This window comes from Shewanella psychrotolerans (assembly GCF_019457595.1).
GTDB lineage: Bacteria > Pseudomonadota > Gammaproteobacteria > Enterobacterales > Shewanellaceae > Shewanella > Shewanella psychrotolerans.
In genome coordinates this window covers 1,095,761-1,211,103 of the sequence record NZ_CP080419.1, presented here as the reverse complement: position 1 = coordinate 1,211,103, position 115,343 = coordinate 1,095,761, and the positions used below count along the sequence as shown (strand labels likewise).

Here is a 115,343-nt window from a genome sequence, read left to right as displayed (position 1 = left end):
AAAAAGGTCTGATTTAATGCTAAGGTTGATACCTTACCTTTAACACTTTGCAGCCCAAAAATGGTATTGGCCTCAAACTGCACTTTAACTTTTTGTAGGTCATCATCGGTCACGCCACGCTGCTCAAACTCGGCAATTGACTCTCTAACGCGCTGTTCGATATCACTCAACTGACCGCCGCGGGCCGGATTAGCTAAAGCATAGATAGAAAACTGGCAAGCGAGCTCTTGACATGGGTGACTCACACCCGCTTGCACGGCGTAACCATCTTTCACAAGATTTTTATATACCAGCGACGTTGGGCCTCCACCGATAATATTTGATAACAGATCGAGCGCAGCTTCATCTTTATGGCTTGCATAAACGGTAGGAAACGCAATACGTAACAAAGGTAAATGAACCCGATCTTCCATCGAGATATAACGCGTACTGTCTAGAGTGACCAGTTTCTTCTGTTCAGCTGTAACTTCTGGACCACGAGGGATCTCACCAAAATACTTGTTTATCCAAGCTAGAGCCTGCTGTTCATCAAAATCACCACCGATTGTCAACGTGGCGTTGTTTGGTCCATACCATCTTTGGAAAAAATGCTTAACATCTTCAACATTAGCGCGGTCTAAATCTTCAGGCCAACCAATCACAGGCCAAGAATACTGATGGCCAACGGGATAAAATGCTTGGTTAAAACGCTCATTCATTCTGCCATAAGGCTGATTGTCGATACGTTGTGCACGCTCGTTTTTAACCGTTTCCCGCTGCACCTCGAACTTTTTATCGGTTAATGCCGGTAGCAAGTACCCCATACGATCAGACTCGAGCCACAACATTTTTTCTAGCTGATTACTCGGAACCGTTTCAAAATAGTTGGTACGATCTGTGTTGGTAGTACCGTTAAGACTACCACCCGCTTCGGTCACGGTTTTGAAATGCTGTTCATCAGCGACGTTTTCAGATCCTTGGAACATCATATGTTCGAAAAGATGAGCAAACCCTGAGCGACCGGGAAGCTCTCTAGCACTACCAACATGATAGGTAACATCTACATGAACTAATGGATCGGAACGGTCTTGATGCAAGATAACGGTTAAGCCATTCGTTAGTTGGTACTTCTTATAAGCAATGCCAACACTTGAATCAGCAACCTTAACACTCTCGATAAGCGAAACGCCTTGAGGCAAAGCTGTGGGTAAACTAGATGAGACACAACCCGTTAGCGCAGCCGAGATTGCCGCTGCTAATATCCATTTCTTCATTAATTTTTGCTCCTAATATGTAGCAATAAATTGCTACAACCAATGTAACGCTATCGCTGCGACCAGCAAATAGCGTACTCCTTTTCCCATAAATATCATCAGAGTCGATTTGACCACAGAAAGTTTCATCCAACCGGCAAGTAAACACAATAAATCGCCAATCAAAGGCGCCCACGCCAGCAATAAACTCCAGTAACCATAACGCTGAATTAAACTAATACTATGCCTATATCGCCCTTTGGCCATGGCCTCAGGAGTGGTTGCGAACCGTCCTAGTGACCCCAAGTAATAACTGGTCACGGAGCCAAGAGTATTACCAATGGTCGCAGCGACCACTAACGCAAACCAGTTCTCTTTAGCCTCATTTAACAAAGCAACAAGTAAAACTTCTGATCCACCCGGTAACAAGGTAGCAGCAACAAAGGCGGCACTAAACATCAACCATAACGCGGTCATATTGGCTTACCTAATGAAAAAACGTAATTTTTTATGTTCAAATTGACAGCCCAGGCCTTGTTATTTTAAAGTTAACATTTAAAGTTATTAGAACAACCGCTTTAATCACAATAAGTTATAACAAAATCGGTTTGGTAAGCAAGCTTAACCCTCTATAGAATGGCAGCATAAAAAAGTGTAGGTTGAAAACCTTAAGTGGCTCTAAGTAAGAACGACTATTTTCTCGGTTCAGTTGAGCAATCAATTAAAACAATATTAATTTGGAATGTAACCAATGTGGCAAACAATTAAACAGATCCCTTTTTGGCAAAAGGTACTCGCCGGCTTTATTTTAGGGGTAGGCCTAGGCGTTGTCTTAGGTGAGCAAGCAACAGCATTAAAGCCACTAGGAGATCTGTTCATCGCAGCGATTAAAATGCTGGTCGCTCCACTTGTCTTCTGCGCTATCGTCGTGAGCATTACATCGTTAGGCAGTGGTACAAGCCTTAAAAGACTGAGCTTTAAAACCTTAGCCATGTTCATGCTAACTGGGACAATCGCCTCACTAATTGGTTTAACCGTAGGTAGCCTTATCGATATGGGGGGCAGCCTAGAATTAGCCACAACAGAGGTACGTGAACGTAACGTTCCTGGGTTTGCGCAAGTATTACTTGATATGATCCCTGTAAATCCTTTCGCCTCACTAGCCGAAGGTAAAGTGTTACAGATCATTGTCTTCGCAGCATTAGTTGGCGTAGCCATAAACCAAATTGGTCAAAAAGCCGAGCCACTCAAACACACAATTGAAGCGGGTGCCGAGGTGATGTTCCAACTAACCCGCATGGTACTGCAACTGACTCCTATCGGTGTGTTTGGATTGATGGCTTGGGTTGTTGGCGAGTATGGCTTGTCGATGTTACTACCTCTGGGTAAGTTTATTGGTGCCATTTATATAGCAGCATTGATTCATATCATTTTTGTCTACGGTGGTTTAATCAAATTTGGCGCTAAACTCAGTCCGATCCAATTTTTCCGTAAAGCCATGCCTGCTCAGCTCGTGGCCTTCACCACGGCTTCGAGCTTCGGCACGTTACCAGCAAGCACTCGCGCTACCGAAACCATGGGGGTATCTAAAAAATACGGCGCTTTTGTTCTACCGCTTGGGGCAACCATGAACATGGACGGTTGTGGCGGCATCTATCCTGCCATCGCAGCCATCTTCATTGCACAGATTTACGCCATTCCACTTGATATGACTGATTATATGCTGATCGCAGTAACCGCGACAGTGGCTTCAGTAGGAACAGCTGGCGTCCCAGGCAGTGCGATGGTGATGTTATCGGTCACCTTAGGTGTCGTCGGCTTGCCGCTAGAAGGCATCGCATTTATCGCTGCAATTGACCGCGTTATCGATATGATGCGCACAGCCACAAACGTAACTGGTGATATGATGACTGCTGTAGTTGTAGGCAAGTCAGAGGGTCAATTAGATGAAACTCAGTTCTATGCAAATGATGATTTAGTCAGCAAAACAGCTAACGAATCTTAATCCTTGCTGGCTCGTCAGCGCAAAATAAATAAGCCGCTTATGCGGCTTTTTTTATTGCTAATATATTGTTCAAATTAAGATAAATTACATTATACTTGCTCAATCGTACTGTTTTTTTAGAGGTAAGATATGGCTCGACTGTTTTTACTACCTATTGTGTTGTGCCTATTCTGGACGCTATTTTTGCACTTAACTGGTGTACCATTAAAACAGGGGAAAAAAGGCTATATTTATATTATCGCTATCAGCGCAACCTTGATTTTGTCCTTAGGTTTTTTAACGTGGCTCACTGCCGGACAAAACCTTCGTAACTAATCTCGTAAATCAAGAGTCTTTAATCTCACAAAACCAGAGTAACTAATATGATATATCGCTAGCTCTGGTGATTAATTCTGCTAAGATAGCGCCCTTTTTCATCGCCATCATTGGCAATACCGTGGATTTTCGATGTCAGACAAGTTCTTTTTTAAAGGTCGTAAGACACCTAAGCCAAAACATGAGAGTTATGGCTACAACACTAAGCGCACAACGAAACTAGGCAGCGAAGCTTTTCCATTACAACTGGTTGTACCCAATGAAACCAGAAAGCATCAAGTTGAGGCTATAGTCACTGAGCATCAATTGTTTGCCGATATTGTTATCAATGAAAAAGCTCAGGAAGATATTGTGCAACTCGAAGGCATTTTAAATCGACCTAAAACCGCTACGGTTGTAAAACAACCCCAGCGAAACGAACCATGCCCATGCGGTAGTGACAAGAAATACAAAAAATGTTGCGGTAAATAAACTGATTGGCGACGATGGATAAAACAGATCGTCGCCCTTGCCAACGATTTATAATCGATAGAGTAAAGTTCAATCACCTATCAAAGCAGCTGCGCTATCTGAGTAAGACGCTGCTCTAACTCCTCTTCTGTTGCTGGTTGACGCTCCAATTCAAATGTTAAAGGCTCACTGCCATTAAGCATAAACACAGAGCTTTCTCCATGGTCGTAATGAAACCATTTACCATTCACACAAAGATCGGTATAACAATTCGGTAGTAATTCCATTGTAAAGCCCTCTGCTTAGTATGCGCTAACGCAATAATTTATCGTGATTGCGATATAGGTCACACTTATAAGACACCAATTTCGATAGAGGCTTGTTGATCTATATCAACTTCATCAGCATTAGCTTGATTACTTTTTGGTAAACAGCCCACCCAATACCGATCGCTTTACGTAAAAAAAATGGCGCACATCAAAGATGAACGCCGTTTTTAATTTAGTACTCAATTAATTACAAGAGACTAATGGCCTAACACTGCCAGCAACACCCCCGCGGCAACGGCTGAACCTAATACCCCAGCAACATTAGGTCCCATCGCATGCATCAACAGGAAGTTTTGCTGGTTAGCTTGCAAGCCAACCTTATTAACCACTCGCGCAGCCATAGGTACAGCTGAAACGCCTGCAGCACCAATGAGTGGATTAATCTTACCGCCAGATAATCTGCTCATTAACTTAGCCATTAACACCCCTGTGGCCGTGCCAATACCAAAGGCGACAGCGCCAAGCACTAAAATGCCTAAGGTCTCCAATTGTAAAAACTTATCTGCAGATAGCTTAGATCCAACCGCTAACCCCAAGAATATCGTAACGATATTAATCAACTCGTTCTGGGCTGTGTTAGATAATCTATCCACAACACCTGATTCACGCATCAAATTACCCAGACAAAACATACCCACTAATGGCGTTGCCGCAGGTAGAAACAGAATGGTTAACCCTAAGACCATCAATGGAAAGAAGATCTTCTCTTTCTTGCTGACTTCTCGTAACTGCTCCATTTTAATCTGACGCTCAGACTCAGTGGTAAGCAGTTTCATAATTGGCGGCTGAATAATCGGCACCAATGCCATATAGGAATACGCTGCCACTGCGATAGCACCTAATAGATCTGGCGCTAACTTTGACGCAAGAAAGATAGCCGTTGGCCCATCTGCACCACCAATAATCGCAATGGCGGCAGCATCCTGCATTGAGAACTCAAATCCAGGTACTGCATTTAACGCGATAGCGCCGATAAGCGTTGCAAAGATACCAAACTGCGCGGCGGCGCCAAGCAGTAACATCTTTGGGTTAGCGATTAACGCCCCAAAATCAGTAAGCGCCCCGACTCCCATAAAGATCAATAAAGGAAATACCCCAGTTTCAATACCTACATGGTAAGCAAAATAGAGTAAGCCCCCCTCTTCGGTAAATCCACCATTCGGAATATTGGCCAATACCGCACCAAAACCTATAGGTAACAACAAAAGTGGCTCAAACCCACGAGCGATAGCTAAATACAGTAGCAAACCACCTACCGCCATCATCAGCATCTGTCCGCCAGTAAAGTTAGCGATGCCCGATTCGGCCCAAAAAGCCAAAAATCCGTCCATGTTAACTCCTATGCGATAGCCAGCAATTGATTGCCAACGGCAACAGAGTCACCTTCTTTAACCCAAACCTGACTGATCACACCATCTGATTCTGCGCGGATCTCGGTTTCCATCTTCATCGCTTCGAGAATAATAACCACATCCCCAGCTTTAACGGCATCACCTGCTGCAACATTAACCTTAAAGATATTGCCTGATAGCGGTGCATTCATCTGGGCTTTAATCGTCCCAGTCGATGCACTCACCACAGGTTCAGGCGCTGCAAAAGGCACAACATTATCACTGGCTACGATTTGGCTAATATCACCACCGGGTGAGACTTCCACAACAAACGACTGACCTTGCACATTGACCGTGTATGTCTCTGGTCCCTGTTTCGCATTTGAGATAACAATGGGCTCTGTACTTGGCGCTTGAGGTTTAGGTTCAAAAGCATCTGGATTATCGCGATTTTTTAAAAACTTCAAACCTATTTGAGGGAACAATGCGTAAGTGAGTACATCGTCATCTAACTCTGCTGCTAGCTCAATCTTTTCATCAGCAGCCTTAGCACTCAGTTCACCGCGAAGTTTATCTAACTCTGAGTCTAAAAGATCGGCCGGGCGACACGTAATGGCATCTGCACCATCTAAAACGCGCGCTTGCAATTCACTGTTAACGGGGGCTGGCGTCGCACCGTATTCGCCTTTTAATACGCCCTCAGTCTCTTTAGTCAATGATTTATAGCGCTCACCTGTAAGCACATTAATCACCGCCTGAGTACCAACGATCTGTGAAGTGGGTGTGACCAAAGGGAGAAAACCTAAGTCTTGCCTCACTTTTGGGATCTCCTCTAATACCAAATCCAATTTGTCCGCAGCACCTTGCTCACGCAACTGATTTTCCATGTTAGTTAACATGCCGCCAGGCACTTGGGCTCGTAAAATACGCGAATCAATGCCTTTGAGTTCACCTTCGAAAGCTGCATATTTCTTTCTCACATCACGGAAATAAGCTGCGATCTCTTCAAGCAAGACCATATCGTAGCCTGTAGCTCTATCGGTATCCTCAACCATTGCAACAAGGGTTTCTGTTGCGCTATGGCCATAAGTTTGACTCATTGATGAGATCGCGGTGTCGAGTACATCAATACCGGCTTCAATCGCCTTTTGATATGTCGCGGTACTTAATCCTGTTGTCGCATGGCACTGCATGGACACAATAAGGTTAGTTTGTGCTTTAAGCTGACTGATAAGATCAAATGCATCAAATGGCTTTAGTAGACCCGCCATATCCTTAATACATAGAGAGTGACATCCCATATCTTCTAGGCGTTTAGCCATATCGACCCAAGTATCTAAAGTATGAACCGGGCTTGTCGTATATGAAATGGTACCTTGGGCATGACCGCCAACATCGACAACGGCCTTAACCGCTGTTTCTAGGTTACGTACATCATTCATAGCGTCGAAAATACGGAAAACATCTACGCCGTTACTGTGAGCGCGCTCAACGAATCGATAAACAAGATCATCGGCGTAATGGCGATAACCCAGTAGGTTTTGCCCTCGCAGCAACATCTGCTGCGGCGTGTTAGGCATCGCCTTTTTTAATTCTCTGATCCGCTCCCAAGGATCTTCCCCAAGATAACGAATACATGCATCGAACGTTGCTCCACCCCATGACTCGAGTGACCAAAAGCCAATTTTATCGAGCTTTGGCGCAATAGGAAGCATGTCTTCAAGACGAAGACGAGTAGCCAGAATAGACTGGTGTGCATCGCGTAATACGACATCGGTTAACGCAAGTGGCTTGCTCATAAAAACTCCCTTCTATTATTATGCTTTTGCACGATATTGATGAATAGCGGCTGTAATAGCGGCAACCAATTTCGGTTCGATATTCTGCTGCAGATGAGGTTTATCCTCAGCCTCGCTACTTAGCGAAGGTGCTGGGGCAAACTTCCACGCGACCAAATTAACGGCCAAAATGAGTATAGAAAGGAACAGAAAAACAAGCCCCATACCTAACACCATAATCGCCAGCGCTTCTATTATCTGTTGAGCTATTGAATCCATATCGTCCTCTTTGCCTAAATCAGTATGTTAAGACTATTCCCCAAAGGATCTTAGCCACACTATTTATTCACTTTTAGAGCAAAAAAAATCACCTCTAATAATAGAGATGCTTTTGCTAAAAGATGAAGCTTTCCCCAAAACAGGGAAAACCATAACTAATCTATAACAAAAATGCGAGCACTTTGTAAATTGGTCTTACCAAAACAGATAAAAACAATCTGCTCAATCAAACAAATCCACATAAAATCCCCCGATAAACTAAAGATCGTTCAATTTAGTGACCACAAAAAATAAAATGTAAAAAAAGGAGGCTGCCATGGTAAAAATTATGTTTCAAACAGAGAAAAGACTGTGTTAGATGACAAACTATGCAATTTAAATAAAACTAATATCAGAGGAAAAATCCACTTGCCTAGACCAACCAGGATAGCGATGTGATCGTTCAGCAACGATTTAGCGCTAAGGAATAGCGCTAATTAGTTCACTTTCTTATACCGATTGGTATTAAGCATCATATGGAGCCGATAACTTTCAGATACTGATCGGTATTATATTGTTTGTCATTAGCGATGAAGAAAAAGGGCTGAAGCGACTGAAAAATTCGTATTATACCAATTAGTAATGATGTGTGATCTAATATGCGCACCAACCTCAACCCGTATTCCAAATTGAAAACTTATAGTGCCGAAGAGCTTTTAGCTTTATCTAGAGCAGAAAAAGAACCTCGTAAACGTATGCGATTACTTGCCGTCGCTCTCTTCCTCGAGGGAAATAATCGTACTGATGTCGCCTTGAGGCTCAAAGTTGCCCGCGCTAGCGTCAACGCTTGGGTAGCTAAGTATCTTGCCAACGGTATCAAAGGGTTGGATGCTAAGAAAAATAAGGGACGTGATAGCTACTTAACCTCAAGTCAAAAGCAGCAACTCAGTGCCTACATAGAGGAACAATGCTCGAGTGATTCAGGTGGAAGACTGACAGGTGATGCGATCCTAAAATATGTCAAATATCACTTTAATGTTGATTACCATCCAAACGCGATTTACAAATTACTGGAACAATTAGGTTTTAGTTGGATAACGAGTCGTTCAAAACATCCTAAGCAATCAATAGAAGTCCAAGAGGCTTTTAAAAAAGTTCCAACTGGAAACGATCCTTAACATCCCTGGTAGTGTGGCGCTTGAGCGAGTTGATATCTGGTTTCAAGATGAGGCCCGCTTCGGGCAGCAAAACACGACCACACGTTTATGGGCAAGAAAAGGCACTCGTCCTCGCGCTATACGCCAGCAACAGTTCGAATATGCGCATTTCTTTGGCGCTGTTTGTCCGCAAACAGGCGATACTGAAGCGATGATCGTTCCTTACCTACACTGATAGCACAAAGGACAAAACCAGGTAGGCATGCCGTTGTTGTCATGGATGGTGCAGGTTGGCATACAGCAGATCTCGCAGATGAGTTTAACAACCTTAGCATCATCAAATTACCGCCATACTCCCCTGAACTAAATCCGATAGAGCAAGTATGGAGTTGGTTACGGCTGCATCATTTAGCTAATCGCAGCTTTCAAGGATACGATGATATCGTTGCAGCCTGCTCTGATGCTTGGAACAACTTCATTAGCGATACGAAAAGAGTGATGTCTTTATGTCGTAGAGAGTGGGCAATAATGACTAAGTATTAAGATGGAATGGTATTAGTTCACTTTCTTATACCGATTGGTATTAAGCATCATATGGAGCCGATCACTTTCAGATACTGATCGGTATTATATTGTCTGTCATTAGCGATGAAGAAAAAGGCCTGAAGCGACTGAAAAATTCGTATTATAGATGTAAAAAATCGTAGGTATAAAAAAACCCGTAACCTAAGCTACGGGTTTTAATAATGGCGGAGAAGGAGGGATTCGAACCCTCGATGGGATTTAAAGCCCATACTCCCTTAGCAGGGGAGCGCCTTCGGCCACTCGGCCACCTCTCCGCATAAAATGGTGCGCGTGGGAGGATTCGAACCTCCGACCGCCTGGTTCGTAGCCAGGTACTCTATCCAGCTGAGCTACACGCGCAAAACTTTACGTAACACATAAAAAAGACGGAATTGACCGTCAAATTTATTTTTAATATGGTGCGCGTGGGAGGATTCGAACCTCCGACCGCCTGGTTCGTAGCCAGGTACTCTATCCAGCTGAGCTACACGCGCAAAAATAATACTAATTCCCTAATACACTATAGATGGTACGCGTGGGAGGATTCGAACCTCCGACCGCCTGGTTCGTAGCCAGGTACTCTATCCAGCTGAGCTACACGCGCATCTTACTATCCATAATCTATTTTCCTGAAAAATAAAATGGTACGCGTGGGAGGATTCGAACCTCCGACCGCCTGGTTCGTAGCCAGGTACTCTATCCAGCTGAGCTACACGCGCACTTTATTTTACAGTCAAGAAATGGCGGAGAAGGAGGGATTCGAACCCTCGATGGGATTTAAAGCCCATACTCCCTTAGCAGGGGAGCGCCTTCGGCCACTCGGCCACCTCTCCGTTTTCTTGGCGCACATATTACTGTTTGACGAAAATAAGTCAAACCATTTCTATGAAACAAACACCGTTTGAGCTGTTTTTAAGCAGTTATGACGACCAAAGGCAAGCTAGTGTGCGCTATATCGCCATAACGATTAAAAACCTAGCAATAAAAAACAAAAAAGTCAGCAATATGCTGACTCTTATAGATGTGTTCTAAACGAAATAAGTCGCTTAGAAATTACCACTTTCAGAAGAACCACCCGATTTTTCAGATTGAATACGTTGATAGATCTCTTCACGATGAACTGAAACTTCTTTCGGTGCATTTACACCAATACGAACTTGATTGCCCTTAACGCCTAAAACGGTGACAGTAACTTCATCACCAATCATCAGTGTTTCACCAACACGACGAGTTAATATCAGCATGTTTTGCTCCTTTAGTTCCTAATTCTGCTTATACGACATTATTCCGTTATAGCCTTATTATACGGTCAGCTTAGTACAAATTAATAGTGTTCTGATAAAAAACACCTTTCAATAACACCTTAAATTACCTAAATGTGCTGAATCTCGCTGTTTTTGCCCAATAAAACTTACCTAAGTGACGATTATTACCCGGGACAATTAATCAAGCATTAATTTTATAGGGCATTAATAACCTAAGGAAGAGAACAAACTATCTGCAACTCGATTTTGATCACGAAAAAAAAAGCGCTCTTAATGAGCGCCTTTAAAGCTATCTAGCTTATCTTGACCTTCACAGGCGCTCAGATAACCAAGGTAGCACTGAAGCTAGCGCACTATCAAGGTGCTCCGGCTCACTACCGCCCGCTTGTGCCATATCGGGGCGTCCACCACCTTTACCGCCAACTTGAGCCGCTATCATGGCAACGAGCTCACCAGCTTTAACGTTGTGGGTTAAATCTTTAGTAACCCCGACGATCAGATTCACTTTTTCATCAGCAGCAATACCAAGCACAACAATACCTGACTGTAGCTTCTGCTTAAGTTCATCTTGTAAGCCTCTCAGCGCACCGGCATCGACTCCTTCAAGTTTCTTAACAAGCACCTTAGTACCAGCAACCTCTTGGGCCTCACCCGCTAAGTCAGCACTGGTAGCAGCGGCTAGCTTATCTTTAAGTTGCGATAGCTCTTTTTCTAATTGTTTACTCTTTTCAAGTTGAGCCTTGAGTTTAGCCACAACTGAAGCACTATCGCCCTTAAGTAGACCCGCGGCTTGTTCAAGCTGCGCTTGCTGCTCATTAACATAATCGATAGCAGCAGAACCCGTTACCGCTTCGATACGACGAATACCAGCGGCAATGCCCCCTTCAGAGGTGATTTTGAATAAGCCAATATCACCCGTGCGGCCGACGTGAGTACCACCACACAATTCGATAGAGAAGTCGCCCATGGTCACAACACGTACCTTAGAGTCATACTTTTCACCAAATAGTGCCATAGCACCTTGGGCTTTAGCTTGCTCAATATCCATCTCCTTAGCCTTAAGCTCATGGTTACGACGAATCTGAGTGTTAACTAAGTCTTCAACAGTCTTTAGCTCAGCTGGCTTAACCGCCTCAAAGTGAGAAAAGTCGAAACGTAATCTTTCTGGATCGACAAGCGATCCCTTCTGGCTCACGTGAGTACCGAGCACTTGACGCAGCGCTGCATGCAGAAGGTGAGTCACAGAGTGATTAAGCTGCGTGCGATGTCTCAGTTTCTTATCAACCGCTGCCGATAATTGTTGGCCTACACGAATAGAACCAGACTTGAGTTCACCGATATGACCAACAGCCTGACCATACTTTTGCGTATCGCTCACAACAAACTCTACGCCGTCAGCGCTGAGTATCCCTTTATCGCCACACTGACCACCAGACTCGCCATAAAATGGTGTGCTATCTAGAACGATCACAGCTTCTTGATCGCTAGTCAGCTCTGTTACCGCTTCGCCACCTATGTAAATCGCAACCACTTTGGCATCACCATTTAAGTTACCGTAGCCGCAGAAGTCTGTTTGCTCGTCAATCTTAAGGCTACTATTGTAGTCGGCATCAAACTGACCCGCTGCTTGGGCACGGCTGCGCTGCTCGGCCATTGCCGCCTCAAAACCAGCTTCGTCAACGGTAATGTCACGTTCGCGACAAACATCGGCAGTTAAATCAACAGGGAAACCGTAAGTATCGTATAGTTTGAAAGCCGTTTCACCATCAAGAACATCACCCTTGAGCTCGCTTAGGGCATTATCTAAAATACCAAGACCGCGCTCAAGCGTGCGAGCAAATTGCTCTTCTTCCGCTTTAAGAGACTTCTCAACGATGCTTTGAGTTTCTGCTAAGCCCTTAGCCGCATCCCCCATCACATCAATTAAGTCAGGCACCAATTTATAGAAAAATGACTCTGTCGCACCGAGCTTGTTACCATGACGAACGGCGCGGCGAATAATGCGGCGTAACACGTAACCTCTGCCTTCGTTCGATGGCATGACACCATCAGCGATCAAAAACGCACAAGAACGAATATGGTCAGCAATAACCCGTAATGATTTATTTTCTAAATCAGTAACACCTAGAATTTCAGCGGCTTTTTTGATTAATGCTTGAAAGATATCAATCTCGTAGTTTGAATGAACGCCTTGCAAAATAGCAGCAATGCGCTCAATACCCATTCCAGTATCGACTGATGGCTTAGGTAATGGTTCCATCGTTCCGTCAGCTTGACGGTTATACTGCATAAATACGATATTCCAAATTTCAATAAATCTATCGCCATCCTCTTCAGGCGTACCAGGGCGTCCGCCCCAAATATGCTCGCCATGATCATAGAAGATTTCAGAACAAGGACCACAAGGGCCTGTATCCCCCATCTGCCAGAAGTTATCTGATGCATACGGAGCGCCTTTGTTATCACCGATGCGGATGATGTTTTCAGCTGCGACGCCAATCTCTTTATTCCAGATCTCGAAAGCTTCATCGTCGGTTTCATAGATAGTGACGCACAAACGCTCTTTGGGCAGCTTTAACTCTTCAGTTAAAAAGGTCCAAGCAAAACGTATAGCGTCTTGCTTAAAGTAATCGCCGAAGCTGAAGTTACCGAGCATTTCGAAGAAGGTATGATGACGTGCGGTATAACCAACGTTATCCAAATCGTTATGTTTGCCACCGGCGCGAACACAACGTTGCGAGGTTGTCGCTCTGGTGTAATCACGCTTGTCTTCACCAAGAAATACGTCTTTAAATTGGTTCATACCAGCGTTGGTGAACAACAAGGTTGGATCATTACCAGGTACCAGTGAACTGCTGTCCACTACCTGATGACTGTTTCTGCGGAAGAACTCCAAGAAAGCACTTCTCAGCGCTGCAGTGGTTTGATACATGAAATTATCCTGAATTAGATTATATTCTCAGTGACATTTAATCGTTCACCAATACTCTAGTTAGCCCAACATTATAAGCAGTCTGTTGTTGAACAACCAGAGGTTTAACCGAGGATAGTAAAAGAAACCTAAAAAATAACGGGGAAAAATAAACAGCAATTAAATAGTTGAGTAAAACAAGAGCCCATAAGCCAATGACTTCTAGTCGACTTCTACCTCTAATGCATACGTCACTTGTTCATAAGTAAAGCCCTGAGCAAGTAAATAACGAGTTCTGCGGGCCCTCTCTTTTTGATCCACGATAGCGCCACTACTAGCAAACTTTTTATCGGCCTTTGTCCTTGCTAACTCAAACCAATCACAGTCACTATTATTGAGCGCAGTTTCAATGGTCTCTTTGGATAACCCCTTCTGCGCCATCGACTGGCGGATCCGATTATGTCCGTGCCCTTTACTGATATGAGATCGCAATAAAAGTGCAGCAAAACGCTGATCATCAAGATATCCATTATCAACACAGCGATCTAACACTGGGTCGATTTCAGTTAGCTCAAAGCCCTTTTGTATCAGCTTGGTTTTTATTTGATGGCGGGAATAGTCGCGGCGGGCAAGTAGCCCAACCGCGATATGCATAGCAGAAGTTGTCATAACAAGTTAAAAGTTAAAACACTTCGCCTGTTTCTAGGTCGATATTTTCATCACTGACGGCTGATTCAACGGCAACTTTAGGGCCGCTCAACAACATAGTACGTAATGCTGTGTCAATTTCTGCAGCAATTTCAGGGTTATCAGTTAAAAACTTACCAGCATTAGCGCGACCTTGACCAATTTTGTCACCTTTATAGCTATACCAAGCACCCGCTTTTTCAATCAACTTATGCGCAACACCTAAATCGACAAGCTCACCAGTACGGTTAATCCCCTGTCCATATAGTATTTGGAATTCCGCTTGTTTAAATGGCGCTGCAATCTTATTTTTAACCACTTTTACGCGAGTTTCATTACCGATAACTTCTTCTCTGTCTTTAATCGCACCAGTACGGCGAATATCTAAGCGAACAGATGCATAAAATTTTAACGCATTACCACCAGTGGTTGTTTCAGGGTTACCAAACATCACACCAATCTTCATACGAATTTGGTTAATAAAGATAAGTAACGTATTTGATTGCTTGAGGTTACCAGCTAATTTACGCATTGCTTGACTCATCATACGCGCTGCTAGGCCCATGTGAGAGTCACCAATTTCACCTTCAATCTCTGCCTTAGGTGTTAACGCTGCAACAGAGTCGACAATAATCACATCGACCGCACCGCTGCGTGTTAATGCATCACAAATTTCAAGCGCTTGTTCACCAGTATCAGGTTGAGAACATAAAAGGTTATCAATATCTACGCCTAACTTTTGAGCATATATTGGATCTAGTGCGTGCTCTGCATCGATAAAGGCACAGACTTTGCCATCACGCTGGGCTGCCGCAATGACTTCTAGAGTTAGTGTGGTTTTACCCGATGACTCAGGGCCATAAATTTCAACGATACGCCCTAGTGGTAAACCACCAGCGCCAAGTGCAACATCTAATGATAGAGAGCCTGTAGAGATAGTCTCAACATCCATAGAGCGGTTTTCACCTAACTTCATGATGGATCCCTTACCAAATTGTTTCTCAATTTGACCTAGAACCGCGTTAAGGGCTTTCTCTTTATTTGCATCTATTTTCATTGTAATGTCCTCTCAATCACAGACGCTGCGCTGTGGTAAATCCGTTAGGATAAAGCGAGTCGTTTAAAAATCACGCAACGCCTTATGTCTCAATATGCAAACTAGTATACTGTACAATCATACAGTATCAAGTACTGTTGATGATTATTTTTTATCAAATTCAAAACAAGCACTTACTTGTTGTTTTCGATTGATCGTTGCTAAATCACACAATTAATAACCATAAATCATTACCCAGCTTAAATTTATTGTTAATATTAGCGACAACATTTTTATCGTAATCTTAGCGTTACTACACTGAGAATTTTTTTGCAGGATACCTTGGGCATTTCATGAACGCAGTTGATATTCAAAGTCTCGAGAAGCATACCCCAATGATGCGTCAATATTTGACGCTAAAAGCTGAAGCACCCGATATGTTGCTGTTCTATCGTATGGGTGACTTTTACGAGTTATTTTATGATGACGCGAAATTAGCGTCAGAGCTATTGGGGATCTCTTTAACTGCTCGTGGAAAAAGTGGTGGCGATCCTATCCCTATGGCTGGGATCCCTTATCACGCAGTAGAGGGCTATCTTGCCAAGTTAGTGCAGCTAAGAACATCGGTAGCCATTTGTGAACAAATTGGCGATCCCGCCACATCAAAAGGGCCTGTTGAACGTAAAATAGTACGAATTGTTACGCCAGGTACACTAACTGACGAAGCCCTACTTCAAGAACGTCAAGATAACCTTTTAGCAGCGGTTTATCATGGAAAAGTCGGTTTTGGCTACGCCACCTTAGACATTTCTTCAGGCCGATTTGTGGTAACAGAGCTTGCCACAACGGAGACATTAGAGGCAGAGCTTCAGCGTACTAATCCCGCAGAACTACTTCACAGTGAAGATTTTAGTGAGATGGCACTAATTAGCGCTTTTCGCGGCAAACGTCGCCGTCCTGAATGGGAATTTGACTACGATACCAGCTACAAACTGCTGCTTGAACAATTTGGCACTAAAGATCTTTATGGATTTGGTTTAGGCGATGTAAGATTATCGATTCAGGCCGCTGGTTGCTTGATGCAATATGTGAAAGATACCCAGCGTACAGCATTACCGCATATCAACGCCATCGTCAGATTTAATCAGTGCGACAGCATCATTTTAGATGCTGCAACACGTAAAAACCTTGAATTAACCAAAAATTTGCAGGGCGGTACCGATAATACTCTTGCTGCTGTGCTTGATAATACAGCAACCCCCATGGGAAGCCGTATGTTACAGCGCTGGATCCATGAACCATTGCGTAACCACAACACAATTAGAGCGCGTCATGATGCAGTTGAAGAACTACTTGAATCTGGTGAATTCGACCAACTAAACGATCAATTAAAAGCGCTTGGGGACGTAGAGAGGATCATCGCTCGTTTGGCACTTCGCAGCGCTCGTCCACGAGATTTTGCAAGGCTGCGCCAAGCCCTATCTTTACTGCCTTCAATTCAGCATTTATTGACCCATTACCAAAGTGCCCATCTGGCCACCTTAGCCAAAAGCCTAGGCGACTTTCCAAACGAACATGATCTATTAAGCCGTGCCATCGTCGATAATCCCCCCATGCTGATCCGTGATGGCGGTGTATTGAAGGAAGGCTATAATTCAGAGTTAGACGAATGGCGGGAGCTGAGTCGAGGCGCGACAGATTATCTCGAAGACTTAGAAGCAAGAGAAAAGCAAGCCACTGGCGCATCCACACTCAAAGTCGGTTATAACCGGGTTCATGGTTATTACATCGAAGTCAGCCGCAGAGAATCTCACTTGGTACCTATTAGCTACCAACGTAGACAAACACTTAAAAATACCGAAAGGTACATCATCGCCGAGTTAAAAGAGCATGAAGAAAAAGTGCTCTCAAGTCAGGGAAAAGCTCTTGCACTAGAAAAGCAGCTTTGGGACGAGCTGTTTGATCTGTTAATGCCTAAACTTTTTGAGCTGCAACAATTTGCACGTGCCGCAGCCGAACTTGATGTCATTAATAATTTTGCTGAGCGAGCCGAACTGCTTAATTATAATCGCCCAGAACTAAGAGCTCAAAATGGGATACAGATTGAAGCGGGCCGTCATCCGGTGGTTGAACAAGTTAGTCAAACACCTTTTATCGCCAATCCAGTGCAGTTAAATCCTGAGCGACGAATGCTCATTGTGACCGGACCCAATATGGGCGGTAAATCAACCTATATGCGCCAAGTGGCACTCATTACGCTTATGGCACATATAGGATGCTTTGTGCCCGCTCAACGAGCAATGCTGGGACCCGTTGATCGCATCTTTACCCGTATTGGTGCCGCCGACGATCTCGCATCGGGACGCTCAACCTTCATGGTAGAGATGACCGAGACTGCGAATATTTTGCATAATGCAACGCCCGACAGCTTAGTCCTAATGGATGAAATTGGTCGCGGCACCTCAACTTATGATGGACTATCGCTAGCTTGGGCGGCAGCGGAACATTTGGCTAGTAACCTCAAATCGATGACACTATTTGCAACCCATTACTTTGAATTAACTCAGCTAGCTGAATCTATGGCTAACGTCGCCAACGTCCATTTAGATGCAATAGAACATGGCGACACCATCGCATTTATGCACGCTGTACAAGAGGGAGCGGCAAGTAAGAGCTATGGATTGCAGGTGGCTGCATTAGCAGGTGTCCCCCAAAAAGTTGTCAATGCAGCAAAACAGAAATTGCATCATTTAGAAAGTCGCGACAGAGATGGAATCGCAGACGCTTCAGGGCAACAGATCCTGAGTTTTTCAGTGCCAGAAGAATCTGCCGCATTAGAGCGATTAGATCAGATCGATCCAGATTTGTTAACGGCTAAGCAAGCTTTAGATCTGCTCTATGAACTAAAAAAAATCCGCTAAAAAGGAAAAAGCGCACTAATTAGTGCGCTTTTAAAAAATTTAATCGGGGTCGGCTACAATAACGGTGGCATTACTCCATAACGCTCACTCGACTTCATTCAATGCTAAGCCTATACCCCTAACTTTCTTACTATTTACACTCGGAAAATGGCTTCTACCGATAAACCTTGTGATCCCAACAGATCACGAAGACGTTTCAACGCTTCCACTTGGATTTGGCGTACTCGTTCACGGGTAAGACCAATCTCTTTACCAACATTTTCTAATGTCGAAGGCTCATAGCCTAACAAACCAAAACGACGAGCTAATACTTCTCTTTGTTTACTATTTAATTCATCTAACCAACGTACAACCGATTTAGACATATCCTCATCTTGAACCTTATAGTCAGGTCCAACGCAGTCATCATCAGCTAATACATCCAGTAAAGCTTTATCGTTATCACCACCTAGAGGTGTATCAACAGAAGTAATACGCTCATTTAACTTCAGCATACGACTGACATCGCTACTCGGTAGATCTAACTGCTCAGCTATCTCTTCTGCTGTAGGCTCATGATCGAGTTTATGAGCCAATTCACGTGCGGTACGCAAATAGACATTTAACTCTTTAACGACATGAATAGGTAAGCGAATCGTGCGAGTTTGGTTCATTATTGCCCGCTCAATCGTTTGTCTAATCCACCATGTAGCGTAAGTAGAAAAACGGAAACCGCGCTCAGGATCAAACTTCTCTACCGCACGAATTAGACCCAAATTACCTTCTTCGATAAGATCTAACAGCGCTAATCCACGATTGTTATAACGACGAGCTATTTTAACGACGAGCCTGAGATTACTCTCAATCATACGGTTACGAGATTTAGCACAGCCCTTGAGGGACTTTCGTGAAAAATAAACCTCTTCCTCCGCGCTCAATAGGGGGGAAAATCCAATCTCACCCAGATATAGCTGAGTGGCATCCAAATTCTTTTGCAAATCTTCTTGGACTTGTTGTTCTAATTCAGCCTCTTTTGCAATCTCTTTGCTATCCATTAATGAAACGTCAGACTCATTTTTTGATAAGTCCACCAAGGGCTCCGCAACAGCGGTAGATTTTGTTCGACCCATAATAATATCTCCCAAATTTTACGTAATAACTTACTGCACTTTTCTATCCTCCAATTGCCAAATGGCTCCTAAAAAAATTATATTTTAGGTAAATATTTAAGTGGGTCTACAGACTTACCATGATACCGAATTTCAAAATGCAGCATCACTCTATTGGTACCCGTTTGCCCCATACTCGCAACAGTTTGTCCTGCTGTAACGAATTGCTTTTCCTTAACTAAGATTTTATCTGCATGAGCATAAGCACTTAAATAGTCATCGCTATGCTTAATGATCACTAGATTGCCATATCCTCGAAGCGCATTACCGGCATAAACCACACGTCCATCTGCTGCTGCCTGAATACGGTCTCCTCGAGAACCTGCTATCTTAATTCCTTTATTTCCCTGCTCATTGGCAGAAAATTTTCCAATCAACTTACCTTTAACAGGCCAAAACCATCGATACACTTTAGGAGGTAAATTCGATTTCGGCTTGTGGATAACCCCGTTAACAATTTGTTGATCACTTGTAACAGAGTACGCAGAATTTTGACCATGATCAAGTTGTTTTTTTGACGGCGCAACTTTTTGTTTCTTTGGTACAGAAACGTCATCAACAGATTGTTTTTTAAATGAATTTCCAGTTGAAGCTACAACTTTTGGCGTATTTTTTACTGATAATTTGTTTGTAACAGAGCGTGTTGAATTGAGCTTCAATACTTGCCCAGGATAGATGGTATAAGGCTTTTTTAGCCCATTGCGCCTAGCAATATCAACGAAATCCTTATTTGCAGCCCAAGAGATCGAATATAAAGTATCACCCTTTTTCACTTTATAGTGGTCAGAGGTAAGACCTCCTCTTTTATAAGCTTTTTTAACCGGAGAGTTGATGCTAACGACGGGTGCGGGAGTATCGGCTTTAAAACTACAACCAGTAAACATGATTGTCATAAAAGCAATAAGTACAGGGACTAAATGCCTCTTTATGGTAAAAAGATTGCTCATTTTATCTCTTTGATTGATAAATATCTGCGCAATTGACGACATATTATAACCACTGAAACATCAGGCAAGCTCACCATTGACTAATGGTACAAATTTAACCATCTCTATCTTCTTAGTAAGATAACCCGACTCGGTTCTAGTCACTCGAAGTAACTGTTGAACTTCCTCACCAACCGGAATGACTAACACCCCATTTGGAGCCAACTGTTCTAACAAGGCTTGAGGTAGGCTGCTTGCCGCTGCTGTGACCATAATGGCATCGAAAGGTCCCTTATTTGCCCAACCTTGCCAGCCATCACCATATTTAAATGAAACATTATGCAGATCGAGACGTTTTAAGCGTTGTCTAGCCTGTATCTGCAAGCTTTTTATCCGCTCTACGGTACATAGCTGATCAACTAATTGCGCCAATATGGCCGCTTGATACCCAGAACCCGTGCCAATCTCTAATACCTTTTTAGGCTTAGATTCAAGCAACAACTCTGTCATTCTCGCCACAATATAGGGCTGAGAGATAGTCTGACCTTGCCCAATTGGAAGAGCTGTATTTTCATAGGCTTTATGCCCCAATGCGGCATCAAGAAATAGCTCTCTAGGCGTCTTTGCAACTGCCGAAAGTACGTCTCCATTGGCAATACCCGCGCCTTGTAGACTTCTTGCTAAATTTAATGCTGATGTGGTGGCGACACCGTTCATAGTTGTTCAATCCATTGTTTCATTGTTGAAAGCTGCTCATAAGCAGTCAAATCCACTGTAAGCGGGGTCACAGAAACGTAACCGTTGGCCACGGCATGGAAGTCGGTACCTTCGCTCGCATCTTGCTCTTCACCTGGTGGGCCAAGCCAAAAAATCTCTCGTCCTGCAGGGTCTATTGTTCGTACCATACCTTCCGCTCGATGTCTGGCACCCAGGCGAGTAACCTTGATCCCCTTGATCTCATCAAAAGGCAGATCGGGAACATTAACATTCAATATCTGATCGTTAGCGATTGGCTTGTTGATTAAACCAGCAACCACCTTACAGGCTATCTTCGCGGCTGTATCATAATGGAGCAACTCTCGGCCAACTAAAGAGATAGCGATTGCAGGAAGCCCTAGGAATCGTCCTTCCATCGCTGCCGCAACGGTACCTGAATATAATGTATCATCCCCCATATTCGCCCCAGCATTAATCCCTGAAACAACAATATGGGGTTCATCATCAAACAGTTCTCGAATCGCCAAATGGACACAATCGGTCGGAGTTCCATTTACTGAAATGTAACCATTTTCTAACGTATTAATTCGCAAAGGATTAGTCAAGGTTAAAGAGTTGCTAGCACCGGAACAATTTCGATCGGGGCCGACCGTTATCACATCATAATACTGAGCTAATGCATCTGATAACGCCACAATACCTGGTGCACCTACACCATCATCGTTACTTACTAATACTTTAATCATTGCTGCTAACACCCTGAGCTGATCGCCTAGCTTTAAACTCTCTGTCATTAACATCTTCATACTGAGTCAACTCTCTCAGCACTGAAGTTGCAAAGCACCCAGCAGGCAAAGCAAATTTGAGCACTAAGGTATCGCCTTCGACTTCATAGCTCAAATTCTGAGGCTCAAGCAGTAAAGCGCGACGCTCTTGATTCAAGCCTGCTTGCTCAAGACCAAAACAATCTTCACTAAATTGATCAGAAATGGATGCCTCAAACTCTAAAGCTTTCCCTTGAGAAAGCGCTTGCCCTCTACCCCATAATGGCGCAGACAATTGAATATCTTTCCGTGCTAAACGTCCCACTAGTTCTTCGTCCCAAGGGTTAGCGACAAAATAGCTTTTGCTTCCCGCTAGCATGACACAATCACCATCAAGAACTTGCGTCCGAAACATTGCTAACCGTGAGGAAACCATCTCATTAAAAATATGTGAGCGAACTGCTGACAAGTACATGCTACGTTTATTGCGATCTTTAACGTTACGACCAGCAAGCATCTGACGACCGAAAATTAAATTTTTTCCGTCATGGCCAAAGCGTTGTTCACCAAAATAATTAGGCACCCCTGTTTGCTTTACAAGCTCGATACGCTTAACAACATCTTCAATACTAGATAGGGCTCTTAATGTGAGCGTAAATCTGTTACCTGCCAACGCACCTGTTCGTAATTTCTTACTGTGACGACTACTGCTAATAATCGTCAACTGATCGCTATTAAGAGCATCCCATTGAGGCGTTTCTTTACCAGGAATACGCACACCAAACCATTGAGTAGTAATGGCATTTTTATCTTTTTGTCCCGCAAAGGTGACCTCTTTTGGGTGTACTCCAGCAAAACTAGACAACATTCTAGCCACATCCGCAGTATTGAGTCCCTCTTTGCGCACGTGGATCATATGATGCTCACCTTCGCCGGTAGGCAAGAATGGTAAGATTTCCTCAACCATAAAATCGCTATTATAAGTACGTAAATCGGCACTCGATTGAGGTTGACCATGTAAATAGTGAAGTGAACTCATAAAATTCTCGTATTAAATATCTTTTGTCATCAGCACAACGGCTTCAACCGCTATACCTTCTTTGCGCCCTGTGAAACCAAGTTTTTCTGTGGTGGTTGCTTTGACATTAATCGCATCGATATCGCTGAGTAAGTCTTCCGCTAAACAGGCTCTTATCGCTTCTATATGTGGCAACATCTTTGGTGCCTGAGCGATCACTGTGACATCGAGATTACCCAAACAATATCCTTTATCCACAGCCAGTTGATAGCAGTGACGCAGCAATACTCGACTATCGGCGCCTTTAAATTCAGGATCGGTATCAGGAAAGTGCTTACCTATGTCGCCCAAGGCCATCGCTCCCAAAATTGCGTCGGAGATAGCATGCAATACCACATCACCATCGGAATGAGCGACAAGACCTGTATCATAAGGGACTTCGACACCACCGAGAATAAGTGGTAAATCACCACCAAATTTGTGTACATCAAAACCATGGCCAATGCGAATATTCATATTATTCCCTGTTTCATCCGCTCATGAATGAGCCTAATCGTTGTGATTCAATTTGTTATTTACGTTGTTAGTTAAGTTGTCGTTCAAAAAGAGTGCCGCCAGACGAAGGTCATCAGGATGAGTCACCTTAATGTTGTCTGCGCGTCCTCGCACCAACTTCGGCCTAAAACCTGCCCACTCCATCGCTGACGCTTCATCGGTAACACTTATCCCTTTGACTAGCGCTTGGGTTAAATTATCCCTAAGGGTTACAACGGGAAAAAGCTGGGGGGTTAACGCGTGCCACAGATTATCACGACAAACCGTTTGCTCGATATTACCTTGGTGGTTACTGCGTTTCATGGTGTCTCGCACAGGCATGGCCAAGATAGCACCTTGAGGCTGTTTATCATGCTGGCTCTGCTGTTCAGCGGCCTGGATTAACAGGTCAATATCGCTTGGATGCAAACACGGTCTAGCCGCATCATGGACCAACGCCCAAGCAGACTGCGGCGCACAAGATAAACCCGCTAAAACAGAGTCCGCGCGCTCTTGTCCCCCTTCAACCACTTTCAGTTTTCGATCATTTGCTTGAGGTAACTTAGCAAAATAGGAGTCGTTAGGGCTAACAGCCACAATCACTTGGGCGATTTTAGGGTGTTTAAGCAGAACATCTAGAGTATGAGCAATAATTGGCTGCTCATTTAACATCAAATATTGCTTAGGAATTTCAGCCCCTATGCGACTGCCAATCCCAGCGGCTGGAACTATCGCTACAAGATGTTCAATAATTTGATTCATTTATTTAAACTCATATCATGCCAAATCATCTACTGATTCAACTAGCCGATTGCACAAGAGGAGTTACCGATTGATGTCACCATTTCGCTGCGGCTCCCCCACTACACGAAAAAAAGTTTCTCCTTGTTTAACCATACCAAGCTCATTTCTCGCGCGTTCTTCTAACGCTTCGGTCCCCCGACGAAGATCGATGATCTCCTCCTTAAGCACTTGATTCCGCTCTATCAATTTGGCGTTACTTTGACGTTGCAGCTTTATCTGCTCTTGCAGTTGAAATGATTCAGGCAGGCTATTTTCTCCCACCCAGAGTCTGTACTGAAGTAGGCAAAACAGAACTATTATGGCTATTAGAAGTCGCTTCATCCTTAATGGCTATATCACTGTTAGAAAGTCTGAAGAGATATTACAACAAAAAAGGCCACCAAGTGGTGGCCTTTTCACAAATTATTGGCTAATGAGCAAATTATGCTTTGCCTTTAATCTCACTACGACCGTTATAAGGTGCTTTTTCACCTAACTGCTCTTCGATACGAAGTAGTTGGTTGTACTTAGCAACACGATCACTACGACATAGTGAACCCGTCTTAATTTGGCCAGCAGCAGTTGCCACAGCAAGATCGGCAATCGTTGCATCTTCTGTCTCACCACTACGGTGTGAAATAACAACAGTATACCCAGCTTCTTTTGCCATACGAATAGCAGCTAGCGTTTCAGTTAGCGAACCAATCTGGTTAAACTTAATTAAGATCGAGTTAGCGATATTGTTCTCAATACCACGTTGCAAAATCTTAGTGTTAGTAACAAATAGATCGTCACCCACTAACTGGATTTTGTCACCCATAATTTGAGTCTGGTATGCCCACCCTTCCCAATCTGACTCATCTAAGCCATCTTCGATAGAAGCAATTGGATATTGTTCAGTCAACGATTTAAGGAAATCAGAGAATCCGTTTGAATCGAATACTTTGCCTTCGCCAGAAAGATCATACTTGCCATCTTTGTAGAATTCAGACGCTGCACAATCAAGCGCAAGTGTCACATCTTCACCTAGCTTGTAACCCGCCTTTTCTACAGCAACTTTGATCATCGCAAGTGCATCAGCGTTAGAAGCAAGGTTAGGTGCGAAACCACCTTCATCACCAACAGAAGTGCTCAAACCACCGTCTTGAAGTACTTTCTTCAAGCTGTGGAAGATCTCAGCGCCCATGCGGAGTGCTTCACGGAAGCTTTTTGCACCAACAGGTTGAACCATGAACTCTTGGATATCAACGTTGTTATCAGCGTGCTCACCACCATTAAGGATGTTCATCATAGGAACAGGCATAGAGTACTGACCAGGCGTACCGTTTAACTCAGCAATATGAGCGTAAAGCGGAATGCCTTTGAAAGCTGCGGCGGCTTTAGCAGCAGCAAGAGAAACAGCAAGAATCGCGTTAGCACCTAGCTTGTCTTTGTTCTCAGTACCGTCAAGATCGATCATGATTTGATCAAGTTCGGCTTGTGCAGTCGCATCTTTACCCATTAGCGCATCACGGATCTCACCGTTAATGTTAGCTACGGCAGTTAATACACCTTTCCCCATGTAACGGCTCTTATCGCCATCACGTAATTCTAATGCTTCACGACTACCAGTTGATGCACCAGATGGTGCAGCAGCCATACCTACAAATCCGCCATCTAAATGAACTTCCGCTTCAACCGTTGGGTTACCGCGTGAATCCATGATCTCACGACCAATGACATTAATAATTTTAGCCATAATTTCCTCGACTTTAAGTTTAAGATTTAAGTTTAAAAGTTAATGCAAAACTAAAATTGTTATCGCTAAATTTACATCATCTGAGACAAAAAAGCCGCCTCCGACACTCGGAAGCGGCTCTTGTTTATGTACTAGCCCAAATCGCGTTTTTGGTACGCGGCGGCGGCTGCAATGAAACCTTCGAACAATGGCTGACCATCGCGAGGTGTTGATGTAAATTCAGGATGGAACTGACCAGCCACAAACCAAGGATGGTTAGGGAGCTCAATCATCTCAACTAGCTGACGGTCAGATGATAGACCACTAAACACTAAGCCAGCTTTTTCTAAACGTTCTCTGTACGTGTTGTTCACTTCGTAACGGTGACGGTGACGCTCTACACAGGTTAAGCCCTTGTAAGCTGCTGCCGCTTTGGTTCCTTCGACCAGATGACAAAGCTGCGCACCAAGGCGCATGGTGCCACCTAAATCAGATGCTTCATGACGTTGCTCGATATTACCTTGTTCGTCAATCCATTCTGTGATCAAACCCACAACTGGGTGAGGAGTCTCTTTGTTGAACTCGGTTGAATGCGCATTTTCTAACCCAGCGACATGACGAGCAAACTCAATCAAAGCAACTTGCATGCCTAAACAGATACCGAAATAAGGCAAGTTGTTCTCACGAGCAAACTTAGCCGCGAAGATCTTACCTTCAACACCACGCTCACCGAAGCCCCCAGGTACTAAGATACCATCGAGTCCTTGCAGAACTTCTTCACCCTTAGCTTCAACCGTTTGAGAGTCGATATATTTGATGTTAACCGACACGCGGTTAAATAAACCAGCATGTTTTAGGGCTTCGTTTACTGACTTATAAGCATCTGGAAGTTCGATATACTTACCGACCATACCAATGGTCACTTCACCAGTAGGATTTGCTTCTTGGTAGATAACGTTTTCCCACTCAGACAGATCGGCTTCTTTACACTCCAAACCAAAACGCTTGGTGACTAAATCATCAAGGCCTTGTGCTTTAAGTAATGCTGGGATTTTGTAGATGCTATCGACATCTTTAAGTGAAATGACGGCGCGCTCTTCTACGTTACAAAATAGCGAAATTTTCGCTTTTTCATTTGATGGAATCGCACGATCACCACGACAAACCAACACATCTGGCGCAATGCCGATTGAACGAAGCTCTTTTACCGAATGCTGTGTAGGCTTAGTCTTCACTTCACCTGCAGCGCCCAAGAATGGCACTAAGGTCAAATGCATAAACAGTGAACGACTACGTCCTAACTCCACACCTAACTGACGGATAGACTCGAGGAAAGGCAAAGATTCAATATCCCCTACAGTACCGCCAATTTCGACGATTGCCACATCATGGCCTTCACCGCCTTCAAGCACTTTCTCTTTAATTGCATTGGTGATATGCGGAATAACCTGAATGGTCGCCCCCAAATAATCACCACGACGCTCTTTACGAAGCACTTCTTCATAAATACGACCCGTCGTAAAGTTGTTACGACGATTCATCTTAGTACGGATGAAACGTTCGTAGTGACCTAAGTCAAGATCAGTTTCAGCGCCATCTTCAGTCACGAAAACTTCACCGTGCTGGGTTGGGCTCATGGTACCTGGATCCAAGTTAATATAAGGATCCAGCTTCATAATGGTTACATTGAGGCCACGAGCCTCTAAAATTGCTGCCAATGATGCTGCTGCAATGCCTTTACCTAGTGATGAAACCACGCCACCAGTAACGAAGATATACCTTGTAGTCATGCTGAACCTGAGAAAATGAGTTGGAAATATGTGCTTGTAAGAAAGCACTAGGACGGGGCAATATTATACCAAAGCTGTAGTGATTCGACAAACAACAAAGCGATATATTTTACGCTTTTGTCTTTTCATTCACTTTAACTTGCTCCCAATAACTATCTAACTCCGCTAATGAATGCTCTTTCATCGGCTTTTGCGCAACATTGGCTAAGGCTTCAACACCACGAAAGCGACGTTCAAACTTGATATTAGCCTGACGCAGCGCCTGCTCTGCATCGACGCCTATATGTCGAGCCAGGTTGACTACTGCAAATAACAGATCGCCCATCTCCTCTGTGACTTTTTGAGGATCTTGTTCTGGAGCGTTAACCTCAACAAGTACCTCTTCTATCTCTTCGTGAATTTTACCCACAACAGGTTCGAGTTCATCCCAATCGAATCCTACGGTGGCAACGCGGCGTTGTATTTTAGCGGCGCGACTTAAGGCTGGGAGATTAAGCGGAATATCATCTAATACAGAATGCAACGAGCGCCCTATCCGCTCACTAGCCTTAATTCCTTCCCAAGTTTGCTTAACCTCTTGTGTCGTCGCCTGAGAGAGTCCACCGAACACATGAGGATGACGCTCGGTCAATTTATTACAGATTTTATCGACCACTAGGGCAAAATCGAATAAACCTTGCTCTTTCCCAAGCTGACAATAAAAGATCACCTGAAACAACAAATCACCGAGTTCACCGGGTAATTCATCAAGCGCATTACGCTCAATGGTGTCAGCGACTTCAAAAGCCTCTTCGAGGGTAAATGGCACAATTGTTTGATAATTTTGTGCTAGATCCCAAGGGCATCCCGTTTCTGGGTCCCTCAGCTTGCTCATGATCTGGAGCAGACGCTCAATATTCTTCGGTGCGGTCATAGTTAGATCTCAAAAAAGAGAAGGCGACTAACGCCGCCTTCAGAGTCACGATTATTACACTTTATAGTCTTCTGGCTTCTAGTACGCCATCGACTTGCGATAGCTTAGAGATCACCCGAGATAATCCCTCTAGATTATAAAGCTCCAATTCCAATTCGATTGCGGCCGTTTGAGTCTTCACATCTGATGATGAACTCATCGCAAGTACATTTGATTTTTCAGCCGCTAACACCGAGGTTAGATCTCTTAAAAGCCCACTACGGTCATTAGCCAACACTCTAATACGCAGTTTATAACCACCAGAGTAATTCTCGCCCCAAACCACATCGACGCTGCGTTCAGGTTGAACTCGCATTAACTCTTTAACTTGTTCGCAATCAGCCCTATGCACCGAAATACCTCGCCCTTTGGTAATAAAACCAAAGATTTCATCACCGGGTACAGGTTGACAACATTTGGCAATGTGGCTCATCAAATTGCCAACACCATTGACCTCAACCTGCCCCTTGCTTCTTTTATCCGAACGGGCATGGTTTTTCTTCAGCAGATCTTCAAGCGCTTCTTCCTCTGACACTTGATTAATGCGCATCCGACTCTGAACATGGTTAACCACTTGGTTAAGGCGCACATCCCCACCACCGATACCGGCAAGTAGATCGTCCATCCCCACCATATTAAAGCGCTCCACCGCGCTTTGAGCATCTTTAAGGGTCAAACCACTGCGAGATAACTCGTGTTCGAGCATCTCCCTACCCGCGACGATATTCTTATCGCGATCTTGCTGTTTAAACCAATGCTGGATCTTAGAACGTGCTCGAGACGTGCGGATATAACCCAAATTCGGATTTAGCCAATCACGCTTGGGATTTGGGTGTTTCGAGGTAATGATCTCAATACGCTCACCCGTCTCAACTTGGTAGGTAAATGGCACAATACGCCCATCCACTTTGGCGCCAATACATTTATGACCAACGTGGGAGTGAATATAATAAGCAAAATCAAGTACAGTAGAACCCATCGGCAAATCAACGACTTCACCATTTGGGGTAAACACATAGACACGGTCTTCAAAGACTTGGCTACGCACTTCGTCTACTAAATTACCGCTTTCAGCCACATCCTCTTGCCACTGCAAGATTTTACGCAGCCAATTGATCTTCTCTTCGTAGCCGCTTTGCTTGCCAGTAGCACCTTCTTTATACTTCCAGTGAGCCGCAACACCAAGTTCGGCATCTTCATGCATCTGCTCGGTACGAATTTGAATTTCAACGGTTTTCCCTTCAGGTCCCACAACGATGGTGTGTATCGACTGATAGCCATTTGGTTTAGGGTTGGCCACATAATCGTCAAACTCTTTGGGGATATGGTGCCAAAGGGTATGCACAACCCCTAAGGCGCCATAGCAGTCTTGCAGACGATCGGTGACGATACGCACCGCGCGCACATCAAACAGTTCATCAAATTTAAGATCTTTACCGCGCATCTTTTTCCAGATGCTGTAGATATGTTTAGGCCTGCCGTACACTTTGGCACGGATATGATCTTCATCGAGGCGTTTTTGCAACTGACTAACAAAATTATCGATATAGATCTCACGATCAACCCGCTTACCATCAAGCTGCTTAGCAATATCTTTGTAAGTGGTTGGATGCAGATATCTAAAGGAGATATCTTCAAGCTCCCACTTTAATTGCCCAATCCCAAGACGATTAGCGAGTGGCGCGTAAATATCGGCAATTTCGCGCGCGATCAGGACTCGAGTCTCTTCATCGGCATTTTTAATCTCTCTGAGCAAACAGATCCGCTCGGCGAGTTTAATCACCACCGCACGCACATCTTCGACCATGGCCAACAACATGCGGCGGATATTATCGATCTGGGGTTCAGCGTTGCGGCTCTGCTCGTTAACTTTTAATGCACCTATGGCATTCATGGTAACCACACTACTGACGAGCGTGGCAAGCTTAGCGCCGAACAGTGTTTCAACCTGCTCGGCGTTGATCACGCCAGCGTCATGGACGACAAATATCACCGCCGCTTGCAGGGTTTCAATGTCCATATTCAGCGGTGCCAAGATCTCAATCATCTCCCGCGCGCGCTGGCTTAAAAGGCTATCTTTGGCGAGATCTTTGGCACTATTTTTGGCAACGAGCTGCTCAACTTGCTTCATTAACTCAAGCAAGATGCTAGCTTCATCTGCATCATCAAGATACCGATTAACCCACTCGGCTAATTGAAAATCTTGGTCATTAAAATGTGCTTCTCTTACAGATACCATCTAATGATTGTCCTTTTTCCTGTATACGCGCTGAAGATCTCGATTCTCGCCCCAGTGAATACCATTCCATAACACGTAAAATTCTTAATCCACTATCTTGAAGATTCCACCTCGGTTGTCAATTGACAAACGTAGATATTTTGCCCAACCACACCATTGTTAACAATTATTTATCTAATTCAAACAACGCCATGGCTTCGATATGATGAGTTTGAGGAAACATATCAATTAAACCCAATTTCCTCATTTTGTAGCCCTGCTTAAGTAATGGCTCACAATCTCTCGCCAAACTCACTGGATTACATGAAACATAAACCACAGATTGTGGCTTCATCGTCTTCAACCATTGCAGGCTTTCAAAAGCTCCCGCCCTTGCAGGATCAATAAGCAATTTATCGATGCGTCCAAGCCATGGCTGATAGGAGATATCGGCGCTCAGATCCGCATGATAAAACTCCACTTGGCTCACATCACTTTGAGCAGCATTAAGTTTCGCCTGAGCAACCATCTCAACAACGCCTTCGACACCAACCACCTCGGCGCCCGCCTTAGCGAGTGGAATGGTAAAGTTGCCAACCCCGCAAAACAGATCCAATACTCGCTCACCCGGTTTAACGTTCAACCAATTGATGGCTTGCCTTACCATCTGGCTATTCATCTCACCATTAACTTGAATAAAATTACCCGGTGAGAAACTCAAGCGGCACTCATTATCGAGTAGATAAAATGGCAGTTGCAGCTCACCCACTAGCGGATCTATTTGACCATGCTCATCGAGCAGTGCGACCTGAACCTGATGCGCTTGTGCAAAAGCGAGCAAGATTTGCTTATCGCTATCGCCCAACAGTTGGGTAATGCGAATCACCACCCATGGACCAGACTCCACTGAAATCAGCTCAACATGACCCAAACTACGTTTTGCCGTTAACTGATTTAAACTTAGGGTTAACGGCGCGATAATATCAGACAGCTCTTTTGCTAGCACTGGGCACTTTGCGATATCAACGACCTGATTACTCGATGATGCACGAAATCCTAATTTTAGGGTTTTGCTGTCGCGCTGATAATTGGTAGCAAGTCTCGCCTTACGGCGGTAATACCAACCTTCACCTGCCAATGGGAGAGCGATTTCATCTGGGTTAACATGTCCCATCTTATCGACCAGATTAATGAGGGCCTGCTGTTTATATTCTCGCTGTTTAGCAAGGTCTAAATGCTGCAGATCACAGCCGCCACACTCACCATAATAGGGGCAGGAACTGGCTATCCGGCCGGCAGACTGGGTATCAACAGACAATAATTTCGCTTTTGCATGACGCTTTTTTTGCTCAACAATTTGCGCAGTAACCTTTTCACCAGGAAGCGCACCGGGGATAAATACGATTTTCCCCTGATGATGGGCAACGCCAGCACCAAGATGATCCAAATCCCTGATCTCAAACTGCTGCTTAGCTGAAGTTTGTTTTAATTTATTCGGTTTAGGTTTAAAAAATTGCGCCATTTCTGTCTCTAAAACAATAAAAATACTAGTAAATACTGCACAAAGTCTGGCAGTCTAATGTAACCTATATCAACCACCAACGTTAATCAGCCAACGCCATGAATAGTGCCGACAACATGACTAAATACAGCTTAAGAGCCTGGGTTCTTGTGCTGGCATTAGCGCCCACTATTTTGGTCGGCATTTTGCTTGGCAGCTACTTTACCATAAATCGCTTCTATGAGCTGGAACAAAGCTTAATTGAACGCGGAGGTAACATCATCGAACCATTGGCGATCGCGGCTGAAATTGGCCTAGAAACCAAGAATTTCGAAACCACAAAAAGGCTCATTACCTCGGTACAGCTCAATAAATCGAACTTAGTGCAATTCATTGCCATCTTCGATACTAACAATCGAGTGATAGTGACCTCGCATTACTACAAAAGCCATGAATTCATGCGTTATAACGAGCCGATTGAGTCCCTAGCCACCACGGAATTAGAGCAATTTGGCGACAGCATTATCTTACGCAGTCCGATTTTTTCTAGCCAGCGAGAATTAATTGTCAGCCCCTATGACAAAAACGCGACGGCCCAACTGGACAGTTCCGCAAGGCTTGGCTACATCGCGGTATTAATAAATAAAGAAAACGCCCTGTTAGAGCAGCATCGCGCGGCAGTGGCAGCATTTATCATAGTCTTGATAGGTGTACAGCTTAATCTGTTGTTTACGTTCAGATTAGTTAAAAACGTCACCCAGCCCATTACCGATATGGTCAGGGTGGTAGCTAAGATCCGCGAAGGTAAACTCGATAATCGTGTCGACGGCAATCTTATTGGTGAGCTGGACCTGCTAAAACGGGGGATCAACGCCATGGCCAGCTCGCTGTCAGATTATCATGAAGAGATGCAGCAGAATATCGATCAAGCCACGTCGGACCTGCGTGAAACCCTTGAACAGATTGAAATTCAAAACGTCGAATTAGATCTTGCTAAAAAGCGTGCCCTAGAAGCCAGTCGCATTAAGTCAGAATTCTTAGCCAACATGTCTCACGAACTTCGCACACCACTCAATGGCGTGATTGGTTTTGCCAAACAGTTGTTAAAAACGCCTTTACACTCCAGTCAACAAGACTACATAAAGACCATTGAAAAAAGTGCGACAAATCTTTTAGGGATCATTAATGACATTCTCGATTTCTCCAAACTGGAAGCGGGAAAAATGGTGCTTGAGAACATGCCGTTTGCGCTGCGTGAAATAGTCGAAGACACCATTTCATTGCTGGCCAATAGTGCTAAAGAGAAAAAGCTCGAGCTAGTGATCGATATCGAACCGACGATTAATGATAATGTCTCTGGCGATTCGCTGCGAGTGGGGCAAGTGATCACTAACCTCGTGGGAAATGCGATTAAATTTACCGATAGCGGTAGCGTTCACCTAAAAATGCGTCTCACGGATGAAGAGCCAGAAAAGATCACAATCCGCTGTGAGATCACCGATACAGGGATCGGAATCGATAAACACCACCAAAATCAACTTTTCCAAGCTTTTGGTCAGGCGGACTCCTCTATCTCTCGCCGCTTTGGTGGCACCGGTCTTGGGCTGATCATTACCAAACGCCTCATTAATCAGATGGGTGGACAAATCGGCTGTATATCGAGTCCAAATAAAGGTTCCACCTTCTGGTTTACGCTGCCATTAAAACTCAGTCAATACCCCATTAGTCAGGCATTGGAAACCGATAAGCTTAGACATAAATCGATCATGCTGTTTGAACCCAAAGAGCTTTCGCGAACGGTTCACGGAAACCTGTTCGAACACTGGAAAATGAACGTTACCAATGTGACGACCCTAGAACAATTAGCAAAGATCACCCAAGATCCACGGTCCCACTTCGATTACGCCATGATTAGCTGTAATGAGTTGGCAGAGAGTCCATCTTTAGCTGAAATCCTAAACGGTATTCGTAAAGTAAGCGACTACTCACTCTATCTGTGCAACAGCAATGACAGCACAGCCAAAATGAGCATGATTCAACCTAGCGTCGATAAGGTAATGTATGCCCCTATAGGTGAACGCTCCCTAGCAGTGGCCCTGATCAATCCACATAAGGCGACGATGGAATCACTGCCCTTTAGCGACACAGTCGAAAAGGACTTAAGTCGAGAACCTATGAATGTTTTGGCGGTAGATGACAACCTGGCTAACCTAAAACTTATCGACACGCTATTGCGTGAACTCGTTACTCAAGTAACTGTGGCCGATAATGGTCAAAAAGCCGTAGATATCGCCAAGACGCGTAGTTTTGATCTGATCTTTATGGATATTCAGATGCCAGGCACCGACGGTTTTAGCGCAACCAAACAGATCAGAGAACATTCGGTTAACCGCAACACGCCAATCATCGCGGTAACGGCACATGCGATAGCCGAAGAACGTGAGCGCATAAATCAAAGTGGTATGGATGGTTATCTGCCCAAGCCTATCGACGAAGCAGCACTCAAAAGTGTCATTAGTCGATGGAAGACCCGGCCTAAGTTCACCCATTTCGATCAGCATACGCTCAACTGGGAGTTATGCCTAACCCAAGCGAATCAGAAAGCGGATCTTGCACTCGAGATGCTACAGATGCTTTTAGATTCGATGCCAGAGACACGAAATAATCTGTCTCAGGCGTTAGATATGCTAGACAACGAAGCTATGCTGACACATGTGCATAAACTGCATGGTGCCAGTTGTTACTGCGGCGTGCCGACTACCCAACGACTTTGCCGTGAAATTGAGCTATCTCTCAAGAAAAATGGCTGCGTCGAAGAGGTGGAACCTGAAATACTAGAGTTACTTGATGAGCTTTCTAAGGTAGAATCTGCCGCTAACCAAGTAATATCCCAGTTATCTATGGATGTGATCGATGAGTAATAAACCAGGGTTCTTCAAACGATTAAAAGCATTAGAACTTGAACAAAAGAAGTTGTTTGCTATCGCGCTTTGTCAACGCATGTACCCCAACTATCTACTGTTTAGCGAAGTGTGTGAGTTTGGAGATCCACAAGTACTCGATACCGTACTAAACTTGTTGTGGCAATCGATGTACGACAAAAAGTTAAAACTTAATATCGATATCTATTTAGAGCGCCTCGATCTCAATACCCCTGAACCAAGTGATTTTGATGCTTATGGCGTTTATCCTGCGATGGATGCGGCCGTAGCCCTCACCTCTTTGCTTAGCGCGCTACAGAGTAAAGTAGAAGACGACATTACCAATATCAGCAAGCTGTCATCAAGCACTGTGGCGAACTATATCGAAGCCACGGTAGAAGAAGAGATGGACGAGCAAGCACTTGACGATTTCATCTTTAACCACGAAGTGATGATCGAAGAGAAAGAGTTGCAATCTTCTCTACTGGAAATCATCGAAGATAATCCCAAATTGACCGCCGATTTCGTTAAATCGCTACGTAAAGAGATCATCGAATCTGGCGTATCTAATATCGGGATCACCGCTGCTTAATCGATAATGAGAAAACTCATATATCAAGGTCATGTGTTAACCAATCTTGATGGATTAACCGATTCTTGGGTATTGATCATAGGGGAGCAGAGACGTACAGACTCCCTATTTGAACTAAGACGCCAAATCCAGTTCTTTGAAGAGTTAGGCGTGCTACCGCAATCCAAGCTTGAATTAAACAGTGATGCGCAAACAAACGTTACAGAAAAACCGCGCCCTAAACTTCCCGGTAAAAAGTAAAAAACCAAAGACGCCAAGAATAAATTAACCAATAAGCACCGTTAATCCCCTTATTACTCATTAGTGATTAACGTGCATCATGTGACCTCTATTAGACTTTTGCGCAATAGCAGCAGCTTCACTAGTTATGCTAGTTTCGGTGGCCGTACAGTTTAAGGATAAATTTGTCGTATGTGGCCTATCCTAACCCCACTTTTTATCGTCTTTGGTATTATGTTAACTGGCTTTGTGATGCAAAAAAGTCGCATTCTCCCCATAGATACTGATAACGTGCTCAACCAATACGTCTACTACATAGCATTTCCTGCGATAATGCTTATTGTACTGGCCGAGACGCCTATAGAGCAGATCGCCAACTGGGGCTTCATCGCGGGCTATGGCGTTGCGATGGCAATCATTTATCTTTTAACCACCTTACTTTCTTTATGGCGCGACAAAAATAAGCGAGATATCGCCGCAATTCGCTCGCTTAACACCACCTTTGGCAATACCTCGTTTATCGGCATTCCTTTAATGATGATGCTCTATCCTGGCGATCAGCTGGCACTGGCCGCGGCAGCGATAGCCAGCCTGCTATCTGTAACCGTATTTGCCATAGTGTTAGCGCAACTCGCCCTATATCAAGGACAAACTCAAAGCGCATTAAAAACGGTCACCTTAGCCCTATTGCAAAATCCAATCATTATAGGAAGCTTAATCGGCGTTGGGATCTCTGCCTCACATATCGAACTATATCCGCCAATAAGCGGGATTATTCGCCAATTTGGTATGACCTCCAGCCCTTGTGCCCTATTTGCGATTGGCATGGTGCTGTGTAAGGCCAACCAACAACAGGGACGTAACGCTAACCATAAAAGCTCAACTGCCACAGAGTTGGCTATGCTTAACTTGTTCAAGTTATTGCTACAACCATTGGTGGTCTACTTACTATTCAGAGCATTTGGCGTCGGTAATGAGCTGTTAAAGATGGGGGTGATTCTAGCCGCCCTGCCAACGGCGGCAAGTGTTTACCTGCTGTCACACAGATACCAAGTCAATGCCACTGTTAGCGCACAAAATATCAGTTTAGGAATTGTGCTCAGCTTTGCCGTATTACCTTTGCTTGATCAGCTTTTATAGTTAGCATGAAAAAGTGTGCTAAAAATAAGTTTAAAAAGCACACAGGTATTTACTGTATAAAAAATCAGTATATACTGTGCATTAATACAGTACTTTGTAAAAGGATGTCATCATGCTTTGTCAGCTCAGCATCAATAACTTTGCCATTGTCCGCTTCTTAGAACTCGACTTTAAAACCGGCATGACCAGTATCACAGGTGAAACTGGCGCTGGTAAATCTATCGCGATAGATGCCTTAGGCTTATGCCTAGGTAATCGCGCCGATGCCAATACCGTCAGACCTGGTGCCACCAAAGCAGAGGTTAGCGCCCGTTTCTCTTTAGTCGATATTCCCCTAGCAAAACGCTGGCTTGAAGATAATGATCTCGAGCTTGACGACGAGTGTATTTTACGCAGAACCATTAGCAGCGATGGACGTTCACGTGCATACGTCAACGGAAACCCCGTCCCACTCAATCAGATGCGCGCCTTAGGCCAACTGCTTATCGGCATTCACGGACAACACGCTCACCACGCCATGCTTAAAAGTGAGCATCAACTCACACTGCTAGACAGCTATGCCAACCATAGGATGTTATTAGATAGCGTGAGTGCCAGCTATCAACGCTACAAGCTGATAGACAAAGAGCTAAAGCAGCTACAGCAATCACAACATGAACGCATTGCTCGCAAACAGTTACTGCAATATCAAGTAGAAGAGCTTAACGAGTTTGATTTAGGTGAAACTGAATTTGAAGAAATAGAAGCAGAGCACAAGAAACTCGCCAATGGCACAGCCTTAGTGCAAGCCTGTCAACACACGCTATTTCTATTGCAAGACAATGAACAAGGCGCTGTCGAATCGGTACTCAATATGGCAATTGATCACGCCCAAGAGTTAGAAGGCTATGATCCGGCGCTTAACAACATTGGCAATATGCTTAACGATGCGCTCATCCAAGTACAAGAAAGCAGTAGCGAGCTACAACGTTACCTCGATGGCTTAGAGCTCGACCCTGATCATTTTGCGTATCTAGAACAACGCTTATCTAAGATTATGCAATTGGCACGAAAACATCACGTAAGCGCCAAAGCGCTGTATCAGCATCACCAAGACTTAAGCCTAGAACTAAGCACACTAGATTCTGATGAAGAGAAGCTGCAAGAGATTGAGGAGCAGTTAGAAAGCTGCAAACAAGGGTTTATCGCCCATGCTAAAAAGCTCAGTCAAAGCCGTAGCCGTTACGCGAAAGAACTCGATAAACAGGTGACCCAGTCGATTCATGAACTCAGCATGCCTAAGGGGAAATTTGTTATCGATGTTCGCTTTAATGAAGAGATCATGTCACCCAATGGCTGTGACACAATCGAGTTTCAAGTCACAACCAATCCCGGACAACCGCTACAAGCTATCTCGAAAGTGGCCTCCGGTGGCGAGCTGTCGCGTATTGGCCTTGGCATTCAAGTGATCACCGCTAAGAAAGTAGCCACACCGACCCTAATATTCGATGAAGTTGATGTCGGAATCTCAGGACCAACAGCAGCGGTCGTCGGTAAAATGCTGCGCTCACTTGGCGAATCGACCCAAGTCCTATGTGTAACCCACTTACCGCAAGTTGCAGGCAATGGTCATCAACATATGTTTGTGAATAAACAGAGTAAAGCAGGCCAAACCGAAACCTCTATGGTGCCGCTGGATAAGAACCAACGTATCGAAGAGCTAGCCAGATTATTGGGCGGAGATACCATTACCAATAACACCCTCGCTAACGCAAAAGAGTTACTCCAAGGCTGATCTTCTGCCTGCCAATGACTCCCATAAAGCGAAGGAACTCCCTTCGCTTTTTCATATATTATTTTATGATTTTTAGGCGGGCTTATACCTGTCAGTATAACGATGTGCTCGCTCTGCTATTGAGAGGGAGCTTCCTCAATATGCAAGCTTGTTGTTGGCAATGATTAAAGACAGCTAAACCTAAGGGATGGTTCGCTAGCTAGTTTGCTGTTAGACTGATTAATCAATAATAAAATCAGCAGTTAAAGGCTCTATTCATGCATCATTTTTTCCATGCTCTAAAATGGATTTTAATCACACTACTGCTTATTCCGGTCAGTTTTTATCTCATCGTTGTTCTGATTAATATTAAAGATGAAGCGCCATCAGAGCAGGCAAAAACCTATCTTACCGAGATAGAGAACATCAATAGTAATCTGGCAAATAATCTCGAAAACAACGCCTACCTATTTGCATTAGGTTTTGATGTCGCTAAAGATCTCTCACCACTCGATATTGGCATTAAGCGCTTCGAACAAATACAAAGTCAGGGAAAAGCTAAAAAATATAAAGTGGCTGCTTTTAAAAAGCCTCAACTACCAATAGATGAATGTCTCAACAAAGATGATTTTGTCTCAGCTTGCAAAACGGCACTAAATAAAGATGGTCATATCCAGCTTGATGAATACCTATGGTTGCTCGAACGCTACCAGCAGTTACTCAATATTGGCACTTGGCAAGATGACACCAACTTCAGCACTTTTTCAGAATCGACGCCTTTTTCCAGCCTGTTAATCGCACAAAAGCTCTATCTACTTAATCTGTATGCGAATACAAACCATATAGAGACCTCGCTGATTATTGATGCCATCAATAGAGATATGCGCTTTTGGCAACAAATATCTGCTGATACTCATATTTTAATAACTAAAATGATCAGCAACAGCGCCATAGAAATGAACATGAAGTTGGGGGAGATCATTATCACTCAGCTATCTAAGCAAGAAGCGCGATCATCACTACCACAAAGCTGGCTAGAGGCGGTGTCGCCAAAAATACTCTCACTCAATAAGGTAAAAATCGGAGAATGGAGCTACTTTATAAAAATAACTCAAGCGACCCAAGTCATCGATGATTCCGCCGACATAGCAACCAAATTAGCAGAGTGGTTACTATTGCCATTAATGCAACATCAGGATACGGCCAATCGCTACGCAGCCATACTGGCTGGCACATCCCCGTTAAAAGAGTGCCCTAGAACGCTATCGTTAGATGTGATAAGCCAATACGTTTATAACCCCATGGGCAAATTTATACTCTGTTCAGGCATACCTTCATTTAAACGGTATCAAGAAAGCCTTGATAAGCTGGAATCTAAAAGAGCAAGTCTTGTAGAGAGATTGCAGCAATAACAACCGCCTTAGTTATAGCTGTTCATAATGGTACGGCTGCACCGTGGCTGACGAAATGACGAGATAATGCAAACGCTTGCGATCACAAGAAATGGGCGTATAATCCCACGGGATTTTTCAAAACAGAGAGAAAAAATGAACCAAGCAGTTAAGTACAACTTGACTCATTATCGTCGAGTATCGGCGTTGGTTTTACCTTTCTGTTTTTCGATTTCAAAAAAATGCCTCCTTGTTTAAGGGGGCTTTTTTTTATCTGCTTTTTACGTAAAAGCAGACTGTTTTAAACCGTTATCGACAGAGTATATTCATTGCACAACTTGAATATAAACCTAGCTGATAAGTTTAAAACCCTTTGTATCCGTTATCTATAATATAGGAAAGAGAAGCCATGGCGAACTCCTTGTTTCAAAAACACATCATATCCATTCCGGAATTAAGCCGAAGTGAACTTGAACTTATCGTTGAAACTGCCGGAAAACTTAAAGCAGAGCCAAATCCAGAACTATTAAAAAATAAAGTCGTGGCTTGCTGTTTCTTTGAACCATCAACACGTACTCGCCTCTCTTTCGAAACCGCAATACAACGCCTCGGCGGAACAGTGATTGGTTTTGATAACAGCGGCAACACATCATTAGCTAAAAAAGGCGAAACCCTAGTCGATTCAGTACAGGTGATATCCTCTTATGTCGACGCATTTATTATGCGTCACCCACAAGAGGGTGCAGCACGTCTAGCCTCAGAGTTTTCTCATGGTGTACCAATCATTAACGGCGGCGATGGGGCGAATCAGCACCCAAGCCAAACCTTACTAGATCTCTATACAATCTTTGAAACGCAAGGTCGCTTAGACAACCTGAACATCGCGTTCGTTGGCGATCTAAAGTATGGCCGCACAGTGCATTCATTGACCCAAGCGCTGTCAAAATTTAACAACATAAACTTCTTCTTTATCTCTCCTGAGATCCTAGCCATGCCAGATTACATCTGCGAAGAGTTAGACCAAGCAGGCATCAACTATAGTGTGCACGCCACCATGGAAGAGGTGATCCCTGAGCTAGATATTCTCTACATGACTCGCGTTCAGAAAGAGCGTTTAGACGAGTCTGAGTACGTACACATGAAGGCTGCATATATCTTAACCGCTGCCATGCTCACTGATGCGCAAGACAATCTAAAAGTACTGCATCCATTACCACGTATAGATGAAATTACCGTCGATGTAGATAAAACCAAACACGCTTACTATTTTCAGCAAGCACAAAATGGGGTTTACGCGCGTGAAGCACTACTGGCACTAGTACTAAACGAACAACTTTAAGCAGGAGATGATAGCTATGACGAAGGAAACCCAACAGGTTGAAGCGATAAAAAATGGTTCCGTTATCGACCATATTCCCGCCAATGTAGGAATAAAAGTGCTTAAGCTGTTCAAAATGCATAAAACCAATCAAAGAGTGACGATAGGCTTAAACCTGCCATCGTCGGCTTTGGGAGCCAAAGATCTCATTAAGATTGAAAATGTGTTTATCAATGCAGATCAAGCTAACCAACTGGCTTTATATGCACCAAATGCAACCGTAAACCAAATTGAAAATTATGAAGTGGTTAAAAAGCTGACATTGTCGCTACCAGACAGAATTAATACGATCTTCAAATGTCCTAATAGCAACTGCATCACTCATAATGAGCCTGTGGACAGCAGCTTTAAAGTCATCGCTAAAAAAGAAGAGATACAACTAAAGTGTAAATACTGCGAAAAGGTATTCTCACGAGAAATCGTCACTGAACGCAGATAACCTAAACTTAGGCTAAAAATAATCGAGATGAATTAACCCTTCGAATGGTTAATTCATCTCAAGTCTACGGTTGTTTTCATAATCGCGACATCAAGCCAACATACACAAATACGTGAGCTTCATTCAAAGCTGCAAACTAACCGACAAGGAACACGAGTCCTTGCAAGCACAAAAATGAGAACACGCCCGCAAGTACGTCATCGATCATGATGCCAAATCCACCATGTACCTTGGCATCGAGCCATTTGATTGGCCAGGGTTTAAGGATATCGAAAACACGAAACAGTAAGAAGCCCAGTAACAACCACCCCCAACCAGCTGGAGCGGCGATAAGCGTGATCAACATTCCGACGACTTCATCCCATACGATGGCACCATGATCATGCACGCCCATGTCTTTAGAGGCTTTATCACAAATATAAAAACCCGCGAGCATAAACGTCAGAGTAATACCGAGATACCAAGGTAACGAGAGATTGGCCATAAGCAGATACACAGGAATAGCGGCCAAGCTACCATAAGTGCCAGGTGCTTTAGCCAGCAATCCCGAGCCAAAACCTAAGGCTAAGAAGTGGACTGGATTGCTAAGAGAGAGTCGGCGCAATAGTGGATCGGTGGAACGAAAATTCATGATGTAAAATGCTCAAAGCCAAAATTAGGTGGATTATAAGGCTCACCATCTTTGTTTAGGCGTAGCTTATCGCCTGTTGAAATCTGACCAACTCGGGCAAATGAAACTCCGGCATGAGCCAGTGCAATCTCTAAGGCACCGCGCTGAGATTCAGGTACCGTAAACAATAGCTCATAATCTTCACCGCCGGTTAAGGCATAACCTAAAGCGGTATCGGTATCAACTGAGCTACGCATCGCATCTGACAATGGCAACGCCATAACATCGATTATGGCTCCAACTTCAGAGCACTTGAGAATATGGCCAATATCGGACACTAAACCATCGGAAAGATCGATTGCACTCGAAGCTAAACCACGTAGCGCCTGTCCTGCGAGGACACGAGGCGTCGGATAATAATGACGTTGAATTAAATAGGTCGCAGCATCATCGGTAACTATTTGCTTATTAAGTAAAACATCTAAACCTAATGCAGAATCGCCTAAGGTACCAGTAACATAGATCCAATCGCCATTTTTAGCACCGCAACGAGTTAACGCTTTACCCATAGGAACTTGGCCATTAATGGTGATAGTGATCGACTTGGGGCCTCGAGTCGTATCGCCACCAACTAACGCTACACCATAATATTCAGCGGCATCACTCAAACCCGCGCTAAACTCCTCAAGCCAAATCTCATCGATTTCGGGCAAGGTGATCGCTAACGTCATCCACGCTGGCTCAGCTCCCATCGACGCTAAATCAGATAAATTAACAGCAATCGCTTTGTAGCCTAAGGCTTTCGCGGGCATATCTGGCAGGAAATGAACATTTTCGACTAACGTATCGCAGGTGATAGCAATCGATTTATTTTCAGCGGGATTAACGAGGGCACAATCATCGCCAACACTTAACTCGACATCACGACGAGTTTGGCCGCGCCCGGCAAAAAAACGGTCTATTACTTTAAACTCTTTCACAGTTTGACAACCATTATCAAGTTAATGCCTGATCCTACATCCTGTAGAACAACTTCTGGCGAATGATGGCATAAAAAACGGCATCCTAGGACACCGTATCGACTATCACTTTCGAGCAATTATCTTATCGAGAATACCATTAACGAACTTATGTCCATCCTCGGCACCAAAGGCCTTAGCCAGCTCAATAGCTTCGTTAATCGCTACCTTAAAAGGGACATCCTTACGAAAGGTTAACTCATACGTTGCTAGACGAAGTACAGCCTTTTCGATAGGTGAAACCTCATCGAACGGACGCTCAATATGAGGAATAATTAACTCATCTAACTGTGCACATTTAGTGGCGGTTCCCGATAGTAGCTCACGGAAATAGCTAACATCGACACCATCAATTTTTTGCTCAGTTAAAAATTCATGCTCCACATCGGCAACATTATTTCCGCTTAGCTGCCACGAATAGATAGCTTGTACCGCTAATCGGCGGGCTTTACGGCGCTCTGAAGGTTTCATTCTTGTTCCTAATCTTTCAACTGCTGTTCTAGTTCTTGCAGAACGTTGACCATTTCAAGTAGGCCAAGTGCAGCTTCGCCACCCTTGTTACCCGCTTTAGTACCTGAGCGCTCAATGGCTTGCTCGATAGTATCTGTGGTCAAAACACCAAATGAAACAGGAAGATCAAACTCAAGTGCAACCTGAGCCAAACCTTTGTTACATTCGCCTGCAACAAAATCAAAATGTGGCGTACCACCACGGATCACAGCGCCTAGCGCGATGATACCGTCAAATTTACCGCTTGCTGCTACGCGACGAGCCGCAAGAGGAAGCTCCACTGCACCAGGTACACGTACAACTGTGATGTTGTCATCTTCAACTTGACCGAAGCGCTTCAATGTATCAACCGCACCATCAAGCAGACTTTCAACCACAAAGCTGTTAAAACGTGAAATCACGATAGCAACTTTGGCATTTTTCGATTCGATATTACCTTGAACTACGTTCATTTATCTTACCTAAATTAGCTTAAACAAACCCGGCACGGGAAAAAAGAGGCCGTATAATACCACAGCCGCTTGCGTTGATCCCTATGCAATTTATATCAAATGAGTGAAATCACTCATATCAGTATTATTCTGAAATATATTCAGTCACTTCTAAACCAAAGCCTGATAGCGAATGGTAACGCTTAGGTGAGCTAAGTAGACGCATAGTGGTCACCCCAACATCAGATAAGATTTGCGAACCTATCCCCACTTGACGTGAAGTGCCTTGCCACTGCTTAGTCGCTACGGCTTCGCCATTATCTTCTGCTTCAAACGCCTTAACCTTAGCGAGGATCTCGCTTCCGTGCTCTTGATGACCAAGAATCACCAAAACACCTCCTTCATCTGCGATTCGCGCCATCGCCTTTTCTAATGGCCAGCTGCGTTTTTCATCGCGTTCACAATAAAGTAGATCGTTAAAAGTATTTTGCAGATGAACTCGCACTAAGCTGTTTGGCTTAACCTCACCCTTAATTAAGGCATAGTTAATTTTATTATCGATAGTGTCACGATAAGTGATCATCTCAAATTCGCCAAAACGCGTTGGCAATTTACATTTTGCTTCGCGAATGACGGTTGTCTCTTTGGTGTTTCTATACTCAATTAAATCAGCAATAGTCCCTATCTTCAGACCATGCTTTTGCGCAAAAACCTCAAGATCTGGACGACGCGCCATGGTGCCATCGTCATTGAGAATTTCAACAATAACCGCCGACGGCTCTAACCCTGCAAGGCGCGCAATATCACAACCCGCTTCGGTGTGACCCGCGCGGATAAGCACCCCACCTTCTTGCGCCATAAGTGGGAAAATATGCCCGGGCTGCACGATATCTGATGGTTTAGCCTCTTTGGCTACCGCAGCGAGTACGGTGACAGCACGGTCATGAGCCGAGATCCCAGTCGTGACCCCTTCTGCCGCTTCAATAGACACAGTGAAGTTAGTTGAGAACTGCGCATTGTTATTAGTCACCATTAATGGCAAATTCAACTGCTCGCAACGTGCTTTAGTCAAGGTTTGACAGATAAGACCACGACCATAGGTCGCCATAAAGTTAATCGCTTCAGGCGTCACCAAGTTGGCTGCCATAATAAGATCACCTTCGTTCTCTCTGTCTTCGTCATCCATTAGGATAACCATTTTACCAAGACGAATATCTTCGATAATCTCTTCTATGCTGTGTAGTGTCATTGTTAGACCTTGAAATATTTTTATAGTATGAGTATTTAACGCTATTACCAGCTGCTATCTTAAAAATCCTGAGCGAGCTAACAGATCCATCGTCACTTCTGGGGCTTTGCTAACAGTTTCACCTGCTTCTTGGCCCGAATACATCATTAAACGCTCTAAATGCCTTGCGATAAGGTCGACTTCGATATTAACGCTGTCACCCGCTTTAAGATGGATAAGCGTTGTTTCGCTGGCAGTATGAGGGACTATGGTTAAACGAAAACGTTCAGCTTGTACTTCATTCACCGTCAAACTAACACCGTCGATAGTAATTGAACCTTTATGGGCAATATAGCGAGCTAGCCCCTTAGGTGCAGTCAACCAAAACTCGATTGCTTTGCCTCGATGCACACGCTCATCAACACTGGCGATGCCATCAACATGGCCACTCACCATATGTCCACCTAAACGAGTGGTCGGCGTAACTGCCTTTTCTAAATTGACCTCCTGCCCCACTTGATAGCGAGAGAATCCAGTTAAAGACACTGTCTCAGCAGAGATATCGGCGACATAACCATCACTAAGGCACTCTACAACGGTTAAGCACACGCCATTTGTCGCGATGCTATCGCCAAGTTTAACATCGCTTAAATCAAGCTTGCCGCTGGCAACGGTAAGGCGAATATCCTCTCCACGGCGCTCTATTTTCCTTAGACTTCCTACAGACTCGATGATCCCAGTAAACATCTCTACCTACTTATTTTTGTGCGCTTATAGCAAACATATTAGCCGATACGTTACTTATATGATTGGCGCTAAATTAAATGTAAAACGCGTATCAGAGCCGATCTTACGTTGATCCATTAACGCAAGCGTGGGCAACTGAGCCATCTCAGTATAGTCAGGTAAATGGATAAGGTTACGTCCGTGACTACCGAGAATCTTTGGCGCTTGATAAAGCACTAATTCATCAGCTAAGTGCTCAGCCATAAAAGCACCGGCAAGGGTCGCTCCAGCTTCAATCATCACCGAATTATACTCTTTGCCTAAATGACCTTTCCCTAAGAGGCTGAGTAACTCTTTTAGTGGCACCCTACCATCGACAGCATCGAGTTGCAGATGGCTAACATGTGAAGGCCAAGCCGCCTGCGTTTGTGCAGAATACGGCTCACACGACACTAATAATATGGGCGACTCAATAGTAAAAATATTAGCATTGCCAGTTAATCGTGCTCGACTATCAAGCACTATCCTTAAAGGCTGTTTTAGCAACTCGGGCGGTAAGTTGTTTGCAACAAACCCCAGCTCGTGATAACGAACATTCATACTCGGATCGTCGGCTAGCACAGTATCAACCCCTGTGATCACAGCGCAGTGACGAGCGCGCATTCGCTGTACATCACGGCGGGCTTCGGCCCCTGTTATCCACTTTGAGACCCCGTTTGACAGCGCCGTTTTCCCATCGATACTCGCGGCAAGCTTAATGCTCACCCAAGGTAAGCCCGTTGACATGCGCTTCATAAACCCGAGATTGAGCTGCGCCGCTTCCTCTTTAAGTAAATTGACATCGACTTGGATTCCAGCTCCTTGCAACATCTGGATCCCGCGACCCGACACTTGCGGATTAGGATCGGTAACAGCCACAACAACTCTGGCGACGTTCGCTTTAATCAATGCCTCAGCACATGGTGGCGTTCGTCCATAATGGCTGCACGGTTCAAGAGTGACATAAGCCGTAGCCCCTTGTGCTAACTCGCCAGCCATTTTCAATGCATGCACTTCGGCATGGGGGCCACCAGCAGTAATATGATAACCTTCACCAATAACCTTGTCAGCGAGGGTGATCACGCAGCCAACACTAGGATTAGGGCGAGTAGTGTAAAGTCCTTTACGCGCAAGTTTGATGGCTTTTGCCATCATTTCTATATCAAATTTTGACCAAGGCATCAGCCGTTATCCACGCAATATACTAGAAAGGATTTATTCAGTTGATCTAGGTATTCGATTTAGCGCTTTGCAGTTTTGCAATCGCATCACCAAACTCAGAGACATCTTCAAAAGCACGATAGACAGAGGCAAAGCGAATATAAGCGACCTTATCAAGATGAACTAAATGATCCATCATCAGGTTACCTATCATCTCTGAGGTCACTTCTCTCTCGCCAGTCGCACGCAGTGTCGATTTTATTTTAGTGAGCGCTTGTTCAATCTCATCCATAGAGACGGGACGTTTTTCTACAGCACGTAACATACCGCCACGTAACTTATCTTCATCAAAAGGCTGGCGACTGCCATCTTGTTTTACGACTCGAGGCATAACCAGCTCAGCGCCTTCAAAAGTCGTAAATCGTTCATGACACTCTAAGCATTCACGGCGACGACGAACCTGATGGCCATCGGCAACTAAGCGAGAGTCGATCACTTTAGTATCGGTTGCGCTGCAAAACGGACAATACATTGAGCCTCCGGCGGAAAGTCGTTAAGTCATCATCTAACCTCGCAATGAGCTGCAACGCTAGAAACAAAAATGGCCGCTACTAATATTAACATCAGTAGCGGCCATCGAAGTTTACCTGATTTAAAGCTTAAGGTTAACCGTAAACAGGGAACTTAGCGCACAATTCAAGCACCTGATTCTTCACGCGCTCAATAGTATCTTGGTTAGTGATGTCATCAAGCACATCACACATCCAGTTCGTTAGCTCAATCGCTTGCTCTTCTTTAAAGCCCCGACGAGTGATGGCGGGTGAACCAATACGCAGACCAGAAGTGACAAATGGTGAACGAGGATCGTTAGGTACCGAGTTCTTGTTTACCGTAATATTGGCATGACCAAGTGCCGCATCTGCATCTTTACCGGTAATATCCTTAGAAATTAAATCAAGCAGGAACAGGTGGTTATCGGTACCGCCAGACACGACATCATAACCGCGTTCGATAAAGGTTTTTGCCATTGCTTTGGCGTTAATAACCACTTGCTCTTGATAAGCTGTAAACTCTGGCTCTAGCGCTTCTTTGAAGGCTACCGCTTTAGCCGCGATAACGTGCATCAACGGGCCGCCTTGTCCACCAGGGAATACCGCAGAGTTTAGCTTCTTGTAAATATCTTCATCATCACATGCTGATAAGATCAAGCCACCACGAGGACCCGCAAGCGTCTTATGGGTTGTCGTAGTAACAACGTGAGCATGAGGTAATGGATTTGGGTAGATACCCGCAGCAACGAGGCCTGCAACGTGAGCCATATCGACAAACAGATAAGCACCTACTTTATCAGCGATTTCGCGGAACTTACCCCAATCGATAATGCCAGAATAAGCACTGAAACCTGCGATAATCATTTTAGGTTTGTGCTCAACAGCGAGACGCTCAACTTCAGCGTAATCAATCTTACCCGTCGTCTCGTCAATGCCATACTGAACCGCATTATAAAGCTTGCCAGAGAAGCTCACGTGCGAGCCGTGAGTTAAGTGACCACCATGGGCAAGGCTCATACCCAGTACAGTATCACCGCCTTGAAGTAGTGCCATAAACACAGCTGAGTTCGCTTGTGAACCAGAGTGAGGCTGAACGTTGGCATAAGTTGCACCAAAAAGCTCTTTAGCACGAGAGATAGCTAACTCTTCAGCAATATCAACATACTCACAACCACCGTAGTAACGCTTACCTGGGTAGCCTTCGGCATATTTATTGGTAAGCTGAGAACCTTGAGCCTCTAGCACACGAGGACTGGTGTAATTTTCTGAAGCGATAAGCTCGATGTGCTCTTCTTGACGACGAGTTTCATCCTGGATCGCTTGAAACAGTAGTGGATCAAAGTCAGCGATATTCATCTCTTTTTTCAGCATTGGTCACTCCAGCTGTAAAGTCTTATAAGTAGGGTTGCGCGGTATTCTACAGTGCAATTGATCACAATCCCAGCGTTTGTAACATGAAATTACTTGCGGTTATCGGTGAGAAATGCTCAGCAAAGCAGCGCCATTTAGCAAACTGGGGCATTGAGGGCTTGTTTTAGCAGGGCTATTATTTTTCAAGCCATAAAAGTAATGTTTTACAGCCGCTTGGTAAAAAACACTGTTTCGTATTTTCAACAAAACGGTGATCATTTTTAATGATTATTCCAGCTTAATAGGGGAAAGCGAGTTGCAGCCAAGTAGGCATGACTCCAACTCATACCAAATCATTATCATCATATTTCCAAGACTCTTTATTGGTCAGGCGATCATAGAAGAACTTCCTCGCCCCACCTTCAATCTCATCGTCATGATCATCCTCCATACTGTCTGAGCCCGCTTTATAAAGCTGAGCCCAAGCCCTAGGTACGCCACAATTCGTCCACGACATTACGCTAAACAAATGTTAACCACTTTTATATTAAGCCCCAAACTAAACAATAATCTCGCGAGGTGTCGATTTACAACTGCATGGTAAATCAATCACCTAAAATCCGATTTAAGTTCAAACTCGATTGAAGTAGAATTGCCATCATTGTTTCGTCAGCGAGTAAATTTGTCATGGCTCAATTTGTATACAGCATGCTTCGTGTGGGCAAAATTGTTCCACCTAAAAAGCAGATCCTTAAAGATATCTCCCTAAGTTTTTTCCCTGGTGCCAAGATCGGTGTTCTCGGTCTCAATGGTTCAGGTAAATCTACGCTTCTTCGTATCATGGCTGGTATTGATACCGAAATCGAAGGTGAAGCACGTCCGATGCAGGACCTTAAAATTGGTTACCTGCCACAAGAACCCAAACTCGATGAACAACAAACCGTTCGAGAAGCGATTGAAGAGGCGGTATCTGAAGCAAAACAAGCGCTTACTCGTTTAGATGAGGTCTACGCACTTTACGCCGAGCCCGATGCCGACTTTGATGCTTTAGCCAAAGAACAAGGTGAGCTAGAAGCAATTATTCAAGCGCAAGATGCTCATAATCTTGATAATATTCTTGAGCGTGCGGCCAATGCACTACGCCTACCCGATTGGGATGAGAAGATTGAAGTGTTATCGGGTGGTGAACGCCGCCGTGTCGCAATCTGTCGCTTACTGCTCGAAAAGCCAGATATGTTACTTCTGGATGAACCGACCAACCACTTAGATGCCGAATCGGTGGCTTGGCTTGAGCGTTTCCTACAAGATTACACCGGCACCGTTGTGGCAATCACCCACGATAGATACTTCCTCGATAATGCTGCAGGCTGGATCTTAGAACTCGACCGTGGTGAAGGTATTCCGTGGGAAGGTAACTACTCTTCATGGCTAGAGCAAAAAGATGCTCGCCTTAAACAAGAATCTGCGACCGAGAGCGCTCGACAAAAAACTATCGCTAAAGAACTCGAATGGGTACGTCAAGGAACTAAGGGCCGTCAATCTAAGGGCAAAGCCCGTATGGCACGTTTTGAAGAGCTTAATACCAACGACTACCAAAAGCGTAATGAAACCAATGAGCTGTTCATTCCGCCAGGACCTCGCTTGGGTGACAAAGTCATCGAAGTTAATAATCTGACTAAATCCTATGGCGATAGAGTATTAATCGATAATCTAAGTTTCTCGGTACCTAAAGGCGCTATCGTCGGTATTATTGGTGCCAACGGTGCAGGTAAGTCGACCCTGTTTAAGATGATCTCTGGCACTGAGCAACCAGACAGTGGTAGCGTGGAATTGGGTGAATCGGTACAAATAGCCTCAGTCGATCAGTTCCGTGATTCGATGAACGACAAAAATACCGTATGGCAGGAGATCTCGGGTGGGCTAGATATTATGCGCATCAACAATACTGAAATCCCAAGTCGTGCCTATGTCGGTCGCTTTAACTTCCGCGGTGGCGATCAACAAAAAATCATTGGCACTCTATCAGGTGGTGAACGTAACCGAGTCCATTTAGCTAAACTGCTACAAGCGGGCGGCAACGTATTACTTCTCGATGAACCCACGAACGATTTGGACGTTGAAACCTTACGTGCTTTAGAAGAAGCCCTGCTTGAATTCCCAGGTTGTGCCATGGTTATCTCCCATGACCGTTGGTTCCTCGATAGAATCGCGACTCATATTTTGGACTATCGCGATGAAGGAAAAGTGAACTTCTATGAAGGTAACTACACCGAATATTCTGCTTGGCTCAAAGAAACTTTGGGTACTGATGTGATTGAACCACATCGTCTAAAATACAAGCGAATGAATAAGTAATACCAATTAGAGGAAAGTAACAGCCGACATTAGTCGGCTGTTTTGTTTTCTATCCTTGTCCTTTTAACCGTTCTTTAAACCTTCGTGCTTTTCGTGTTGATAAACAATTCGCTGCTATTTAGACATTCACAATATCTGACCTACAGGGATGGAGTGAATGGAACGAACAAAATAAAAATAATAAAGAAATTTAGAAACAGAGAAAACCTTGTCTCTCAATAAAATCAAATACACATAACCCATTGTTTCTATGGTAGTAAAATATAAAAAACGGGATAAAGCAGGTGATATAAAGGAGCAAAACATCTCTATATCACCCACCCCTTAGGATTGCCGCGCTTTAATCGCTTGCTCTAACTGAGCCTCAACAAATCCTGGCGATTGCGAGTGACCCGATATCAATCGATACATGGCAGGGATAACAAATAGCGTTACACAAGTCGCAAATGCCATCCCGAAGAAGACCACTGTCCCCACAGCGATTCGACTTTCAGAGCCTGCACCGGTTGAAAAAATCAGTGGCACAGCACCAACCAGCGTAGTGAAAGCGGTCATTAAGATAGGGCGTAGACGACGCGCAGAAGCATCGATAATGGCTTGTTCAATATCGCTGCCTTTGTCGCGAAGCTGATTCGCAAACTCCACAATCAAGATGCCGTTTTTGGTCACCATACCAATCAACATGATCATCCCGATCTGGCTATAAAGGTTAAGGCCTTGCCCTGTGAGATATAAGCCCAAGAAACCACCAAATACCCCCATAGGAACGGTAAACATCACCACCATAGGATTGATAAAGCTTTCAAATTGAGCCGCGAGCACCAAGTAGGCGACTAACAACGCCAATCCAAAAACGATCATCACGCTGCTTTGATTTTCTTTAAAATCTTTAGACTCACCGGTGTAACTCACCGAAATATCGCTCGGCAACATCTCAATCGCTTTATCGTCAAGAAAATCAAGTGCTTCACCCAATGTATAGCCTTCGCCTAAATTAGCCTTTAAGGTGATCGATTTTTGCTTATTGGTATGACTCAGTTTATGGGCCGAAGCCACCTCTTCAATATGGGTGATCGCATCAAGAGAAATCAGCGAGCCTTTAGAGGAACGCATATAAATTTGACTCAGATCGGCCACACTATTGAAGCTATCTTCACTGCCCCGCAAGTAGACATCATACTCCTCGCCGCGCTCAATAAAGGTGGTCTCGCTACGTCCGCCTAGCATGACTTCGAGTGTTTCAGAGACATCGGCTACACTGATACCAAGCTCTGCTGCGCGAACTCTATCGATAGTGACAACCAGTTCTGGGGTTGTCTCGGCATAATCAAGATCAGCACCCTCGAGCATCGGCGAGATATTCGCCTCCTCTTTCAACTTCTCCGCCCACTTAAACAGCTCATTGTAATCGGAGCCACCTAGGACAAACTGAACCGGTTCACTCGACTGGCCTCGAAAACCCGGCAGCATAGGAAACACCATCACATCGGGAATTCCCTTAAGCGCGTTGGAAACAATCCCTAAGGCTTGCTGAGCATCGATATCTCTGTGCTCCCAATCTTCCAGCTGCATAATGACAAAACCGGTTTGATCCCCTGCTACGCCACCAAATGCCGGCGCTTGAATACTAAAAGACTTAATCGTTCTCTCGTCGAGTAGCGGCATTAAACGCTGCTCAACAATATCCATATTGGCAGTCATCCGATTATAACTCGTGCCTTCGGCGCCTTTAACAAAAGCAAAGATAACGCCTCTGTCTTCTTGAGGTGCTAATTGACCTGGCACCTGTTGCAATAAGAAACCGCTACCAATAACGCAAGCGATGATCACCAACGGCGCGAAATTACGCAGGCGCACCGCTTTGACCACCCAAGCACGATAAGTTGACTCTAATCTTGCGAACAGCAAATCCATCCAGCGATTAAAGCGATTGGGCTTCACATTAGCTTTAAGCATTTTACTGCCAAGTACAGGTGTTAAGGTTAACGCTACTATCGATGAGAAAATCACCGACATCGCCAACATCACCGAAAATTCAGTAAATAGGCGCCCAACCATGCCATCCATAAAGGAAATTGGTAGAAACACCATAACTAATACCGCAGTTGTCGCCACGACGGCAAAACCGACCTCTTGCGCCCCTTTATAAGCGGCAAACAGAGGGGGTTCCCCTTTTTGTATGTGATGGAAAATATTTTCAACAACCACAATGGCATCATCAACCACTAAACCGATAGACAGAATTAGCGCCATCAATGTCAGTAGATTAATTGAAAAACCAAAATAGTTTGCCGCTATAAATGAGGAGATAAGTGAAACTGGCACAGTGACAGCAGGAATAAGCGTTGCTCGCGCCTGACCAATAAAGATATACAGCACTAACACTACGAGTGCGGCAGTAATATAGATAGTGCTATACACTTCACTAATTGAGCGATCAATAAATACCGTCGAGTCATAATCGACCACAAGTTTGGTACCATCAGGCAGGAACTTTTGTATTTTATCGACCTCAACATGCACCTTCTTCGCCACGTCCAACGGATTTGCATCGGACTGCGCGACAATACCCAAACTTAAATTGGGTACGCCATCACTTTTATAGGTCGAGTTTTCATTTTCGGCTCCCACAAAAACCGAGGCGACATCTTTTAAATAGATTGGGCTGCCATCGCTCGCGGTACGTACCACTAAATAATCGAAATCTTCTGGGTGGTGATAGAGACGAGCAGTACGCACCGTCATCACAGTAGTATCATTACGCACTTCACCGCCGGGACTTTCCACATTCTCTCGGCGCAGCGCAGCGGAGATATCGGCAGTGGTAACCCCCCTTCCCGCCATAAGTTCAGGCTTTAATTGCACATACATCACCTTATACAATCCGCCGGAGATGCTGACCGAGCTAACGCCAGTGATCAAGCTAAACCTATCTTCCAATACGCGCTCAGCGTAATCAGTCAATTGAGTTCTATCCATATTAGAAGAACTTAGATTAATATAAACCGATGGCTGACCCGAGCCATTATCCTTAGAAACAATGGGATCATCGGCTTCATCAGGAAGTCTGCGCTGAGCTCGGGCTACGGCATCGCGCACATCACTCACGCCTTCAGTAAGATCCCAATCGAGATCAAAGGTCACGGTAATACGCGACATGCCATTACGGGTCGTTGAGGTGATCTCATCAATACCGCTAATCCCGGTTAATTCATCCTCTAACGCCGTTGTGATCTGACTCTCCATAATCGTCGCCGAGGCGCCGCTATAAAACGTCATCACTGTGACGACAGGGCTTTCTACATCTGGCATTTCACGCACAGATAGCTTAGTAAAAGAGACTAAACCAAAGACACAAAGTAGCAGGCTCAATACAATCGCAACGACCGGACGCTTAACAGATACATCAGAAAGTAACATTAACCGCGTCCTCGCTGGCTATCGACATCTTTCGCAGAACTATCGGCTAATTTGGCCTCTGAGATATCCTCAACCTGTAACCCGTCACGCATATTAACTAAGCCTTGCACAACAATGTTATCGCCAATAGCCACACCCGCGCTGATTAACACCTCATCCCCAATACGCGCTCCTAGGGTAACTTGTGTACGATGGGCAATATTATTGTCGTCAATCACATACACAAAACGCTTAGTACCTGAGTATTCAAGCGCCTGCACAGGAATAACGGGTTCTGTGACTGGAGCAAAGCCAACATTAGCCGACATCAGCATGCCGGGCTTTAGCTTGCCTTGATGATTATCGAAATTTACTCGCACTTTTAGGTTTAAGGTTTCTGGATTAATTCGAGGATCGATGGCGACAATTTCACCAGTGAAAATTTCTCCCTTCCAAGCACGATTTGTCGCGGTGACTTTCATACCAATGTCCAAACGAGAGAGATAGAGCTCAGGTACTTGGATATCAAGACGCATAGAGGACAAGTCGTCTAGACTCAATAGCTCATTTCCCACCGACACCATTTTTCCTAAGCTAAAATCGACCAATCCTGCAGTGCCCGAAAATGGCGCTCTAATGGTATGAAAGTCCAAATCAGCCTGCGCGGCTTGTAAACGAGCAAGTGCTATTTCAACCGCTGCTTTTTGCGCATCAATCTCGGTTTGCGTGATAGCATTCTTACTTATTAACCTTTGAAACTCTGCTAGCTTTCTCTGTTCATCATTTAAATAGGCTTTTGCTTCGGCAACATTCGCCTTAGATTTTGCATCTTCTAGCACCACTAATACCTGATTAGCCTTAATAAGCTCATTGGCATTAACATTGATCTGCTTTATCTTACCCGCCACCTCCGCGGCGACTAATACCGAACGATTTGCCTCTAGTTTGCCGATAAGCGAGAGATGTTGAGACAATTCATGCTCAGCTACCCGAGCACTGACGACAGGAATGGTTCGAACCATACTCGCAGGCTTATCCGCTGGCTTATCCGCCAGAGATAATTGGCTAAACGCCACTAACGAGATGGTTGCAATAACAAGGGAGGTTATAATCAGCGCTTTTTTCATTATGGATTATTCATCGAGTAATATGATCGGTTGTAATTAAACAACATTTTAAAGAGAAATCACCACTAATAGGGTAAAACTGTGTAAAGCTGAGCAAAAATCACAGAAAAATCACCGTTAAATTGCAACAAGATATAAACGCTAACAATGAGGCAACCTTTAATTAACCACTAAAACACAAAACCAACCAACACCCAGCGAACAAAACACTCATCACGATATGTTTCCGCAAAAAAAGGTTAACGGCGTAATAGTCAAGGTCACTAAAACAATTTATGCCAAGTAAAAGTTCTGCTAGGCTTAACCAAAATAACCACAGGGATTCACTTGACACTTCACTGGCTTTCCCCTTCGATACGCGCCGACGCCTTTCGTTTTTATAACCGCTTTATGCCCTATGCTCGGCTCAATAAAAAAGAGTTAGTTGGGGTGATTTATGCTGAAAGTTCGCCAAGTAACCAGATCATCGCTGCAGTAAGATTAAGACCCATAGGCGAATATCAGTTGGTAACGGGCATGCTGGTCCATCCCCATTATCGTGGCCAAGCACTCGGCCATCAATTGATGTCCAATCTACAAGAGCAGCTTATCGCTAGACCGAGTTTCCTATTTTCACTCCCAGAGCTTACAGCCTTCTATCGACAACATAGGTTCTTTGAGAGTAGCGAAACCAAGACGGAGCAATGCGCTGACATACCGGCTGAGATAAGCCAGCTTTACAAGCGCTACGTATCAAAAGGCAAGCAACTTTGTTTAATGCAACATCGACCTTAAGCCCGATACATTTTCAAATCCCACATTAGCCGACTCATGCCAATTAGGATAAGAACTTCACTGTTCGCTCCTGGTGCTGTATGGTTTCTACTAACTTATCCCACGCTTAGGTTTCACTTGAAAAAACTCGCCATATTTGTTGATGTCCAAAATATCTATTACACCTGTAAAGAAGCTTACGGGCGTCAATTTAACTACCGTAAACTCTGGCAACACTTAGGTTATGAAGGTGAGATAGTCACTGCAAATGCATATGCGATTCATCGTGGCGATGATGGTCAACTAAAGTTTCAAGATGCACTCAAACACATAGGTTTTGATGTAAAACTTAAACCCTTTATCCAACGTAGCGATGGAAGCGCTAAAGGCGATTGGGACGTAGGGATCACAATCGACATCATGGAGAGTGCCAGTCAAGTCGATAGTATTATTTTACTCTCAGGCGACGGTGACTTTGCCATACTGCTTGAACACATAGCCAATAAGCATAATATCGAAACTCAAGTGTATGGTGTGCCCAAGCTGACCGCAAAATCACTCATCGATGCTGCGCAGCAATTTAATCAAATAGACGCATCCCTGCTGCTCTAAAGCAACAGTTGCTCAGCTCGACAAGCTCTGAGCAACAAAAGCTGAGCCACTAACCCAAAGCCCATAAGCTATGGGCTACAGACTTTAACTCACAGATAAAATAGCATTAAAACTGGTACAGTAAGTCAACATATTGCTGCGCAGATCGCTGCCAGCTAAATCGCTTTTGGCTTGCACTATCGCAGATTTGTTGCCACTTGGCCGTCATCATCATCTCTTGCAACTGATTAAAACGGTTTAAGAGTTGATCGGCTTGCTCGGACAAGTCCTCCCCTGTAAATACAAAACCATCTTCACCATCTGTCACCGTATCTTTAAGACCACCGACACCATGCACTAGACAAGGCTGCCCAGAACGCATGGCCAACATCTGACTTATGCCACAGGGCTCAAATGAACTCGGCATGATGAACAGGCTACCATGATCATATAATGCCTGTGAAAGAGGCAAGTCAAAGCCATTAATAAACAGTAAGTTGTTAAATTTACTAGCCAGTTTAGTTAGCTGGGCTTCAATCTTTTCATCACCGCTTCCGAGCAAGATAAACACCCCTTTCGGCGTTGTACTCTGCAACTGAGATAACAACTTCGCCAACGTACTCACTCCAGAAGCATCTCGATAGCACATGATCCGCATTTTTTGCTCGGTCAAACGGCCGACAGAAGTGAGAATAAGGCTAGGTTCAACACTGCCACAACAAGACCGTCTAAGCCGATTAAGGGTTAGTAGCGCAATCTGATCCACGCTACGAACATAAGCATGATCCGCTAACCACGTCTGAATCGCTTGCTCGGCACTATCGAGTAAGATGTTCAGCGCGTCACTCCCCCCAGTCTCCACGTTTTTTTTAACACTAACCTTACGCTTTTTCTCCGTACTAAAAGGGTATTCACAACCATTTAAAATACCAAATACCCCCTTGTGAGCTTGCTTGAGTGCTAAATCATTTTCTAACCCCTCTCCACCATAGAAACCTTTGTCATGATTTGATGGCAATAACACTTCATTAGCATAACTAGGTGACACTAAATGCACCCTGTCACTAAAAACAATTGCGCAGCGCATAGGATTAAAACAGTTCGGATATTGGGGGTCTGTAATGCACTTGAGTTTGTCGGGCTCAAGTAACGGATACAGTGTTGGAAACCATGCTTGCAATGAAGAGTGCTCTTGAGTCAATGGCCTTGTACCTTGAATAGCCAGATTATGAATACTCATCACCACGGGGATTGATTGCAATCGTTGATGATAGGGCGAACAGGCGCGTAAAAATGCCATGACGCCGCAGTGCCAATCATGCAAATGTAGACAATCTGGCGTCGATAAGACGCTTGTGACTAAGCCTTCTGCAACCGCAGCACAAAATAGGGCGAACTTATTCGCGTCATCGGCAAAGGGTCTATCTCCGCTGCTTGGACTATAAACATTACCGCCATCCTCGAAAAGAGGATGATCAAACAGGTATAGATTTAACTCAGGAAATTGGGGATGCGACGCCTGATAGAGATCGACCCAATAAGGCTCTCCATAAAACGCCAACGTAATCGTTGCAATCTTCACTGAGGCCGTTTCTAGGTGCAAAAAACCATAGCTTGGCATAGCAACATCGACGCACACATTGAGTGGGTAGAGCGCGCCAGGCAGATCCCGAATAACATCTGCCATTCCGCCAACTTTAGCCCCTGGAAGCAAGCCATTTTCGGCTGCTAACATCAACACTCTTTTCATCGGTTGCCTATCAGTCTTATTATTCATATCCCACCGGTAAACCAAGCATATCTCGGGTCACTAAGGTGATGCCACCTTCAGACACCCTAAAACCACGCGCCCTATCATGCTCATGATCGTGACCGATAATGGTGCCTTCAGGAATAATACAGCCGCGATCTAAAATGGCATTCTTGATCTGACAATGTCTAAGCACGACAACATCGGGAAGCACCACGGAACCTTCAACCGTAGAATAAGAGCAAACTTGCACTTCATTAAACAGTACGCTTCGCCTGACCGTCGATCCTGAGATGATGCAACCGCTAGAGACGATAGAGTCGAGTGCCATACCGCGCCTGTCGTCATCATCAAACACAAATTTCGCTGGAGGTAGCTGTTCTTGAAAGGTCCAAATAGGCCATTTAGCATCATAGAGATTGAGCGCTGGAGTCGGCGACAGCAGCTCCATATTGGCTTGCCAGAATGAATCTAATGTCCCCACATCTCGCCAGTAGGCCTCACCATCGGTGAAGCCACTTTTAAAGGGATGCGCATAAACTTGGTGGTCTTCGATGATAGACGGAATGATGTCTTTACCAAAGTCGCGATCAGAGCCTTCATTCATGGCATCTTTCTTGAGCTGTTCAAACAAGAACTCGGTATTAAATACGTAATTCCCCATTGACGCTAAGCAATGCTCAGGATTATCTGGCAGATATTTTGGTACATCTGGTTTCTCCTCAAAACTGAGAATCTTATGGTTTTCGTCAACCTCGACGACGCCAAAAGCCCCTGCCGCTTCGGCAACGGGAACCTCTAGGCAAGACACTGTCATATCCGCACCAGATTCAGCATGGGCAGCGAGCAAACCCGCGTAATCCATACGATAAACATGATCGCCCGAAAGAACCATCACGTATTTGGGAAGTTCGTGGCGGATAATATCGATATTTTGAAATACCGCGTCGGCAGTGCCTTGATACCAATTCTCAGAGTAACGTTGAGATGCCGGTAAGATCTCGACCGACTCACCAAGTTCTTTTTTAAAGTGGCCCCAACCACGCATAACATGACGAATTAACGAGTGAGATTTATATTGAGTCACCACCCCTATACGCCTGATCCCTGAGTTAATGCAATTAGATAACGGGAAGTCGATAATACGGAATTTACCACCAAAATAGAGTGAGGGTTTTGCTCGCCAGTCGGTCAGTTCATGGAGTCGAGAACCACGGCCTCCAGCTAAAATTAATGCGTAGGTTTCACGAGTTAAATTACTAATATAACGGGGACTAGGATTAATGCTACTCATAGATACTCTCTCCTTGAGATACTTATTGATGCACCTTTGTCAGTACAGGTTGAAGGTCGATAACGGTTAATTTGCCGTTTTTTATTATTGGCTAAAACTCGCGTCACCCATCTGATGGCAGTTGACCGCGTGATTAGCACCTGGCTTATGCCTGATATAATGCAAATTACTTTCATGGCTTTATCCCCCAAATTTCATCGCGATACTGCCCAATTGTGACATCGCTAGAAAAGCGGCCACTCGCCGCCGTGTTACGTATACTCATCTGTGTCCAATGATGTTGGTCTTGATAAGCCGTAGCAGCCTTTTGCTGTGCTTGTCGGTAAGATTCAAAATCGGCGGCGATCATCCATGGATCGGTAGGGCTACGAATGCTGCCGATAATAGGATTAAAGATCCCCGGCTCTAACAGACTAAAATGACCACTTTCAAGCAGCTCCATCACTTCAGTAAGCGCCGTCGATTGGTTAATAAAAACACTCGGATCATAATGAGGCTTCAGGGACTCTACCTCATCGGCATTAAGGCCAAACAGGAAGAAATTCTCTTGTCCCACCTCCTCTAACATCTCAATATTGGCGCCATCTAAGGTGCCAATGGTCAACGCGCCATTCATCATGAATTTCATGTTGCCAGTTCCAGAAGCCTCCTTTCCGGCAGTTGAGATCTGCTCGGAAAGGTCTGTACCTGGGCAGATACGCTCCATGGCACTGACGTTATAATTGGGCAAGAAGGCAAAACGAAGATAAGGTGCAACAACCGGATCTGAGTTAACCATGTGAGCGACATTATTAGCCAGTTTGATGAGTAACTTTGCCATGAAATAACCGGGGGCGGCCTTACCACCAATCAATACACATCTGGGCGTAATATCACTTAAGTTACCCTGCTGGATCTGATGATAGAGGTGGATCACATGCAAGATGTTTAATAGCTGACGCTTGTACTCATGAATGCGTTTCACCTGCACATCGAACATCATAGTAGGGTCAAAGTCCACATCACATTCTTGCTTAACGAGCTCGGCAAGATGGCATTTGTTATCAAACTTTACCTTGCGCCACGCTTTGAGCAAGCTTTCATCATCGGTAAAGGCATTGAGCGCATTAAGATGACTAAGATCGGTTATCCAAGCATCACCAAGACGTTTAGTCAGCAAATCTGCCAGAGCAGGATTACTCTGCGTCATCCATCGTCTTGGGGTAACCCCATTGGTTTTGTTATTAAACTTCTCAGGCCATAAGGCATAAAAATCTTTAAACAAACCAGAAGTCAGCAGACGTGTATGTAATCCTGCAACCCCGTTCACCGAGAAGCTCGCCACAATCGCAAGATACGCCATGCGCACATGGGGTTCGGCTCCCTCTTCGATAATAGACATAGCTCTGAGTTTGTCACCGTCGCCAGGCCAGTGATGGGCTACCACGTCGAGATAACGGGCATTTATCTCGTAAATAATATCCAATATTCGTGGCAACATATGTTCAAACATACGCACAGGCCAACGCTCCAAAGCCTCGGGAAGCAAGGTATGATTGGTATAAGCCATTGTCTGACTGGTGATCTCCCACGCCTTGTCCCAGCACAGTCCATACTTGTCCATTAATAAACGCATTAACTCTGGAATAGCGACGCTGGGATGAGTGTCGTTTAACTGCATCACATTGAGCCGAGCAAAATCGGTAAAATCCTCCCCGTGCTGACAAACCCAAGTATTAAGCAGATCTTGTAAACTGGCTGACGATAAGAAGTACTGCTGACGTAGACGCAGTTCCTTTCCATTCTCACTGGCATCATTTGGATAGAGCACCATAGTGATCTGTTCTGCCAGATTTTTACGCGCAACCGCTTCGGTATAATCCCCTTGGTTAAATTCTTCTAAATCAAAGTCATCTGTTGCTTCTGATTTCCAAAGTCTTAGGGTATTAATGCGGTCATTACGGTAACCGGGGACAGGCATATCATAGGCGACCGCGAGAACATCTTGAGTCTCGGCCCATACAAACTGACGTTTGCCGTTACGGTCGATATATGACTCGGTATGACCAAAGAAAGGCACCAGTACATTATGACTAGGTACACGAACCTCCCACGGGTTACCATCACGCAACCAACGATCGGGACACTCAACCTGATAGCCATCACATAGCTTTTGCGCAAACATGCCATACTCGTAACGGATCCCATAACCCGTCACATTTAAGTCGAGGCTGGCACAGCTATCGAGAAAACAGGCAGCAAGACGCCCCAAGCCGCCGTTTCCCAGTCCCGCATCATGTTCCTCCTGCTCAATCGACTCACGCTGCACCGCATAATCGCGCAATACCGCTTGGCTCTCCGCGCTCATATCTAAATTATTCAGTGCATTACTTAGGGCGCGTCCCATTAAAAACTCAAGTGACAAGTAAGCGACACGCTTTTTTCCCCCAGCTCTATCGCCCAATCGAGTCTCACGCCATTTTGGCAACATCTGATCTTTCACGCTTAAGGCAAAGGCGTAAAACAACTCTTGCTGATCACGCTCTTTAGGTGACAGACTCTTATCGAGATGGCGTTCGAAACAAGCGCCTAATGTTTCACAGGGATCGCAGATCACGCTTTTTACTGCCTTCTTAGCACGAGGAGTCTTTGTGGTTTTGGCCTTTTTGGTTGTCTCATCTTCTTTGCTCTGGCTCATTCATTTTCTCCTGTAAATTGGGCGTAATAGACCATTAAACTTCGATCTTGCAGCACTAAACTGGAACGCTCAGTAGGAGCGGTTCTGTGCTGGTTATGGGCAATCTCATGCTGGAAGGGAGGTTCATCTTGGGTGGTAAGTAAACACTGCCACTGGTCGATGCCACGAACATTTGGCAGCGTAAACTGATGAGACTGGTCATCGGCGTTTAACATCAATAACAAGGCTTGACGACAACCAGCTTGCGCCTCCAACTCACCGCTAATCACCACACTTAAGGTGCGAGTCTGTGCCTCACCCCAGTGTGCCTTAGTCATAGGTTCACCCTGACGGCAAAACCAATCCAATCCAGGCGAATTCTCATTAGCACTCTCATGGATATATTCACGATGACAGAGCAGCGGAAAGCGACGACGCATCTTAATTAATTTAGTCGTAAAATCGAGCAACGCATCACGGTTAATATCACTTTGCCAATTGATCCAGCTATTAGCGTTATCTTGACAATAAGCGTTATTGTTGCCCTTTTGACTATGACCAAACTCATCACCAGCGAGCAACATAGGGACGCCCTGAGAGAGGAAAAGTGTAGTCAACATGTTGCGGCATTGACGCGAACGCAGTGCTAACAGTTCCACATCATCGGTGGCACCTTCGATGCCATAATTGTCACTAAAATTCTCATTGTGACCGTCACGGTTTTGTTCGCCATTGGCTTGGTTATGTTTATGACGAAAACTGACTAAATCCATCAAAGTAAAACCATCATGGCTGGTAATAAAGTTGATGGTCGCCGTGGGTTTGCGCCCAGAATGTTCAAACAGATCGCTAGAACCATGAAAACGGCGAGCAAACTCAGGCAACATGCCAGCATCACCACGCCAAAATCGACGCACTGTGTCACGATACCTATCGTTCCATTCGCTCCAGCCCACTGGATATTGTCCCAGCTGATAACCACCGGGGCCAATATCCCAAGGCTCGGCAATCAAACGCACTTGGCTCAGCACAGGGTCTTGTTTTATTGCATCAAAAAAACCAGCGCCAGCATCGAACCCATGTTCTTCTCGTCCAAGGGTGGTTGCTAAATCGAAACGAAAGCCGTCCACGCCCATGACTTCAACCCAATAACGCAGAGAGTCCATCACCAGTTGCAATACGTTAGGGTGAGCAATATTAAAGGTGTTACCACAGCCCGTATCATTAATGTAGTAGCGAGGTTCGCTTGGATGCAGCCGGTAATAACTGGCGTTATCTATCCCTTTAAAGCTAAAAGTGGGACCGAGTCGGTTGCCCTCGGCGGTATGGTTGTATACCACATCGAGAATCACCTCTATCCCAGCGCTATGCATCTCGCTGACCATCAGGCGAAACTCTTCAATATTGTTTTGGCACAGATAGTCCTTATGAGGCGCAAAGAAACCGATAGTGTTGTAGCCCCAGTAATTGCTGAGCTGTTTTTCTTGTAAAAAGGCTTCACTGATAAATTGTTGTGACGGGAGTAACTCGACCGCTGTTATCCCTAATTGACTGAGATAGCTAATCACCGCAGGCGAAGCCAATCCCGCAAAAGTACCTCGTAATGCTTTATCCACTTCAGGGTGCAACCGAGTAAAACCTTTCACATGCGTCTCATAGATCACGCTACGCCTGAGTGAAAGCGAAACTTCCTCTTGATTATAAGGCTTCGCAAGAGGGACGATTGGTGTGAGGTTACGGGTATCAACCACCACGCATTTGGGCATCAAGGCGGCATTATCGAGTGAACAAAAACTGAGATCTTCATCTTTGTGGGCAAACTGATAACCGTAATGCAGCTTGTCATCGACAAATTCCCCCGCAAACTGTTTAGCATAGGGATCGAGTAGCAGTTTATTGACATTAAATCGATGACCTATCAACGGCTGATAAGGGCCATCAACCCGAAAACCATAACGCATACCAGCGCCGATCTCACTGATATGACCATGCCATATTTGCTGAGTTTGACGAGGTAAACTAAAACGGCCTATCTCAATATCGTCCTCATCAAACAGGCATAGATAAACGGCAGTAGCATTGGCAGAAAACAGAGCAAAGTTCACTCCAGCATCGTCGACGGTTGCCCCAAGTGGATAGGGTTTGCCACTACTTAACAACATGACTCACCTCATTTACGCCACCCTCAAGCAGATCATCAGGCGCAAGTACGATGCATGCCAGTGGTGGAACAGTGATACAAGCACTTTGCTCATACCCTTGATAGGCTATAGACTCACTTTCCACCAGCCCTTCATTACCCACATCGCTACCGCCATAATAGCTACTATCGCTATTTAGACACTCGCGATATCGCCCCGCTTGCGGCAATCCAATACGAAACTCACGGTAAACCTCAGGTGTCATATTAACGATAAACAGCAGCTGTTTGCCGTCACTTTGACGAATAAAACTCAATACGCTGGCGCTGGCATTGTCACAATCTAGCCAGCGAAATCCTTGCGGATCATGGTCGTCGCCATACAGCGCAACGCTTTGGCGATATAAACGGTTAAGATCGCTGACCCACTGTTGCACTCCCTGATGTGGCTCAAAAGCCAGTAAATGCCAATCTAAGCTTCGTTCATGGGACCACTCATCTCTCTGAGCGAAATCACTGCCCATAAATAGCAGTTTCTTACCTGGATGCCCCCACATAAACCCAAGATAGGCCCTTAAAGTGGCAAACTTTTGCCAATCATCACCGGGGATTTTATGCAGCAGCGAACCTTTACCATGCACCACCTCATCATGGCTTAACGACAAGATAAACTGCTCGGTGAAGCTATAGACTAAGCTAAAGGTCAGTTGATTATGATGATGGCTACGATAGAGTGGATCGCGACTGAGATAGGCTAAGCTGTCGTTCATCCAGCCCATATTCCATTTAAAGCCAAAACCCAAACCACCGTGCTCGACCGCTTTTGTTACTCCTGGCCAAGCGGTTGATTCTTCCGCTATCATCATGATCCCCGGAAAACACTGATAAAGTCGGGTATTAAGATCTTGTAAAAAAGTGATCGCTTCGAGATTTTCGCGACCACCATAAGCATTGGGTAACCATTGCCCTGGTTCTCGGCTGTAATCGAGATAGAGCATAGATGACACCGCATCTAAACGCAGGCCATCGAAGTGAAACTCATCGAGCCAGTAATGCGCATTACTTAACAGGTAGCTTTGCACCTCTGCGCGGCCATAGTTATAGATCAAGGTATCCCAATCAGGGTGCTCACCTTGACGGGGATCTTGATGTTCATAAAGGCAGCTACCATCGAAACGTGTTAATCCGTGGGGATCTTTTGGGAAGTGGGCTGCAACCCAGTCAAGCAACACCCCTATCCCCGCTTGATGACAGGCATCAATAAAGGCTTTTAACTCATGGGGCTGACCGAATCTGTGGGTTGGCGCATAGATCCCAACAGGCTGATATCCCCAAGAACCGTCGAAAGGAAACTCGCTGATAGGCATTAGCTGTATATGGGTATAACCCTGTTTAAGCACATATGGGATCAGCTGCTCGGCAAGCTCTTTATAGCTAAGATACACCTCGCCATGTTCACCTTTGCGACGCCAAGAGCCTATATGCACTTCATAGATAGAAACTGGGGCTTTATGCCATTCAGTATTCGCACGGGTCTCAAGCCATGACAAGTCTCGCCAAGCATAATCAAGCTTTGGCGGGACTATCGATGCGTTCCCAGGGGCTGCTTGCATCGATTTACCATAAGGATCTGATTTTAAAAATAGCTCTCCGTCGGCGGATTCAATCTCATACTTATAATGACTAAGAGCATCAATTTGTGGCACAAAGAGCTCCCACAAACCATTGGCGATATGCGAGCGCATCACATGGCGTCTACCATCCCAATGGTTCGCATCATTAACCACAGAAACTCGTTTTGCATTAGGTGCCCAGACACAAAATAGCACACCAGGCACGCCGTCAACGGTTCGCCAATTGGCTCCCATAAAACGATAAGCTTGTTGCTGGCGTCCCTCACCAAATAGATATAGGTCATCGGCACTTAATTGCGAGTGAAACTGATAAGGGTCAACAATCTCCTCGACACTCAGTGGATAATGCACTCGTAAACGGTACGCAAAAGGTTTCACTCGACGACCAGCAAGCCCGGCAAACACACCTTGATCATCTAATAAGTCTAACTCGCTCACTTTGCGTCCATCACTGGCACTAAGTAGTTCCACCCGCAGCGCACCAGGCAAAAAAGCCCGCACCACAAGCCGCTGAACTTCAGGACCATCTTGCCCCTTTTTTGCAGGTGGTACCATAATGGTGTGCATTCCTAGCAAGGCAAAGATGTCGGTGTAGTTTGCATCAATCAAGGCTGCTATCGCAGCTGGTTCAATCAGTACCCTTGTCTTGTTATTCATCTTTTGGTGTCCCTATCGGTAAATCGAATATCGTTCAGAACAAGGCTAATCAGCAACTTCTAATGTGGCGATATCTGCGCTTCTTATCTGCTGAATATCCTCTATTAATTTGTTGACTGATGGCGTTTGTTGCAACACCTCTAAGGTATAAGGTATGCGGCGCTGCCAATTAGCGTACTCGCGCCATGTTCCCGGAATGTTGACGCTATAGTGCTCAGAAAATAGATCCATCAACTGCACACTAAATAGAGCCGATTGGCTCTGAGCTGCCGATTTAATCCAAGCCTCCAATACCCACAGGTAATCGCTACTGAAGTCGCCATCGAATCCAACGGTTTGATTGAGCATTACGAGCAACTTTTGGCGCTCAGCATCTCGTGCCTCAATAGCTTGTTTTAGCTGCTCGTCACTATCGATAAGTCCTAGCTGACGCATTAAATGCAGATCGCTCTTTGACCACCACGCCGCTAACGGTGGCACATCATGGTTAGCTAACATCATTAGACTGTGGGGTTTATGTAGGTTTGGCGCTTTAAAGCCCTGAGCATCTTTACAAAAATAAAAAAGCTCATTTGAATAGATCCCAGATTCGCTCAGCTGCGCATTAATCTCTGGCGGCACTATGCCTAAATCCTCACCAATTACGGCGCATTGCGCTTTGATACTCTCTGTTCGAATGATTGCCATTAGCTCATCTAGGGGGTAGTAGACATAACAGCCCCCTGCTTGCTCGGTGTTCATCGGCCACCACCACAAGCGAAGCATAGCCATCACGTGATCGACCCTTAACGCCCCGTAGTAACGCATGTTGGCACGCACAAGCTGAGTAAAATAATTAAAGCCATCTTGCCTCATCGCGATTGGGTCGAGTGGGGTTAGTCCCCAATTTTGTCCCTTACTGGAAAAATCATCTGGTGGTGCGCCAATACTCGCTCGCTGACAAAAGAGAGTGCCATCGTGCTTTACCTCTACGCCATCACCACGCACCCCAACCGCTAAATCACCGATTAGGCCCACACTCATTCCGGCGTCTTTGGCCTGACGCTGACACGCTAACAACTGCTGATGTGCGACAAATTGTAAATATTGATGTAATAGAGGTTCACGGAGTAAACTTTGTTGTTGAGATTCGTCAAATCCATCAGCTTCATGCTGACAAAAGGCAACTAACGCTTGCCCCTCGCCATCAACAAACTGCTTAAAATCATTAAAACGATCATCTTGTTTGAGGTAATGCTCTTGGTAAAACACCTGATACAGACGAGTAAATATTTGATATTTGAACGTGCTTAAAGCTCCATAATCAAGCCAATCTCCCTCATTGAGCTGGCAGCGAACATCATGTTGACTTGCTAACCACTCTTCAATGCTTAGCGCCTCATTCACAGTGTCAATATCTATATATAAAGGGTTTATCCTGCGTCGATCGCTTGGGCTATATGGGCTAATATGTTCGTCATCGGCCCCCTTCAAACCCAATGCATGTAAAGGATTAAGCTGAATAAAGTCACAACCAAACTGGCTAAGCCAACCCACCAAACGCGAAAGGTCGCCAAAATCACCAATCCCCCACTGAGCATCGCTGCGTAAACTATATAACTGAACACTCACCCCCCATGGTTTATGGGAGTCAATCGTCGTTAACTGAAATGCTCTACTCGGCGAAAATAAAATAGTGCCAGATACCTGTTGATATTCGCCACTTTCCCGGTTAGTAAGCCGTAACTTTAGGGTGTGATACCCCATATCGGGGTGAGCGGTGTCATTTAGATAATCACTTAAATGCATATCAAAGCGATAAAAAGTTGTCCCTGCCCAGTAATAATCTCCTGTTCTAATCAATGCTTCGCGATTGATAGGCCACTGATACTGCTCCCCTGATTCGGTGATTAACTCGAGCGTTAACAAGCGCTCATCTCCCTGCGGGAAAAAGAGAGTAATACAAGGCTCCTTTAGATTAGTATGCTGAAAAATGGGTAATGCTCTTTGCCATGGCTTTGCATCGAGCTGCTCAATTCTTGCCTCGATAGCCTTAGCATTCCTGTCAACAAAATCTTCTGGGGTGGTTTGGGTTAGATCAAATAACGGCTGTTTTAGTTGACCTAACATACACCCAAGGATCTGCACACGATCAGCAGACGACTGCACAGTTAACTCACCACTATAATTAATGAAGCTTGCACCCACACCTTGTAAATAAAGTAATTTATCCAAGCTCATCGCCCATTCCCTTGCATCTAAATCAAACAGCCACATTGAATTGAGCAGTTACCATGCCAAAGCAAGATAACAACTTGAAGACAGAGATATTTCAAGCTGATGACAAATATAAAACACTTAAAATCAACAGCTTATTAACTTTCGATTAGAGGCGAATGTAAGAAAACACCTTAGTGCTTGCGCGACGAGTGACCATAATCCGCACTATTATTGTGCAAGGCAACGATAACAATGCGACTAATTGGTGAGAAAAAAGCCGCCAACTTAGACGTTGTAATGGGTCCACATTAGTACAATTTCATCTGGTCAATGATTTATAGCTGAGAAGAAAAAACAAGTCACATATCAATAGGTATACACAACTATTGTCATAAATTTACATTTTTAGTTGTATAGATCCAACTTCTTATCACCTCTTTGTCTAAAGTAGGCATTTTTACGAGTCAGATCACACTTTCCCCAATGCGGGGTTGGTACTTTAGTTACCAGAAAATATACCTATTTTTAATATTTAAGCGTAAAGGTGATTTTATGGCTGCTAAATTTTTTATCCCCGCTGTCAATGTGTTAGGACAAAATGCTGTTGATGATGCCATTGGCGACATTAAAACTCTCGGCTTTCAGCGTGCACTGATCGTTACTGATAAACCTTTGGTTGAAATTGGCTTAGTCGGGCAAATTGTAGAGAAGCTTGGCGCTGCAGGCATCACCTCTACCGTATTCGACGGTGTACAACCCAACCCAACCGTTGGCAACGTAGAAGCAGGGCTTGAACTACTAAAAGCCAATGACTGTGATTTTGTGATTTCACTCGGTGGTGGCTCTCCACATGATTGTGCAAAAGGCATCGCTTTAGTTGCGACCAATGGCGGTAGCATCAAAGATTATGAAGGCTTAGATATGTCAGCTAAGCCTCAACTACCACTAGTTGCGATTAATACTACAGCAGGTACAGCCAGTGAGATGACACGCTTCTGCATCATTACAGATGAAGCACGTCACATCAAAATGGCTATCGTTGATAAGCATACAACCCCTCTTTTATCAGTCAATGATCCAGAGTTGATGCTACTAAAACCAGCAGGTCTTACCGCAGCAACAGGAATGGACGCGTTAACTCATGCCGTTGAAGCCTATGTATCAATTGCCGCGAACCCAATTACTGATGCTTGTGCAATCAAAGCAATCGAGCTCATTCAAGGAAATCTTGTCGAAGCGGTTGATAATGGTCAAAACATCGAAGCACGTGAACAGATGGCTTATGCTCAGTTCCTTGCTGGCATGGCATTTAACAACGCGAGTCTAGGTTATGTGCATGCAATGGCACATCAACTTGGCGGTTTCTACGACCTGCCTCATGGTGTATGTAATGCGCTATTATTGCCACATGTTCAAGCTTATAACGCTCAGGTTGCCGCTCCTCGACTAAAAGATATAGCCAAAGCAATGGGGGTTGATGTCGCAGATATGAGTGATGAACAAGGCGCACAGGCTGCAATCGATGCGATTAAAGCCTTATCTGTGGCGGTTAAGATCCCTGAAAACTTAACCAAGCTTGGCGTAAAAGCAGAAGATATCCCTACACTTGCAGACAACGCGCTAAAGGATGCTTGTGGTGTTACTAACCCGAAACAAGCTACTCACGAAGAGATCTGTCAGATCTTTACTAACGCCTTGTAAGATAAGCTTAAGCTGCTAGCTTAGCTGAAAGTGAATAAGTTAGTCACTCTGTAATAAGTACTGCGATAAAGACCTAATTAGCTAGCTAAGTAGGTCTTTTTATTCCTTGCGAATAAAAATAGCCGTATTAATATTCTTTGTTCGTCACACTTATCGGCTAGAACGCCCAGTTATATCTGTTATAAAATAGTGTCAGCTCGCTTTTTCCCTGCAAAGATTCAGCTAGCTAAAAGGCCCGTTACTCATACTATGACAACGGGCCTTTTTCTTTATGGAAAACGACGATAAACAGCGCGAATACCAATCAGTATAAAGATGTGATCGCTCAGCGACGATTTAGCACCAAAGGTTAACGCTTATGAGGCTAGACCTTTAATTGCTCCGTGGTCACAGCTTTATGGGCGACCCTAGCTCCTATATCCATATCGTCGTGCATTAAAGACGTTCACAACATCCGCCCCCTAGAGATGGAGGGGCACTGACACAGCGTTACCAGATGCTAAACAAATAAACACAAACAGGAACCAAACATAATACATTGATAAGTATGATGTTATTATAAAACCCATACTAAAGATTACTATTTCGTAAAAATAAATCGTGTATTGTTCGGAAAAATAAATAGTGTATTGTCACCAAACTGTGTTAACCTGACGCCGCTCTGTTGTTCAGAGTTATTAATGATAAAGAATAAAGTAAAAGTAAAACCCTTAGTCAAATATGTACCATTTTTTGTCCTCAGTGTTTCCCTTAGCTTCTCGTAATACTTTAATAATTCAGCTACTCAGCACATCGCAATGTCGCGATAATTTTTTATGAATTTAAATAAGGGACACAACATGTCTAATTCAACTACTGGTATCGTCAAATGGTTTAACGAAGAGAAAGGTTTCGGCTTCATCTCTCAAGAAAATGGCGGTGCTGACGTATTCGTTCATTTCCGTGCTATCGCGTCTGACGGTTTCAAAACCTTAGCTGAAGGCCAAAAAGTATCTTTCGAAGTTGAGCAAGGTCAAAAAGGTTTACAAGCTGCGAACGTAGTTCCTGCTTAAGCCTTAATTGCTTAACTTAAAAAAGGCGACCTAGGTCGCCTTTTTCGTATCTGCGGTCAGGCCCTAGAATCCGTTGACCTGATTTTATACCGCCCTCCCCAAAGTACAGCCATCTCATCTAAACCCTTATCTCTTTCAGAATAGTAATACCAATTAGTATCCCCACTCGCATTTAGCTCGTGTGCCCCTTCGATTAGCTGTTGCTTTATTAAGCGGTGATAATGCAATTAACTAAAGACTATAAAAAATGAGACATTGCACATGGTTATCACTCTTTAACTCATGCTACAAAAGATCTAGAGCAACCGATAAATCTGGCCAACAGTATCGATTTTCAGTGAGAAGATAAATGGATATAAGTTGACCGAAAAGAAATGCGGTGCCTATGATGGCACTGACATCCATAATTAAAGGTAGGTAATTTATGACAGCAATTTCTCATGTCTACAACTATACAGTTCGATGCCCACACATTAAGGATCCCGCTCATCCCACCACATGGCAAAACCATGTCGAATTTAACGAGTCATGCGAAATTGGTTTAAATCGTATTACTAAATGGCACGACCGTTCTGGCCACCGTATTTTTGAACAAGATGGATTTGTCGTCAGAGAAGCCGATGGTGAAAGCTCATACTTTTCAATGCAAAGTGGCAGACTCAATGGCAACGGCAACATTTTAGTGACCTTTAAGATCTATATGGATGATTCGACCAAAGATACTTCTGTACAAGAGATAATGGAACACCTTATCAAAGACTATCAACAGAGATTATCTAAACTGGATTAACAACGCGGTTCGCCCCTCATTTCAAACAGACTACCTCCAACCGCGGAGGTAGTCTGTTTTTAGGCTTGGGATAGTTTCAGCTGTTTGTGGTCTTCCTATAACAACGCTATTTTACATAACGCCATTCTGTGCAGCGCTATGCGCGATTGAACGCTTTACTCTCCTCAATTAAAAGCTAGAATGGTGCCACAATCTACTCACTGGCTTTCACTCCCATATGAAATCACTAATCATCGCTATCCTCGTCTGTATTCTAATATCAGGCTGTGCTGAACTCAAAAATACAGGTAAAGCTATTGGTGAGACGACCAAAGAGGTCACGACAGAGATTGGACACGCTACCCGAGATACCACAAAAGCAATTGGCCATGCCTCTCGCGATGCAGTCCAGTCAGTAAAAGAAGATTTAAGTAAAAAGGATTAAGTCACTTCACAATTACTGACCACTAAGTTTTAAAACGCTTGAAAATTCAAGCGCTCGTTAGATTTACATTTAAGCGGCATTAGCACGCATACCATGAGGTTTAGGCAAGCCATTCTCATCGACGTTAACAAAAATCATCTTGTCGATACTGACCACTGGTAATAGCGACATCTTATTGCGAACCTCACAACGAACCGTAATTGAGCTGACTCCTGCGCTAATCAGCTCTAAGCCAAACTCGATAACATCGCCCTGCCTCGCTGGCGTCATAAAGTTAATTTCGGAAATGATCTTAGTCACAATGCTTTGACTGCGCATCTGACATGCTGCAAAGATCGCCGCCTCTTCATCTATCCAGCTTAATAGTTGTCCACCAAACAGCGCATTGGCTGGGTTAAGATGCTCAGGTTTAATAAAACGTCGACTGTAATACTTCATGATTTGCCTCCTGCTAGATACTCATAAAGTAGTATCAAAATCTAAGCCAATATTAAAAATCCAATAAAATCAACACACTTTCAAGAAGAGTTGTATGGAGTTAGCACCTAAACGGTGCTTAGCTGCACCAATTTTAATCATTAACAAAACACCTATTTTCGCCTTATTAACACAACTGAAATCCAACTGACCCATTTCTGTCATATCAATAGCAGACAATCAGGCCGCTTTATCTCAATTGAAAACTAATTTTCAACCCTACATACGGATGATGAAAGTGATGATGATAAAAAGATTAGCTGCATTAATTTCTTGCAGCCTAGTATCGATGGCAGCCAACAGCGCCGCTCTACCAAGTGTTCAATCGGATAGCCCTTGGTTTAAAGACAGCGCGCAGCTGGTAACAGAGAAAGCCAACTTAGAAACTAAAACTAAGGCTAAAAATGTCATTTTGTTTGTTGGTGACGGTATGGGTATTTCAACCCTTACTGCAGCGCGGATTTATCAAGGACAACAGCAAAATGGTAACCAAGGTGGTGAAGAGAACTTCCTAAGTTTTGAAAAGTTTAATCACACTGCCTTAGTTAAAACCTACAACACCAACCAACAAACGCCAGACAGTGCCGGCACCATGACGGCTATCGCTACAGGCGTAAAATCTAAGGCTGGGGTGATTTCGGTTTCTGATTCAGTATTGCGTGGAAACTGCTTGTCATCAAAGGGAAATGAGTTAGTCACCTTAGTCGACCTTGCTAATGCTAAGGGTCTATCTACAGGGGTAGTCAGTACCGCTCGAATTACTCACGCTACGCCTGCAGCTACCTATGCCCACAGCCCAGAACGTAACTGGGAAGCCGATAGCAATCTCACAGCAGAAGCTATTGCCAATGAATGTAAAGATATCGCCTACCAAATGGTGATGCGCGATAAAGACAATGCGCTTAGCGTTGCCTTAGGTGGTGGTCGCCGCGCATTTATTCCTAACACTGTGACTGACGGCGAAAATAAGTCTGGTAGTCGTAAAGACGGTATGGACTTAACACAAGCGTGGATGGATAACTTCGACAACGCTGCATACGTGTGGAATAAAGATGAGTTTGACGCCATTGATGTTGCAACCACTGACCACCTATTAGGCTTGTTTAACTCGTCGCACATGGAGTATGAAGCCGACCGCGCCAATGATGTTGGCGGTGAGCCCTCACTTACCGAAATGACGGCAAAGTCTATCGAACTACTGAAAAAGAACGACAATGGTTACCTACTGATCGTCGAATCGGGTCGTATCGACCACGCACATCATGCGGGCAATGCCAAACGCGCCTTGATAGATGCTGCAGAGCTATCTAATGCGGTAAAAGCCGCTTATGAAAATACCGATCCAGATGAAACCTTAATTCTAGTGACTGCCGATCACAGCCATGTATTTACCATTGCAGGGTATCCAAAACGTGGCAATCCGATCTTAGGTTTGGTACATGGCGTCGATGGCAGTGTATCAACCGCAATGGATGGCAAGCCCTACACCACGCTCGGTTACACCAATGGTCCTGGCGCCGTGGTTGGCGTTCGAGATGATTTAACCTCGGTTGACACACAAGACACCGACTTTATGCAACAGTCTCTTATCCCGATGGGAAGCGAAACTCATGCAGGTGAAGATATCAGCCTACATGCAACGGGTCCAGGTTCGAACTTGGTTCAAGGCGTCATTGAACAGAATGTCATTTTCCACATTATCAACCAAGCTCAGTCGCTTGGCGGTACTAAGTATTAATTGGGAGCAAAAACGATGAATAAGAAACTACTTGTACTGTCTTTAGCAGCCATTCTAGGTTTAGCTGCATGTGGTAGCGATGGTGACAACGGCGCAGATGGTTCTGCAGGAACGCCTGGCACTCCAGGTTCAAATGGCTCGAACGGTCAAGACGGCAAAGATTGGAGCGCAGTAAACCAATGGTATCTTGATGGCCAAAACCGAGTCACCAAAGCCGAAGGCATTGCACCAAATAATCAAGCGGGCGCAGCTAAAAACATCATCCTGTTCGTTGGTGATGGCATGGGTGTATCAACCATTACTGCGGCGCGGATCTTAGATGGTCAGCTAAAAGGTCACACTGGCGAAGAGAACTCGCTCTCGTTTGAAACCCTGCCTCATCTTGGTCTAGCTAAAACCTATAACGTCGATGGTCAAACACCGGACTCAGCGGGCACCATGACAGCAATGGCTACAGGTGTTAAGACCGATGTCGGCGTTATCTCTCAGGCCGAAGGTGTGACTCGTGGTAACTGCGCGTCAACCTCAGGGCAAAACTTAGTCACATCACTTGAATTAGCAGCCATGGCAGGCCTTTCAACCGGTGTGGTATCGACAGCACGTATTACCCATGCAACCCCAGCAGCAACCTATGCTCATGTACCTGAACGTGATTGGGAAGCTGACAGTAACCTGCCAGCAGAAGCGGTAACTAATGGCTGTAAAGATATCGCAGCACAGCTACTGGACTTCAACCAAGGTAAAGGAATTAACGTAGTGATGGGCGGTGGACGCCGCGCATTTATTCCTAACACCACAGTCGATCCAGAGGGTAAATCGGGTAAGCGTAAAGATGGCCGCGACTTAACTGCCGAGTGGTTAGCACAATATCCTAACGCTACTTATGTGACAGACCGTGACAGCTTCCTAGCACTGGACACTGCAAATACCGACCATGCACTGGGCCTGTTTAACTCGTCACACATGGAATACGATTATGACCGCGTAGAAACAGGTGTTGAAGGTGAACCTTCTCTTGCCGAGATGACGGCAAAAAGTATCGATATTTTGCGCAAAAACAACAAAGGTTTTGTACTGATTGTTGAAGCAGGTCGTATCGACCACGCCCACCACGCAGGCAACGCAGCCCGTGCATTGCACGACACGATTGCGCTATCGGAAGCGGTTCGTGTTGCGATGGAGAAAACCTCTGCAAGCGATACATTACTGATGGTTACGGCGGATCACAGCCACGTATTTACCATTGCAGGTTATCCAACCCGCGGTAACCCTATCCTAGGGTTAGTTAAAAGTAACGATTCGAACGGAGTTCCTTCGGTAACGAACTCTACAGACGCTAATGGCCTGCCCTATACCACAGTTGGCTACGCTAACGGTTTAGGTTTTGCGTCATTAGCAACTGGTGGTGATGAGCGTTATAACTATGCAGCCATGGCAGGACGCGTTGACCTTAACTACACAGATACCCAAAGTGCAGGCTTCCACCAAGAAGCACTCGTGCCACTAGGAAGTGAGACTCATGCAGGGGAAGATGTCGCAATTTTCGCACGCGGACCGGGTGCAAGCCTGATTGAAGGTACCGTCGAGCAAAATCATATCTTCCATGTGATGAACTATGCGGGTGACCTAGTAAATAAAGCAAACGCAGCAGCGCAATAATCTGCCGTAAGCTGTAACAGCAATAACAGTAGCCTAGCCGTTCGGGAACCCGACAGATATAACCGTTCAGTTTCCACTATCGCTAGGCTGCTATTTTCTAACAAAATAATAAATCACTGATTAGGCCAAGGAGTCTTAGATGTCTTGCCATTCACAACAATTCGCAAAGCCTACACATTCATCAATAGTAACACCCTTAACCAAATTAATGCCTCTGCTTTGCGCTGCACTTCTAATAAGTAATGTTGCCCACGCGGGACAACAGCCAACTATCCAATCAGGCGGCGCGGCGATCTCAAGTGCTCTATGTCATGAAACGGTCAACGCCAACCAATATCAAGCAAGCTATGAAATTACTTCGACAGATAAACACTCTCTTGAGCAAAAGAGTCTTGAGCTAACCGTGACCCGATTCAATGACAATATCATTTACAAACATAATGATATAAGTTTCGAAGCGTGGAATAAAAATGGCGAGTATGTACGCTATTTTCCAAAAGAAAAGCGTTCTATTAGCTATCGCCGTGGCGATCTTCTCTCACTCAATATCAGTCCAGATCTAGATAGACAATTTCATCTTATCTCACAACATGGTTTATCTCAGCTCACCAAAATCAACAGCGATGACCTGAGCGCCAACAAAGACCAATGCTATAACCAGCAGCATTATAGCAACAATGACACCAGCCACCCTGTCACCGTCACTTGGCTACCAGAAATGTCATTGCCAAAATCGTTTACGGTTAATAACGGCCAACAAACCATACGCTATCAACTGACTGAACTGAAGGCGGTGAGTCACGACGCCTTCAAGCAACTAATCACAGGGTATCAAGACTTGGATTTTGCCGATGTTGGCGATAGCGAATCCGATCCTTTCATCGCCAAAATGATCACTCAAGGGTTTATCCAGCATGGTGGTTCAGGCTTTTATTCATCCGATGGGCAAATGATCGATGCTGGACACGGTGGGCACCAACATTAGTACCAATCAGTATTAAATATCAATTAAAAAGTCATCCGAAATAGGATGGCTTTTTAGTTAATGTTACTCCAAATTTTTAATCGAATTTATAGCAGCGTTTTTAACACCTTAATAAAGGTGTTTATATCTTCTCGGCTAATATCAGCATGGGTCACTAAGCGGATGGTAGCACTTGGGCTAATAAGTATGCCGTTATGCTTCAACCCTGCTGCGAGCCTGGTAATATCAAGCTGGTCAGCAACTTTGGCAAACAACATATTAGTTTGCACTTGTGTCATATCAACCTCAAACTCATCTAAAGCATTAAGCTGCTCGGCAAGATACTGGGCGTTTTCATGATCTATGGCTAGACGCGCCACTTGCTCATCTAACGCGATTTCAGCTGCGGCGGCTAAGATCCCAGCTTGGCGCATACCACCACCAAGCATTTTACGCCAACGACGGGCTTTTTGAATAAAGCGCTCATCACCTAATAGTAATGACCCTACTGGCGCACATAACCCTTTAGATAAACAGATAGAAACCGAGTCAAAATATTGGGTAATATCACCGATATCTAACTGTTGTGCGACGGCGGCATTGGCAATACGCGCACCATCAAGGTGGATTTTAAGGCGGCGATTAAACGCTAATGCTTGGGCATCTGCCAAGTATTGTTGCGATAACACCTTGCCCCCGATGGTATTTTCCAAACTCAATAAGCGCGTTTTAGCAAAGTGAATATCATCTGGCTTGATTGCGGCTTCGATATCGCTAAGCAATATAGAACCATCGGCCTGATTGACTAATGGCTGTGGCTGTATGCTACCGAGAACGGCTGCACCACCAGCTTCGAATTTATAGTTATGAGCCTGCTGACCGCAGATATACTCATCGCCTCTATCACAATGTGACATGAGGGCAAGTAAATTAGCCTGAGTGCCCGATGAGGTAAATAAGGCACTATCAAAGCCAAATCGCTCGGCCGCCATCGACTCTAAACGATTCACGGTCGGATCATCTCCATACACATCATCGCCCACTTCAGCGTTAGCCATCGCCTGACGCATTTTAGCTGTCGGTTGAGTTACTGTGTCACTGCGAAAATCTATCATTTATTCCCTATCCTAACGCTAGTTAACCCACATGGTTTTGGCATATTACTCTGACAAAAAACACCTCGCTAGCACCTTAGATCATTTTTATCGAAATAACCCAGACGCCCAGCCCAATTTAGCCTGAACTAAGGCCAAATAAATATATCGTGATCAACATCAAGGTGAATTTATCTCCTTGCTTTGGCTCATTGGCATCATAGCCGAAACGATGACTGGTATACTTTGTGCTGGCCGAAAACAGATGGCTCTCTTTAGGGAGTTATCATTAGCTGTGCCACCACTATTGGTGGCGACACATTATGGGATATCTTACAGGGCAATTTCCCCCTCGATTTGGGGCTAAAATGGCATTACTTAAGCGATTGCATTTGCGTCCTTGCTTAGCGTGAGCATAGCCCCTGTGATGCGCTACTTGTCTTCACTGTTTTTAGCCATTGACGGATTGGGGCATGTCCAAGTTTGTTATCAGCACAATCAAGATGGTGAAGTTCACCAACCGCAGTTGGAGTTTGGAAACAGATTATTAACGAAAAGGTCGGCATTTGCCGACCTATATTATTCAAAAACAACGCGCTTAAAACCGACTAAGCAGCTGGCGTTTCTTTGACATAAATATCCATCTGTGGATATGGAATACCAATATTGGCTTCGTCCAATGCGAGCTTAATCTGTTCAAGGATCTCAAAACGTGCTGGCCAGTAATCGGCACCTTTAACCCATGGACGAACCACAAAGTTAATTGAAGAGTCCGCCAATTCGACTAGTGCAACGGTATAAGCAGGATCTTTTAGCACGTGGCTATTATTATCGAGCACTTGCTTAAGTACGTTCTTGGTCTCTTGTAGATTTGCATCATATGACACACCAATCACAAGATCGATACGACGAGTCTCCATCGCTGAATAGTTGACGATGGTGCCATTCATTACGGCTGAGTTAGGGGCAACAATCACCTTGTTATCTGGCGTACGCAATTTAGTCGAAAAGATAGTGATCTCATCGACTGTACCCGCAGTGCCAGCAGCTTCGATGTAATCACCAACGCGACAAGGACGGAACATCACCATCAATACGCCAGAAGCGAAATTGGATAACGACCCTTGTAGCGCCAAACCAACAGCTAAGCCAGCGGCACCGATAACCGCGACCAGTGATGCTGTTTGAACGCCAATTTGTCCTAGAGTAGCAATGATCGTAAACACAAACACTACGGCCCACGCCATATTTGCCACAAACGACACGACGGTTTTATCAACTTTTCGCTTAGTCAGCAATTTTGAAGTTAAGTTTTTAGCAACTGTCGCAAAATATTTACCGACGACAAAAATAACTAACGCCATAATAACCTGTAGACCGTAAGTCACGATCAGTCCTGGCGCTTGCTCAATATAACTATCCAGATTTTCCATGTAACGCTCCCTTATAAAATGGACTCACTTTCTAGTGAGACTCAACAATAAACTCTACTCTTCGATTAAGTGCCCGACCCGCCTCAGTTTGATTGTCGGCTATTGGCTGGGTACTTCCTTGCCCAATAACATTAAATCGCTGAGGACTAAACTGATAATCCTCAACTAATATTTGCACTACATTTACAGCTCTGTCATAGGACAAGGTTTGATTAAACCCGGCTTCCCCGATGTTGTCGGTATGCCCAACAACGCAAAATTTAGCTGGGTATTTATTTAGAAACGATTTTAACTCGGCTAAATATCGCCACTGTGAATAATCGACTAGTGCGCTAGCAAAATCAAAATTAATCACTATTGGTGTTACCTTTTGGCATTGTGAGGGATAAGTTTCACCGCTGGTCGTCGGTAAACATAACGACGCGATGATCTGCCTTTCACAGCCGCGAGCATCGACACTTACTCCCATAAGAGTCTTGGGGCAAGCATCCTTATTATCTGGCACACCATCTTTATCAATATCATTCCAAGACAACGCATTCGAACTCATTGTTAACGAAATGCTCAAAAGAATGATATTAATCAATGCTTTCATTAATGTCTTCCTAAAAGTCCACAAGCTGTTGCTTTCCTTTAGAGCCTCAAAGACATGAAAAATATCAAATATTAACCATAAAATAAGGCCTTTATTTTATATCCTTCTGCACTAATCTCCAATAAAGGAATAAACAACTACGAAAATAAATTTAATAAGCGTGAAAATAACGACCAAAAACGAACACCCCTAGGAGATGTTATTTTGGCTAGTAATGCCCAATCCTCTTATACAACTTAGATCTGCTCCAATCAAAAAGCCAATTGAAAGCGATGTCATAGAAAAAAGAACACTAAAAACAGCGCCTCAAGTATAAACGCAGCCAATAAATCTATCGAAAAACCATGACACCATAAGCACGCTAATCCAGCCTCCAGTCCGAGACCATGGATGAGCCGCAGTTTTTTAAGCGTTCAATTCGATTGTGGTCAAACCGATCATCGCACCGAAGATAGCGACCACTGAAGTTATCAACTCGAGCATTATACCGATATTGGTATACCGACGATGACTACCTATTACTAGTGTTAGCCAAAACAGGAGTGGTTGGGCACTAATGCCTGAACACTTAGCATTAGATGAGATAGACAGCAGTTATGTCACATTCCAATGGCTTTCGAACAATTTAGTTGGGTTGCTAATGTGGTTGTGGTTGTGGTTGTGGTTGTGGTTGTGGTTGTGGTTGTGGTTGTGGTTCAGCATCACGGTGTTAATGACAAACCACATAATACATTGATATTTTTTTTAAAAAAATATGAGTCAAACTGGAACCCGCGAGATGTGAGCTAACAGATATAGGTTATCTTATCTGTTAGCCTATTGGGCTGTATCTAATGTGTGGTAATAGAAGCCTGTTGATACCAATGATACCAATCGGGTTTGGTTGCTGTAGGTAATTGAGATTGCATCCCTTGCAGCAACCGGATCAGAAGCGCCCGATCATCTGTTTTGGTGGAGTAAAACAGCGGATCATAGAAACAGCGACGCTGAAGAGGCTCCAGCTGAGTATCGAAGCCTTTATCTACACCTGATACGCACAACTCCCGCGCTTTATTTTGCAGATTCAAAGCCGATTCATCTTCGAGAAGATGTGCGACAGGTCCCATCAATAAAATCAGCGCCAGCCTACCTGGTGGATTTTTTTGCCATGCGTCTAACTCTCCGCTTTTAGCCCCACTTAATAACTGCTGCCAATTATCCAAGGTGTCATTACTGAGTTCATTAACTTCAACACCCGTTCCTTTCTCATAATGGTTAAACCACTGCTGTAAAAACTGCTCCACACTGCCTCCATAACCTATCTAGCTAGTCGTCGAAGAATAGCATTAGGTTAAGGATTAAATATCTAGGACTTTGGTCTAGGACGCGCTGATTTATTACAACGTCTTCGACGTGAATAAGGGTTTCAAAAACAAAATAGAGACAACAAAAAAGCGACTCTTAGTCGCTTTTTTAGATGAAGTATTTAATTACTTAGCTTCTGGCTTTGGTGGATATTGTTGCATCACTTCTGCTATAGCTTGATTCACGACTTCGATACGTTCTTCAGGCGTATTCTTATCACGGATAGTATCAGCGACCGAACCACGCCAAATTAACTGACCTGTCTCACGATTAACGATATCGACAACTAATGTACCGACCTCGTACTCACGCACAGTTGTCTGAGTATGCATACTGCCGCCCCACGCCCAACCAGGACCATAGTATGGGTTATATCCAAAATTAGTGTTAAAAGTATCTACATTAATTTTCTTATCAACCTTTGTGAAATAGTTAACTAATGCATCGGCTTTATCAGCATCACTCTTGACGATACCTTTGAGTTGCAACTGGGAGTCAACAGCACTTCTGACTCTTTGGTCCATCAAGCCATCTAAATGGTAAGTCTTATCATCGTTCTTCTGAACGACCCAAGCATAACTTTTTATCTCGTTAAAATTTATATTGGGATCATAATCAGAACTCGACTTCATAGTGCTACACGCAGACATAGCGAGCGCAGCTGCTAAAACGATTACTTTTTTCATAAATACTCCAGCGTAAAAAGGCTAAATTTCGACCGACGATATATAGATTTAAGCTTACAGAGCATATTTGTTATCTACAACTCTATTTTCATTAAAAAACTTGGTTGTTCAGCTTGACTTAAGCTAACATCTAAATGATAATGATTATCAATTAGATTGTGGGAGGGTTTCAAAATGACATGGTTTATCAGTGCATTCATCATCGCAAGCGCCATTTTTATGTTTGCCCCTAAATCATTGGCTACCTCCAATACCAATATGGCAAACCAACCGAAAGGACAAGGTATTCTTTTGCTGCTGCCACTACTGGCATTTATCTTAATTCTCATAAGTATCCTGATAGGTAATGCCTCTACCCAAGCGGTTGTCGCCATCAGCTTTGCACTCACAGGCTGTTCGGTTGCCGTTTCTCAGCTGCATCGCTTCATATTACCTTGCGCCGGGCTTACTGCTATTTCACTTATCGCCATGTTAATACAGGCAATATAACCGATTAACCGACAGATGCTGTTCACACATAAGTTTGCTCACACATTGCACTAACTTGTTAGTTGCCTTCGGATGCTAACGGCAATATATCTCCCTGCAAATTGGTATTTTGCCCGATCCCTGACCACATCATGTGGTCTTTTTTTTGGGCGACTACCTGTTAGCGCTCCCACAACATAGTTCAATTTGGTAAACTCTAGCCATACTCCACAGCAAGTAAATTAATGATGAGAATCGATCCCAATATCACCTTAGTCTATAGCACCGATGGTGGAAAAATAACTGAGAAAGCTGAGCCACAAGCGATACCTGAAGGCGATGGTATCGTCCGCATACACAAAGATAGCAAAGGTCGTAAAGGTAAAGGCGTGTCTGTCATTAAAGGCCTTGGGCTTAATGATAAAGAGCTAAAAGCCCTCGCCCAGAAACTCAAGAAACAATGTGGATGTGGTGGTACAGTAAAAGAGTTCAATATCGAAGTTCAAACCGACAATCGCGAACTCTTAAAGACCCTACTTGAAAAACTCAATTATCAAGTAAAATTGGCCGGAGGCTAAAGCCCCGTGGAGTGCCAGATGGACAGCTTACAAAACCATTTACTAATAGCCATGCCGTCACTGCATGATACCTTTTTTGAGCGTTCCGTTATCTATCTATGTGAGCACAATGAACATGGCGCAATGGGCGTTATGATAAACCGTCCTATTGGCGTCGATGTCAATGAACTGCTCAAACAGATGCAACTTGATGATTTTCACACCATAGAAGATATCAACAGCCAAGTACTCTTAGGTGGGCCAGTCGCTCAAGAAAAAGGCTTTGTATTGCACACTCCACAGCCTCAATGGAGCAGTAGCCAGCAGATCAGTGATGAACTCATGTTAACCACCTCAAGAGACGTACTCACCTCTTTAGGCAGCAGCGATGCGCCAAAACATTTTATCGTCGCACTCGGATACGCAGGCTGGGGACGTCACCAATTGGAACAAGAATTAGGCGAGAACACTTGGTTATCGATCCCTGTTGATCTCGATATTTTATTCAACACCCCACACGATGAACGCTGGATAAAAGCAACCCAATCTCTTGGTTTTGATATCGGTCAATTATCGAGCCAAACAGGCCACGCCTAATCTCAACAGGAATAAAAATGAGTTCATTAAGTGTATTAGGGTTTGACTTCGGTACTAAAAGTATTGGGGTCGCCGTCGGTCAACAAATCACAGCAAGTGCTACGCCCTTAGCATCTATTAAAGCCAATGACGGCATTCCTAAATGGGAAGAAATTGGCTCACTTATCGAAGAATGGAAGCCTGACTTAATCGTTGTTGGACTGCCGTTAAATATGGATGGCACCGAACAAGAGATGACCCAAAGAGCACGAAAATTCGCCAACAGAATTTCAGGTCGCTTTGGGGTTAAAACCGCAACTCAAGATGAACGCCTAACCACGGCAGACGCCAAGGCAAGACTGTTTGAAATGGGTGGGTTTAAGGCTCTAACGAAGGGCCAAGTCGATTCAATGTCCGCAGTGTTGATTATCGAAAGTTATTTCGAAAACCTGTATTAACATCAATTAATACCAATCAGTATAAAAACGTGATCTACTCAACATGTTTTTTGGCAACTCATTACAAGGCGAATGGATGATGGGATGGCTGCTCCCTTGTAAGGTCATTCAACGCAGAAGTAGGAAGGTAACAAAACACGCCTGACAGACGAATTTTAACACATTTGATTCGGTGTTAACGAGTTTGGCTCTAGAGCAAGTATACGCCTCACTCCTTGCAAGCAACAAGGGCTTGCATGTTTCCCTACATACTTAAGGCATTCTCATCATCCCTTGAGGCCAGATGGTGTGAATGCCTTATCAGAAGGGATGGTCAAAAGGCAAATTTCAGATACAAAAAAGCCTGTCATTCAACAGGCTTTTTTGTTTTTAATAATGGTACGGGAAGAGAGACTTGAACTCTCACACCTTGCGGCACCAGAACCTAAATCTGGCGTGTCTACCAATTCCACCATTCCCGCACTGCGTCTAGTTTTATATCCTGACAAAGATAAATATGGCTGGGGTACCAGGATTCGAACCTGGGGATGCCGAGATCAAAACCCGGTGCCTTACCGCTTGGCGATACCCCAATAAGCTTTCGCTTTGTTACAGCCCAGAGTTAATAGCTAGCCTATAACATTAAATTAAATTAAATGGTACGGGAAGAGAGACTTGAACTCTCACACCTTGCGGCACCAGAACCTAAATCTGGCGTGTCTACCAATTCCACCATTCCCGCACTGTATCTAGTTTTACATCTTAGAAAAGATGGTAGCAATGGCGGGACTTGAACCTGCGACCCCAGCATTATGAGTGCTGTGCTCTAACCAGCTGAGCTACATTGCCACATATTATCATAAAGATAATGGCTGGGGTACCAGGATTCGAACCTGGGAATGCCGAGATCAAAACCCGGTGCCTTACCGCTTGGCGATACCCCAAAACTGTTTCAAACGATTTAACTTTACCACTTTACAATAAGAAAGTGGCTGGGGTACCAGGATTCGAACCTGGGAATGCCGAGATCAAAACCCGGTGCCTTACCGCTTGGCGATACCCCAATCAATCTTGATTCAAGCTAAACACAATACAATGTCTAGCTAAAAATAAATGGTACGGGAAGAGAGACTTGAACTCTCACACCTTGCGGCACCAGAACCTAAATCTGGCGTGTCTACCAATTCCACCATTCCCGCACTGTATCTAGTTTTACATCTTAGAAAAGATGGTAGCAATGGCGGGACTTGAACCTGCGACCCCAGCATTATGAGTGCTGTGCTCTAACCAGCTGAGCTACATTGCCATCGTTTTTTACCTTATCCCTCTTGCCGAGGAACGGGGCGTATTATGCTTATTCAGCGTATGCAGGTCAACAGCTTTTTTTCGCTAATTTAAACTCTGCTATCCGTTCGCTTATAAACTCACCAAAGTGAGCAGCAGTTATTCAATAAACACGATAAAACCGCTATTTCTAGCGACGGAACCTAATAAAGTAAACAAAAGCGGCTTAGTAATTCTACTAAGCCGCCCGATACAAATGACAATTAATCTTGCCTATTTCGCCATTAAAGCAAAACCGATCACACGTTAAACAAGAAATGCATTACATCGCCATCTTTAACGATATAGGTTTTTCCTTCAACACGTAATTTGCCCGCTTCTTTCGCGCCAGCTTCACCTTTATATGCAATGAAGTCATCATAAGACATCACCTGTGCACGAATAAAGCCACGTTCGAAATCGGTATGAATCACACCAGCGGCTTGAGGCGCACTAGCACCAACACGAACTGTCCACGCACGGACTTCTTTAACACCAGCTGTAAAGTAAGTGTGTAAATCGAGTAGTTCATAACCCGCACGAATAACGCGATCTAAACCAGGCTCTTCTAAACCAAGGTCAGTCATAAACTCTTGGCGATCTTCAGCGTCCATCTCAGCAAGCTCTGATTCAATTGCCGCACAAACCGCAACAACAACCGCGTTTTCTTTAGCAGCAATTTCGCGAACCGTATCAAGATGCGGGTTATTCTCAAACCCATCTTCTGACACGTTAGCAATATACATAGTCGGTTTTAGCGTAAGGAAGTTTAAGTAAGCAACCGCCGCTATCTCCTCTTTGCTCAAATCCATTGAACGAAGCATATGGCCTTCATCCAATACTGGGCGCATTTTCTCTAGTACGCTAACTTCAAATTTAGCCTCTTGATCACCGCCCTTAGCACGTTTTTGCTGACGAAGAATTGCACGCTCACATGAGTCTAAATCTGCAAGCGCTAGCTCAGTGTTAATCACTTCAATATCACTGGCTGGCGATACTTTATTAGCAACATGAACGATGTTGTCATCTTCAAAGCAACGAACAACATGACCGATAGCATCAGTTTCGCGAATATTAGCAAGGAACTTGTTACCTAAGCCTTCACCTTTTGATGCACCAGCAACAAGGCCGGCAATATCAACAAATTCCATAGTCGTAGGTAGAATACGCTCAGGCTTAACGATTTCGGCCAACGCCTCTAATCGTGGGTCAGGCACTGGCACAACACCCGTATTGGGTTCAATTGTACAAAACGGAAAGTTAGACGCTTCGATGCCCGCTTTGGTTAGTGCATTGAACAGTGTCGATTTACCTACGTTTGGTAGGCCAACGATGCCACATTTAAAACCCATTATATTTACCTTTATTCAATTAGTATTATCGGCATAGCCAATAATAAGCTGCTCACTGCTGAGCTTGTCAGAGTTCTTGACTAACCAGCTTTGTAAGAATGCAACCTGTGCATCGCCTTACTCATATCTTCTTTAAATAGTAATTCTGTTGCACGCACAGCTTCGTCAATCACCTCTTCAATAAGGCGTTGCTCAACCTGTGGCGCTTTTCCTAATACATAGTTACTCACCAAACTTTTATCACCAGGGTGTCCAATACCAATCCGCAGACGGTAAAACCCTTTGTTGTTGGCGAGCTTTGCAATAATATCTTTTAATCCGTTGTGGCCACCATGACCACCGCCTAATTTGAACTTTGCTACACCTGGCGGCATATCGAGTTCATCATGGGCAACCAAGATCTCTTCTGGTTCTATACGAAAAAAATTCGCTAATGCACCGACTGACTTACCACTAAGATTCATAAAGGTGGTAGGAATAAGCAAGCGCACATCTTTACCATATAGGGTTGCTCTTGCTGTCAGGCCATAGTATTTACTGTCGGCGACTAAGCTAACGCCACATACGCGCGCTAGTTCGTTTACATACCACTCACCCGCGTTATGTCGCGTCTGTTGGTACTTTTCACCAGGGTTAGCAAGCCCAACAATCAGTTTTATATTACTCATTTAACCAATGCCTATCTCGCAAGCGCGCAAATAAAAACGCGGCATTTTAGCACTCAATCGGCTGAGCAACAAATTTGTTGGCGATCCTTTATTTTGGCGCGGGTATCGATAACGGATCGAGACGACTTTGACTGCTCCATGCGATTAATCACCAGCACAGGGACCGTTAGGTAAGATCAGAATGCCGAACACGCTATAAACCACTTTTTATTAGCTAGGATAGAAAGTGGTTCGCTGTTGAAACATCAAAATCCCATGGCATATTTCAATACTTTCTGCTTGATAGGTGAATCGATATTGGCCATTTTTAACGCGCCGTTTCGCAGCAGTTTTAATGGCAAAAGATCATTGCTAAAACTCGCATAAAATAGATCCATTGTGCTCATCATCAGCTGATTATCACGATAACGTTTAGCTTGATACTTAGCCAATAGATCCTTATGCCACCAGCAATGACGATGAGTGATAGCATCGGTAAAGCAATCTATTAATGCGGCAACATCTTTAAAGCCAAGGTTCACCCCCTGCCCCGCTAACGGATTGATGGTGTGCGCCGCATCGCCTAAAATCACGACATTATAGTCATAATAACGCTGAGCATGACGACGGGTTAATTTAAAGCTGCCATGGTCAACAACTTTAAACCCGTGATCGAGACGTTGAGGAAAATGCTGTTTGATCTGTTCTGCTAATGCTTGGTGACTTAAGTTCGATAGCTGAGCGATTCGGCTGGCATCATCGTACCAAACCAAGGAGGCGTTATTACCCGGTAAAGGTAACAGTGACCGCGGCCCTTTAGGAGTAAATTGCTGCCAAGTGACATCTTGTTCGGCTGTTTCCGTTTCGATATTGATTAACATCGCTGACTGGGCATAATCCCAACCCGTTATGCCAATTCCTGCCCACTGACGTACTTGAGAGTTTGCGCCATCGGCACCCATGAGTAGACGAGTATTGATAATCATCTGGTTATCAAGTTGCACCCTAATCCCGTCATCGATACGAATAAACTGTTCCACCTTAGCTGGGCAAATCAAGGTCAAATTATCATGCTGTTCAAACGCCTGCCATAGCGCCAGCTGCACGATACGATTCTCAACAATATGACCTAGGTGGCTAACACCGATTTGATCGCTATGAAACTGCGTGATAAAACCATCAAGCTCCCAGGTTTCAAGCCCCTTGTAGGCAACTTGACGCATGGTCGCAATCGTATCCAGAGCACCTAGACGCTCAAGTAGCTGCTCTGAGGCCACGCTAATTGCCGACACACGAAGATCCAGTGGTTGTTCTGGACTAAAGGCTTTAGGCTCAAATGCTTCAACCAACGCAACCGTCAAACCAAGTTGTGCCAATCCAATTGCAGCTGCCGCACCCACCATACCGCCACCGAGAATCACTACATCTTTGTTCAAACGCTGCTTATCGTTATCAATCACCTTAACATTTACTCCATGATCCTATGTCTAAATATGTCTATGTTGCCTATTGCGTATGCAAATGTTGCTGACAGGCTAAACAGTCACTATCGGTTACAAAGAGGCAGTAACCAAGCTATCCGAAGCCAATAATCTTATCTAAACTGCTTTTTAATGTTCGTAAGAGAAGTTGGTCGCCAACGCCAACTTGAGCCCACTATCTAGTTAGTGTAACGGAGTCACAATGAAAACCGTAATCGCAGGAAGCCTATTGCTTACAGCATCACTCGCACCGATGTTAACCTTTGCCAATGTATCACCAGTCAGTTCATCACCATCCAATTTGTCGCCATCAATGGAAAGGATGACCATAACCTACCGCTCCGCGATAGATTATGCCCTATATCAATATACGATTGAATTGCTGAGTCACTTTAGAAATGAAATCCACGCCAGCATACATCAACAAGCAGCATCAAATACCCTTGAAATGTATAAGGCCTTTATTGAATCAAATAGTGACGATACAACAGAGATCACAGCTATGCTAACGGTTAAACGTCGAACTCTAGAGTAATTTCTAAGATATAACGTGCAAAAGCTAGCCAGAGTTGTACTCAGAGGGTAAAATGTCGCGCTATTTTTCCAGTAATTGCAACCACGGCGCAAACTGATGAGTAAGAAACTCCATATAAAAACTTGGGGCTGTCAGATGAATGAGTATGACTCATCAAAGATGGCCGACCTATTAGACGAATACCAAGGTTACACGTTAACCGAGGAAGCAGAAGAAGCGGACGTACTCCTGCTAAATACCTGCTCTATTCGCGAAAAAGCACAAGAGAAAGTGTTTCACCAGCTTGGTCGCTGGAAGACATTAAAAGATAAAAACCCTAACCTGATTATTGGGGTTGGCGGTTGCGTTGCCTCACAAGAAGGCAAGGCGATTAAAGAGCGCGCGCAATGTGTAGACATTATTTTCGGCCCTCAGACCTTACATCGCCTACCAGAGATGATCGATCAGATCCAGCAAGGCGGTAAAGCGGTCATCGATGTTACCTTCCCAGAAATTGAGAAGTTTGACCGTCTACCAGAACCTCGCGCGGACGGCCCAAGCGCCTTCGTATCCATCATGGAAGGTTGCAGTAAATACTGCTCTTTCTGTGTGGTTCCTTACACCCGTGGTGAAGAGGTGAGTCGCCCAGTAGATGATGTGATCCTAGAAATCGCTCAACTAGCAGAACAAGGCGTACGCGAAGTTAACCTACTTGGTCAAAACGTTAACGCCTTCCGCGGTGCAACCCACGACGATGATATCTGTACCTTCGCCGAATTACTGCGTTATGTCGCCGCTATCGATGGAATCGACCGCATCCGTTTTACCACCAGCCATCCAATTGAGTTTACTCAAGACATCATTGATGTTTATGAAGATACGCCAGAATTGGTTAGCTTCTTACATCTGCCAGTGCAGTCGGGATCAGATTTGGTTTTGACTCAGATGAAACGTGGTCATATGGCGATTGAGTATAAGTCAATCATACGTCGTCTGCGTAAAGCGCGTCCTGATATCCAAATAAGCTCTGATTTTATCATCGGATTCCCCGGTGAATCGAAGCAGGATTTTGCCGATACCATGAAACTCATTGAAGATGTGCAGTTTGATCACAGCTTCAGCTTTATCTATAGCGCACGTCCAGGTACGCCAGCGGCAGATCTGCCTGATGATGTGTCAATGGAAGAGAAAAAAGAGCGCCTTGCTATCTTGCAAGATCGTATCACTCAACAAGCAATGCGTTATAGCCGTCAAATGCTAGGTACCGTTCAGCGTATATTAGTTGAAGGTCCATCTGTGAAAAATCCTATGGAACTGCGCGGCCGCACCGAAAACAATCGAGTGGTTAACTTCGAAGCCGATCCTAAGCATATTGGTAGTTTTGTTGATGTAGAAATTGTTGATGTTTACACCAACTCGCTCCGTGGCACCTTTATACGCGGTGAAGATGAGATGGACTTGCGTCGTAACCTCCGTCCATCAGATATCTTAGCTAAGCATAAGAAAGATGATGACTTAGGCGTCACCCAATACATCCCTTAAATAGGAAGTTGGGTCATCAAATACGAATTCAAAGCGACTGTTAACCCAGTCGCTTTTTGTTATATAAGTTTTCTGCAGCAGAGTGGTTGGCAAGCGATTTAACGACCAAATAGGATTAGCATTTCCGCTTAATGGCTCGTAAACTGTTAATATCATCTTTGACCCTAGTCGTAGATAAAGACAAACATTATCTGGAGTTATTTTTGTCAAATAAATTAACAACCCTAAATCTTTATTTAGAACCTTCTGATACTCGTCGACTCGCATCACTTTGCGGACCTTTTGATGACAATATCAAACAGCTTGAACGCCGAATTGGTGTAGAGATTAACTACCGTAATAACCATTTTCAGATTATGGGCCAAGCGAGAAACTGTCTGACTGCTAATAATCTATTAAAAGAGTTATATGTAGAGACTCAGCCTGTACGTGGTAGCACGCCCGATCTCGAACCAGACACGGTACATGTGGCGATTCAAGAAGCTATCGCTCTTGAAGCCGAAGCGCCTCGTGATGACGCCGAGCTGTATATCAAAACTAAACGCGGCGTAATAAAGCCAAGAAACCCAAATCAAAGTGATTATGTGGCCAATATTGTCCGTCACGATATCAGTTTTGGTGTGGGACCTGCCGGTACTGGTAAAACCTATCTTGCTGTAGCCGCAGCAGTCGATGCGCTTGAGCGCCAAGAAGTAAGACGTATCTTACTGACTCGGCCCGCAGTGGAAGCGGGTGAAAAACTGGGCTTCCTGCCGGGTGATTTAAGTCAGAAAGTCGACCCTTATCTACGCCCCTTATATGATGCACTGTTTGAGATGATGGGCTTTGAAAAAGTGGAGCGCCTAATTGAGCGCAGCGTGATTGAAGTTGCACCGCTAGCCTATATGCGCGGTCGTACCTTAAATGATGCTTTTATCATCTTGGACGAAAGCCAAAACACTACAGTTGAACAGATGAAGATGTTTTTGACCCGCATCGGCTTTAATTCTCGTGCAGTGATCACTGGTGATATTACGCAAATTGACCTCCCCAAACATCAGAAATCAGGCCTACGTCATGCCATCGAAGTGCTCAGCGATGTCGATGAAGTGAGTTTTAACTTCTTCCAAGCCAAAGATGTGGTACGTCATCCGGTCGTTGCGCGCATCGTCGAAGCATATGAAGTCCATGAGCAGAAAGCCGCTAGCGAAAAGGCCAAGCGCGAAAGTCAGTATTTATTGAAGGAACAAACACCTCATGACGCATGAGAATCCAGCAATCGCGTTAGATATTCAAATCGCTATCGATAGCAATACCTTACCAACTCAAGCACAATTTGAAACTTGGGTTCGCTTGGCGCTGGGTAATACGATGCCAGAAGCTGAGCTGACGATTCGTTTAGTGAATAAGCATGAAAGTCAGACTTTAAATCACACTTATCGCGGTAAAGACAAACCAACAAATGTGCTATCATTTCCATTCGAATCGCCGCCAGAAGTAGAGTTACCTTTACTTGGTGATTTAGTGATCTGTGTTCCCGTTGTAGAATCTGAAGCTTATGAACAAAACAAGAGCTTAGAAGCTCATTGGGCTCACATGGTTGTACATGGTTGTCTTCATCTGCTAGGGTATGATCACATCATCGACAGCGAAGCTGAAGAGATGGAGTCTTTAGAGACGCAACTAATTGAAAGTTTAGGCTTTCCAAATCCTTACAAGGAGCAATAGTTGACCATATTGGTCAAGAAAATACTATGAGTGACGATATCCCACCGAGTACCAACGCCCATAAGAAGGGCTGGTTTGAAAAAGTTAGTCAGTTATTCCAGGGCGAACCACAGAGTCGCGATGAATTAGTGGAAGTTATCCACGATGCTGAATTACGAGAAGTGATCAGCGAAGATACTCGCGAGATGATTAAAGGTGTTTTAGAAGTCTCCGATCTGCGCGTGCGTGACATCATGATCCCACGGGCACAAATTGTGGCGCTAAAGATAGATAATACGGTAGAAGAGTTACTCTCTACTGTTATTGGCTCTGCACATTCACGCTTTCCTGTCGTCAATGAAGATAAAGATCATATCGAAGGTATTTTACTCGCTAAAGATCTGCTTCAATACGGCTTCAAAAACAATGATGAACCTTTCTCTCTTGGGCAAGTGATCCGCCCAGCCGTTGTTGTACCTGAAAGTAAGCGTGTCGATGTACTACTTAAAGAGTTCCGTTCTCAACGTTACCATATGGCGATCGTCGTCGATGAATATGGTGGAGTATCTGGACTAGTGACCATCGAAGATATCCTAGAAGAAATCGTCGGTGAAATCGAAGATGAATTTGATCATGACTCAGCTGAAGAGACCGAGATACGTAAAGTTGGCAAGCAGTTATATATGCTTAAAGCATTGACACCGATTGAAGACTTTAACGAAACCTTCGGTACCCAGTTTAGTGATGAAGAGTTTGATACCGTCGGTGGCCTAGTGTCTCATGCGTTTGGGCACTTACCCGAGCGCAATGAAAAAGTGATGATCGATGGTATCGAGTTCAAGGTGATTAGTGCCGATACTCGCAGATTGGTTCAACTTAGGGTAAAACTTCCCGATCCCCAAACTGAAGACGATAACGCATAATATCTTCAGTCCTTTGATGAGGCTTCAATGCTGCTACGACTTAGGGCAATAGCCCATCAACCTAAGTTCAGACTGGTACTTGCTTATTTAGCAGGTGCCAGTACTGCCCTTTCATTTGCCCCTTATGGCCTTTGGCCAATCTACTTGATAGCTATGGCATTTGCCCTAAGGCAAAGCGAATCCTTATCACCAAGGCAATCCTTTGCTTATTGGCTTAGCTTTGGCTTTGGTAGCTTTTCTGTAGGGATAAGCTGGGTGCACGTCAGTATGGATACCTATGGCGGTTTACCCATCGTAGCCTCCGTCGGACTCATGGCTATCCTCGCCTTATATCTAGGGCTATACCCAGCGATTGCAGGGACACTGTTAGCCAAGTTATCTCCCCAATCTCGCTTCGTTCGCTATCTATTACTGTTTCCCGCGCTGTGGGTTATCTGTGAATGGGCCAGAGGTTGGGCATTAACAGGCTTTCCTTGGCTATGGGCTGGATATACACAAACTAGTGGTCCATTAAGCGAACTGGCAAGCGTCATTGGCGCGTTAGGCTTGAGCTATAGCGTGGCATTGCTGGCAGGCGCAATAACCTTGCTGTTTAGCAATCGCGCCTCTATATTCAAACGCGCTACTCCACTTGTTCTCCTTGCTAGTACGCTATTATGTGGTAGCTATCTAGCCAGTACCTTGTCGCCAATAACGGCCACAGGAAAAACAGTGAATGTCACACTGGTTCAGGGCAATATTGCCCAAAGCATGAAATGGCAACCAGAAGCACTGTGGCCAACTATGCTCAAATACATGGATCTGTCTCGTCCAGAGTTTGCCAATACAGATATTTTTATCTGGCCAGAAGCGGCTATTCCTGCACCAGAATATATGGTGGCCGACTTTCTCGATAATGCGAACAAAGTCGCCAACTTCAATAACAGCGCCATCATTACCGGCATCATTAGCCAGCAACAAGACCGTTTTTATAACTCTTTAATCGTGCTAGGAAATCACAATCAAGCAGTTCAAAACTCTGCCGATTATCAAGGCGGTGGCCATAATGAATTCAAAAAGCATCACCTATTACCTATAGGTGAATTTGTGCCATTTGAAGATCTACTTCGGCCATTAGCCCCCTTTTTTAATCTGCCAATGTCTTCATTTGCTCGCGGTGATTATCAGCAGCCAAACCTGAATGCTGTCGGCCACAAAATAGCACCCGCGATCTGTTACGAAATTGCCTTTCCAGAGCAATTGCGAGCCAACGTCAATGCCGACACAGAGCTGTTATTAACCGTCTCGAATGATGCTTGGTTTGGCACCTCAAATGGGCCGTTACAACATATGGAAATAGCTCAGATGCGAGCAATTGAGCTTGGCCGCCCTTTGATTAGAGCAACCAATAATGGGGTCACAGCCATTGTAAACAGCAAGGGAGAGATCACTGATAAGTTACCCCAGTTTGAAACAGGTGTACTTAATGGAAACATTCCACTGGTCAAAGGCGAGACACTATTTTCTCAGTGGGGACAATTGCCGGTTTTGCTGCTGAGCTTTTTAATATTTGGCTTACGTCTTTTAACGCTTAAGTCGTTTAAAGCTTAAGCTGTTAAAAAACCACAAGCGATGATCAAGTGGAAAAATAATCAGGGTTTACGCTAACCTCTAACGCCAAGCTTTAGTGGTTATGGTTATGGTTATGGTTATGGCTATGATTATGGCTATTGTATTGGTGAGTGATTGAGTGATTGAGTGATTGAGTGATTGAGTGATCAATATTCCACCCGCTATCGGGTGGGCTCGACAATAACGATACGAAAATGGCTCAATTTTTACGGCACTTTGGTAAACCGATATAACAATCCTAATGTTGTTACATCGGCTAGGGCGATAACCAAAGTGCTCTACTGGTCGACGATGAGTGCTGTTTTAGCTATCGATTGCAGCCTTAGCTGCACAATCTTATGGCGCTAAGGCTTCTCGGGTAAACTGACCGCAATCACACTTTGGACAATCTGGGATAACACCAGGAAACTCGATGCGCATCTCATGACCGCATTCAGTACAAACCATGACGCCCTGACCCACTATCTCGCCACTTTGATAGTAACCATTATGCTTAAAATCTTGGCTAACCTCATGCCACTCCATTTGACTGCGATCGGTGATCTCACTTAGCCAGTGCCATAAAGTGTTCTCAGCGACAATAACCGATGGACTATGACTTAAGTCAGTCGCATTTTTCTCCTGTAAGTAGTTGGCAATGTCACGTTTTAAAAATTGTTCGACTAATGCAATTTCATCTTCTTTGGCCTGCTGTTTTAGAACTAAAAACTCCTTGCTTGCGGTAACAACCTTGTATAACTCCTTTACAGTCATTGAGTTATCTTCAGAAAAGTCTGACTTCACTTTAGAAAACAACGCCTCATAAAGCGATAGTAACGCACTGCTTCGTTCACTCATGTTAAATACTCCTTCATGCGAACCTTTTTAATAACTCACTTCTAGTTTATTCTATGCAGATCTAATTCGCGCGCAATGTGCGCAAGATCAAATAATAAGCGGCATGGCCGGGAATCATCAATGCAAGAGCAATATCTACCTTCAGAGATTGAAGCTAAGGTGCAACAGCACTGGCAAGACACTAAAACATTTGAAGTAACCGAAGATGAAAACAAAGAGAAATTTTACTGTCTCTCTATGTTCCCTTATCCATCGGGTCGACTGCATATGGGCCATGTCCGTAACTACACCATAGGCGATGTAGTTGCGCGTTACCAGCGCCTGCAAGGAAAAAACGTATTACAACCGATAGGTTGGGACTCTTTTGGTCTGCCAGCAGAAAATGCAGCGATCAATAATAAGACCGCGCCCGCACCTTGGACATACGAAAATATCGACTACATGAAGAACCAGCTAAAGATGCTGGGATTCGGTTACGATTGGAGCCGTGAAATCGCCACTTGTACCCCTGAATATTACCGTTGGGAACAGTGGTTCTTCACTAAGCTTTACGAGAAGGGCCTGGTCTACAAGAAGACTGCCTCGGTCAACTGGTGTCCAAACGATGAAACCGTACTGGCAAACGAGCAGGTGCAAGATGGCTGCTGCTGGCGCTGTGACACCGAAGTGGTTCAGAAAGAGATCCCACAGTGGTTCATTAAGATCACCGACTACGCCGAAGAGCTGTTAAACGACATTGACCAATTAGATGAATGGCCTGAGCAAGTTAAGACCATGCAACGTAATTGGATTGGTCGTAGCGAAGGTATTGAGATGACCTTCCAAGTGGCTGACAGCGATCAGAGCTTCGATATCTATACCACTCGCCCCGATACCGTAATGGGTGTGACCTACGTGGCAATTGCTGCGGGTCACCCATTAGCAGAGCAAGCAGCGGTAAATAACCCTGTACTTAAAGACTTTATCGAAGAGTGCAAAAATGCCGACACCACTGAAGCCGCGATGGCTGCGATGGAGAAAAAAGGCGTTGATACCGGTCTTAAGGCGATTCATCCACTCACGGGTAAATTAGTGCCTATTTGGGCGGCTAACTTCGTACTGATGAACTATGGTACTGGCGCAGTAATGTCGGTTCCAGGTCATGATCAACGTGATTATGAATTTGCGACTAAATATGGCCTAGCAATCGAAGGCGTAATTAAACCTATCGATGGTGAGCTTGATATCAGTAAAGAAGCTTATACCGAGAAGGGGATTGTGTTTAACTCTGGTGAAGCGTTCCCAGAGTTAGATGGGCTTGATTTCCAAGCCGCATTTGATGCAATCGATTCGAGATTGGCAAGTGAAGGCAAAGGAAAGCGTCAAGTCAACTTCCGTCTTCGCGATTGGGGTGTATCCCGTCAGCGGTACTGGGGCGCACCGATCCCAATGGTCACTTTGGCAGATGGCACTGTGATGCCAACACCCGAAGATCAACTGCCCGTTATCTTGCCTGAAGATGTGGTGATGGATGGTATCCAAAGCCCAATCAAAGCGGATAAAGAGTGGGCAAAGACACAGGTAAACGGACAAGAAGCCTTTAAAGAAACCGATACCTTCGACACCTTTATGGAGTCATCTTGGTATTATGCTCGCTACTGTAGCCCACATGCAGATGAGATGTTAGATCCTGCAAAAGCGAACTACTGGCTACCAGTGGATCAGTATATCGGTGGTATTGAGCATGCGTGTATGCATCTGCTTTACTTCCGTTTCTTCCACAAATTGCTGCGTGATATCGGCTTAGTTAACAGTGATGAGCCAGCTAAACGTCTACTGACTCAAGGTATGGTGTTGGCAGATGCCTTCTACTATAACGACGAGAAAGGCGCACGCGTTTGGGTTTCACCTAATGACGCGACTGTCACCGAAACCGATGACAAGGGGCGCATTGTTAAGGCGGTAGACAGCCAAGGCCATGAGCTGGTTTACACTGGCATGAGCAAGATGTCTAAGTCGAAAAACAACGGCATCGACCCACAAGAGATGGTCGATAAATATGGCGCCGATACAGTGCGTCTATTTATGATGTTTGCCGCACCACCAGAGCTTACTCTTGAATGGCAAGAGTCTAGCGTTGAAGGCGCGCACCGCTTCATCAAGCGTTTGTGGAAGCTCGCTCATGATCATGTGTCGCTAGGAAAAACGAGCCCATTAGATCTTGCTGCACTTAACCCTGCACAAAAAGAGCTGCGCCGTGAATTGCATAAAACTATTGCCAAAGTGGGCGATGATGTTGAACGTCGTCAGATGTTCAACACTGCAATTGCCTCGGTTATGGAATTAATGAACCGTCTGCAAAAAGCACCGATGGAAACAGAGCAAGATCGTGCGTTAATGCAAGAAGCATTATGTGCTGTTGTTCGTCTTCTGTATCCAATCATTCCTCACACCTGTTTTAGCCTATGGCAAGCCTTAGGTCACGAACAAGCGATTGAAGAAGTACTATGGCCAGAAGTCGATGAGTCGGCGCTAGTTGAAGACAGTAAGCTGATCGTCGTCTCGGTTAACGGTAAAGTACGCGCAAAAATCACCGTTGCCGCTGATGCTGATCAAAAGACTGTCGAAGCATTAGGTATGGCAGAAGAAGGTGTCATAAAACACACCGAAGGCAAAACAGTACGCAAAGTGATTTACGTACCAGGTAAGCTACTAAACATTGTTGCTAACTAGATCATAGCAAACGGGATAGTAGCAAACGAGAAAGCCCATGGCTTGACCATCACCCAGATGGTCAAGTCTCATCAACTTAGGAAATAGCCGAGCCTATGCTTATTAAACGCTTGTGTTTCGCCTTATTGACACTCACCCTCTTGGCCACCAGCGGCTGTGGTTTTAAACTTCAGCGCAGTTACTCGATCCCTGATGAGCTAAAGTCATTACATCTTAGTAGCCAAGATCAGTACAGTGAGCTCACTCGTCTTGTTCGTGAACGCTTGCGCTTAAACAGTATTAACGTGGTTCCACAAACGGATACCACACCTACTTTACGCATTCTTGGGGATTCACTCGACAGATCCACCTTGTCACTGTATCCCACAGGTAACGTGGCCGAGTATGAGCTAAATTATCAAGTCTCATTTGTTGTGCAGCAACCGGGGCGAGAAGCGCAAAGCTTTAACGTCGATATCCACCGAGATTACCTCGATGATCCTCGAACGGCACTTGCTAAGAGCCGCGAAATGGAACTACTGGTAAAAGAGATGCGTATTCAAGCGGCCGATCAGATCATCCAAATTTTGGCTTCATTCGAGACCAATTAATGCGGATTTATCCAGATCAACTCGCTAAACAGATAGCACCACTAAAGCCCTGCTATATGGTCTTTGGTGATGACCCTTGGCAATGTGAAACCGTTAAAGCGGTAATTTACGCACAAGCCAAAAAAGAGGGATTTGAAGAGAAGATCCATCTCACTCAAGAAACCGGATTTAACTGGAACGATCTTATTGAAGAGTGCAATACCATGAGCCTCTTCGCTAGTCGGCGTATTATTGAGCTTAATCTGCCTCAAGCAAAGCCCGGCGCAGAGGGGAGCACGCAACTGCAAGCAGTAATGCAATCGGTTAATCCCGATATACTCTTGGTGATCACAGGCCCTAAGCTTGCCAGCGAGCAAACCAAATCAAAATGGTTTAAAACACTTGATAACCATGGGATATATATTCCCTGCACGACACCTGAAGGTGCGCAATTTCAGCGCTGGCTCAACACTCGTATACAACACTTTAATCTTAATCTCACTCAAGATGCACAGCAGATGCTGTTTAGTCTTTATGAAGGTAACTTGTTGGCGGCTGATCAAGCCCTGCAGCTACTGCAACTGCTAAGTCCCAATCAACAAATAAGCAGCCAACAATTAGCTCTGTATTTTGAAGATCAATCTCGCTTTACGGTGTTTCAATTGGCCGACGTACTCTTGAGTAATCAGCAAGAGAAAGCGCAACATATCTTGTCGCAACTCCAAGCGGAAGGAATTGCAATGCCGATATTGCTCTGGGGACAATTCAAAGAGCTTACCACGCTATTTGAGCTCAAGCGTGCTCAAGAGATGGGCGAAAATGTGCAAACCATGTGGAGTAAATTACGTATTTGGGATAAACGTAAAGCCCTGTATCAAGCCGCGTTAACTCGATTATCACTGCGCCAGATAGAAACCATGCTCGCCTTTGCATCTAAAACAGAACTCAGATTAAAGCAGCAAGGAATCGAGGATTGGACAGCCCTAAGTCATCTCTGTCTGTTATACGACCCTGCAGCACATCAACATCTAAACCATATCGAACTCGAATAAGATGAAAATAGGCATTCTGGGCGGCACCTTCGACCCAATCCATTTTGGTCACATCAATCCATTGCTCGAGGTATATCAGGCGCTAGAACTTGATCAAATTTGGTTGATGCCAAACCATATTCCGCCTCATAAACAGCAGCCCAATAGTAGTACAAAACACAGATTGGCGATGGCCAACCTAGTGTGTGAGCAATACCCCCAGCTAGCATTATGTGACATAGAAGCAAAGCGAGATACGCCCTCTTATTCTGTTGCCACCCTAGAGGCACTGCGTAAAACCCATCCTAATGATCACCTACTGTTTATTATGGGGATGGATTCATTTGTTAACTTACCCAGCTGGTATCAATGGCAACAATTGCTGAAACTGTGCCATATCGTGGTCTGTAAACGTCCTGGGTGGCAAGTGGCCGACAATCCGCTAATGCAACAGTTACTCGAAAAACACACTGGTGACAAAAATAGTTTAGCGACTGCAGAGCTGAATCAACAATTTAGCGGTATCATTTTCCCCGTCGATATCACCGAGCAGCCCTATTCATCAACCGATATTCGTGCACAGCTGGCCAGTAATAAGCTCATAGAGGACGCGATGCCCAAAGTGATCAACACCTATATTACAGAGCATGGCTTGTATCGTTAACCAACACACCTGCGCCTCAACTCCACCACAATTTAGTTCAAAAATCCCTATCCGCTAGCCGCTATTGGCAATTACTTTGGCCATATAACCTGTTATACTGCCTCGCTGTCAAAAATGAATGAGGAAAACCGCGTGCAAAGCGCCGAGCTAAAACAGTTTGTAATCGACAAAGTCGAAGATTTAAAAGCGAGAGATATCGCAGTATTAGATGTATCTGAGCAATCAAATATCACCGATTTTATGGTTGTATGTTCAGGAACCTCTAAAACCCACGTTAAAGCGATTGCTGAAAACGTTGTATTAGAAGCCAAACGTGCAAACCTACACATCCATGGTGTGGAAGGCCGCGATAGTAGCGAATGGGTACTCGTTGACCTTGGCGATGTTATTGTCCATGTCATGCAAGATCAGACCCGTGAATTTTACCAGCTTGAAAAGCTGTGGTCTGAAAAGCCAGAGTAATGAAGTTACAGTTAGTCGCCGTAGGCACACGCATGCCCGGTTGGGTCACTACAGGATTTGAAGAGTATCAGCGTCGATTCCCACGCGATATGCCATTTGAATTAACTGAGATCCCAGCGGGTAAGCGCGGAAAGAATGCAGATATAGCTCGAATCCTCCACAAGGAAGGCGAGCTAATGTTGGCAGCAATCCCCAAAGGCAACCATATTGTTAGCCTAGACCTACCCGGCAAAAACTGGACGACACCAGAACTGGCTACCCAGCTCAATCGCTGGCAGCATGACGGACGAGATGTGAGCTTACTCATTGGCGGTCCAGAAGGACTTTCCCCCGCCTGTAAGCAAGCTGCAGCACAAAGCTGGTGTCTTTCCGCGCTGACCTTACCTCACCCCTTAGTTAGGGTGTTGGTAGCCGAAAGCTTATATCGAGCTTGGAGCGTTAACAACAACCATCCGTATCACAGAGAGTAATGACTCTTCCCTATTCCATCGGAAACTCAAGGATAGGCTAATGATTGCGAACACCAACTTACTGCTGGAGAGAGTATAATTGGCGCCACGTAAACGGATGGCTATGCATGATCATGCAGCCGAAGCATCGCTATTCAAACGACGGGCAATATTCACCTTTGTCTGCGTTATTATTTTACTCAGCATTCTCCTTAGTAACCTATATCAATTACAGATCCTCTCCTTCAAAGATTATGAAACGCGCTCGAATGATAACCGTATTCGAGTGGTTCCGGTCGCCCCTAGTCGTGGTCTGATATATGACAGGCACGGAAAGCTATTAGCCGAGAATCAGCCCTTTTTCTCGCTAGAGCTGATCCCTGAAAAAGTCAAAGATATCCCGGCAGCCCTAGATGAATTAAGTCAGGTTGTCGACATCAGCAGTGATGAGCGAGAAAGCGTCCTCGAATCACTCAAATTCCACCGCCGATTCAAACCGCTGACCATTAAAAACCGACTTTCTGAAGCAGAGGTCGCAGCCTTTAGTGTTAATCAACACAAATTCCCAGGCTTCTCCGTCGATGCAGGGCTCAAGCGCTATTATCCCTACGGTAGCCTATTAACCCATGTGCTGGGTTATGTCGGACGAATCAACAGTAAAGACCAGGCGACCCTTCAAAGTAATGGGCAATGGCAAAATTACGCTGCAACTAAAGATATCGGTAAGCAGGGGATTGAAAAATTCTATGAGACATTACTACACGGTAAACCTGGCCACCTCGAAGAAGAGGTCAACAACCGTGGCCGAACGATCCGAACCCTAAAGTCCGTGGCACCAGAGCCAGGTCAAGATATCTATTTAACCTTAGATCTGCAGCTACAAAAAAAAGCCATGGAACTCTTAGATGGACGAAGAGGCTCGATTGTAGCAATAGATCCCCGTGATGGCGGGATCTTAGCTATGGTATCGAGCCCTAGCTATGATCCAAACCAATTTGTGCATGGCATCAGCTCAAAGGCGTATCGCGAACTACTTAACTCGCGCTCAAGACCATTGATTAATCGGGCAACTCAAGGCCAATATGCGCCAGCCTCCACGGTAAAGCCTCACCTCGCCTTGCTTGGACTAGAAGAGAAAGCGGTTACCGCTAAAACCCGAGTTTGGGATCCAGGATTCTGGCAAATGCCTGGAATAGAAAGAAAATACCGTGACTGGAAACGCTGGGGACATGGCTGGGTTGATGTAACGGGCGCAATTGTGCACTCCTGTGACACCTATTTCTACGACTTAGCCTACAAAACAGGTATCGACAACATAAGCAACTTTATGACTCGATTTGGCTTTGGAGAGCGAACAGGTGTCGATATTTTCGAAGAGTCGGCCGGAATCATGCCCTCAAGAGATTGGAAGCGCATTCGCTACAACCAACCTTGGTATAACGGCGATACGATCTCCGTAGGGATTGGCCAAGGTTACTGGACCACGACTCCTCTGCAACTAGCTAACGCAGTCACTATTTTAGCGAACAAAGGCGAGCGCTACGTGCCTCACCTCCTTAAGTCAATTAAAGATGACACGGTTAAAGTCGACACCCCGATAGATAAAATGCCCCCAGTAGAATTAAAAGATCCCAATAACTGGAAGATCATCAACTCGGCGATGAAAGATACCGCCCACAAATCTCGTTTTGTTGATGCAGGCTATAACGCTGCAATGAAGACGGGGACCGCGCAGGTGTTTAGTGTGGCTGAAGATGAAAAATATGACGCCGATACCATCGACGAACACCTGCGAGATAATGCGTTAATCGTCGCTTATGCTCCCTATGAAGCGCCGACTATCGTATTAGCCGTGGTGCTGGAAAACGCAGGCTGGGGTGGCGTCAACGCTGGCCCGGTGGCTCGTTCGCTGTTAGATGAATATATCTTACGAGATGACTTACCAATTAAGACTGCTGGGGAGCCAAACCATGACCGCCCATAGCCATCGCCCCAATATCTGGCAGCGACTACATATCGATCTGCCCTTGCTACTAGGACTATTGGCCTTAATGAGTTTTGGCTTATTTGTGATCTATTCAGCCGGCGGTGAGGATATGGCACTGATGGAACGCCAACTTATCCGCATGGGTTTATCTCTTGGTATTATGTTATTCATTGCCCAAATCAACCCCGAAGTGCTGAGACGCTGGGCGTTTCCTATCTATATCGCAGGCATTATTTTACTACTCGGCGTGCATTTCTTTGGTGAGATCAATAAAGGGGCTCAGCGCTGGTTAAACTTAGGATTTATGGAGTTTCAACCATCTGAGTTGATGAAACTCGCGTTCCCAATCACCATGGCATGGTACATCAGTAAGTTCCCCCTACCACCAAAGAAACGTTATCTCATCGGAGCGGGTATTATTTTACTCGTCCCAACACTGTTAATTGCAAAACAACCCGATCTAGGCACCTCTATTTTGGTTGCCGCATCTGGCATATTTGTCCTGTTTTTGTCAGGAATGAGTTGGGCTATTGTCGGTAGCTTTATTGGCGGTGTGCTGGCGTTGCTCCCGGTATTGTGGTTCTTCTTAATGCACGATTATCAACGAACTCGAGTACTCACATTACTCGACCCAGAGAAAGATCCGCTGGGAGCCGGTTACCATATTATTCAGTCTAAAATCGCAATTGGCTCAGGCGGTTTATGGGGTAAAGGTTGGCTAGATGGCACTCAGTCACAGCTCGAATTTTTGCCGGAACGCCATACCGACTTTATTTTTGCGGTGATTGGCGAAGAGTTTGGTCTGGTTGGCAGTTTGATACTACTGTGCCTCTATCTTTATGTCATCGGCCGTGGGCTGGTTATCGCTTCTCGGGCGCAAACTAGTTTTGCCCGTTTACTCGCTGGCAGTATTACTTTAACCTTCTTTGTGTATGTATTTGTGAATATCGGTATGGTCTCAGGGATCTTACCGGTTGTAGGTGTGCCCTTGCCGTTAATCAGCTACGGTGGAACCTCAATGCTAACACTAATGACAGGCTTTGGCATTTTAATGAGTATCCACACCCATAGACGTTTTGTAGACAGATAGTGGAGTCAAGATTGAACAAAATAACGCGCGTTTTTACCGCTGCACCTTTGCTTTTTGCATCAGCGCTAAATTTTGTATCAGCGCCAAGTTACGCTAATGAGAAAGTGATCCCACAAGATGGCGATATTAGTTCACTAAAGAGTGAGTTTATTCAAACCCAGTTAGACGCTGGTTTTTCTCGCCAAGAAATAGAGCAATTCTTAACTCAAGCTAACTACAATCAAAAAGTCATCGATGCTATTACGACCCCCTGGGAAGCTAAACCTTGGCATCTTTACCAACCTATTTTCCTTACCGACAAGCGCCTAGCTAAAGGCATTGAATTTTGGAAAACCCATGCTAAAACCATAGCTAGAGCGGCCAAGCAGTTTGAGGTCGATCCTGAAATTATTGTCGCTATCATAGGTATCGAAACCTTTTATGGCGGCTATATGGGTACCTATCCTGTAATCGATGCGCTATACACGCTCGGTTTTCACTATACTCCCAGAGCCCGTTTTTTTAGAAAAGAGCTCGCTAATTTGCAACAGTTAGCCAAAGAGGAGCATTTAGATATTACTCATCTTAACGGCTCTTATGCTGGTGCAATGGGATTTGGCCAGTTTATTCCATCTAGCTACCGCCATTACGCGGTTGATTTCGATAACGATGGCAAACGCGATCTTGTCGGCAACCCCGTTGACGCTATCGGTAGCGTGGCAAACTACTTCCATCAACATGGTTGGAAAAAAGGCGAATTAGTGACATTGCCACTAACAAATCACCAGTTACCTGAGAATTTAACCGTTTGGAAAGGGGAAAAACTCAATTATAAGGTTGCCGACATCCTGTCACCAGAGATAGCCTTAGCGCAAAATGTCGACATAGATATCAGCCAAAAGGCGCTGATAGTTGAATTAGTTCAAGAAGATAAAACTGATTACTGGTTAGGGCTTAATAACTTTTACGTGATCACCCGTTACAACCGTAGCCCGCTTTATGCTATGGCAGTTTATCAATTCAGCCAACAGTTGAAAGATGCTTATGCTAAACAGTAAATTTTTATCTTCTTTACTTCTATTAAGTTTATTGTTACTTGGCGCCTGCTCGTCTCAAAGTAGTCGCTATAAAATCAATGATGATCTGGCACCAACCGATGCCCCAGATGTCACCAAAGTGGAAGATGCCCATCCTAAATTTGAGCCTTACAGTCGAGGAGGTAACCCGAAAACCTATACTGTATTAGGTAAATCTTATCAGGTACTGCCCTCGGGTAAGGGTTATCAAAAGACAGGTATAGCCTCATGGTACGGTAAGAAGTTTCACGGTCACCTCACCTCTAACGGTGAAACCTATGACATGTATTCTATGTCTGCGGCCCATAAAACATTACCGTTACCAAGCTATGTCAAAGTCACCAACCTCGGTAATGATAAAAGTGTTATTGTTCGGGTGAATGATCGTGGCCCATTTCATGACAACCGAATAATCGATCTCTCTTACGCGGCGGCTCATCGACTGGATATGCTAAAAACCGGCACAGCAAAGGTGAAGATTGAGGTTATCTATATTGAAAACCCCGAATCCGTGGCCTTAGCCCAACTGAAAGACACGCGCCTACATTATGTGCAAGTTCTCGCCTCATCCGACAAACGTCGAGTCGAACAACTCGCAAAAACCTTAACCTCACAATATCAGGTACAAACTCGAATTCAACAAACGGGTAATTTATATAAGCTACAGCTGGGGCCTATAGGTAGACAACAAATAGCAGACAAACTGCATCAAGAGCTACAGCAAAATGGTTACCCGCAAAGTTACCGAGTAACGGAGTAGCCCAATGATGGGCTATTTACTTAAGATTAATGAACCTTCACTGAATTCCATTGTCGACTAATGTTATACTCGACTGAATATCCGCTTTCTTTTCGCATTCAACTAAAAGACGTGCCTTTTTAATATGAAATTGATAAATCGCAGCTTTAAATCACTACTCATTATTACTTCACTCTCCTTTACTGCCGCAAATGCTGCGCCAGTCGTCACCCCAGATGCACCTAAAGTCGCCGCGAAAGCCTTCATTTTGATGGATTATAATTCTGGGCAGATCATTGCCGAAGAAAATGCTTATGAAAGCTTAAATCCGGCAAGTTTGACAAAGATGATGACTAGCTACGTTATTGGCCATGAGATCAAAATTGGCAATATCAGCCCCGAAGATAAAGTCACTATTAGTAAGAAAGCTTGGTCTAAAAACTTCCCAGACTCATCAAAGATGTTTATCGAAGTCGGCAAACAAGTGTCTGTGGAAGATTTAAACCGCGGGATTATTATTCAATCAGGTAACGACGCTTGTGTCGCTATGGCCGAGCATATTGCAGGAACCGAAGATGGTTTTGTCGATATGATGAACTCGTGGTCTAAGCAGCTAGGCATGAAAGACAGTTACTTCGAGAACTCTCACGGACTCGATTCAGAAAACCATAAAACAACAGCCTATGACATGGCGATACTTGGTGCAGCACTTATCCGCGACGTACCAGAAGAGTATCGAGTCTATTCAGAGAAATCCTATACCTTTAATGGTATTAAACAGTACAACCGTAACGGTCTACTTTGGGATAAAAGCTTAAATGTAGACGGAATAAAAACAGGTCACACTTCAGGCGCGGGTTATAACCTAGTGACTTCTGCAACAAAAGATGGCATGCGTCTAGTCTCTGTTGTCATGGGTACAGCAAGTGAATCAGCACGTAAAGCTGAAAGTAAAAAGTTGCTTAACTATGGTTTCCGCTTTTTCGAAACCATCACGCCCTATAAAGCAGGCGATAACTTCGTTACTCAAAAAATTTGGTATGGCGACAGAGAATCGGTTGATTTAGGCGTAACAACCGATACCCCAATAACTATAAACCGTGGCCAAGCAGCAAACCTACAAGCTAACTTTGAACTCAATAAAGAGTTAACAGCACCATTGGCAAAAGGTGAAGTGGTTGGACGCATCTACTTCCAACTTAATGGCAAAGATATTGCCCAGTTCCCACTTGTAACCCTACAAGAAGTCAATGAAGGCAGCTGGTTTAGCAAGCTCATGGATTACTTTAAACAGATGTTTGCTGGTTGGTTTAGCTAATCTTATAAATTGAGAGAAAGTCACCTTCGGGTGACTTTTTTTGTTTTTAGCCTCCGAGGGTTGAATTAGGTATAATACCCCCCAATTTTATTAGCTATCCGATTGGGCAAGAGATCACACTAATGTTAGATACCAAATTCCACGAACTCATGGAGTTCCCAGCTTCTTTTCCATACAAAGTCGTTGGTGATGCTAGAGACACTTTAGCCGATGACGTGGTAGCCGTTGTACAGCGTCATGTGCCTGGTGATTACATGCCAACCAGCAAAGCCTCAAGCAAAGGCACTTACAACTCAATTACCATCAATGTCATCGTCAATAGTAAAGAGCAAATCGAAAAGCTTTACATTGAGTTAGCAGCGATAGAAGGCGTTAAACGCGTACTTTAATTTACTCTAGAAGCATAAGAAATGTGATCTACCTTACATTTCCTAATTTCGGGCGTATAATAAGCGCTCTTTAATGATAAGGGGAGAGGTTGCCCTTGAAGGACAAGATTTTACATGTTCGTAATCTTGGTCGCCAAGATTACGAATCGGTGTGGCATGCGATGCAGCAATACACCGATAATCGCGATGAAAACAGCCAAGATGAACTTTGGATCGTAGAACATCCTCCAGTCTTTACTCAAGGACAAGCGGGTAAAAGCGAGCATATATTGAACCCTGGCGATATTCCAGTGATCCAAGTCGATAGAGGTGGCCAAGTCACCTATCACGGTCCAGGGCAATTGGTTGCATACCCTCTTCTTGATATCAAACGCCTCAAAATCGGTGTGAGACAGCTGGTCACAGATATAGAGCAGAGTATTGTCAAGATGCTGGCCATGTATGACATTGAAGCTTATCCAAAGGCTAACGCGCCAGGTGTTTACGTCGACGAACGTAAAATTGCGTCATTAGGACTACGTATTCGTAAAGGCTGCTCCTTCCATGGACTCGCATTAAATGTCGATATGGATATGGCTCCTTTCCAACGCATTAATCCATGTGGCTACGCGGGCTTAGAAATGGCTCAATGCAAACCACTCAATGGACCTCAAACAGTCATTGAAGCGGGTGAAAAACTCGTTCAAACGTTTAGCCAAACACTTGGCTATCAACATATAGAACATCATCAAGGGTTAACAGAGTAATATGACTAGGCCTGAAAGATTACAACCAGGAGTAAAACTCCGCGATGCGGAAAAAGTTTCACGAATTCCGGTCAAAATCGTGCCTTCAGAGCGCGAAACTATGCTACGTAAACCCGACTGGTTAAGAGTCAAATTGCCCGCGTCAAACCAGCGCATTCTGGATATTAAATCAGCGCTACGTAAAAACGGACTACATTCTGTATGTGAAGAAGCGTCATGCCCAAATCTGGCAGAGTGCTTCAACCACGGTACAGCGACCTTTATGATCTTAGGCGCTATTTGTACTCGTCGCTGTCCATTTTGCGATGTTGCCCATGGCCGTCCACTCAAACCGGATGCAGAAGAGCCTGTTAAACTAGCGCAAACGATTGCCGATATGAAACTTAAATACGTGGTGATCACCTCGGTTGACCGTGACGATCTGCGTGACGGTGGTGCACAGCATTTTGCAGACTGCATTCGCGAAATTCGCATTCTTAATCCAGAGATCAAAATTGAGATCTTAGTACCGGATTTCCGCGGTCGTATCGATGCTGCACTCGATATTTTGGCCACTGAGCCACCCGATGTGTTTAACCACAATCTAGAGACCGCACCTAAGCACTATCGCAAGGCGCGCCCAGGCGCGAATTACCAATGGTCGCTTGATCTGCTTAAGAAGTTCAAAGAACGCCACCCAAGCATTCCGACTAAATCAGGTCTTATGATGGGGCTAGGTGAAACCAACGAAGAGATCGCAGAAGTATTGCAAGATCTACGCGCTCATAACGTTGAAATGCTGACACTCGGTCAATACCTGCAGCCATCTAAGTTCCACCTACCAGTTGAGCGTTACGTACCGCCAGCTGAGTTTGATGAACTGAGAGAGTTCGCTGAAGAGATTGGCTTTACCCATGCAGCCTGTGGCCCTATGGTACGCTCTAGCTACCATGCCGACCTACAGGCTCAGGGAAAAGAAGTTAAGTAAGTCTCCATAGACTCAATATAAAATAGCGCCATTTGGCGCTATTTTTTTAAATCAATCTAAAACAAGAGCTCCATCAAGATGGCATCCTCTTTACCCTGTTCCAGCTGGTAATAGTTAGGGCGCATCCCTGTCTGAACAAAGCCCATTTGGCGATATAAGGCGATAGCCCGTTCATTAGAGGCCCTTACTTCCAACATCATACGTTCGGCGCCTTGGGTCGCTGCCAGCTCGATTAATGCCTCCGTGAGACGCTTGCCTAAACCTTGTCCCTGAGAAGTGGGGCTGACACAGATATCCATCAACGTGGCATCTTCAAAGAGTTGATGCAAAATGGCAAACCCGATGAGTTCCTCACCATCCAAGAGACCGATGACATGGTAGAAACGCCCAAAACAGGTCTCTAGGTTGGTCAAAGACATAGGGAAACGATGACAGACGCTCTCCAGCTCATGTAAAAGCGGAGCCTGTTCTCGATTAAGGGTTTTCAGCGCTAAGGTCATTGGGCATTTACCTCCCATATCGCCTGCCACAAAGCACGCTTGGCCTTGCTTTGCTGCTCTAAAACCGCCAAAGGCGCCGAGCTAATGACACAAGACACCTTAGGTAATCTGACACTGCGCATATCCCAAAATACCTCTTTAGTACCGCTCAAGGTATCGCTGATGACCACCTGCTTTTCCTGTTCAGGAAAGAGTGTCAACACTTGGCGTATAATAGGGTGCTCGGCTGAAACCCTTGCGCCCCTGTCTACCAAGATGGGGTAAAGGGGGATATCAGCACCTTTTTCCACCCAACGGGTAATGTCCATAGCATCTAAATATGCACTTCTTTCCAAGTCGCCTCCCGACAAAAATCATCGCCATAAGGATACCCCTTGGCACTACCTATGTCACTGTACGTAAATAATCAGGGAGGCTGAGTGAAATGATAAAGCTTAGAAAAGCAAAAAGCCGTTCATTTTTGAACGACTTATCTAGAATCTGCCAGGCCCCGCAACAGTTACTATTACTGTTAGTCATCCTGCATATTTTCTCTCTAGTCATTTCATTCAAAAAACTCAGACCATTTAAATGCAAGTTTAGCCACACGAGACCAGAAATGAGTCGATATCGCATACTGTAACACGATAACCTTCGCATTTTTAGCCAGCCAACTGTGATCCAGCCAACGATTGTATTGTCGTTAAGCTGCTATCCCTTGGGGCGGGATTATACTGGCGCGAAAATAATTTGAGAGAGTTAATTATGTGGAAGACATTATCACTATTGTTGATCTTGATGACCAGCAGTTGTGCCTTAGTTGTACAAGCAAATATGACAGGCATGAAACCCATGCCTGTCAGTGGTTCGCCCCTAGGCTATATTATTCATAACCCTTACGAAAATGCCCCACTAACAGCATTGTTAACCCTAGATGGCCACTCAATCTCAGATGTTAAGGTTAAGATCCATAAAAAAGGTGAACTGGGCGTCGATATTACCTATGCCGTTGCAGATATGCGTATTATGGATGAAGGTGGTGTACCTATTTTTGGCTTGTACCCAGATCATTTGAATAAATTCACCATCAGCTGGCAAGAAGACGGAAAACAAAAACAACATGATTATCAATTAATGACCCCAGATGTCGACATGGGCTTTTCAGAAGGTCAATGGGCTAAAGCGCCGTTAGTTGAGGTAAAAAAAGTAGCAGCTGACTTTAAAGACAGGTTGTATTTTCTTAACTGGACCAATCCTGACGGGAAATCATCTCCCTTAATGCATAACAATCCCACCGCACCAGGAGCCTTTGCTTGGGATGCTAAGCCCGGCTTTTTTATTATCGATACAGCAGGCGATATTCGCTGGTTTATGAATCCCTACACCACACATGATTCAAGCCGCTTTGATGGTGCAGGTTATGCCATGGGCATGAATATCACCGCTGAAGGCAATATGGTGTGGGTACAAGGCCAAACGTGGAAACAAATGACGCTAATGGGACGAATGATTTCATCTCATCGTCTGCCTGGGAATTTTATTGATGCATCCCATGAAGGGATTCAAATAGAAAATGGAAATTTTTTATTACGCGTGGCGGCTAAAGATTACCGACGCCCAGATGGCCTATTAGTTAATACTGTACGAGATCATATCATCGAAGTAGATACTAACGGCAAACTGGTCGATTACTGGGATTTAAACCAAATTCTCGACCCTATGCGCGACGCGGCATTACTGTCGTTAGACGCAGGCGCTGTGTGCTTAAACATAAATATTGAGCAAGAAGGCAAACAGGCATCGGCGACCGAGCTGCGTAATGCACCTATGGGTGATATCCATGGCGTAGAAACTGGCCGCAACTGGGCACATGTTAACTCAATTGACTATGACCCCATAGATGACAGTATTGTCATTAGTTCTCGACATCAATCGGCAGTGATTAAAATTGGTCGCGACAAGCAAGTTAAGTGGATCCTCAGTCCACCCCAAAACTGGAATGATTCATTAGCCACTAAACTATTAACCCCCGTTGATGCTAATGGCAAAGTAATCAGCTGCACCACACGTGGCATGTGTAATGGGAGCGAATTTGATTTTGTATATACGCCACACACTGCTTATAAGGTTGATGAAAAGGGAACCTGGACCGTATTTGATAATGGCGATGGGCGTCATCTCGCTCAGCCTATGTTTGCCACCAGTAAGTATTCTCGCGCAGTAGAATATAAGATTGATGAAGACAAAATGACCGTGGAACAAGTATGGCACTATGGTAAGGATGAGCTGGGATACAAAGGCTATTCCCCGGTAACTTCAATTGTTAAATATCAAGCCGATAAAGACAGCATATTAAGCTATTTTGCCTCAGCAGGTTTATTTGGCCTTGGCGGCGGCTATGGCAATATGAAGCTCGATGATACCACTGGTAAGGTGCATTCCATTTTGGTTGAAC

Annotated in this window: 100 protein-coding genes, 14 tRNA genes and 2 pseudogenes (2 of these 116 running past the window's edge); 49 read left to right on the top strand and 67 right to left on the bottom strand. The window is 44.6% G+C overall.

Annotation, left to right across the window (positions count from 1 at the left end; translation table 11 throughout):
- Both K0I62_RS05395 and K0I62_RS05390 read right to left on the bottom strand, forming a co-directional pair.
- Positions 1-1,253: the 5' end (the start) of a M16 family metallopeptidase gene (locus K0I62_RS05395; RefSeq protein WP_220070470.1), read on the bottom strand. 1,582 nt of this gene lie to the left of the window's left edge; 1,253 of the gene's 2,835 nt are visible here — the first part of the coding sequence; its start codon is at positions 1,251-1,253; its stop codon lies beyond the left edge, outside the window.
- A 33-nt stretch (positions 1,254-1,286) separates the two neighbouring features.
- On the bottom strand, positions 1,287-1,709 hold the full coding sequence (locus K0I62_RS05390) for a YqaA family protein (RefSeq protein ID WP_220070469.1): 423 nt from the start codon (positions 1,707-1,709) through the stop codon (positions 1,287-1,289).
- A gap of 274 nt (positions 1,710-1,983) precedes the next feature.
- On the opposite strand from K0I62_RS05390, the gene K0I62_RS05385 reads away from it, so the two are divergent.
- From K0I62_RS05385 to K0I62_RS05375, 3 genes are all read left to right on the top strand, one after another.
- Positions 1,984-3,237: a dicarboxylate/amino acid:cation symporter gene (locus tag K0I62_RS05385; protein WP_220070468.1), complete on the top strand. Its 1,254-nt coding sequence runs from the start codon at positions 1,984-1,986 to the stop codon at positions 3,235-3,237.
- 129 nt (positions 3,238-3,366) lie between these two features.
- Positions 3,367-3,552, top strand: a complete 186-nt coding sequence (locus tag K0I62_RS05380; protein ID WP_220070467.1) for a hypothetical protein — start codon at positions 3,367-3,369, stop codon at positions 3,550-3,552.
- Positions 3,553-3,684: 132 nt separating this feature from the next.
- The gene (locus K0I62_RS05375) at positions 3,685-4,023 is read left to right on the top strand and encodes a PBPRA1643 family SWIM/SEC-C metal-binding motif protein (RefSeq protein WP_220070466.1); all 339 of its coding nucleotides are present in this window, start codon (positions 3,685-3,687) and stop codon (positions 4,021-4,023) included.
- 80 nt (positions 4,024-4,103) lie between these two features.
- Here K0I62_RS05375 and K0I62_RS05370 read toward each other — a convergent pair whose 3' ends face one another.
- The 4 genes from K0I62_RS05370 to K0I62_RS05355 all read right to left on the bottom strand — a co-directional run bounded on the left by K0I62_RS05370 (position 4,104) and on the right by K0I62_RS05355 (position 7,719).
- The gene (locus K0I62_RS05370; RefSeq protein ID WP_220070465.1) at positions 4,104-4,289 is read right to left on the bottom strand and encodes a hypothetical protein; all 186 of its coding nucleotides are present in this window, start codon (positions 4,287-4,289) and stop codon (positions 4,104-4,106) included.
- A gap of 239 nt (positions 4,290-4,528) precedes the next feature.
- Entirely contained in the window at positions 4,529-5,662 is a 1,134-nt protein-coding gene (locus tag K0I62_RS05365; protein ID WP_220070464.1) for a sodium ion-translocating decarboxylase subunit beta, read from the bottom strand.
- 8 nt (positions 5,663-5,670) lie between these two features.
- The gene (oadA, locus tag K0I62_RS05360) at positions 5,671-7,461 is read right to left on the bottom strand and encodes a sodium-extruding oxaloacetate decarboxylase subunit alpha (protein WP_220070463.1); all 1,791 of its coding nucleotides are present in this window, start codon (positions 7,459-7,461) and stop codon (positions 5,671-5,673) included.
- A gap of 18 nt (positions 7,462-7,479) precedes the next feature.
- Complete coding sequence (locus tag K0I62_RS05355) at positions 7,480-7,719, bottom strand: OadG family protein (RefSeq protein ID WP_220070462.1); 240 nt, start codon at positions 7,717-7,719, stop codon at positions 7,480-7,482.
- A gap of 638 nt (positions 7,720-8,357) precedes the next feature.
- Here K0I62_RS05355 and K0I62_RS05350 point away from each other — a divergent pair.
- A pseudogene (locus tag K0I62_RS05350) lies at positions 8,358-9,398 on the top strand (IS630 family transposase).
- A gap of 204 nt (positions 9,399-9,602) precedes the next feature.
- Here K0I62_RS05350 and K0I62_RS05345 read toward each other — a convergent pair.
- From K0I62_RS05345 to recA, 10 genes are all read right to left on the bottom strand, one after another.
- Positions 9,603-9,694, bottom strand: a tRNA-Ser gene (locus K0I62_RS05345).
- Positions 9,695-9,702: 8 nt separating this feature from the next.
- A tRNA-Arg gene (locus K0I62_RS05340) sits at positions 9,703-9,779 on the bottom strand.
- Between the two features lie 57 nt (positions 9,780-9,836).
- Positions 9,837-9,913, bottom strand: a tRNA-Arg gene (locus tag K0I62_RS05335).
- Positions 9,914-9,946: 33 nt separating this feature from the next.
- Positions 9,947-10,023: transfer RNA gene (locus K0I62_RS05330), tRNA-Arg, on the bottom strand.
- 38 nt (positions 10,024-10,061) lie between these two features.
- Positions 10,062-10,138 (bottom strand) — tRNA-Arg (locus K0I62_RS05325).
- Positions 10,139-10,160: 22 nt separating this feature from the next.
- Positions 10,161-10,252: transfer RNA gene (locus tag K0I62_RS05320), tRNA-Ser, on the bottom strand.
- 213 nt (positions 10,253-10,465) lie between these two features.
- Positions 10,466-10,663: a carbon storage regulator CsrA gene (gene csrA / locus K0I62_RS05315; RefSeq protein WP_220070461.1), complete on the bottom strand. Its 198-nt coding sequence runs from the start codon at positions 10,661-10,663 to the stop codon at positions 10,466-10,468.
- Positions 10,664-10,994: 331 nt separating this feature from the next.
- Positions 10,995-13,616 carry an alanine--tRNA ligase gene (alaS, locus tag K0I62_RS05310; RefSeq protein WP_220070460.1) on the bottom strand — a complete coding sequence of 874 codons (2,622 nt, stop codon included), beginning with the start codon at positions 13,614-13,616 and terminating at the stop codon, positions 10,995-10,997.
- Between the two features lie 201 nt (positions 13,617-13,817).
- The gene (locus tag K0I62_RS05305) at positions 13,818-14,264 is read right to left on the bottom strand and encodes a regulatory protein RecX (RefSeq protein ID WP_434086826.1); all 447 of its coding nucleotides are present in this window, start codon (positions 14,262-14,264) and stop codon (positions 13,818-13,820) included.
- Positions 14,265-14,277: 13 nt separating this feature from the next.
- A complete protein-coding gene (recA, locus tag K0I62_RS05300) occupies positions 14,278-15,339 on the bottom strand; it encodes a recombinase RecA (protein WP_220061533.1) in 1,062 nt (353 codons plus the stop codon).
- 332 nt (positions 15,340-15,671) lie between these two features.
- Between recA and mutS the strand changes: the two genes are divergently transcribed.
- Positions 15,672-18,239, top strand: coding sequence for a DNA mismatch repair protein MutS (gene mutS, locus K0I62_RS05295; RefSeq protein ID WP_220070459.1), 2,568 nt, complete (start codon positions 15,672-15,674; stop codon positions 18,237-18,239).
- A gap of 134 nt (positions 18,240-18,373) precedes the next feature.
- Here the strand turns inward: mutS and rpoS are convergent, their stop codons facing one another.
- The 13 genes from rpoS to rlmD all read right to left on the bottom strand — a co-directional run bounded on the left by rpoS (position 18,374) and on the right by rlmD (position 32,328).
- On the bottom strand, positions 18,374-19,348 hold the full coding sequence (rpoS, locus tag K0I62_RS05290; RefSeq protein WP_220070458.1) for an RNA polymerase sigma factor RpoS: 975 nt from the start codon (positions 19,346-19,348) through the stop codon (positions 18,374-18,376).
- Between the two features lie 77 nt (positions 19,349-19,425).
- The gene (locus tag K0I62_RS05285; RefSeq protein WP_220071286.1) at positions 19,426-20,280 is read right to left on the bottom strand and encodes a peptidoglycan DD-metalloendopeptidase family protein; all 855 of its coding nucleotides are present in this window, start codon (positions 20,278-20,280) and stop codon (positions 19,426-19,428) included.
- Between the two features lie 114 nt (positions 20,281-20,394).
- The gene (locus K0I62_RS05280) at positions 20,395-21,030 is read right to left on the bottom strand and encodes a protein-L-isoaspartate(D-aspartate) O-methyltransferase (protein ID WP_220070457.1); all 636 of its coding nucleotides are present in this window, start codon (positions 21,028-21,030) and stop codon (positions 20,395-20,397) included.
- A complete protein-coding gene (surE, locus tag K0I62_RS05275) occupies positions 21,027-21,776 on the bottom strand; it encodes a 5'/3'-nucleotidase SurE (protein ID WP_220070456.1) in 750 nt (249 codons plus the stop codon). Before surE ends, K0I62_RS05280 begins: the two co-directional genes overlap by 4 nt.
- Complete coding sequence (gene truD, locus K0I62_RS05270; protein ID WP_220070455.1) at positions 21,769-22,833, bottom strand: tRNA pseudouridine(13) synthase TruD; 1,065 nt, start codon at positions 22,831-22,833, stop codon at positions 21,769-21,771. Before truD ends, surE begins: the two co-directional genes overlap by 8 nt.
- A gap of 12 nt (positions 22,834-22,845) precedes the next feature.
- Entirely contained in the window at positions 22,846-23,328 is a 483-nt protein-coding gene (ispF, locus tag K0I62_RS05265) for a 2-C-methyl-D-erythritol 2,4-cyclodiphosphate synthase (protein ID WP_220070454.1), read from the bottom strand.
- Positions 23,329-23,361: 33 nt separating this feature from the next.
- Positions 23,362-24,108 (bottom strand): 2-C-methyl-D-erythritol 4-phosphate cytidylyltransferase, encoded by a 747-nt coding sequence (gene ispD / locus K0I62_RS05260; protein ID WP_220070453.1) that lies wholly within the window; start codon positions 24,106-24,108, stop codon positions 23,362-23,364.
- Between the two features lie 63 nt (positions 24,109-24,171).
- Complete coding sequence (gene ftsB / locus K0I62_RS05255) at positions 24,172-24,471, bottom strand: cell division protein FtsB (RefSeq protein WP_220061541.1); 300 nt, start codon at positions 24,469-24,471, stop codon at positions 24,172-24,174.
- A gap of 100 nt (positions 24,472-24,571) precedes the next feature.
- Positions 24,572-25,867 carry a phosphopyruvate hydratase gene (gene eno, locus K0I62_RS05250; protein ID WP_220070452.1) on the bottom strand — a complete coding sequence of 432 codons (1,296 nt, stop codon included), beginning with the start codon at positions 25,865-25,867 and terminating at the stop codon, positions 24,572-24,574.
- Between the two features lie 131 nt (positions 25,868-25,998).
- Positions 25,999-27,636, bottom strand: coding sequence for a CTP synthase (pyrG, locus tag K0I62_RS05245; protein ID WP_220070451.1), 1,638 nt, complete (start codon positions 27,634-27,636; stop codon positions 25,999-26,001).
- A gap of 109 nt (positions 27,637-27,745) precedes the next feature.
- On the bottom strand, positions 27,746-28,549 hold the full coding sequence (mazG, locus tag K0I62_RS05240) for a nucleoside triphosphate pyrophosphohydrolase (RefSeq protein WP_220070450.1): 804 nt from the start codon (positions 28,547-28,549) through the stop codon (positions 27,746-27,748).
- Between the two features lie 61 nt (positions 28,550-28,610).
- Positions 28,611-30,827, bottom strand: a complete 2,217-nt coding sequence (gene relA / locus K0I62_RS05235; RefSeq protein WP_220070449.1) for a GTP diphosphokinase — start codon at positions 30,825-30,827, stop codon at positions 28,611-28,613.
- A gap of 166 nt (positions 30,828-30,993) precedes the next feature.
- Positions 30,994-32,328, bottom strand: a complete 1,335-nt coding sequence (gene rlmD, locus K0I62_RS05230) for a 23S rRNA (uracil(1939)-C(5))-methyltransferase RlmD (protein ID WP_220070448.1) — start codon at positions 32,326-32,328, stop codon at positions 30,994-30,996.
- Positions 32,329-32,444: 116 nt separating this feature from the next.
- On the opposite strand from rlmD, the gene barA reads away from it, so the two are divergent.
- The 8 genes from barA (at position 32,445) to pyrI (ending at position 42,140) form a co-directional block, all read left to right on the top strand.
- Complete coding sequence (gene barA / locus K0I62_RS05225; protein WP_434086825.1) at positions 32,445-35,228, top strand: two-component sensor histidine kinase BarA; 2,784 nt, start codon at positions 32,445-32,447, stop codon at positions 35,226-35,228.
- Positions 35,221-35,820, top strand: a complete 600-nt coding sequence (locus tag K0I62_RS05220; RefSeq protein WP_220070446.1) for a YjaG family protein — start codon at positions 35,221-35,223, stop codon at positions 35,818-35,820. The genes barA and K0I62_RS05220 overlap by 8 nt, the downstream gene beginning before the upstream one ends.
- Before the next feature lie 6 nt (positions 35,821-35,826).
- On the top strand, positions 35,827-36,060 hold the full coding sequence (locus K0I62_RS05215; RefSeq protein WP_220070445.1) for a hypothetical protein: 234 nt from the start codon (positions 35,827-35,829) through the stop codon (positions 36,058-36,060).
- 171 nt (positions 36,061-36,231) lie between these two features.
- Positions 36,232-37,179 carry an AEC family transporter gene (locus K0I62_RS05210; protein WP_220070444.1) on the top strand — a complete coding sequence of 316 codons (948 nt, stop codon included), beginning with the start codon at positions 36,232-36,234 and terminating at the stop codon, positions 37,177-37,179.
- A gap of 112 nt (positions 37,180-37,291) precedes the next feature.
- A complete protein-coding gene (gene recN, locus K0I62_RS05205) occupies positions 37,292-38,953 on the top strand; it encodes a DNA repair protein RecN (protein WP_220070443.1) in 1,662 nt (553 codons plus the stop codon).
- 257 nt (positions 38,954-39,210) lie between these two features.
- Positions 39,211-40,344, top strand: coding sequence for a hypothetical protein (locus K0I62_RS05200; RefSeq protein ID WP_220070442.1), 1,134 nt, complete (start codon positions 39,211-39,213; stop codon positions 40,342-40,344).
- 388 nt (positions 40,345-40,732) lie between these two features.
- Positions 40,733-41,662 carry an aspartate carbamoyltransferase gene (gene pyrB, locus K0I62_RS05195; RefSeq protein WP_220070441.1) on the top strand — a complete coding sequence of 310 codons (930 nt, stop codon included), beginning with the start codon at positions 40,733-40,735 and terminating at the stop codon, positions 41,660-41,662.
- 16 nt (positions 41,663-41,678) lie between these two features.
- Entirely contained in the window at positions 41,679-42,140 is a 462-nt protein-coding gene (pyrI, locus tag K0I62_RS05190; protein WP_220070440.1) for an aspartate carbamoyltransferase regulatory subunit, read from the top strand.
- Positions 42,141-42,276: 136 nt separating this feature from the next.
- Here the strand turns inward: pyrI and K0I62_RS05185 are convergent, their stop codons facing one another.
- From K0I62_RS05185 to K0I62_RS05140, 10 genes are all read right to left on the bottom strand, one after another.
- Positions 42,277-42,771, bottom strand: coding sequence for a phosphatidylglycerophosphatase A family protein (locus K0I62_RS05185; protein WP_220070439.1), 495 nt, complete (start codon positions 42,769-42,771; stop codon positions 42,277-42,279).
- Complete coding sequence (thiL, locus tag K0I62_RS05180; RefSeq protein ID WP_220070438.1) at positions 42,768-43,730, bottom strand: thiamine-phosphate kinase; 963 nt, start codon at positions 43,728-43,730, stop codon at positions 42,768-42,770. Before thiL ends, K0I62_RS05185 begins: the two co-directional genes overlap by 4 nt.
- A gap of 105 nt (positions 43,731-43,835) precedes the next feature.
- Positions 43,836-44,240, bottom strand: a complete 405-nt coding sequence (nusB, locus tag K0I62_RS05175; protein ID WP_220070437.1) for a transcription antitermination factor NusB — start codon at positions 44,238-44,240, stop codon at positions 43,836-43,838.
- Between the two features lie 8 nt (positions 44,241-44,248).
- Positions 44,249-44,731 (bottom strand): 6,7-dimethyl-8-ribityllumazine synthase, encoded by a 483-nt coding sequence (gene ribH / locus K0I62_RS05170; RefSeq protein ID WP_220070436.1) that lies wholly within the window; start codon positions 44,729-44,731, stop codon positions 44,249-44,251.
- 124 nt (positions 44,732-44,855) lie between these two features.
- A complete protein-coding gene (ribBA, locus tag K0I62_RS05165) occupies positions 44,856-45,959 on the bottom strand; it encodes a bifunctional 3,4-dihydroxy-2-butanone-4-phosphate synthase/GTP cyclohydrolase II (RefSeq protein ID WP_220070435.1) in 1,104 nt (367 codons plus the stop codon).
- A gap of 54 nt (positions 45,960-46,013) precedes the next feature.
- Positions 46,014-46,685: a riboflavin synthase gene (locus K0I62_RS05160; RefSeq protein WP_220070434.1), complete on the bottom strand. Its 672-nt coding sequence runs from the start codon at positions 46,683-46,685 to the stop codon at positions 46,014-46,016.
- Positions 46,686-46,739: 54 nt separating this feature from the next.
- On the bottom strand, positions 46,740-47,885 hold the full coding sequence (gene ribD / locus K0I62_RS05155) for a bifunctional diaminohydroxyphosphoribosylaminopyrimidine deaminase/5-amino-6-(5-phosphoribosylamino)uracil reductase RibD (RefSeq protein ID WP_220070433.1): 1,146 nt from the start codon (positions 47,883-47,885) through the stop codon (positions 46,740-46,742).
- A 46-nt stretch (positions 47,886-47,931) separates the two neighbouring features.
- A complete protein-coding gene (gene nrdR, locus K0I62_RS05150) occupies positions 47,932-48,396 on the bottom strand; it encodes a transcriptional regulator NrdR (protein ID WP_220070432.1) in 465 nt (154 codons plus the stop codon).
- A gap of 133 nt (positions 48,397-48,529) precedes the next feature.
- Positions 48,530-49,786 (bottom strand): serine hydroxymethyltransferase, encoded by a 1,257-nt coding sequence (glyA, locus tag K0I62_RS05145; protein WP_220070431.1) that lies wholly within the window; start codon positions 49,784-49,786, stop codon positions 48,530-48,532.
- A gap of 322 nt (positions 49,787-50,108) precedes the next feature.
- Entirely contained in the window at positions 50,109-50,282 is a 174-nt protein-coding gene (locus K0I62_RS05140) for a hypothetical protein (protein ID WP_220070430.1), read from the bottom strand.
- A gap of 170 nt (positions 50,283-50,452) precedes the next feature.
- Between K0I62_RS05140 and ettA the strand changes: the two genes are divergently transcribed.
- Entirely contained in the window at positions 50,453-52,120 is a 1,668-nt protein-coding gene (gene ettA, locus K0I62_RS05135; protein ID WP_220070429.1) for an energy-dependent translational throttle protein EttA, read from the top strand.
- Positions 52,121-52,444: 324 nt separating this feature from the next.
- Here ettA and K0I62_RS05130 read toward each other — a convergent pair whose 3' ends face one another.
- On the bottom strand, positions 52,445-55,540 hold the full coding sequence (locus K0I62_RS05130; RefSeq protein WP_220070428.1) for a multidrug efflux RND transporter permease subunit: 3,096 nt from the start codon (positions 55,538-55,540) through the stop codon (positions 52,445-52,447).
- Entirely contained in the window at positions 55,540-56,646 is a 1,107-nt protein-coding gene (locus tag K0I62_RS05125) for an efflux RND transporter periplasmic adaptor subunit (RefSeq protein ID WP_220070427.1), read from the bottom strand. The genes K0I62_RS05130 and K0I62_RS05125 overlap by 1 nt, the downstream gene beginning before the upstream one ends.
- A gap of 327 nt (positions 56,647-56,973) precedes the next feature.
- Between K0I62_RS05125 and K0I62_RS05120 the strand changes: the two genes are divergently transcribed.
- Both K0I62_RS05120 and K0I62_RS05115 read left to right on the top strand, forming a co-directional pair.
- A complete protein-coding gene (locus tag K0I62_RS05120; protein ID WP_220070426.1) occupies positions 56,974-57,420 on the top strand; it encodes a GNAT family N-acetyltransferase in 447 nt (148 codons plus the stop codon).
- Between the two features lie 117 nt (positions 57,421-57,537).
- The gene (locus tag K0I62_RS05115) at positions 57,538-58,011 is read left to right on the top strand and encodes a LabA-like NYN domain-containing protein (protein ID WP_220070425.1); all 474 of its coding nucleotides are present in this window, start codon (positions 57,538-57,540) and stop codon (positions 58,009-58,011) included.
- A gap of 106 nt (positions 58,012-58,117) precedes the next feature.
- On the opposite strand, the gene K0I62_RS05110 is transcribed toward K0I62_RS05115, so the two are convergent.
- From K0I62_RS05110 to malQ, 6 genes are all read right to left on the bottom strand, one after another.
- Positions 58,118-59,767, bottom strand: coding sequence for a glycogen synthase (locus K0I62_RS05110; RefSeq protein ID WP_350354797.1), 1,650 nt, complete (start codon positions 59,765-59,767; stop codon positions 58,118-58,120).
- The gene (glgC, locus tag K0I62_RS05105) at positions 59,760-61,034 is read right to left on the bottom strand and encodes a glucose-1-phosphate adenylyltransferase (RefSeq protein WP_220070424.1); all 1,275 of its coding nucleotides are present in this window, start codon (positions 61,032-61,034) and stop codon (positions 59,760-59,762) included. The genes K0I62_RS05110 and glgC overlap by 8 nt, the downstream gene beginning before the upstream one ends.
- 172 nt (positions 61,035-61,206) lie before the next feature.
- On the bottom strand, positions 61,207-63,711 hold the full coding sequence (locus K0I62_RS05100) for a glycogen/starch/alpha-glucan phosphorylase (protein ID WP_220070423.1): 2,505 nt from the start codon (positions 63,709-63,711) through the stop codon (positions 61,207-61,209).
- On the bottom strand, positions 63,708-65,852 hold the full coding sequence (gene glgX / locus K0I62_RS05095; RefSeq protein ID WP_220070422.1) for a glycogen debranching protein GlgX: 2,145 nt from the start codon (positions 65,850-65,852) through the stop codon (positions 63,708-63,710). The genes K0I62_RS05100 and glgX overlap by 4 nt, the downstream gene beginning before the upstream one ends.
- The gene (gene glgB / locus K0I62_RS05090) at positions 65,839-68,121 is read right to left on the bottom strand and encodes a 1,4-alpha-glucan branching protein GlgB (protein ID WP_220070421.1); all 2,283 of its coding nucleotides are present in this window, start codon (positions 68,119-68,121) and stop codon (positions 65,839-65,841) included. The genes glgX and glgB overlap by 14 nt, the downstream gene beginning before the upstream one ends.
- A gap of 45 nt (positions 68,122-68,166) precedes the next feature.
- On the bottom strand, positions 68,167-70,341 hold the full coding sequence (malQ, locus tag K0I62_RS05085; protein WP_220070420.1) for a 4-alpha-glucanotransferase: 2,175 nt from the start codon (positions 70,339-70,341) through the stop codon (positions 68,167-68,169).
- A gap of 531 nt (positions 70,342-70,872) precedes the next feature.
- Here malQ and yiaY point away from each other — a divergent pair.
- The 4 genes from yiaY (at position 70,873) to K0I62_RS05065 (ending at position 74,287) form a co-directional block, all read left to right on the top strand.
- On the top strand, positions 70,873-72,021 hold the full coding sequence (gene yiaY / locus K0I62_RS05080; protein ID WP_220070419.1) for an L-threonine dehydrogenase: 1,149 nt from the start codon (positions 70,873-70,875) through the stop codon (positions 72,019-72,021).
- A gap of 839 nt (positions 72,022-72,860) precedes the next feature.
- Complete coding sequence (gene cspE, locus K0I62_RS05075) at positions 72,861-73,073, top strand: transcription antiterminator/RNA stability regulator CspE (RefSeq protein ID WP_220061580.1); 213 nt, start codon at positions 72,861-72,863, stop codon at positions 73,071-73,073.
- Positions 73,074-73,497: 424 nt separating this feature from the next.
- Positions 73,498-73,863, top strand: a complete 366-nt coding sequence (locus tag K0I62_RS05070; protein WP_220070418.1) for a cytoplasmic protein — start codon at positions 73,498-73,500, stop codon at positions 73,861-73,863.
- Between the two features lie 217 nt (positions 73,864-74,080).
- A complete protein-coding gene (locus K0I62_RS05065; protein WP_220070417.1) occupies positions 74,081-74,287 on the top strand; it encodes a hypothetical protein in 207 nt (68 codons plus the stop codon).
- A gap of 69 nt (positions 74,288-74,356) precedes the next feature.
- Here K0I62_RS05065 and K0I62_RS05060 read toward each other — a convergent pair whose 3' ends face one another.
- Complete coding sequence (locus tag K0I62_RS05060; protein ID WP_220061583.1) at positions 74,357-74,725, bottom strand: acyl-CoA thioesterase; 369 nt, start codon at positions 74,723-74,725, stop codon at positions 74,357-74,359.
- Between the two features lie 280 nt (positions 74,726-75,005).
- Between K0I62_RS05060 and K0I62_RS05055 the strand changes: the two genes are divergently transcribed.
- The 3 genes from K0I62_RS05055 to K0I62_RS05045 all read left to right on the top strand — a co-directional run bounded on the left by K0I62_RS05055 (position 75,006) and on the right by K0I62_RS05045 (position 79,146).
- Positions 75,006-76,502, top strand: coding sequence for an alkaline phosphatase (locus K0I62_RS05055; RefSeq protein WP_220070416.1), 1,497 nt, complete (start codon positions 75,006-75,008; stop codon positions 76,500-76,502).
- Positions 76,503-76,517: 15 nt separating this feature from the next.
- Positions 76,518-78,161, top strand: coding sequence for an alkaline phosphatase family protein (locus tag K0I62_RS05050; protein ID WP_220070415.1), 1,644 nt, complete (start codon positions 76,518-76,520; stop codon positions 78,159-78,161).
- A 139-nt stretch (positions 78,162-78,300) separates the two neighbouring features.
- On the top strand, positions 78,301-79,146 hold the full coding sequence (locus K0I62_RS05045) for a hypothetical protein (RefSeq protein ID WP_220070414.1): 846 nt from the start codon (positions 78,301-78,303) through the stop codon (positions 79,144-79,146).
- A gap of 86 nt (positions 79,147-79,232) precedes the next feature.
- Here K0I62_RS05045 and ltaE read toward each other — a convergent pair whose 3' ends face one another.
- Positions 79,233-80,240: a low-specificity L-threonine aldolase gene (gene ltaE / locus K0I62_RS05040; protein WP_220070413.1), complete on the bottom strand. Its 1,008-nt coding sequence runs from the start codon at positions 80,238-80,240 to the stop codon at positions 79,233-79,235.
- Positions 80,241-80,451: 211 nt separating this feature from the next.
- Here ltaE and K0I62_RS19215 point away from each other — a divergent pair.
- Positions 80,452-80,691: pseudogene (locus K0I62_RS19215) on the top strand (TRIC cation channel family protein); the annotation flags it as partial.
- A gap of 136 nt (positions 80,692-80,827) precedes the next feature.
- Here the strand turns inward: K0I62_RS19215 and K0I62_RS05035 are convergent.
- The 4 genes from K0I62_RS05035 to K0I62_RS05020 all read right to left on the bottom strand — a co-directional run bounded on the left by K0I62_RS05035 (position 80,828) and on the right by K0I62_RS05020 (position 84,277).
- The gene (locus K0I62_RS05035; RefSeq protein ID WP_220070412.1) at positions 80,828-81,652 is read right to left on the bottom strand and encodes a mechanosensitive ion channel family protein; all 825 of its coding nucleotides are present in this window, start codon (positions 81,650-81,652) and stop codon (positions 80,828-80,830) included.
- A 31-nt stretch (positions 81,653-81,683) separates the two neighbouring features.
- The gene (locus tag K0I62_RS05030) at positions 81,684-82,247 is read right to left on the bottom strand and encodes an OmpA family protein (RefSeq protein ID WP_220070411.1); all 564 of its coding nucleotides are present in this window, start codon (positions 82,245-82,247) and stop codon (positions 81,684-81,686) included.
- A gap of 830 nt (positions 82,248-83,077) precedes the next feature.
- The gene (locus tag K0I62_RS05025; RefSeq protein WP_220070410.1) at positions 83,078-83,530 is read right to left on the bottom strand and encodes a DUF924 family protein; all 453 of its coding nucleotides are present in this window, start codon (positions 83,528-83,530) and stop codon (positions 83,078-83,080) included.
- A gap of 186 nt (positions 83,531-83,716) precedes the next feature.
- A complete protein-coding gene (locus K0I62_RS05020) occupies positions 83,717-84,277 on the bottom strand; it encodes a DUF4136 domain-containing protein (RefSeq protein WP_220070409.1) in 561 nt (186 codons plus the stop codon).
- Positions 84,278-84,451: 174 nt separating this feature from the next.
- Here K0I62_RS05020 and K0I62_RS05015 point away from each other — a divergent pair, with 174 nt between their 5' ends.
- The 4 genes from K0I62_RS05015 to ruvX all read left to right on the top strand — a co-directional run bounded on the left by K0I62_RS05015 (position 84,452) and on the right by ruvX (position 86,336).
- A complete protein-coding gene (locus tag K0I62_RS05015) occupies positions 84,452-84,766 on the top strand; it encodes a hypothetical protein (protein ID WP_220070408.1) in 315 nt (104 codons plus the stop codon).
- 227 nt (positions 84,767-84,993) lie between these two features.
- On the top strand, positions 84,994-85,323 hold the full coding sequence (gene yciH / locus K0I62_RS05010; protein ID WP_220071284.1) for a stress response translation initiation inhibitor YciH: 330 nt from the start codon (positions 84,994-84,996) through the stop codon (positions 85,321-85,323).
- Positions 85,324-85,341: 18 nt separating this feature from the next.
- Positions 85,342-85,899: a YqgE/AlgH family protein gene (locus K0I62_RS05005; protein ID WP_220070407.1), complete on the top strand. Its 558-nt coding sequence runs from the start codon at positions 85,342-85,344 to the stop codon at positions 85,897-85,899.
- A gap of 17 nt (positions 85,900-85,916) precedes the next feature.
- Positions 85,917-86,336, top strand: coding sequence for a Holliday junction resolvase RuvX (gene ruvX, locus K0I62_RS05000; RefSeq protein WP_220070406.1), 420 nt, complete (start codon positions 85,917-85,919; stop codon positions 86,334-86,336).
- A gap of 376 nt (positions 86,337-86,712) precedes the next feature.
- Here ruvX and K0I62_RS04995 read toward each other — a convergent pair.
- From K0I62_RS04995 to K0I62_RS04945, 11 genes are all read right to left on the bottom strand, one after another.
- Positions 86,713-86,797: transfer RNA gene (locus tag K0I62_RS04995), tRNA-Leu, on the bottom strand.
- Positions 86,798-86,833: 36 nt separating this feature from the next.
- Positions 86,834-86,908 (bottom strand) — tRNA-Gln (locus K0I62_RS04990).
- A gap of 64 nt (positions 86,909-86,972) precedes the next feature.
- Positions 86,973-87,057 (bottom strand) — tRNA-Leu (locus tag K0I62_RS04985).
- A 30-nt stretch (positions 87,058-87,087) separates the two neighbouring features.
- Positions 87,088-87,164, bottom strand: a tRNA-Met gene (locus K0I62_RS04980).
- Between the two features lie 20 nt (positions 87,165-87,184).
- Positions 87,185-87,259 (bottom strand) — tRNA-Gln (locus K0I62_RS04975).
- 45 nt (positions 87,260-87,304) lie between these two features.
- Positions 87,305-87,379, bottom strand: a tRNA-Gln gene (locus K0I62_RS04970).
- Between the two features lie 50 nt (positions 87,380-87,429).
- A tRNA-Leu gene (locus K0I62_RS04965) sits at positions 87,430-87,514 on the bottom strand.
- A gap of 30 nt (positions 87,515-87,544) precedes the next feature.
- Positions 87,545-87,621 (bottom strand) — tRNA-Met (locus K0I62_RS04960).
- 277 nt (positions 87,622-87,898) lie between these two features.
- Positions 87,899-88,990: a redox-regulated ATPase YchF gene (ychF, locus tag K0I62_RS04955; RefSeq protein WP_220070405.1), complete on the bottom strand. Its 1,092-nt coding sequence runs from the start codon at positions 88,988-88,990 to the stop codon at positions 87,899-87,901.
- A gap of 80 nt (positions 88,991-89,070) precedes the next feature.
- On the bottom strand, positions 89,071-89,658 hold the full coding sequence (gene pth / locus K0I62_RS04950) for an aminoacyl-tRNA hydrolase (RefSeq protein WP_220063394.1): 588 nt from the start codon (positions 89,656-89,658) through the stop codon (positions 89,071-89,073).
- Between the two features lie 245 nt (positions 89,659-89,903).
- A complete protein-coding gene (locus K0I62_RS04945) occupies positions 89,904-91,040 on the bottom strand; it encodes an FAD-dependent monooxygenase (RefSeq protein WP_434086838.1) in 1,137 nt (378 codons plus the stop codon).
- A gap of 280 nt (positions 91,041-91,320) precedes the next feature.
- Between K0I62_RS04945 and K0I62_RS04940 the strand changes: the two genes are divergently transcribed.
- The 6 genes from K0I62_RS04940 (at position 91,321) to lnt (ending at position 97,373) form a co-directional block, all read left to right on the top strand.
- Complete coding sequence (locus K0I62_RS04940) at positions 91,321-91,653, top strand: hypothetical protein (protein ID WP_220070403.1); 333 nt, start codon at positions 91,321-91,323, stop codon at positions 91,651-91,653.
- A gap of 96 nt (positions 91,654-91,749) precedes the next feature.
- A complete protein-coding gene (miaB, locus tag K0I62_RS04935; RefSeq protein WP_220070402.1) occupies positions 91,750-93,174 on the top strand; it encodes a tRNA (N6-isopentenyl adenosine(37)-C2)-methylthiotransferase MiaB in 1,425 nt (474 codons plus the stop codon).
- 203 nt (positions 93,175-93,377) lie between these two features.
- The gene (locus K0I62_RS04930) at positions 93,378-94,421 is read left to right on the top strand and encodes a PhoH family protein (protein ID WP_220070401.1); all 1,044 of its coding nucleotides are present in this window, start codon (positions 93,378-93,380) and stop codon (positions 94,419-94,421) included.
- Entirely contained in the window at positions 94,411-94,881 is a 471-nt protein-coding gene (gene ybeY / locus K0I62_RS04925) for an rRNA maturation RNase YbeY (protein ID WP_220070400.1), read from the top strand. The genes K0I62_RS04930 and ybeY overlap by 11 nt, the downstream gene beginning before the upstream one ends.
- 26 nt (positions 94,882-94,907) lie before the next feature.
- Positions 94,908-95,783 carry a CNNM family magnesium/cobalt transport protein CorC gene (corC, locus tag K0I62_RS04920; protein WP_220070399.1) on the top strand — a complete coding sequence of 292 codons (876 nt, stop codon included), beginning with the start codon at positions 94,908-94,910 and terminating at the stop codon, positions 95,781-95,783.
- Positions 95,784-95,810: 27 nt separating this feature from the next.
- Entirely contained in the window at positions 95,811-97,373 is a 1,563-nt protein-coding gene (lnt, locus tag K0I62_RS04915; protein ID WP_220070398.1) for an apolipoprotein N-acyltransferase, read from the top strand.
- Between the two features lie 357 nt (positions 97,374-97,730).
- On the opposite strand, the gene K0I62_RS04910 is transcribed toward lnt, so the two are convergent.
- A complete protein-coding gene (locus K0I62_RS04910; RefSeq protein ID WP_220070397.1) occupies positions 97,731-98,231 on the bottom strand; it encodes a zinc ribbon-containing protein in 501 nt (166 codons plus the stop codon).
- A gap of 120 nt (positions 98,232-98,351) precedes the next feature.
- Here K0I62_RS04910 and leuS point away from each other — a divergent pair, with 120 nt between their 5' ends.
- The 14 genes from leuS (at position 98,352) to lipA (ending at position 112,409) form a co-directional block, all read left to right on the top strand.
- Complete coding sequence (gene leuS / locus K0I62_RS04905; RefSeq protein WP_220070396.1) at positions 98,352-100,943, top strand: leucine--tRNA ligase; 2,592 nt, start codon at positions 98,352-98,354, stop codon at positions 100,941-100,943.
- A gap of 95 nt (positions 100,944-101,038) precedes the next feature.
- Positions 101,039-101,533, top strand: a complete 495-nt coding sequence (locus tag K0I62_RS04900; protein ID WP_220070395.1) for an LPS-assembly lipoprotein LptE — start codon at positions 101,039-101,041, stop codon at positions 101,531-101,533.
- Positions 101,533-102,564, top strand: a complete 1,032-nt coding sequence (holA, locus tag K0I62_RS04895) for a DNA polymerase III subunit delta (RefSeq protein ID WP_220070394.1) — start codon at positions 101,533-101,535, stop codon at positions 102,562-102,564. Before K0I62_RS04900 ends, holA begins: the two co-directional genes overlap by 1 nt.
- Before the next feature lies 1 nt (position 102,565).
- Positions 102,566-103,207, top strand: coding sequence for a nicotinate-nucleotide adenylyltransferase (gene nadD, locus K0I62_RS04890; protein WP_220070393.1), 642 nt, complete (start codon positions 102,566-102,568; stop codon positions 103,205-103,207).
- A 132-nt stretch (positions 103,208-103,339) separates the two neighbouring features.
- Complete coding sequence (gene rsfS / locus K0I62_RS04885; protein ID WP_220063381.1) at positions 103,340-103,669, top strand: ribosome silencing factor; 330 nt, start codon at positions 103,340-103,342, stop codon at positions 103,667-103,669.
- The gene (rlmH, locus tag K0I62_RS04880) at positions 103,669-104,139 is read left to right on the top strand and encodes a 23S rRNA (pseudouridine(1915)-N(3))-methyltransferase RlmH (RefSeq protein ID WP_220070392.1); all 471 of its coding nucleotides are present in this window, start codon (positions 103,669-103,671) and stop codon (positions 104,137-104,139) included. Before rsfS ends, rlmH begins: the two co-directional genes overlap by 1 nt.
- Positions 104,140-104,218: 79 nt before the next feature.
- Positions 104,219-106,102 carry a penicillin-binding protein 2 gene (gene mrdA, locus K0I62_RS04875; protein ID WP_220070391.1) on the top strand — a complete coding sequence of 628 codons (1,884 nt, stop codon included), beginning with the start codon at positions 104,219-104,221 and terminating at the stop codon, positions 106,100-106,102.
- Positions 106,089-107,195, top strand: coding sequence for a rod shape-determining protein RodA (rodA, locus tag K0I62_RS04870; protein WP_220070390.1), 1,107 nt, complete (start codon positions 106,089-106,091; stop codon positions 107,193-107,195). Before mrdA ends, rodA begins: the two co-directional genes overlap by 14 nt.
- Positions 107,196-107,299: 104 nt before the next feature.
- A complete protein-coding gene (gene mltB, locus K0I62_RS04865; RefSeq protein ID WP_258405132.1) occupies positions 107,300-108,232 on the top strand; it encodes a lytic murein transglycosylase B in 933 nt (310 codons plus the stop codon).
- The gene (locus K0I62_RS04860) at positions 108,213-109,010 is read left to right on the top strand and encodes a septal ring lytic transglycosylase RlpA family protein (protein ID WP_220070389.1); all 798 of its coding nucleotides are present in this window, start codon (positions 108,213-108,215) and stop codon (positions 109,008-109,010) included. The genes mltB and K0I62_RS04860 overlap by 20 nt, the downstream gene beginning before the upstream one ends.
- A 124-nt stretch (positions 109,011-109,134) precedes the next feature.
- The gene (locus K0I62_RS04855; protein WP_220070388.1) at positions 109,135-110,307 is read left to right on the top strand and encodes a serine hydrolase; all 1,173 of its coding nucleotides are present in this window, start codon (positions 109,135-109,137) and stop codon (positions 110,305-110,307) included.
- 122 nt (positions 110,308-110,429) lie between these two features.
- Complete coding sequence (gene ybeD, locus K0I62_RS04850; RefSeq protein WP_220070387.1) at positions 110,430-110,696, top strand: DUF493 family protein YbeD; 267 nt, start codon at positions 110,430-110,432, stop codon at positions 110,694-110,696.
- Positions 110,697-110,791: 95 nt separating this feature from the next.
- The gene (gene lipB, locus K0I62_RS04845) at positions 110,792-111,442 is read left to right on the top strand and encodes a lipoyl(octanoyl) transferase LipB (RefSeq protein ID WP_220070386.1); all 651 of its coding nucleotides are present in this window, start codon (positions 110,792-110,794) and stop codon (positions 111,440-111,442) included.
- A gap of 1 nt (position 111,443) precedes the next feature.
- Entirely contained in the window at positions 111,444-112,409 is a 966-nt protein-coding gene (gene lipA, locus K0I62_RS04840) for a lipoyl synthase (protein WP_220070385.1), read from the top strand.
- A 56-nt stretch (positions 112,410-112,465) separates the two neighbouring features.
- Here lipA and rimI read toward each other — a convergent pair whose 3' ends face one another.
- A complete protein-coding gene (rimI, locus tag K0I62_RS04835) occupies positions 112,466-112,909 on the bottom strand; it encodes a ribosomal protein S18-alanine N-acetyltransferase (protein WP_220070384.1) in 444 nt (147 codons plus the stop codon).
- Entirely contained in the window at positions 112,906-113,244 is a 339-nt protein-coding gene (locus K0I62_RS04830; RefSeq protein WP_220070383.1) for a DNA polymerase III subunit psi, read from the bottom strand. Before K0I62_RS04830 ends, rimI begins: the two co-directional genes overlap by 4 nt.
- Before the next feature lie 409 nt (positions 113,245-113,653).
- On the opposite strand from K0I62_RS04830, the gene K0I62_RS04825 reads away from it, so the two are divergent.
- A protein-coding gene (locus K0I62_RS04825) for an aryl-sulfate sulfotransferase (protein ID WP_220070382.1) crosses the window boundary here: on the top strand, positions 113,654-115,343 show its 5' portion. Its footprint extends 110 nt past the window's final position; only the first 1,690 of its 1,800 coding nucleotides appear in the window; its start codon is at positions 113,654-113,656; its stop codon lies beyond the right edge, outside the window.

Coding starts and splice junctions, on each gene's coding strand:
- K0I62_RS05390 (WP_220070469.1), bottom strand. CDS start 1,709: ATGACCGCGTTATGGTTGATGTTTAGTGCCGCCTTTGTTGCTGCTACC.
- K0I62_RS05385 (WP_220070468.1), top strand. CDS start 1,984: ATGTGGCAAACAATTAAACAGATCCCTTTTTGGCAAAAGGTACTCGCC.
- K0I62_RS05380 (WP_220070467.1), top strand. CDS start 3,367: ATGGCTCGACTGTTTTTACTACCTATTGTGTTGTGCCTATTCTGGACG.
- K0I62_RS05375 (WP_220070466.1), top strand. CDS start 3,685: ATGTCAGACAAGTTCTTTTTTAAAGGTCGTAAGACACCTAAGCCAAAA.
- K0I62_RS05370 (WP_220070465.1), bottom strand. CDS start 4,289: ATGGAATTACTACCGAATTGTTATACCGATCTTTGTGTGAATGGTAAA.
- K0I62_RS05365 (WP_220070464.1), bottom strand. CDS start 5,662: ATGGACGGATTTTTGGCTTTTTGGGCCGAATCGGGCATCGCTAACTTT.
- oadA (WP_220070463.1), bottom strand. CDS start 7,461: ATGAGCAAGCCACTTGCGTTAACCGATGTCGTATTACGCGATGCACAC.
- K0I62_RS05355 (WP_220070462.1), bottom strand. CDS start 7,719: ATGGATTCAATAGCTCAACAGATAATAGAAGCGCTGGCGATTATGGTG.
- csrA (WP_220070461.1), bottom strand. CDS start 10,663: ATGCTGATATTAACTCGTCGTGTTGGTGAAACACTGATGATTGGTGAT.
- alaS (WP_220070460.1), bottom strand. CDS start 13,616: ATGTATCAAACCACTGCAGCGCTGAGAAGTGCTTTCTTGGAGTTCTTC.
- K0I62_RS05305 (WP_434086826.1), bottom strand. CDS start 14,264: ATGACAACTTCTGCTATGCATATCGCGGTTGGGCTACTTGCCCGCCGC.
- recA (WP_220061533.1), bottom strand. CDS start 15,339: ATGAAAATAGATGCAAATAAAGAGAAAGCCCTTAACGCGGTTCTAGGT.
- mutS (WP_220070459.1), top strand. CDS start 15,672: ATGAACGCAGTTGATATTCAAAGTCTCGAGAAGCATACCCCAATGATG.
- rpoS (WP_220070458.1), bottom strand. CDS start 19,348: ATGGGTCGAACAAAATCTACCGCTGTTGCGGAGCCCTTGGTGGACTTA.
- K0I62_RS05285 (WP_220071286.1), bottom strand. CDS start 20,280: ATGACAATCATGTTTACTGGTTGTAGTTTTAAAGCCGATACTCCCGCA.
- K0I62_RS05280 (WP_220070457.1), bottom strand. CDS start 21,030: ATGAACGGTGTCGCCACCACATCAGCATTAAATTTAGCAAGAAGTCTA.
- surE (WP_220070456.1), bottom strand. CDS start 21,776: ATGATTAAAGTATTAGTAAGTAACGATGATGGTGTAGGTGCACCAGGT.
- truD (WP_220070455.1), bottom strand. CDS start 22,833: ATGAGTTCACTTCACTATTTACATGGTCAACCTCAATCGAGTGCCGAT.
- ispF (WP_220070454.1), bottom strand. CDS start 23,328: ATGAATATTCGCATTGGCCATGGTTTTGATGTACACAAATTTGGTGGT.
- ispD (WP_220070453.1), bottom strand. CDS start 24,108: ATGAATCAAATTATTGAACATCTTGTAGCGATAGTTCCAGCCGCTGGG.
- ftsB (WP_220061541.1), bottom strand. CDS start 24,471: ATGAAGCGACTTCTAATAGCCATAATAGTTCTGTTTTGCCTACTTCAG.
- eno (WP_220070452.1), bottom strand. CDS start 25,867: ATGGCTAAAATTATTAATGTCATTGGTCGTGAGATCATGGATTCACGC.
- pyrG (WP_220070451.1), bottom strand. CDS start 27,636: ATGACTACAAGGTATATCTTCGTTACTGGTGGCGTGGTTTCATCACTA.
- mazG (WP_220070450.1), bottom strand. CDS start 28,549: ATGACCGCACCGAAGAATATTGAGCGTCTGCTCCAGATCATGAGCAAG.
- relA (WP_220070449.1), bottom strand. CDS start 30,827: ATGGTATCTGTAAGAGAAGCACATTTTAATGACCAAGATTTTCAATTA.
- rlmD (WP_220070448.1), bottom strand. CDS start 32,328: ATGGCGCAATTTTTTAAACCTAAACCGAATAAATTAAAACAAACTTCA.
- barA (WP_434086825.1), top strand. CDS start 32,445: ATGACTAAATACAGCTTAAGAGCCTGGGTTCTTGTGCTGGCATTAGCG.
- K0I62_RS05220 (WP_220070446.1), top strand. CDS start 35,221: ATGAGTAATAAACCAGGGTTCTTCAAACGATTAAAAGCATTAGAACTT.
- K0I62_RS05215 (WP_220070445.1), top strand. CDS start 35,827: ATGAGAAAACTCATATATCAAGGTCATGTGTTAACCAATCTTGATGGA.
- K0I62_RS05210 (WP_220070444.1), top strand. CDS start 36,232: ATGTGGCCTATCCTAACCCCACTTTTTATCGTCTTTGGTATTATGTTA.
- recN (WP_220070443.1), top strand. CDS start 37,292: ATGCTTTGTCAGCTCAGCATCAATAACTTTGCCATTGTCCGCTTCTTA.
- K0I62_RS05200 (WP_220070442.1), top strand. CDS start 39,211: ATGCATCATTTTTTCCATGCTCTAAAATGGATTTTAATCACACTACTG.
- pyrB (WP_220070441.1), top strand. CDS start 40,733: ATGGCGAACTCCTTGTTTCAAAAACACATCATATCCATTCCGGAATTA.
- pyrI (WP_220070440.1), top strand. CDS start 41,679: ATGACGAAGGAAACCCAACAGGTTGAAGCGATAAAAAATGGTTCCGTT.
- K0I62_RS05185 (WP_220070439.1), bottom strand. CDS start 42,771: ATGAATTTTCGTTCCACCGATCCACTATTGCGCCGACTCTCTCTTAGC.
- nusB (WP_220070437.1), bottom strand. CDS start 44,240: ATGAAACCTTCAGAGCGCCGTAAAGCCCGCCGATTAGCGGTACAAGCT.
- ribH (WP_220070436.1), bottom strand. CDS start 44,731: ATGAACGTAGTTCAAGGTAATATCGAATCGAAAAATGCCAAAGTTGCT.
- ribBA (WP_220070435.1), bottom strand. CDS start 45,959: ATGACACTACACAGCATAGAAGAGATTATCGAAGATATTCGTCTTGGT.
- K0I62_RS05160 (WP_220070434.1), bottom strand. CDS start 46,685: ATGTTTACTGGGATCATCGAGTCTGTAGGAAGTCTAAGGAAAATAGAG.
- ribD (WP_220070433.1), bottom strand. CDS start 47,885: ATGCCTTGGTCAAAATTTGATATAGAAATGATGGCAAAAGCCATCAAA.
- nrdR (WP_220070432.1), bottom strand. CDS start 48,396: ATGTATTGTCCGTTTTGCAGCGCAACCGATACTAAAGTGATCGACTCT.
- glyA (WP_220070431.1), bottom strand. CDS start 49,786: ATGCTGAAAAAAGAGATGAATATCGCTGACTTTGATCCACTACTGTTT.
- K0I62_RS05140 (WP_220070430.1), bottom strand. CDS start 50,282: ATGTCGTGGACGAATTGTGGCGTACCTAGGGCTTGGGCTCAGCTTTAT.
- ettA (WP_220070429.1), top strand. CDS start 50,453: ATGGCTCAATTTGTATACAGCATGCTTCGTGTGGGCAAAATTGTTCCA.
- K0I62_RS05130 (WP_220070428.1), bottom strand. CDS start 55,540: ATGTTACTTTCTGATGTATCTGTTAAGCGTCCGGTCGTTGCGATTGTA.
- K0I62_RS05125 (WP_220070427.1), bottom strand. CDS start 56,646: ATGAAAAAAGCGCTGATTATAACCTCCCTTGTTATTGCAACCATCTCG.
- K0I62_RS05110 (WP_350354797.1), bottom strand. CDS start 59,767: ATGAATAATAAGACTGATAGGCAACCGATGAAAAGAGTGTTGATGTTA.
- glgC (WP_220070424.1), bottom strand. CDS start 61,034: ATGAGTAGCATTAATCCTAGTCCCCGTTATATTAGTAATTTAACTCGT.
- K0I62_RS05100 (WP_220070423.1), bottom strand. CDS start 63,711: ATGAGCCAGAGCAAAGAAGATGAGACAACCAAAAAGGCCAAAACCACA.
- glgX (WP_220070422.1), bottom strand. CDS start 65,852: ATGTTGTTAAGTAGTGGCAAACCCTATCCACTTGGGGCAACCGTCGAC.
- glgB (WP_220070421.1), bottom strand. CDS start 68,121: ATGAATAACAAGACAAGGGTACTGATTGAACCAGCTGCGATAGCAGCC.
- malQ (WP_220070420.1), bottom strand. CDS start 70,341: ATGAGCTTGGATAAATTACTTTATTTACAAGGTGTGGGTGCAAGCTTC.
- yiaY (WP_220070419.1), top strand. CDS start 70,873: ATGGCTGCTAAATTTTTTATCCCCGCTGTCAATGTGTTAGGACAAAAT.
- cspE (WP_220061580.1), top strand. CDS start 72,861: ATGTCTAATTCAACTACTGGTATCGTCAAATGGTTTAACGAAGAGAAA.
- K0I62_RS05070 (WP_220070418.1), top strand. CDS start 73,498: ATGACAGCAATTTCTCATGTCTACAACTATACAGTTCGATGCCCACAC.
- K0I62_RS05065 (WP_220070417.1), top strand. CDS start 74,081: ATGAAATCACTAATCATCGCTATCCTCGTCTGTATTCTAATATCAGGC.
- K0I62_RS05060 (WP_220061583.1), bottom strand. CDS start 74,725: ATGAAGTATTACAGTCGACGTTTTATTAAACCTGAGCATCTTAACCCA.
- K0I62_RS05055 (WP_220070416.1), top strand. CDS start 75,006: ATGATGATAAAAAGATTAGCTGCATTAATTTCTTGCAGCCTAGTATCG.
- K0I62_RS05050 (WP_220070415.1), top strand. CDS start 76,518: ATGAATAAGAAACTACTTGTACTGTCTTTAGCAGCCATTCTAGGTTTA.
- K0I62_RS05045 (WP_220070414.1), top strand. CDS start 78,301: ATGTCTTGCCATTCACAACAATTCGCAAAGCCTACACATTCATCAATA.
- ltaE (WP_220070413.1), bottom strand. CDS start 80,240: ATGATAGATTTTCGCAGTGACACAGTAACTCAACCGACAGCTAAAATG.
- K0I62_RS05035 (WP_220070412.1), bottom strand. CDS start 81,652: ATGGAAAATCTGGATAGTTATATTGAGCAAGCGCCAGGACTGATCGTG.
- K0I62_RS05030 (WP_220070411.1), bottom strand. CDS start 82,247: ATGAAAGCATTGATTAATATCATTCTTTTGAGCATTTCGTTAACAATG.
- K0I62_RS05020 (WP_220070409.1), bottom strand. CDS start 84,277: ATGAAAAAAGTAATCGTTTTAGCAGCTGCGCTCGCTATGTCTGCGTGT.
- K0I62_RS05015 (WP_220070408.1), top strand. CDS start 84,452: ATGACATGGTTTATCAGTGCATTCATCATCGCAAGCGCCATTTTTATG.
- yciH (WP_220071284.1), top strand. CDS start 84,994: ATGAGAATCGATCCCAATATCACCTTAGTCTATAGCACCGATGGTGGA.
- K0I62_RS05005 (WP_220070407.1), top strand. CDS start 85,342: ATGGACAGCTTACAAAACCATTTACTAATAGCCATGCCGTCACTGCAT.
- ruvX (WP_220070406.1), top strand. CDS start 85,917: ATGAGTTCATTAAGTGTATTAGGGTTTGACTTCGGTACTAAAAGTATT.
- ychF (WP_220070405.1), bottom strand. CDS start 88,990: ATGGGTTTTAAATGTGGCATCGTTGGCCTACCAAACGTAGGTAAATCG.
- pth (WP_220063394.1), bottom strand. CDS start 89,658: ATGAGTAATATAAAACTGATTGTTGGGCTTGCTAACCCTGGTGAAAAG.
- K0I62_RS04945 (WP_434086838.1), bottom strand. CDS start 91,040: ATGGTGGGTGCGGCAGCTGCAATTGGATTGGCACAACTTGGTTTGACG.
- K0I62_RS04940 (WP_220070403.1), top strand. CDS start 91,321: ATGAAAACCGTAATCGCAGGAAGCCTATTGCTTACAGCATCACTCGCA.
- miaB (WP_220070402.1), top strand. CDS start 91,750: ATGAGTAAGAAACTCCATATAAAAACTTGGGGCTGTCAGATGAATGAG.
- ybeY (WP_220070400.1), top strand. CDS start 94,411: ATGACGCATGAGAATCCAGCAATCGCGTTAGATATTCAAATCGCTATC.
- corC (WP_220070399.1), top strand. CDS start 94,908: ATGAGTGACGATATCCCACCGAGTACCAACGCCCATAAGAAGGGCTGG.
- lnt (WP_220070398.1), top strand. CDS start 95,811: ATGCTGCTACGACTTAGGGCAATAGCCCATCAACCTAAGTTCAGACTG.
- K0I62_RS04910 (WP_220070397.1), bottom strand. CDS start 98,231: ATGAGTGAACGAAGCAGTGCGTTACTATCGCTTTATGAGGCGTTGTTT.
- leuS (WP_220070396.1), top strand. CDS start 98,352: ATGCAAGAGCAATATCTACCTTCAGAGATTGAAGCTAAGGTGCAACAG.
- K0I62_RS04900 (WP_220070395.1), top strand. CDS start 101,039: ATGCTTATTAAACGCTTGTGTTTCGCCTTATTGACACTCACCCTCTTG.
- holA (WP_220070394.1), top strand. CDS start 101,533: ATGCGGATTTATCCAGATCAACTCGCTAAACAGATAGCACCACTAAAG.
- nadD (WP_220070393.1), top strand. CDS start 102,566: ATGAAAATAGGCATTCTGGGCGGCACCTTCGACCCAATCCATTTTGGT.
- rlmH (WP_220070392.1), top strand. CDS start 103,669: ATGAAGTTACAGTTAGTCGCCGTAGGCACACGCATGCCCGGTTGGGTC.
- rodA (WP_220070390.1), top strand. CDS start 106,089: ATGACCGCCCATAGCCATCGCCCCAATATCTGGCAGCGACTACATATC.
- K0I62_RS04860 (WP_220070389.1), top strand. CDS start 108,213: ATGCTTATGCTAAACAGTAAATTTTTATCTTCTTTACTTCTATTAAGT.
- K0I62_RS04855 (WP_220070388.1), top strand. CDS start 109,135: ATGAAATTGATAAATCGCAGCTTTAAATCACTACTCATTATTACTTCA.
- ybeD (WP_220070387.1), top strand. CDS start 110,430: ATGTTAGATACCAAATTCCACGAACTCATGGAGTTCCCAGCTTCTTTT.
- lipA (WP_220070385.1), top strand. CDS start 111,444: ATGACTAGGCCTGAAAGATTACAACCAGGAGTAAAACTCCGCGATGCG.
- rimI (WP_220070384.1), bottom strand. CDS start 112,909: ATGACCTTAGCGCTGAAAACCCTTAATCGAGAACAGGCTCCGCTTTTA.